This is a genomic window from Mucilaginibacter sp. A5337 (genome assembly GCF_059690695.1).
In genome coordinates, this window is record NZ_JCAWEC010000012.1 from 1 (window position 1) to 104,836 (window position 104,836).

Here is a 104,836-nt window from a genome sequence, read left to right on the forward strand (position 1 = left end):
GGACATTATCAAACCTGTAAATACATAACAGGATTATCTTAAAACCTGTAAACTTTTTTTAGGACGAGACATTCATTTCTACAAACCTTTTGCACCGCTGGTGCAACCTATCAATCCCATAGCGCACGCCGCTTTGTAAATCATTAAGTTCAGGAATTTGCATGCAGGAGACGCATATGATGCGTCTTTACATTTTAAAACAGGTAAATTTAAACAGCCTCTAAGAAACATAAAACAACTTCCATAATTTTCTTACTACATTTACGGAAACCAATAGGTTATTCATGAGTAATACCTTTAACCGACCAATCCGTGTTTTAGTTGCCAAAGTAGGGCTCGATGGGCATGACCGCGGCGCGCGTATTATTGCTACTTCGCTGCGCGATGCAGGTATGGAAGTTATTTATACCGGCTTGCGGCAAACCCCCGAAATGGTGGTTAATACTGCCCTGCAGGAAGATGTGGACGCAATTGGCATCTCCATACTTTCGGGTGCGCATATGACGGTATTTCCCCGCATCATCAATCTCATTAAAGAAAAAGAAATGGATGATGTTTTGGTGACAGGTGGTGGTATTATTCCGCATGAAGATATGCTTGAGCTGCAAAAACTTGGCGTTGGTGAACTTTTCCCTCCCGGTACCAGCACACAGGATATCGTGAAATATATAACCGATTGGGTACATGAACACCGCAATTTTTAATCCCCATGGAATTTCAAAACCTGCTGATAACAAATAAGGGACGGATTCAACAAATTACAATTAACCGCGAAAGCAAGCTGAACGCCCTTAATAAAGATACACTTGCCGAGCTACACACAGCCATTGCCGAAGCTTTTCAAAACCCGGAGGTGGGCGGTGTTATCATTACAGGAGCCGGGCCAAAAGCCTTTGTTGCGGGGGCCGATATCAGCGAGTTTGCTGCACTTGATGCCGATGGCGGCACGCAGCTTTCACGTACTGGCCATACCGAAGTTTTTGATTTGATAGCCAATGGCGGTAAACCGGTAATAGCTGCTGTAAATGGTTTCGCTTTAGGTGGGGGACTTGAACTGGCTATGGCCTGCCATATTCGCATAGCATCTGATAATGCCAAAATGGGTTTGCCCGAAGTTACTTTAGGGCTGATACCCGGTTATGGTGGCACGCAGCGTCTTACGCAATTGGTTGGTAAAGGCAAAGCAATGGAGATGATTCTGACTGCAGATATGATTACAGCGGGAGATGCTCTGCAATATGGACTGGTTACCCACGTAGTTAACCCTGAAGAGCTATTGTCGAAAGCCGAAGAGATCCTGAACAAGATTTTAACCCGTGCCCCGTTGGCGCTTGCCGCGGCCATTCGCAGTATCAATGCTGCTTATACCGATGGTGTTAACGGTTATGAAACCGAAGTTGCCGAGTTTGGCAAATGCTTCGGTACAAAAGATTTTAAAGAGGGCGTTGCCGCGTTTATGGAGAAACGGAAGGCCGAATTTAAAGGGGAATAGATCTATATGAAAGCTAAACGCCTAATGCAGGAAGCTTACTATAAAAGATAAAAAAGCAAGGGCTTGTGCGGTTCCCTCCCCTGGGAGGGTGTAGGGAGGGGTTTCATCGACAGCCTATTCGTTTGAAAAAGCGTATAAACTCCTCCCTGCCGCAACGCAACCCAACCGCACCCCTCCCGAGGGAGGGAATTAAAAAAAGCAGGTTGAGCCCTTGGCTCAACCTGCTTTAAAATTTTCAAACTTCCCCTTTTAGGGGCTCGGGGGCGCAGGGCTACTTTTTACCCCAGCCGTCCTTCAACGTTACGGTGCGGTTAAACACCAGTTTGTCTTGGGTTGAGTTTTTATCTAAAGTAAAATAGCCTTTGCGCATAAACTGAACCGGTTTGCCTAATTCAGCATTAACCAAATCTGGTTCGATGTATACGGTAGACAATACCTGCAGGCTGTTTGGGTTAATATAATCCTTAAAGTCGCCATCTTCGTTTGACGGGTCTTCTACCTGGAATAAACGGTCGTACAATCTTACCTCGGCAGTTTTAGCGTGTTCAACACTCACCCAGTGGATGGTGCCTTTTACGTTGATGCCGCTGGTGTCATTGCCTGATTTTGATTCGGGCAGATAGCTGCAATGAATTTCGGTGATGTTGCCATCAGCATCTTTAACAATGCTTTCGCCTTTGATGATATATGCATTTTTTAAGCGAACCATCAGCCCGATACCTAAACGAAAGAATTTTTTAGGCGCAACCTCCATAAAGTCTTCACGCTCTATCCACAACTCACGACCGAAAGGAATGTCCCTGCCACCGTCACCACCTTCAACTTCGGGGTTGTTTTCGCCGTGCATCACTTCAGTTTGGCCTTCAGGATAGTTATCCAGGATCAGCTTAACCGGATCAAGCACGGCCATACGGCGCCATGCAGTTTTGTTCAGGTCCTCGCGGATACAAAACTCCAGCAGGCCAACATCTATCATGTTTTCGCGTTTGGCTACACCGATGCGTTCACAAAACTCGCGGATAGAAGCCGGAGTATAACCACGACGGCGTAAACCACTGATAGTAGGCATGCGCGGATCGTCCCAGCCATCAACATGACCTTCTGTAACCAGCTGCAGCAGCTTGCGCTTGCTCATCACCGTATAGTTGAGGTTTAAGCGGGCAAACTCATATTGTTTTGATGGGAAGATATCTAATTTCTCAATAAACCAGTCGTACAACGGACGGTGAGGTACAAACTCCAGCGTACAGATAGAATGTGTGATCTCTTCAATAGCATCCGATTGTCCGTGGGCGAAATCATACATCGGGTAAATGCACCATTTATCGCCTGTGCGGTGGTGATGCGCGTGTTTAATACGGTACATCAGTGGGTCGCGCAGGTGCATGTTTGGCGATGCCAGATCGAGCTTAGCACGCAGTACTTTGGCACCGTCAGGATATTTACCGTCCTTCATATCGGCAAATAGCTGCAGGTTTTCTTCTACCGAACGGCTACGGTATTGGTTAGGCGTACCTGGTTCTGTAGGTGTACCTTTTTGTGCGGCAATTTCTTCGGCGGTGCTATCATCAACATACGCCAGGTTATTTTTAATCAGTTCAACAGCAAATGCATATAGCTGGTCGAAGTAATCGGAAGCGTAAAGTTCATTGGCCCAATCAAAGCCAAGCCATTTTACATCTTCTTTAATGCTGTCAACATATTCAACATCCTCTTTAACGGGATTGGTATCGTCAAAACGGAGGTTGGTAAGGCCATTATATTTTTTTGCCAAACCAAAGTTAAGGCAGATTGACTTGGCGTGGCCAATATGCAGGTAACCATTAGGTTCGGGCGGGAAACGGGTAAGTACACGGTTGTCGTTTTTACCGGCAGCCAAATCTTCTTCAACAATTTCCTCTATAAAGTTCAGTGATCTTTCTTCGCTCATAAATTAGTATAGCAATATGGACAAAAGTAACAAAATTTTGTGCGGTGTGTACTAAGAAGTGTATTGCCGGGTGGAGAAGATAAATCTTATAATGACGTGATTATAAGCTATTGATTATTAAGAGTGTTTTTCGATCGGTTTTATAATATGGGCGTTCCCGTTAGCTAACGGGCCGGGCTTTCCGTTGCAAGTCCTCGCCTTTCCTGCCCGCAATCCCTACTCACGCTGTGGGCTTTACACTTCAATCCCTAACGCGTCCCCGCGCACCATCGCTAAAATATATCTCATCCTAAAAAAGTTTACAGGTTAAATGATAAATCCTGTTATGCGTTTACAGCTACTGGCGCAAGTCTTGTGCGGAGGCATGTGCACGGCTGACTTGTGCTTTTCTACTAAAAGTGGAGTTTTATGAACCCAACATCAACTCCGCCACTTCCTCTCCCACCAAACTCCCCATAGCCACGCCCATGCCATTACACCTAACGGCACAGAAAATGCCGGGCTGTACCTGTTTCACTATCGGGCTGATCTCCTGTCCAAAACCCATGATGCCGCTCCACCAGTAATCAATCTCTACGTTTTGTCCGGGAAGGATAACTTCATTCAAATAAGTCATCAATTGCTCTTTAACTTCGTCGGTATGTCCGAAATCCCAGGTTTCTTCGGCTTTGTAATTGAGGTTGCGGCCGCCGCCAAACAATACCCGGTTATCAATATTGCGGAAATAGTAATACCCCTGATTAAAATGGTAAGTGCCCTTCAACTTCAACCCGGCAACAGGTTTGGTCACCATTACCTGTCCGCGGCCGGGTACTACATCCAGCTCGGGATATAGCTGGCTTGCAAATGCATTGGTAGCTAAAACCACTTTGCCGGCTTTAAACACTCCTTGCGATGTGTTTAACCTGATAGCGTTATCTTCCTGCTCAATAGCCGAGATGCTGCAATTGTTAAGTACCAGTACGCCCAATTCATATACTTTATATAATAACGCACACATCATTTTACCGGTGTGGATTTGCCCTTCGAACGGATTGTATATGATATGCTTCACTTTATTGAAGCCAAATGCTGCAATTTTTTCATCAGCTACTGAATAAATGTCAGGTTCGCCTATAGCTTGTTGTAATAATTTATTCAGATGATCTATCTGATCAATACAATCGTGTGCGTGGCTTTCCTCATGGTCCATAAACAGTTCGTGACCGCCGTGTTGATGATAATCTATGTTATTATCCCCTAAGTTTTCCCTCAGGCGTTGCAGGCCTTTCCACTTATAAGCCACTAAACGCATGGCTTCAGTTTCGGACGAGTGATTTATTACCTCAATTTGCTCCGAAACTGTACCAAAACACGCGAAACCAGCGTTTTTAGTACTGGCGCCCGATGGTAAAAACCCCCGCTCCAGCACCAAAACTTTTAATGTTGGCTGCCGTTTTTTTAAGTGAAGCGCTGCACTTAAACCCACAATACCGCTGCCTATGATAATAACATCGGCATTATCAGTAAATGCCGTGCGTTCCCAATATGAAAATGATGGCTCCATTACTGTCAAAAGTAAATAATCGGGTTGCAAAAAGGGAATTGTTTAAATAAAGCGGAATAATTTTTGAACAGGTACTGTAACGTTTACAGTGTTTTAAACTACTTAATTTAAAAAATATTTTTAACAATCATATGAATCACATTTCACTAATTATGGGATACATAGCGCCAAACTCGGCCTGGTTCCTGATGATTATTGTTGCCCTGGTAAGCTTTATTGTACAATGGCGGTTCAGGAGTAAATTTAAGCAGTATTCTGAAATTGGCTTAATGTCTGGCTTATCGGGCCAGGAAGTAGCCGTGAAAATGCTGCGCGCCCATGGTATATTTGATGTACAGGTAATTTGCGTTGAAGGACAGCTTACCGACCATTATAATCCCGAAACAAAAACAGTTAACCTGAGCACCGATGTGTTTTACAGCCGGAGCATTGCTGCCGCCGCAGTTGCCGCGCACGAATGCGGCCACGCTGTGCAGCATGCCGAAGCTTATGGCTGGTTAAGTTTCCGCTCGGCAATGGTTCCCGCTATTAATGTGGCATCTACCATTACCCAATGGACTTTGTTTATCGGCATTATGCTGCTGTTCTTTTCAGGCAGTCCTTATGTTTTAGCGGTTGGTGTGGCAGCTTTAGCGCTGGTTACATTTTTTAGCTTTATAACCCTGCCGGTTGAGTTTGATGCCAGTCGCCGCGCATTAGCCTGGCTGGATAACAATTACGCTGTGGTGCAAACCGGGCAGGAACATGAAATGGCTAAAGATGCCCTTTGGTGGGCCGCCATGACCTATGTGGTTGCCGCGCTGAGTGCTTTAGCTACATTGGTTTATTATGCTTCGTTTTTGTTTAATAACAGGAGGAATTAACCCCCTAACCCCTGAAGGGGGAATGATTGTTGTAATTATAAAGTCCTGTTCCATCCGGAAACAGGCCTTTATGTTTTTAAAATGAGGCTTATTCTCCCCCTTTAGGGGGGCAGGGGGCGAACTTCATGATCCGTTCATTTAACCGGCCAAAACTTAATGTAATGTTCATGTTATGCAGGTAGGTTTGGTTAAAATCATTGATTATGAAAAAGATAACAAGCGTATTGATGGTGCTTTTGATAGTGTCGGTAGCATCAGTTAAAACTTATGCACAAATTAGTGTGGGGATCTCTGTGAATATAGCACCGCCTGTATTGCCAACTTATACACAGCCACCCTGTCCTGTCGACGGATATTTATGGACGCCGGGTTATTGGGCATACGATCAGGATGGCGGATATTATTGGGTGCCGGGCGTATGGGTAAGCCCGCCGGCAGCTGGTTATTTGTGGACGCCAGGCTACTGGGGTTATGACGGCGCCGTTTATGTTTATCATGAAGGATATTGGGGGCATCATATTGGGTTTTATGGCGGTGTAAACTACGGCTACGGTTACGTTGGAACCGGCTATGTGGGCGGTCGCTGGGCCGGTAATTCATTTCAGTATAACACGGCCGTTGTAAACGTTAATAACACGGTTGTGCATAATACCTATGTCAATAAAACTGTTATCAACAACAACGTTACTGTTAATAATAACAGTTTCAACGGGCCGGGTGGTGTAACCGCAAAACCGCAGCCACAGGAGCGGGCTGCCGAAAAGGAAAATCACATACAGCCTACCGCTGATCAAATTACCCACCGGCAGGTTGCGGTAAAAGACCAAAGTCAGTTTGCAAAAAATAATAACGGACACCCTACTACCGCAGCCATGAACAAGGTTAACGGAAACCGTTTTACACCGGAAGGAAACAGGGCGCAACCATCATCAAGAGCAAATGCCGGGGATGGCCAGGCTCATAACGCTAATGCAGCTCCATCTGCTGATAATTCTGCTAACAGCCACGCTCCTGCCAGGAGGGCAAATATAGCAGCTGTAAATAATGGTGGTGCAAGACCCTCCGGGCAGCATATTAACAGAGCGCCTCGCAGACAAGCTTCAGCCCCACGCGAAGAAAGGCCGCACAGGGAAAGGCGGTGACGCCCCCTAACCCCCTAAAGGGGGAATAATGATGTATAATATAAAAGCAAAAGCCGAATGAAAAGTCATTCGGCTTTGTTCTATAAATTTCTTTCCTAACTCCCCCTTTAGGGGGCCGGGGGGCGATTAATTCAACCTGTACGGTGCTATCAAATAAAATTCCGGGATCTGTACATTGAAGTTGGCATTATCCAACAGACGGATCATATGATATTCGCCCTTCATGTTGCCCATATCTGTTTTGAGGTTGCAGCCCGATACGTACTCATGCGTGTGGCCCGGTTCAATAACGGGTTGCAAGCCTACTACTCCTTCGCCTTCCACTTCTCGTTTTGCGCCGTTTGAATCAAAGATGTACCAATGGCGGCTCATCAACCTGATGGCGTAGTTGGTCATGTTTTCGATGCTTACCTTATAAGCAAACATAAAATGATCGTTTGCCGGGTTTGAATACTCCGGCTGATATATGGTTTCGATGGAAACCTTAACACCCTCAGTTATAGTGGTAACCATGTGACAAGTATCGTTTATTTCAAATATATAGAAAGGGAGCAAATATTAAGCCATTTCAACAGCATATTTTTCTTCGATCTCGGCCAGGATCTGGTCAACTGCTTCAAGGTCAGGGGCAGTAACAAAACGCATTCTGAACTCCTTGAAATGATCTATCCCTTTAAAGTAGTTAGAGTAATGCCTGCGCATTTCGAAAATGCCTGTTTTAGGGCCTTTCCACTCAATTGATTTGTATAAATGCGCGCGGCAGGCCGCAACGCGTTCGGCAATTGTTGGCTTATCGAGGTATTCGCCGGTTTTAAAATAGTGCTTTATTTCGCGAAAAATCCAGGGGTAACCAATAGCTGCACGACCGATCATCATGCCATCAACCTCATATTCCATGCGCCATGCGGCTGCCTTCTCTGGCGAATCGATGTCTCCATTCCCGAAAATGGGGATTTTTATACGCGGATTTTTCTTGATATCGCGGATCAATGCCCAGTCGGCCACGCCTTTATACATCTGTGCGCGGGTACGGCCATGTATGGTAAGCGCCTTGATACCAACGTCCTGCAGGCGTTCGGCAACTTCGTAAACATTTTTGGTGTTATCGTCCCAGCCAAGGCGGGTTTTTACAGTTACCGGTAAATGTGTTGCATCAACAACCGCCTTGGTCATCGCTACCATTTTATCGATATCCTGCAACAAGCTTGCACCGGCACCACGGCAGGCCACCTGTTTTACCGGGCAGCCATAGTTGATATCCATCAGGTCAGGGCCTGCCAGCGTAGCTATTTCGGTAGCTTCGCGCATGTGATCGATGTCACTGCCGAAGATCTGGATGCCGATAGGCCGCTCGTATTCAAAAATATCAAGCTTCTGCCTGCTTTTTGCCGCGTCGCGGATCAGCCCCTCGCTTGAGATGAACTCTGTATACATCATATCCGCGCCGTTTTGCTTGCATACATAACGAAAGGGTGGATCGCTCACATCCTCCATCGGCGCCAGCAACAGCGGGAACTCACCTAAATCAATATTTCCTATTTGTACAGACATCCTTATCTTTAGCCTGCAAAAATACGAATTTTACATCGAATGATAAAAGCCCCATCTCAAGTACCTCAGCCACAGGGAAGTCAAATAACACCGTTTTTACAGTTTATTATATTAATAGCACTAACTATAGGGATGCTGATTGTGTGCAGTTTAATAGCTGCCGGAATTATCGGGCTGATATTTGGGTCACAAACGCTTACCGATACGTTTACTTTTAACACACGAAATCCGCAGGTTGGTGCCGCTTTATGGACATTGCAGATCATTAGCACCACCTTGCCGTTATATCTTGCCCCTGTAATTTTCGCGCGCTTTATAGTAAAGGAGCCTGTAGATTATTTGAAGGTTACTCCCAAATTTCCACCGGTGCTGTTATTGCTGATTCTATCTATCATGATCTGTTCATCACCGGTTATGGAAGTGCTGGTAAATGTTAACCAGAAGCTGGTTTTGCCGGCCCCCTTAAAAAGCCTGGAAGATGCATTACGTGCCATGGAGGCACAAGCCCAAAAGGCCACGGAAGCCATGCTGCAGATGAAAACAATATCGGACATGCTTTTTGCTGTTTTGGTTGTTGGCTTATTAACTGCTATTGCCGAAGAATTTTTATTCAGGGGATGCCTGCAAACTATCATGATTAGGTGGACAGGAAATCCGCACGCCGCTATTTGGATCACCGCTATATTGTTCAGTGCTTTCCATATGGAGTTTTTTACCTTTTTGCCGCGTGTGGCATTGGGCGTATTTTTTGGCTATTTTGTAATGTGGAGCGGCAGTATCTGGACAAGCGTTTGGGCGCATTTTTTAAATAATGCCACCCAGGTTGTGATCCTGTACCTGTATTCGCAGAAGCGCATCACCCTTGATCCTAATGATCAGCACGTATTTAATTACCAGAGCTATGCTTTAAGCCTGATAATTATTTTAATTTTGCTTTTTATGTACAGAAATACTGCTAAAGGAAAAAGCCCGCTGTTGAGTTAAATGGAAAAAAACTGGGTCAAAATTTTTACTTCAACTAATTTTTACCAATCAGAAATTGTTAAGCAAATGCTTACCGGGAATCATATTGATACCGTTTTGCTGAATAAACAGGATTCATCGCACCGCAACTTTGGCGAAGTAGAGGTTTATATTCACCAGGAGGATTTTAGCAAGGCTATTGAGATCATGATCCTCAATCAAATTAATATATGAAACAACGCGCCATCACTGGCTTATTTTTTATTATCGTAATGATTGGGTCTAATTTGTTAGGTCCATATGTATTTAGTGTTTTTTACCTGTTATTGAGCTTGTTTTGCCTGCTTGAGTTTTACAAACTGGTTAGGCAAGGTGGTATGCAGCCCGAGCGTTTTACCGGGGCGCTTGCCTGCGTAATTATGTTTTTCTTTTTCGCGGCCAACTGCTATTTTCCGGCATATAAATACATTATACTGCTGCCCATACTGCTTAGCTTTATCCCGATAGGCGAGTTGTATAAAAAGTCTGCCGCTCCTTTTACCAATATCGGTTTTACCTATTTAGGTCTATTGATGGCTGTTGTGCCATTCATGTTTTTTCATGCTATGGCTTTTACCCGGGGAGATGGCGTTTTTAACTTTCATGTACCGCTTGGCTTTTTGATTATGCTGTGGAGCAACGATACCGGGGCTTACCTGGTGGGCAGCAAGTTTGGCCGTAATAAACTGTTCGAAAGGCATTCGCCCAAAAAATCATGGGAAGGCTTTATCGGAGGCATCCTCATCTGCGCTTTTGCGGCATATATTTTGAGCCGCTTTTATACAGAGTATAACTGTTTCGATTGGATCATCATGTCGCTTATCATTTCAAACTTTGGCACCATGGGCGATCTGGTCGAATCCATGTTCAAGCGCAGCCTAAACGTAAAAGATTCAGGGGGTATATTACCGGGCCATGGCGGCCTGCTCGACAGGTTTGACGGCTTGCTGATGGCCGCGCCAATTGTATATGCATACCTGTACTTAATTTCAAATTAGTAGTTTTGTATTAAAACCTATAAATAATGACCATACATAAAGAAGGCTATACCTCACTCGCTATTACTATCCTGTTCATTTTTGTTTTAAATGCGCTGATCCAGTTTTACATGCCAACTGCGCATACCCTAAAATGGATAGTTTATATTTTTTCGGGTGCTTTATTTTTGATCATACTGCAGTTTTTCCGCAGTCCGTTTTTCGATATTGAAACAGCCGAAAATACTATCCTGTGCCCTGCCGATGGTAAGGTTGTGGTGATAGAAGAAACTGAAGAAACCGAGTTTTTAAAAGATAAACGTATTCAGCTATCGGTTTTCATGTCGCCGGTTAATGTGCATGTTAACCGCAACCCAATTGCGGGCGTGGTTAGCTATTTTAAATATCACAAAGGTAAATACCTGGTGGCCTGGCACCCTAAATCATCGACAGAGAATGAGCGTACTACCATCGCTATTGAAAATAGCAAAGGTGTAACGGTATTGTTCAGGCAGATAGCCGGTGCATTGGCCCGCCGTATTGTATGGTATGTAAAAGAGGGTGATATTGTTGATCAGGGCCAGCAGTTTGGCTTTATTAAGTTTGGATCGAGGGTGGATGTTTTCCTGCCCTTGGGTACCAAGATCCTCGTAAATATTGGCGATGTGGTAAAAGGCGGTCGCACCGTTTTAGCTGAGCTGGTTGACGCTGAGCCTTTAAAAGAAGCTTCAAAACCTGATGCAATTGTTGTTCCGGAGCCACCTGCGGCCCCTGTTGAACCTTCCGTTTTGGTAGAAGAAACACCAACAATGAATAGCATTACACCTGCTCCATCGCTTGTTGTTGACAGGCCCGAAGAGGTTGAAAGCCCGGCTTTAGAAGAGGGTGCTGAAGAGAAACCTGCTAAAAAGGTATCTGCATCAAAAGCTAAAAAAGTTGACGAGGACGCAGCTAAAGAAGCAGATAGCGAATAATTAACGTTCGTTTTGATTAAGAAAAAGCAGATGGGGAATTCATCTGCTTTTTTTGTGCCTGGATAGCACCCTCTGTCGCAGGTTCAGCGATAGCGTAACCCGTGATCCTGCATTGTTGAAGCTTTCGGCTTTAAATAACCTATTTTTCCTTAGCTCAAGTTTTGTGGGCGGGATAGCTGAGGGGGGAACTTGGGCTTGCCTGTCAAGACTCGGAAAGCACAAGTCGCCAATCGCACATCCCTCCGCTCAAGACTTGCGCTAAGAGTGCTAAGAGTGTTATAAACCGGCGGCAGTTTTGACTTAAAGACTTACGAAGTTTTCAAAACTTCGTAAGTCTGGGCTTTTGTAACTAAAGGTTTTTGTCTAAAAATCAATCAATTACTATGATATCGGCTTAAAAACCATCATATAGCAAAAGGCCTTACCGAAATTTCTTTCAGAAAGGCCTTTTAATTTTTTATATACCGCTAAGCGGTTGGGTAAATTAAACGCGTTTTGATTTGATACGAGCTGCTTTACCAGTAAGGGCGCGCAGGTAGTATAGTTTTGAACGACGAACTTTACCAACACTGTTAACTTCGATCTTGTCGATGTTTGGAGAGTTAACAGGGAAGATACGCTCAACGCCAATGCCATTTGATACTTTACGCACAGTAAAAGTTTCGCTAACACCAACGCTGTTACGCTGAATTACCACACCCTGGTAAACCTGAACGCGTTCTTTATTTCCTTCTCTGATTTTATAGTGAACACTTACAGTATCACCAGCTTTGAAGGATGGAAGCTGCTTTTTTTCTACTGATTGCTCTTCAACAAATTTTACTAAATCCATGATTTTAAGCTCTTAATGCGATTTTTAGCCCGTAAAAATCGGATTGCAAGTATAGGGATTATTTTCAATAAATGAAAGTCAAATTTAAAAATTTCCACATTTAGTTTTTTTATTAACAACAGGTTGTGGTTTATGCAGACTATTAATAGACTTACGAAGTTTTTAAAACCTCGTAAGTCTTGCCTAAGATTGAGGTTGCTCCTCATTTTTCAATGCTCACAGGCTCCGGCTTTTTCTCCGTGAAATAAGCAATTAAGGTATACACCAATCCAATCAAAAGCAGGTTAAATACAAAATTGATGAGCGTATCGCTTACCGAATGGGAGCGTTTATCGATATCAATAAATGTAAAAACGGCATAGCCAAGTGCAATGGTCAATATGATCCAACCAATGATGGATGCAGGCAGGTAAATGATCCCTTTGCGGGTAAACCAGTTTAGTTTCATGATGATTAGTTTTTGATGGATATGTTTTCTGTCATGGCGAAATTGATGAACACAAGCACAATGGCAAGGCTGATAAGGATCAATAAAATGTTCCATAGTTTTAACCGGATACTGATATTGAGCTCTTTTACTTTGCGCCTTTCGGGATCAATTTGCCTAACCTGTACATGGATAATGGAAAGCAGATTGATAATTATGCAAACGATGGGTAGGATAAACAATACCAGTGGGCCGATATAATCAATGTATGGCATTTTTTCTAACCGCACTATTGTACCGAACATGGCACTGAACCAGTTTGCATTAACGTGGAAATGATAATACATAAATACACATAGCAGGAAATAGCATGGCACTATCACCAGCCATAACCCCAGGGCGGCCGAACGACCGGCGTTCATAATAGCCATTTTTACCACATCCTGATGTTGGGATGGGTTTACATCGGGTACTTTTAGATTTTCCATTTGCTTTAAAAATTCGTCCTGATCTTTCATGTTAATTACCCTTATAATGCATTAATTGATTTTGGTTGCACTGCTTAAAGCATGTTTCTTAATTTCTCTAATCCGCGCGAAAGCAATGATTTTATGGTGCCTTCATTTTTATCAAGGATCTCGCTGATCTCGGTATTGGTTTTTTGTTCAAAGTAGCGTAATGAAATTACCTCCTGGTATTTGATATCCAGTTTAAGCAGGTTTTGGCGGATGCGATTATAATCGTCATAGGCTTTTAGTTCCCGCTCCATCATTTCGCGCTCATTGCCGGCGTGGTCATGCAGCAGTTTTTCCATCTGCGGGTTTTCCAGCAGTTGCTGTAACGATTCGGGTTTATACTTGTTGCTGCGGTAATATTGGTTAAGCTCGTTAGTAGCAATACGGTAAAGCCACGATGAAATACTTATACCCTTCCATTTAAACGAGCCTATCCTCAAAAAAGCTTTCAGAAAAGTTTCGGCGGCTATATCCCTGGCCAGATCATAATCCCCGCAGCGGCGTATGATATAAGCAAACACAGGTTTATACCAACGGTCAAACACCTGCCCAAAGGCAGCCGGGTTGGTTCGGCATTGTTCAATAAGCTGGGCTTCGGTGTGGTTAGGGTTCATAGCTGCAACGCTACTATAATGCAGTATGCATTAATTGGTTGCAATCTAATTTAAGGAAATTGGTTGAGGGTTTGTAGAGACGCATGTGATGCGTCTGCCTGCTTGATTAGCGAAGACGCATGTGATGCGTCTCTACATTTAAATCTCACCCCTATCCAAAAGATCAGGCCTGCGTGTCTTTGTGCGCTCCAATGCCTGTTCGTGGCGCCATTTTTCAATTTCTGGAGTATTACCTCCTAAAAGGATTTCGGGTACCTTGTGGCCGTTCCAGTCGGCTGGGCGGGTATAAACCGGGGCATCCAGTAAATCATCCTGGAAGGAATCGGACAGGGCCGATGTTTCATCGCTCAATACGCCAGGGATAAGCCTCACTACTGCGTCGACCAGTACGGCTGCGGGCAGCTCTCCGCCCGAAAGTACGTAATCGCCTATAGAGATCTCCCGGGTAACATAAATGTCCCTGATGCGCTGATCGATGCCTTTATAATGACCGCAAAGAATAATGATATTTTTTTTGATAGAAAGCTGGTTGGCGATGCGCTGGTTCAGCGTTTCACCATCGGGCGACATGAAAATGATATCATCATAATCACGTTCCGATTTTAGTTTTTCGATACAAGCTGCAAACGGTGGAATGGTCATCACCATGCCGCTGCCTCCGCCGTAAGGGTAATCATCTACGCTTTTTTGCTTGTTGGTAGCATAATCCCTCAGGTTGTGGACAACAATTTCAGAGATTCCTTTTTTTTGCGCACGCTGTAAAATAGAATGTGCAAAAGGACTTTCAAGCAAACCGGGCAAAACAGAGATGATATCGAAACGCATACTTTCTTCAGACTCAGGATAAAAGAATCAGGATGCAAGATTACTGAAAAATGTCCTCTCTCAGAAATCGTCTTGACTCCTGCATCTTGCTTTCTTGATTCTTAGTTCATCCTCTATGCTGATAGATCCCCCATAAATTGCCCGCCGGGTCGGTGAAATGTGCCGTGATCTCCGGGAAATCTTTACCTATAGGCTGGGTTATGATACCGCCGCTGGCTTCAATGAGTTTAAGCGTTGCTGCTGCATCATCAACCATAATGGAGATCAGTAATCCGGCTTTGCCCATAGGCTCGCGACCGGTTACCCACATACCGCTTACCTCGCCCACGCCATCATCAAATGAGGCAAAGCCTTCATTATTGGTGCGAATTTGCCAGCCGAAAACACTTTCAAAAAACTTTGATGATACGCTGATGTCGTTGGCCGGGATCTCGATATAGCATATTTTGCCGTTGCCGTAGGTGGGTTGGTTTGCCATGGGGTGAAGTGGTTAAAGTTGTGCTGTAAGAAAATATAAAAATTATGTCATTGCGAGGAGGTACGACGAAGCAATCTCGTAGCCATGCAGATCGAACATGCATTAGCTACGAGATTGCCGCGCTGCGCTCGCAATGACATATTTATAAAAGTGCTGTATCTATATTGCCTTCTCAATCATCCATCTATGCCCGAAAGGATCAACAAAATCACCCTGGCGGTAGCCATAGTCCCAGTCTGTTACTTCGGATGCTATTTTGGCGCCGGCTTGCCTTGCCTGTTCCATCACCGCATGCACATCATCAACAAAAAGACCGATGGTAACGCTGGTCGCCTTTACGGTATCCGGACAAAGTACGGCCGTTCGTTCCGTTTCCTCATGCAGGTGGAAAATAGTACCATCTATCGAAAGTTCCGATACATGGATGCTGCCATCGTCATTACTAAAGCGCCTTAGCTCGACCGCACCCAAGGCTCTAATGTAAAAGCTGATATCAGTTACACCATGCGGAATGGCTAACTGCGGCGCGAAAGTTGGTTTTGTTGCCATGGCTATATTGGTTTGGTTAATCTTCGTCCTCTAATGCAAAAACATCTTCAACAGGTTTGCCAAATACGCGGGCTATTTTTAAAGCCAGCACGGTAGATGGTACATACCGGTTACTCTCGATGGTATTGATGGTTTGTCGCGATACCCCGATCAGCTCTGCCAGCTCGGCCTGGGTAATGTTTTTGATAGCGCGCTCAACCCTGATGTTATTTTTCATGCCTGCCCCTCTTCCCTATTGATGAGGCGGTTATTCTGAAAAATCTTCCATCTGAAACGCACGATGAAAAACACAAGCGGTACCAATAAATTTAAAAATAAAATATGTTCGGTGTCTTTACTTAATATTAAACTCACCACCAAAAGTATATAATTTACATAAATAGCCCATTGTAGTGAGTCGAGGCGGAGTTTAAAAATCTGTTCGTCCTCAATGCGTTCTTTAGCGAAGGCGATGAAGAACAAGCCTATAGCCATAAGCAATGTTGTGGTCATGAAAAAGATGTGATGGCTGTTGAACAGGTCGTCGCTTACAGGTTCGTCGTGCATGCTAAAGCCCATTTCTTTTTTAAATAGCACAATGGGGATATGGATCAGGAACAGTGCAAGCCCCAAATACCTGAACCAATGCGGGAATAAAAAGCGTGATTTCATTTCTTTATATGATTTCTGATTTCAAGGAACGGTTAAGTCGGTATATGACCCACTTAAAACGGATAATGAAGAAAACCAGGGGTGTCCATATATTAATCATTACCACTTTTATAAAATCGATGTTGCTAAAAAAGGCTACACTAATGATTATAAGTAAATAGTTGAAATAAACAGCCCATTGTAATGAATCTAATCGTAACTGACTTATTTGTTCATCTTCAATTTTTTCTTTTGAAAATGCTATAAAGAGCAAACCTGATATTACTAAAATGAAAGCTATCGCCGAAAAAATATGTTCACTGTTTAGCAAACCCGAATTATCGGCTATCCTCATTGCCGGGCTTTGATTATTATAGCCATTATGCAGTATCTTTTTTAAAACCATTAATGGAATGTAGGCCAACAAGCATAGGTACCCAACAAGGCGGCTTTTATGACTAAATAAAAAACGTGGTTTCATGATTGTAAAGTTTAATTTACCAAAAGTAAAACAAACTTTACAAATGTCAAATATATTTGACAAAATATTTTTTGAAATCTTACCCAATAAAAAATGCCCGTGGGGACACGGGCATTGGATTCAAAAATCTTGTTTCTTTATTCTAAATTCTTGTATCTAAAACAACTAACCTTCCAGATAAATATCCAGCAATCCTTCCGGCAGATCAATATAAATCTCTCCACCTTCTACATCGATGCCTTTAATTATTTCAATATTTAAAGGAAAAAGCACCTCTTTGTTTTTGTATTGCACCGTAGCTATCAACTGCTGAGGATACTCTTGTACGGCTATTATTTCACCCAGTTCGCCGTGGGTTTCATCTATGGCAATAAAACCTTCCACATCGTTCAGGGTAAACTCGCTTTTCTTTTTCTTTGGTTTTAGCTTGTTTGGCAGATAGATATCACGTTTAGCCAGCACTGCTGCTTTTTCGATGGTATCAACGTCTTCCAGGTTAAGGTAGGCGTTGTTTTTTTGTAGGTATTTGATTGATGACACAAAGTAAGGGATCAGCTTGCCTGCAATGTCAATAAATACCGCGTCAAATTTAATGTTTTCAATGCCATCAAAATCAACATATATCTGCAGCTCACCTTTTAAGCCTTTGGTTTTTAGTACGCTGCCAATCCTGAAATGATCTTCAGTTTTCATTTAAAATATAGTTAAACAATAATGGCGAAGCTGTTTGCCTCGCCATTATCCGGATTTAAGAAATCAAACGTAAGGATTCAAGATATAATACTTCTTGCGTTCTGTACGCTTAATCAATAAATTATTCTGCGCTTTCAGCTTCTTCAGTCGCTGCATCTTCTGCAGGGGCTTCTTCTTCAGCAACAGGAGCGTTTTTAGCAGCTATAGCAGCAGCTTTTTCTTCGCTCTTTTTAGCTTCAGCAGCTAAAGCAGCTTTACGGGCTTCGTCTTTAGCAACATTAAGGCTGGTTTTTTTGCCAGTGATTTTGCTTTCTTTTTGGTCAAGCCATTCAGCAAATTTAGTTTCCAGCTGCTCTTCGGTTAAAGCTCCTTTTTTAACACCACCTTGTAAGTGTTTTTTGTACAGCACACCTTTGTATGAAAGGATAGCACGACAAGTATCAGTAGGCTGGGCACCGTTGTTAACCCAATCTAAAGTTTTGTCGAAATTGATGTCAATAGTTGCTGGGTTTGTGTTTGGGTTGTATGAACCTAAACGCTCAATGAAGCGCCCATCACGTGGAGCGCGTGAGTCTGCTACCACGATGTAATAAAAAGGTTTACCTTTTTTACCGTGTCTTTGTAGTCTGATCTTAGTTGCCATTGTAAATTTTTATGTATTCAACATTATCCCCGGAGTTCTTTCTGCGGGGATGCAAAGGTATTAATTTTTATCATAAATAAAAATGGTTGATAATTAATTATTTACCTTTTAAGTGGATGACTGTTTTTGCTGATCGATTGTCGTTTTTTAAAACTTAACATTGCAGTAGTTTAAAAAAATTGCAATTTACCTGCCATGAGCATCAACAGGAAAACACGGATAGCTATTGATATGGATGAAGTTATTGCCGATACCATTGGCAAATTCATCACTATGTATAAAGAAAGGCATGGCGAAGAAATAAGCCTGGGCAATATGGAAGGCAAGGAATTCAGGGAGATCCTGCCACCGCATCTAAGCGAAACCCTGAGGGTTTACATCAACGAACGTGGCTTTTTCAGAGATATCCCCGTGATGCCCGATGCGCAGGAAGTGGTGAAAGCCCTTCATGAAAAATATGATGTGTATATAGCATCGGCTGCTATGGAATTTAAATATTCGCTGGAAGATAAGCAGGAATGGCTTGAAGAGCATTTTCCTTTCATCTCCTGGACAAACATTATCTTTTGCGGGCACAAGATTTTGGATGTAGATATCATGATTGACGACCGGATTAAAAATTTCGCCACATTTAACGGCCGTAAAATACTTTATACCTCGCCGCATAATATGCTGCTTACCGATTATGAGCGTGTAAATACCTGGAAAGAAGTTGCTGCAAAGTTATTGTAGTTATTTGTTTATCATCTAAATAGCTATATCTTTAAGTATTCACGATTTGTTTACATGTTTAACCCCAACCCGGCTGCAGACGGAAATTGCACCATCGTTTTTGATACCGACGAACAGAAATACCTGTTTGTAAGCGAAAGCTTTTACGGCCTTTTTGGGGTAGGTGCCGGTCACCTCCATCAAAATCTTGATTTTTTGACCGGGCTGGTAAACCCTGAAATATTTGACGGTATAAAGCAGCTTACCGATAGGCTTGCCATGAACGAGTCGATCCAGATAACTTATCACCTGCAGGCCGGCCAAAAGCAGCTAACCGAAAAACGGACACTTGCTACCGATGCGCTTACAGGCCATAAAGTTATATTGAGTAATATTACTTCTGCCCTGGAAGGCGTTCGCACCCCGATCCCTTTTATCAAGCCCGGGCTGAGCAAGCAGTTCCTTCATTCCCTTATTGATTCGTCAACCAACTTCCTGGTAAGGATAGATATCAATGGCAAATTTAGCTTTGCTAACCGCCTTTTTTTTAGCGCCTTCGGATATGATGAGGCTGATATCATAGGTCATCATTTTTCAAAAACAACTATACCGCAGGATGCATATCTGTGCGAAGAGGCTTTTATAAATTGTATTACTAATCCGGGTAAGATTATCAGGCTTGTTCATAAAAAGCCGGCTAAAGACGGAAGCTTATATGATACCGAATGGGAATTTGTATCTATGACCGATGATAGCGGTGCGGTGGTTGAAATACAGGGCATAGGCCGGGACATTACACCCCAAATGCAAATACAGGAAGAGGTTTTGCAAATGAAGGATAGTCTTGAAGCATTGATCAACAATACCCATGACCATATCTGGTCGGTTGATAAGAAGTTACGTTACTTGTACATGAACCAGGCCTATGTGGAGCAGGTGACTTACTTAACAGGTGTAAAGCCGTGCAAGGGGCAATACTCTTATAAACATGAAGGATTTAGCAAGCAAATAATTGATGACTGGACTGTTTATTACAACCGCGCTTTAAGCGGGGAACGGTATGATATTATCAGTGAAAGTATAGACCCTGTAAGTGGGCAGCGTTTGTACTATGAAGTTAGTTTTAATCCTATTTATACTGCGGCCGGCGATATAATAGGCGCAGGATGTTTTGGTCATAATATTACCGAGCGGCTCAAAATACAAAAAGAGCTTGTTAGCCAGAACGATCGTTTAAGAAACATAGCTTCTTTAAGCTCGCATGAGCTGCGCCGGCCCGTAGCAAGCATGCTTGGGCTTATCGGTCTGATGGACCATGAAGATTTTTATAACCCCGAAAATAAAGAGATCATAGCGCACCTGTTTACCGTAAGCGCCGAAATTGATACTGCCATAAGGCTTGTTGTTGACAGTACTATTGTCAAATAAAACAGCCCGGATGTTGAAGTCCGGGCTGTTTTCATTTATCGTTTTAGCCGAAATTACATAGAAAGCATTTCAACCAGCTTAATCATGTTAGGATCAATGCCCTGGTGATGCTTGATGGCATGCTCAAAAGGCGTATAAGCTATTTCGCCGTTGATGAGGCCTATCATTTCGTTGCGGTGCCCATCTCTCAAAGCTTCAACGGCAGCAGCGCCAACCCGGCTTGCCAGTACCCTGTCCATACAGCTTGGTGCACCACCGCGTTGGATGTGGCCCAAAATGGAGATGCGGGTATCATAATTAGGGAATTTTTCCTGTACCAAACGGCCAACTTCAAATGCCCCGCCTGCGGTATCATCGCCTTCGGCAACAATGACAATACGTGATGTTTTGTCTTTACGGCCAAACTCAAGACGGTTAAACAATCCTTCGAGCCCGGTTTTGCTTTCGGGGATCAGGATAGCTTCGGCACCGGTAGCAATACCGGTACGTAAAGCGATCAGGCCCGAGTCGCGGCCCATTACTTCAACAATGAATAAACGGTCGTGTGATTCGGCAGTATCCCTGATCTTGTCTACAGCGTCAACAACAGTGTTAATTGCTGTATCATAACCAATAGTAAAATCGGTACCAACAAGGTCGTTATCAATTGTGCCTGGTAAACCTACCACCGGGATGTCATATTCGCTGCCAAAAACCTTAGCTCCGGTAAATGTACCGTCGCCGCCAATGGCCACCAATGCATCAACTTTGTTTTTTACCAGTTGTTCATAAGCATTTTTACGGCCTTCGGGTGTTCTGAAATTATCGCACCTTGCTGTTTTAAGTATAGTACCGCCACGCTGTATAATATTTGAAACGGATTTACGGTTCATGGGAACAAATTCGCCTTTACCCATGCCGTCGTAACCACGGCGAATCCCCGTGACTTCAATTCCGTAATACATTGCGGCACGTACTACCGCCCTTATGGCAGCGTTCATTCCGGGTGCATCACCACCAGAAGTAAAAACGCCGATATTTTTGATCTGAGTCATTTTTTTGTTTTGGTTATAAACAGGCTAACCTATTCATAACTAATTAGGGTTGTAAATATTGTTCGTTATTCAAACGCCGCACCTAACCAATAAAGCACGGAGTTTGAATTTTGCGCGAATTTACACTTATTTTTTGAACCCGATCCCTATTTTTTGTAAGCAGCTAAGCCACTATCCAAAAATTTAAGGTAGCTGGCTATGTCATAATTTGCAGGCGATGTTGGTATCTCGGCACCCGAAGCATCTTTAAGCAAATTGCCATCGCCATCAAGCATTACATACAATGGCTGCGAATTTGAGTTAAAGCGCTGGGCTTCCAGGTTACTCCATTTGCCGCCAAGTGTAGTGATCTTTTTACCGCTGTAATCTGATACAAACTGTTCGGTTACAGGTAATTCTGCTTTGTCGTCAACAACAAGCTGTAGCAGCACAAAATCATTTTTAATGCGGCTAAACACCTGCGGATCCGACCATACGTTGGCTTCCATTTTACGGCAGTTAACGCAATTAAAACCTGTAAAGTCAATGAGTATTGGTTTATGAAGAGCCTTTGAAACCTGTAAAGCCTGATCATAATCATACCATGCATCCAGGCCTTTGGTTTTTATACGGGTATAGTTGGCAGCATATTTACGTTCACCGATGCTTGCTGGTATAGCTGCCGATGAGCTTGCCGCTGCTGATCCAGAACCGTCCGGAATGTTAGAAAGGTTAAAATCCTGCGTAGCCTCTGGAGGTAAAAACGCGCTAATTGATTTTAAAGGCGCTCCCCATAAACCAGGAATCATGTAAATAACAAACGCAAATACAATTATAGCCAGGAAAGTACGTGGGATGGTTAAGTATTTAACATCGCTATCGTGCGAAAACTTGATCTTACCGATCAGGTAAAGGCCAATCATCAAACCAATGGCTATCCACAGCGATAAAAATATTTCACGGTCAAACCAGTTCCAGTGGTAAGCCAAATCTACATTTGATAAAAATTTCAATGCAAATGCAAGCTCCAGGAAACCCAATACAACTTTAACACTGTTAAGCCATCCGCCTGATTTTGGCAGGGTTTTAAGTGCCGAAGGAAATAGCGCGAATATGGTAAAAGGTAAAGCTAAAGCCAGCGAAAAGCCAAACATGCCCATTGCCGGGCCAAGGCGGTCGCCTTTTGAGGCCGCATCAACCAGCAATGTACCTATAATAGGCCCTGTGCAGGAGAAAGAAACAACAACGAGGGTTGCTGCCATGAAGAATATACCTGCCAGGCCGCCTTTATCCGAATTTTCATCAAGCTTATTGGCCAGTTTGCTTGGCAGCACAATTTCAAATGCTCCCAGGAACGAGATACCAAACACAATGAGCAGTAAAAAGAAGAAAATATTAAATATGCCGTTTGTGGCCAGTTCATTAAGCGCATCTGATCCAAAAATGATAGAGATCAACAAGCCTAACGTAACATAAATTACGATGATTGATACACCGTAGATAAGCGATTGCATAACAGCCTTGCTTTTGCTGCCACTTTTTTTGGTAAAAAAGCTTACAGTTAAAGGCAGCAATGGATAAATACAAGGCAAAATTACCGCGGTGAAGCCGCCTAATAAACCTTCAATAAAGATCTGCCAAAGTGATTTTGGCTTTTCTGCTGTTTTTGAAGCACTGGCACTTGTTTTAGTAACCTTGGCCGCTTCTGCCTTTTTTACCGAATCGGCTTGCTTTTTCCTGATGGCTATGCTGTCAGCTGCGGTAGGGATATCTGTAAAAGTAACATCGGCAGTTGACACTGTAGTGTCGGCTGCTTTTTTTTGTATAGCATAAACCGGGTTTGTTCCGGCTATGTTAAGGACAATCAGGGTAATTAATGTGATAAGTCCGGCGCGCAGGTAAGCACCTTTATTGAATAATTTCATGACTACTGTTAAGGTGTGCTGAATTATTTACCTAAAGGGATAGTGAAATCAACATCTTCCGGTGGCAGGCATTTCATATCGTTACAGGTCATGTAGGTTAGTTTGCCTGTAACTGCTGTTGCTTTGGGCGATTTTAAACTGATTTTTTGGCTGAAAACAACTTCCTTTTCAAAATAGCTTACATTCATGCTGAATGCTTTTTCGTATTTGGTTACCGGTGTAGGCTCGGTAGTTTTGCCAACGGCTGCATATAATTTTGATGGGGTAAAATCAAATGAAGTTTTTATTGGGCCGCCGTCTTTTACGGTTTGTGAATAAATGTGCCAGCCGTTTTGTATGGTTGCTTTTAAAAATACCACAGCTTCTTTATCATTTACCTTTTTTGCCGCGTATGACCACCTCACCGGCGATTCGATCTGAGCGTAAGCGCCAACGCTGATGATAAGCGCGGTTACCAATACCAATAGTTTCTTCATTTGCTTTTTTATTATTTATTTAAAAATTTCAATTCCTTAAGGTTAAACTCCAGTTGTTGCCCGTTGGTATCTTCAATAACCAGCAAGCCGTTTGGCAGTACGTTTTTTATGATGCCATTAAAAACCTTTTCATTTGACTCAAAACTTTTAACCTCGTTTAACCAGTATAGTCGGCTTAAGTAAGTATTCCTTACAAAGTCAATTTGGCCGGCCTTCAGTTTGAGGTAGTATACTTCAAGGTGCTTGCAAATTTCCGATAATAACACTGTTAAATCATAATCCTTTTGTAAGATTTGTTTGACAGAAGTGGCATTTGAGGCACCAGGCGGAAAGTTTTCCTGATTTATGTTCAATCCTATGCCAATAACCGAGTCTTTGAGCTGCCCGCTCTGTATGGTATTTTCAATGAGCATGCCGCCAAGTTTTCTGTCGCCGTAATAAATATCGTTAGGCCATTTTATTTTTAGCTGATCACCTAAAATAGGTTGCAGGGCATCATATACGCCTAAGCTCGCCGCAAGGTTAAGATCAAACTGGGCATTTACAGGCAAAAAATGCGGTTTTAACAGAACGCTGAAAGTAAGGTTTTTTCCGGGTTCGCTGTGCCAGGTGTTTTGCTGTTGGCCCCGGCCGGCGTATTGCTCTTCTGCCATAATGACCGTACCTTCGGGTACTGGCTTGGAATTTGACAGTAGATTTTTAAGAAAACTATTTGTTGAGTCAACTTGTTTAATTGTTACCAAATTTTGACCAACAAATAATCCTGAAAATATGTTATTTTGCAAAGTGTAATAATTTTATACTCAAAAACGTTCAAAACTAATTCTTTTTGATGGTAAAAAGCAAAGTGTTAAGTGAATCTGCCTATATTTCAGAGCTGGCAATACATGGTATCCAGGAAAAAAAAGGCAATGATATTATTAGGTTAGACCTCCGTAATATATTCAGTTCAGTAGCAGATTATTTCGTGATCTGTCATGCTGATTCGTCGACACAGGTAAAAGCTATAGCAAATAGCATTGAGGATGAAATTTTCAAAGCCACCCAAGCCGAACCCTGGCGCAAAGAGGGAATTGAGCATGGCGAGTGGATATTGCTTGATTACGTGGATGTTGTGATCCATGTGTTCAGGACCGATAAACGTGAGTTTTATGGTGTGGAAGATTTGTGGGGCGATGCAGATATTAAATATTATAAAAGTGCATAAACATCCGTCACAAAAAGGCTCAACGCATAGTCTTACTGTTACCGCGTAAAATTTAAATTATAGATTGTAAGTTTGAGCTCGTTAAAAGAAATGAAAGATATTAAAGATTCTAAATCAGAAAATCCAAGACCTATCCGTAAAATTGTGAACAAGAAGCCCTCACCAAAACCGCCCAAGTTCAATATCATGTGGTTATATGGTATTGTTATCCTGGCCTTTTTATTGATCCCGGCCTTGTTGAACGGCGGATCGGGCAAACCGGTTACTTTCCAGGAGTTTGAAGCCAACATGCTGCGCACCAATGATGTTCAGAAAATTGTGGCTTACAAAAGCGGTGACCTGGTAATGGCCGATGTTTATATTAAACAGCAAAGCTTGTCAAAACCGTATTTTGCTAACAACATCTCAAAAGAAAAAAGCTTTTTCAATACAAATCCTAACAGCGGCCCGCAGTTTACTTTTACCGATGCTTCTTACGAGAGCCTGAAAAAGTCAATCGCTGATGCCCAGAAAGATGTACCGGATGACCAAAAAGTATCACTGCAATTTGAGCAGGGCCATGAAAGCCTGCTATCAAACTGGTTGGTACAGGGTGTTATCATGGTGATATTGTTTGCCGGTGTGTGGATCTTTATCATGCGCAGGATGAGCGGTGGTTCGGGCGGTGGTCCGGGCGGCCAGATCTTTAACATCGGTAAATCAAAAGCTACCTTGTTTGACAAAGAAGCCCAGGTAACCGTTACCTTTAATGATGTTGCCGGTTTGGAAGAGGCTAAACAGGAGGTAATGGAAATCGTGGATTTCCTTAAAAATCCTAAGAAATATACCAACCTGGGTGGTAAAATCCCTAAAGGTGCGCTGTTGGTAGGTTCACCGGGTACAGGTAAAACCTTGCTTGCTAAAGCTGTGGCAGGTGAAGCGCAGGTGCCTTTCTTCTCACTTTCGGGTTCGGACTTTGTGGAGATGTTTGTAGGTGTGGGTGCATCACGTGTACGTGACTTGTTCCGCCAGGCAAAAGATAAAGCACCGTGTATCATCTTTATTGACGAGATTGATGCTATCGGTCGTGCCCGTGGTAAAAACAATATTGTAGGTGGTAACGATGAGCGCGAAAACACCCTGAACCAGTTATTGGTTGAGATGGATGGTTTTGGTACCGATTCGGGTATCATCATTTTAGCAGCTACTAACCGCCCTGATGTACTGGACTCAGCTTTATTGCGTCCGGGACGTTTCGACAGGCAGGTATCTATCGATAAACCGGATTTGATCGGTCGTGAGCAGATCTTTAAAGTTCACCTGAAACCAATTAAATTATCTGATGGTGTTGATGCCAAAAAATTATCAGCCCAAACTCCTGGTTTTGCCGGTGCCGAAATTGCTAACGTTTGTAACGAGGCCGCGCTGATCGCTGCCCGTAAAAATAAAGAGTCGGTTGATATGACCGATTTTCAGGATGCTATTGACCGTGTTATAGGTGGTTTAGAGAAAAAGAACAAGATCATCTCTCCTGAAGAGAAACGCATTGTTGCTTACCACGAAGCTGGTCACGCTATTGCAGGCTGGTTCCTGGAACATGCCGATCCTTTGGTTAAGGTATCTATTGTTCCCCGTGGTGTTGCAGCCTTAGGGTATGCGCAATATCTGCCAAAAGAGCAGTTTTTATACACTACCGAGCAATTGCTTGATGAAATGAGCGTATCAATGGGTGGCCGTGTTGCTGAAGATATCGTTTTCGGTAAAATCTCGACCGGTGCACTGAGCGATCTGGAGCGTATTACCAAACTTGCTTATGCCATGACCAAAATTTATGGTATGAATGATAGCGTTGGTAATGTATCATTCTACGATCCGCAAGGCGAATACCAGTTTAACAAACCATACTCAGATACTACAGCCGAAATGATTGACGCTGAAGTGCGCAAACTGGTTGATGTGGTTTATCAAAAAACCAAAGACCTGCTGAACGCTAAGCGCGATGGCCTTGAAAAGATAGCTCAAAAACTATTGGAAAAAGAAGTGTTGTTCCAGAGCGACCTGGAAGAGATATTGGGTAAACGTCCGTTTGATGAACGTACAACTTATGATAAGTTTGTAAACGGAGAAGCTGCGTTAAACCCCGATGTGGATAACAACGCTATTCCTGACACGCTGACTAATCCTGAACTTTCAAGAATAGACAGCGAAGATCCGAAACTTTAATTTTTTAATTATAATACAAAGCCACCGGCAAAGCTGGTGGCTTTTCTTTTTTAGCCATGAGGGATATCACTACATCAAAAGAAAAACTGCTTAAAAAAATCAGGAAAGCGCTTTTGGAGAAAAGGGATAACCCATACCCTCAACTGGAAGACCTGCCCCTTTACCCAGCTACGGATGAAATGCCGGAGGTGATATTTGCCGAGCAGTTTACCAATGTAGCCGGCCAGTTTGTTTTTTGTGAGGATGAACTACAGTTTATTGAAAACCTGCTTACCCTTGCCGAAGAACGTAAATGGCACAAAATATACTGCTGGGAGCCTAAACTACAGGACATATTAAACCAGTTTGAATACCCCCACTACGAAACCGATAAAGACTTTGAACAGGCCGAAGTAGGTTTTACCCTTTGCGAGGCTTTGATTGCCCGGAATGGCAGTATCTTACTCTCTAACGGTAACATGGCGGGCAGAAGGTTAAGTATTTACCCTTCGGTTCATATTGTACTCGCCTATACATCCCAAATGGTTATGGACCTGAAAGATGGTTTTAAGCTTATTAAAGCTAAATATGGTAATCAGCTACCGTCCATGATCAGCACTGTAACCGGACCAAGCCGCACTGCCGATATTGAAAAGACACTGGTTTTAGGTGCACACGGCCCTAAAGAGCTTTTTGTTTTTATGCTGGAAGGCTGACCGCTGATTTTTTGATTTCGTTGATTTCGTTGATTTTTTCTTTTGGGGATTACACTGATTGATTTTTTGATTTCTCCGATTGAGGTTAGCCTGTTGCCTTTTACCTTTCGCCTTTTACCTCGGTCTTAAAACAATTCCTCTAACCTGCACTCCTCCAGTATTATCCTTTCGCTTTGATTTTGTGCGTTGTATTCCCATTTAATTAAACGGATTTGACCATCGGCAATTTCAATGCCTGTTATATCGCCGTCATCATAGCAACAACAACCGCTGTTGAAATAGCTTGGATCGCATGTGCTGAAATCGGGAACAATATCACCTTTTATCTGCCTGTTTACAATTTGTTTGTTTAGTTCATCGGCCAGTTTATCGTCTCCTGACTTTCTTGCTTTGGCAATGTCGTTATAGAGCCTTTCGAGATGGGTTAGCGACCTGAATACCGGCTGATGGGTGTGCCCGGTTATAAGCAGTGTGTTTTTTTGCCTTTGGCTCCATTCGTACATAATGCGGTTGTGATCTGTTTTGAGCAGATCATTATTTGCCGGGGTATTAGGATTGATTTTAAGATAAGCCTGGAAAGGCGCCCAAATATTGGATACAAACCATTTACTGAACCAATTGCCATCGCTTTGCAAATCGCCCTGGTGGCCGTGCGTCATGAAAATATTTAAAAGTTTGCCATTAATTTGAGTTTGTAAAACGGCCCCTTCATAAATCTTGATTGCTTCGTCATAAATCTGCTTTAAACCTGCAGCTGCTAAGGGATCATTATCCCAGTACAGGTCATGATTGCCGAAAATTTTTATGAAGGCCTTGCGTTGAATGAATCGCTTTTCGCTTTCAAATGTGGCTTTGTTGTACTTTTTTATGGTGATGAACAGGTTTTCCCAAAGCTCCTCGCTATCGCCGAGGTTAATGTAGAAAAACTGTTGTTGGTGATAGTAATCAAGCGCTGTAAGGTAGTTTCTCTCTGCAAGGGCAAAGATGTCCGTATCGTCCCGGGCGCCTTTATGCTGATCGGAGAGGATAACAAATTTATCTTTTTCTGTATCAAAGGGTATTACAAGGCCTTTTTTGCCCGAAGCTGTGAGCAAGCTTTTGTATAAGCGGTTCAATGATCTGTTTACCCTTTTCTTATCCGGCCTCGAAGATAATCTATCGGCAAGGCGGGCCACGGGTTTTGTTAACAGTTGCTGCAGAAACTTACGCATGGTTTTTTAACATATAATATAACTGATTGTGTTGTGGGTTAATAGTTGATTTTTGGGTGTTTAAACGGGATATAATACGGTGAAATAACGGATAGGTTGTTTTAGTATAATTAGTTAGATTAGGCCTGATTTAAAGACACCCTAAATTATATGGAACCTATTGACTTAAAAACAGCCAGGGAAATGGTAGCCCGGTATAAGGAAACCCGTAAAGCAGTTATTGACAAACATCATGAGGTTAACGATACGGAATCGACATGGATTTCGATTGATAAGCTGAAGGATTTTGTTAATAATTTACCGCCTGAAGCCACTGGTGTAAGGTTGCATTTCGGAGTTCATGATGCCGATCATAGCAATGCACCGCACCAAACGTCGGTTGCTATAGTTGGCACTGTCGCCGGCGCGGGTAAAGATGAACATATTGATGCAATACAAAGTGACCAGGTTGCAAACCTGTCGGTAAACGGGCTGGCCGCTTTAAGCAGCGGAAGAGAATGTCCGCCTATGTGCCAGGGATAGAATAAATCAACCAGTTTCATGAATGCTAAAGTATATATGTTATTTTAGCATTCATGCTGGAGAATTTTTACTATGTAATGGATGTGGTGGCTTTTGTATGCTGCCTTTTTACATATAAAGGGCTTGATAAGAACTTTAAAAGATTATTGCCCTTATTGAGCTTTTTGCTTGTTTATGATTTTGTGAACATTTTTGGCTGGCTAAACATTTATCATTCAAACGCGTGGTGCAATAATATTGAAGACATACTGTTGTTTGCCTTTTTTACATGGTTTATTCAGGGGTTTGACGAGCGCATTGAAAAACGAAAGAAGGTTTATATAGGTGCCGGCTTAGTTATTTTGCTATCAATACTGGATATATTATTTGTACAAGGCGGGATATGGAAAAGGGCAACCGCAGCTACTGTTATACAAAATCTGTTCTTGATATGGATGATCTGTAATTATTACTATCGTCTCCTGAACAATGATAGTGACGAATACATCGAGCTGATAACCCACCCCCCTTTCCTGGCATTAACAGGTATATTTTTTTATTACTTATCCACTACGTTTTTTTACTCATGTTTTAGTTATATGGTGTATCGGAACAATTATCATTTTTATTTGATAACGGCCACACTGCTTAACCTAACAACTTTTGCATTGAATTTTTTATTTTCAATAGCCTTTATATGCTCTTTCAGGAAGAACAGGTTATCCTCGTTATAATAGCAGGCTCGGCACTTATGCTGTTGCTGGGCGTATTTATAATTAGCTTTATGCTGATATATCAAAAAAAGCAGAACAAAAACCTGCTTGAGCGCGAAAACCTTAAAGCCTCATTTAAGCAGGAAATGCTAAAAACCCAGATAGAGATCCAGGAGCAAACACTTAATGATATCAGCCGCGAAATTCATGATAACATTACGCAGGTTTTGTCATTTGTAAAATTAAATCTGGGCTTACTGAACAATAGTCTCGATGAGGAAAAAAAGGCGCGCGTAAATGAAAACCGCGAATTGGTTTCGCAAACCATTAATGATTTAAGAAACCTTTCAAAAAGCATGAGTTTTGAGCATATCAGTTCGCAGGGGCTCATAAAAACGCTTGAAACAGAAACCGATCGTTTAACCCGGAGCGGTATTATTAATGTTGCTTTTGAGGTTGAGGGAGATGTGTACAGTTTGGGCGAACAGCGTGAGCTGGTGATATTCCGGATCTTCCAGGAGGCCGTAAATAATACCTTAAAATACGCTAAAGCGGCTAACCTTAAAATCGGTTTGTATTATACTGCACAAATGTTTAATTTGCTCATCGAAGATGATGGTGCTGGTTTCAATGCCGAAAAGGTTGATAATAAGGGCGGTTCGGGATTACGGAATATTGAAAACAGGGCAGCTTTAGTAGGCGCAGATGTAATTATTGCCAGCTCGCCTGGTAAGGGTTGCCAGATAAAATTGTCGTTCAATCCCCTGGTACAACAAATTTATGCTAAAGGAACCCATTCAAATAGCCTTAGTTGATGATCATAAGCTCTTCAGGAGTGGTATGGCCGCTCTTGTCACCAATTTTAAAAGATACAATATACTATTTGAGGCCGCAAACGGGCAGGAACTAATTGATTCCATTAATAAGGGCATGATTCCTGATATTATACTGCTGGATATCAGCATGCCGGTTATGGATGGCGTTGAAGCAGCGCAAGTGCTCAGGGCTAAACATCCCGGTGTCAGGGTTATTATATTATCCATGTTTGAAGACGCCGAAAAGGTGCTGCTCATGGTGAAAATGGGGGTTAAAGGCTACCTGCTCAAGGATTCTGAACCTTACGAAGTTGAAGAGGCCCTTTTGAAGGTTTCGCAGGGGGAGCTTTATTATCCCGAATTTGTAACCCGCCACCTGATCACCAATTTCAACAGCAAATTAGAGAATATTAAGCTTAACCCGCGCGAGATTGAGTTTCTGCGCCTTACCGGTACCGAGCTCACCTATAAAGAAATTGCCGACACCATGAATATCAGCGTGCGTACCGTTGATAGTTACCGTGATCAGCTTTTTGAGAAACTTCAGATCAAAAGCCGCGTAGGGTTGGTTTTATACAGCATAAAAAATAAATTGATTGAATTGTAATTTGCTAATAAATTTAGCAAATTTGTTCAATGTCACATGAGGAAAATCCGGATTTTTTTAAGGGACGAGGGGCGCAGGTAAATACCCACAATAAGTTTCTGAAAAACAAGTATGTACTTGATCATATCGAGGGAATTGACGAGCCTTTGCTTGAAAATTCCAACACACAGCTTTTTGAAGAAACACCCAAAAAAATAGTAAGCGAATCCAATAGTCCCGATCTGAGCCATATGTACTCCATAAACCCTTACCAGGGTTGTGAGCATGGTTGCATATATTGTTATGCCCGAAACAGTCATGAGTATTACGGCTTTAGCGCCGGGCTTGACTTTGAACGCAAGATCATCATTAAACCCAACGCGCCGGAATTGCTTGAGCAATATTTCAACAAAAAAAATTATAAGCCGGTTTGCATTATGCTGTCGGGTAACACCGATTGCTATCAGCCTGTTGAACGTAAACTGGGGATAACGCAGAAGCTGTTGGAAGTTTTTTGGAAATATAGAAACCCGGTAAGTATCATTACCAAAAATAACGTGATCCTGCGGGATATCGATCTGCTTGCTGATATGGCCAAGCTGAACCTTGTGCATGTCAATGTATCCATCACCTCTCTTAATGAGCAATTGCGTCAAAAACTGGAACCCCGTACAGTAACAGCGACAGGCAGGCTGGCGGTGGTGCAGAAGCTATCTGAAAGAGGGATTCCTGTGCGCGTAATGGCTGCTCCTATTATTCCCGGTTTAAACAGTAACGAAGTACCCAACATCATCCGTGCCGCGGCTGACCGTGGCGCTTTGGCGGCAGGTTTCACCATGGTGCGCCTCAATGGGAGCATTGCCGAAATTTTTAGCGACTGGATTTACAAAGCCTTCCCCGACCGGGCCGAAAAAGTATTGAATATGATCCGTTCAACGCATGACGGCAACTTAAATGACAGCGATTACGGCCGCCGGATGAGCGGTGATGGCAAAATAGCCGAATCCATCCATCAAATGTTTAAAATGGCCTGTAAACGCTTTATGGCCGACAGGCAGATGCCGGAATATGACTATAGTTTGTTTGTACCGAAGAAGGGGAAGCAGACGAGTTTGTTTTGAGATTCTTTAACGAAATGGATTTTTTGTAAACTTGATAAAAGTGTATAGCAATGGTATTAATATTAAAAAATGGAGCGCCAAGAAAAGAGATAAGGGCTATTGAGAAAAAAGTTTATAAAGAATCTCCGGTTACTGGTTTCGATGCAAAAAAATACAACGGCGTGATTTCCTTAAACGAGAGCGCAATGGCTATTCAAGCCAAACTTAGAAATGAATGGAAAAGAGATTTTAGTTGATTTCTACTTTATGTAATTTACTTAAGAAATAGACATCAATCCCAGTCCCCATCCCTACCCCAATCGCATAACACAACAAATCACTCCACAAAAAACCTTCACCCAACACTAACCTGCCAAACAAGGTGTGTCGCAGGTCATTTATCCAGGGCGCTTTATAAAGCTGGCTAAACTCTATCGCAAAGCAAAATATCAAAGCTACTATCACATTGAATTTAACAGACTTGTTGATAAAAAGAAACCGCATGATAAAGTAAACCATGGTAGCCCATAAAATATCGCCGATAAATAAAGGAATAGCGGCAAAATGCCTTGATAATAGCCCCAGGACTATGGCAATTATAATGAGAATGAAATAAGTAATCCGGTTCTTCTTGAACTTCATCTTTTTATGAATGGTCATTACTTTACTTGCATAAGTTAATCATAGTTTTAAAAAGGGGTGATTGGGAATTAAAATATGGTTTTAACAATAGTAGGGAATAAATACGAATGAAGCGTATTCATTACCCTTTTTGGATCTTGTAAAATTCTTATCCGCAAGCTTAACCTCAAATACAATACCCTTTGATTGTAAATTAATGATTTTAACAGTATCCGGCTTTTGAAGGTGTACCTTATTAAGGGTATAGTTAGGTTTAGTTAATATTTTCTGATCGTCGGAGAGCTGATCGGCAATTCGTTCAGATAGTATTGCTTTATAGTTTTTAAGTATTTCCCGTTTATGTTTATTTTCGTAAGCATTCAGGAAGGCATTGAATTTTGTTCGTTTACCGGCATCAAATATATAGTTAGCTTCAATGAGCCTGTTTTTTTTAAGGTCGATGTTCAGATATTCGATATAAGGTGAAAGCAAATCTCTTCCATGGTAGTCTAACCTAACCTTATAACTTAGTATCCTTGAGTTTGAAAATAAAATGGCAGTTTCAATCTGTTCCGTTGGTGTAGAAATACTGTCATTAGACCGATCGACCTGGGCGGTAAATAGTTTTTTTAAGGCAGTTTCGGAGCTTAGGTCTGGCTTTGGGTCAGATAATATCCATTCACTGGCTTTTAGAATAAGCAAGTTGAGCGGATTATAAATTTCTCCTTTTGTGTTTTGTGAAAGCAGAATAGTACTTTCTGTTTCACAATCAGGCAAACAATTTAGCTTATAAGCCGTCCAGTTGATTTTGCCATTATTATTTTGACCGAATGCTTTAAAGGATACCGGTACTAATAGACAAAGAAGACCAATGATAAAGTTGATTTTTGAAGCCGCTTGCGTTAGGTTTGGCATTGATTGATTTTGACAAAGCCAATATATAAATGATTGAAACAAAAAAGGCACCCATTGGGTGCCTTTGATATATTTAACTTTATAAATGGTTGCTTATGCTTCTTCAGCTTCCAAGGCCATTTGCTCGTCAACAAGGATCCGTCCGCAATGTTCGCAAACGATGATCTTTTTACGCTGACGGATGTCTGACTGGCGCTGAGGCGGGATTTGGTTAAAGCAACCAGAGCATGAATCACGTTGGATGGTTACAACTGCAAGGCCGTTTTTAGCATTTTGACGTAAACGGGTGTAAGCAGTTAATAAACGCTCTTCGATGTTGTCCATAGCTTTTGCAGCCTGGGCATTCAACTCAGTTTCTTCTTTTTCAGTTTCGGCAGTAATGGTGCCTAATTCTTCTTTCTTGGCGTCAAGATCGCTCTGACGGGCTTCCAAATCGGCAAGGGCTTTTTCGTAAACCTGGGTTTTGTTGGTGATCTCGAAGCCGTACTCACGGATCTTCTTTTCGCTCACCTGTATATCTAAGCCCTGAATCTCAATTTCTTTTGAGATTGCGTCATATTCGCGGTTGTTTTTAACCTCGTTTAGCTGGCCTTCGTATTTTTTGATGTTTGCCTGAGCTTCTTTGATCAGGTTTTTACGGGTAACTATGTCATCTTCCACATCGTCAAGTTCACCTTTGATCTTTTGGATGCGGGTTTCAAGGCCTGCAACGTCGTCCTCAAGGTCGGCAACTTCCATTGGCAATTCGCCCCTTACCTGGCGGATCCTGTCAATCTTGGTGTGGATAGTTTGTAGCTCGTATAAAGCTTTAAGCTTTTGTTCTACGGTTTGTTCCATTAAATAAAATATTTGACGGGGTTTGTATTTACTTCTGTTAAACGGACGGCAAAGATAGGGAATTTTTTTCTAATTATTTCATACAATAATTGCTGCGTAAATTGTTCACTTTCAAAGTGTCCGATATCTGCAATAACTATCTTTCCTTCGGCATCAAAAAACTCGTGATACTTGTAATCGGCAGTGATAAAAACATCAGCTCCGGCAGCTATGGCATGCTTCAGCAAAAAGCCTCCCGAACCACCGCAAACCGCCACTTTTTTAACGTGTTTACCCAATAATTTAGTATGCCGTATCACATGCGTGCGCATCTTATCCTTTACATGAAACAGGAAACTTTCCTCGTTGATTGGTATTTCCAGCTCACCTATCATACCCGAGCCAACCTGCTGATGCTGGTTGGTTAAATTATAAAGATCATAGGCAACTTCCTCATAGGGATGGGCCAGGATCAGTGCCATCAGAATTTTGCTTTCCAGGTTGGCCGGATAAACGGTTTCAATACGCACCTCGTTTTCCTTGTGGCGTTTACCGACTTCGCCAACGTAAGGATTAGCAGCTTCATTGCCCTTAAAGGTGCCGGTACCTTCGGTATTAAAACTCACTTCGCTATAATTGCCAATGTTGCCGGCACCTGCATTAAACAATGCGTCGCGTACGGCATCGGCATGGCTCAACGGAACATAGGTAACCAATTTTTTAATCAGGTTATGTTTGGGCAGTAGTATGCGGGTGTTCTTTAAACCCAAAGTTTCGCAAATACGGGCGTTAACGCCTGTCATGATACTATCCAGGTTGGTATGAATGGCATATATCGCGATCCCTTTACGGATAGCTTTTTCAACCACACGCTCTACATAAGTTTTGCCGTTGAATTTTTTCAATCCCTTGAAAACTATAGGGTGGTGAGATATGATCACCTGGCAACCGGTAGCGATAGCTTCGTCAACCACAGCTTCGGTACAGTCAAGCGAAACAAGCGCCTGGCTCACTTCCTGGTCGGGGTTACCAACTATCAAGCCAGAATTATCATAATCTTCCTGGTAGTTGAGTGGCGCAAGGCTTTCGAGGTATGCAGTTAGGGCTGATAATTTCATTAATCAAGTATAACAATAAATAATGGCGTTAGTTAGCTGCTCATTTTAGCCATCTGGTAGCTTTCATAAGCCATGTTCTTATTATACTCCAAAGTTATCGACTTATTGTTGATCAAATCTACAATAGTACCTATAACGCAAAGTCCTCCTGTAAAAAAGTAAAGGATGCCCATACCTATCTGGCCCAATACAAAACGCTGAATCCCTGCAAAGCCAACAAAACCAAGCAGGGTAAATAATAATATATCCTGTGAGTTTTTGCGCTTGTTGCTGTAAACCATGTAGAAATATTTCTTTTGATTTTCGGTTAAATCGGGTGTTGCATGTTGTAAAAAGCCCAACTCCTCGGGCGAAAAACCGGCAAAAGTATTATAGGGGTCTTGTGGTGAACTCATGTTTGGTAAAGGCTTTGTTATTGCTATGAGTCAAATTTAAATATTTACCGCATTAAAACTATAGGTTAAAAAATGATTTAAAAATTCTTTCCCTTACATAGGGGTAAACCTGTATCCGGTTGTAATACCTGTATGAAAGTTTTAGTAACCGGCGCAACAGGTTTTATTGGCAGGCAGCTAAGCCTGGATTTGGCTATGCAGGGCTACGATGTTAAAGCCTTATGCCGCAATATCGATCATCCCTATCTAATAAAGCATAAAAATATTGAACCGGTTACAGGGAATATCCTGTATCGGCAAAGCCTGGGCAGAGCAATACAGGATTGCCATCAGGTTTATCACACAGCAGCTATGGCCAAAATGTGGTGCCGCAATCCTGATGATTACCATGAAACCAATGTTGTAGGCACCCGTAATGTGCTTGAAGTTGCCGCTAACGCTGGTGTGCAAAAAATTGTCTACACATCAACCTGCGGGGTATGGGGCCCAACGGTGAAGCATCCCATGAGCGAGAGCGATCCACGCATAGCGGGCTTTCCCATCGCATATGAGCGTACCAAATACCTGGCCGAACTTGAGGTGCAAAACTTTGCAAAGCAGGGAATGCAGATAGTTACCGTAAACCCATCGCGCGTATATGGCGAAGGGCCTGTTACCGAGAGTAATACAGTGGGCAAAATGGTTTCGGCCTATTTGCGGGGCAAATGGCGTTTTATTCCAGGTAGCGGCGAGCAGGTAGCTAACTATGCTTTTTTAAATGATGTTGTTAACGGACATATAGCTGCCATGGAAAAGGGCCGGAGTGGCGAGCGCTATATTTTAGGTGGAGAAGATATCAGCTTTAATACTTTTTTCAATGTGATACATGAGGTGTCAGGTAAACAGCATCGCCTCGTTCACCTGCCTTTAAAAGCGATTGAATTTTATAGTCATATTGAAAAGTTGAAAACACAACTTACGGGCTTGCGTCCTTTCTTTTTGCCTGAATTTGCCGAGCGCTTAAAGTACGATCAGAAATACAGCAGTAATAAAGCCATAGCGCAACTGGGTTACCGGATAACCCCTTTTACCGAAGGAATGCACAAAACAATTAATTACCTGATACAAGCCTGAATCATGATAAACCAAACCGCCATCATAACCGGCGCCAGCGAAGGATTGGGCAAATCGTTTGCCATTGAACTGGCATCGCGGCAAATAAACCTGGTATTGGTATCGCTGCCTTCATCGGGTTTGCCCGAGCTGGCATCCTTTATCCGCAAAAACTTTGAGGTTAAAGTAAATTATCTGGAAATTGATTTAACACTTGCCGAAAGTTACCCGGCAATTTTTAATTACCTTAGTGATGAGCAAATCACGGCGCATCTGCTTATCAATAACGCAGGCCTGGGCAACTGGTCGTGGTTTGAAGATCTCAACATCGGTTTCTATAAAAAGCAAATTGAACTAAACGTGATTACACCTGTACTGCTTACACGCTTGTTTCTGGCCCAGACCGATACCTCGGCTACTTCATATATATTAAATGTAGGCAGTTTGGGCGGTTTGTTTGTGGTGCCTAAAAAGCAGGTTTATGGTGCAACCAAATCATTCATCAGGTATTTTACCAAATGCTTGCAGCTGGAACTGCATGGTTCAAACGTAAAGATCAGCCTGCTTAGTCCCGGAGGTATTAATACCAAGCCCGAACTGCTGGTGATGAATAATAAGCTTAAAGGTATATCAAAGGCAACCATTATGGAGCCCGGGCACGTAGCACGTATAGCGGTGGATGGTTTGCTGAAAGGAAAAAAAGAGATCATCCCCGGTATGATAAACCGGATGCTTGTTTTATTAAACAGTTTGCTGCCTGCCGGTGTTAAAGAAATCATTATAAGACAGCGACTGGCCACCATTATTAAAAGCTGACAGCATGATCATTTCATTACTTACCTATAGGCATATTAAAAATCTTTGCAGCTTTTTTAAGCGCACGCGCAATAGCTTTAAGCTTATTAATAACGAGCGTATTGTTATTATTTCGGGCAGCATGCGCGGGTTGGTGCTGTATTTTGACCGCGATGCCTGCGAGGTAAAAAATGGTGAAACAGACTTTATAAGTATCGATATAACCCGCGATTTTTCGGTAGATATGCTGATGCGGATCCTCGTGAACCACAATATGATAACCCCTGTTTTTGAAGGCTGATAGCATCCCTGCTCTTAATTAAGCCGTTACATAAGTGAACACCTGCCTGTCCGTATCCGAACGGTAGTAGATTGTGTTGTTTGTTTAAGTTGTTGATAAATAGGCGTTTAATATATTGGCATTGTTTTATCTGCCGTACAAACAGATAAAATGGATTTTTATGCTGAAGAACTATATCAAAACGGCCTGGCGTAATCTCATTCGTAATAAATTTTATTCGGTGATCAATATTGCTGGGTTAACTGTGGGCCTTGCCATCGGAATCCTCATCTTGCTTTGGGTGCAGGACGAGTTTAGCTTTGACAGTTTTCATAAAAACGCGTCCAATATTTACCGGGTAGAACTTTTTGGTGGTACCGGCGCATCAAAACAGATCTGGCAGGTTACCGTTGCGCCGATGGGCCCTTTGGCTAAACAGGAGCTGCCCGCTGTGCAAAACCAGGTGCGCCTTACCGATAACTGGCTTTTTTCATTGTATAAATACCAGGATAAAGTTTTCAGTGAGCAGGCGGTTGGTTTTGCCGATCCATCGCTGTTTACCGTATTTGATTTTCCGCTGATTGAGGGTAATAAGGCAAAGCCTTTTGTAAGCGATAATTCGGTTGTGATCACAAAAAGTACAGCAAAGAAATATTTCGGGAATACGGATGCTATCGGAAAAGTTATTGTTGCCGATAATAAAGAGAACTTTACGGTATCGGGTGTTATTAATGATTTTCCACTTAACTCAAGTATTCATTATGACATGATCATGCCCATGAGCTATCATGTTAAGGTTTTTAAAGTTGATGTGAACCATGATTTCAGTAATTATGCCTATGAAACCTATTTGCAGCTAAGGCCCGGCACATCATTAAAACAGCTATCGGCCGATTTGAATAGCATTCACCTGAAACGGAAGCCCGAGGATACCGATGCTGACTATCTCGTGCTGCCCATCAGTAAAATGCATCTTTACAATGCCGACGGCACCGACCGCGGTATCAGCACTGTGCGCATCTTTATTATTATAGCTTTAGTAATACTGGTTATTGCCTGTATTAACTATGTTAATCTTTCAACAGCGCGGGCCATGCTGCGGGCCAAGGAGATCAGCATGCGAAAGATCATCGGCGCAGCAAAAACACAATTGTTTATGCAGTTTGTCATCGAAACGGCCTTGTTGTTCATGCTTTCGTCGGTTTTGGCGGTGCTGGTAATTTATAATGTGATGCCGGTATTTAATACAATTGCAGGCAAGCAGCTGGTGTTTAATCTTTCCGACTTCCACATCTGGCTGGTTATCGCAGGAACAATAACCGCTACCCTGCTATTATCCAGTATTTACCCGGCATTGTTGCTTTCATCTTTCGAACCGTTGAAGGCACTTAAAGGCAAAATATCAAACGGTATTGGCGATGTGCTTTTCCGTAAAATACTGGTGGTAGTGCAGTTTACCTTTTCGGTAGTGCTTATTGTGAGTACTTTGGTTATTACCCGGCAACTCAAGTACATCCAGTCGAAAAATTTAGGGTACGATAAAAGCCGCGTTTTTGGTGTTTGGCTGCGCGATGCCTCAAGGCATTATGATGCCGTAAAGACCGAGCTTTTGAAGGAACCCGGTATAGAGGCCGTAACCCATGCAACGAGCAGTATCATTAGTAGCGGCATGATATCGGGGGATAATTCATGGGATGGCAAGGCGCCAGGCCAAACATTTATCCTTCACCCTATGGGGATAGATAAAGACTTTATCCGGTTTTTTAAACTCAAAATGCAGCAAGGCGGCAGCTTTACCGGTGCTGTAGCAGATTCCACTCATTTTATACTTAACGAAGCAGCCGTAAAGGAAATCGGGATGAAAAACCCTATCGGCAAGCATTTCCGTTTCCAAAAAACAAACGGAACCATCATCGGCGTAATTAAAGACTTTCATTTTGCCAGCCTGCGCGAGAAAATTGCGCCTGCTATTTTCTTTTATCGCCCTGCTGTTTATCAAACCATGTATATAAAAACCAGCACCAATAATGCTGCCGCAGCTATAGCCGCAGTGGGTAGCCAGTTTAAACAATACAACGGCGAGTTTCCTTTTTCTTATAACTTCCTGGACGAAGAATTCAATAACCTTTACCAGGGCGAACAGCGTGAAGGAACTTTGTTTAACTATTTTGCAGGGATTGCAATTTTTATCTCCTGCCTTGGCCTGCTTGGTTTGGCGGCCTTTACCGCCCAGGTGCGCACCCGCGAAATAGGCGTGCGCAAAGTTTTAGGCGCAACAGTAGGCAGCGTGGTTACCCTGTTGGCTAAAGATTTTATCAAGCTTGTGTTGATAGCTATTGTAGTAGCTTTTCCGATAGCATGGCTGGCTATGAGCCACTGGCTTGACGCTTTCGCCTACAGAGTGGGTATTAGCTGGACAACTTTCCTGTTATCTGCAGTTATTGCCATATTGATAGCCTTTATTACCATCAGTTTTCAATCGATTAAAGCCGCACTGGCTAATCCGGTTGATAGTTTGAGGAGGGAGTAGCTTAAATGTTTCTCCCTCCTGACAAATTGTAGAGTCCAGACTTACGAAGTTTTCAAAACTTCGTAAGTCTTCAACTGTTTTGTCACTTACCCATCAGAGTCCGCCAGAGTTTCAAATCTGCAAGTGGATTTTTTGATACCTAATTCCTAAAATAGTTCCACCAGCCGCTCCAAAGCCATCCCTCTTGATCCTTTGATCAGGATAGTTGAATTGGTAATAGGCTGTGCTTTCAAAGCTGCAATAGCATCTTCGGCGGTTTCATAAAACTTGTCCATGGTCCATGGTCCATGGTCTACGGACTGGGACGCAGCCAAAAAATCCTTGCCGATAAAAATCCGTTCATTAACAGCTGTATCCATTGCCTTTTTAATTACTGCCGCGTGTTCAACTGCCGCTTCCGGGCCCATTTCAAACATATCCCCCAAAATAAGCACTTTTCTTTTTGCATCAATTTTGCCCACGTTTTCAATGGCAACAAACATGCTGCTCGGATTGGCATTGTAGTAATCGCAAATGAGGGTATTGGTAGCCGTTTGCACAATTTGCGAGCGGTTGTTTTTAGGTTGATAGCCTTCTATACCGGCATTAATTTCATTGGCCGATAAGCCGAGGTAAGTACCAATACATATCGCCACTAAAATATTAGGCAAATTATAAGTGCCGGTTAGCTGGGTTTTAACTTTATAGCTGTCGCCTGTTTTATTGTTGGTCCACTCCAAAGTAAGTAACGGAGAGTTCTCTAACAGTTCACCGTTGATTAGGTTATCAATAGCATCAGTACCATAATATTCTACATGAGGTAAATGACGGGCAGCAGCCATCTCCATTAAAACAGTATCGTCGCTATTTATAAAAACAACGCCGCCTGCATTACCTGCTCCCCCTTTAGGGGGCTGGGGGGCGAAGAAATCATACAACTCTCCTTTACCCTTCTTCACGCCTTCAACTCCGCCAAAACCTTCCAGGTGTGCTTTACCAACATTGGTAATTAAGCCATGTGATGGTTGAGCAATACTGCACAGTAGTTCTATCTCTTTTTGATGATTGGCACCCATTTCAATCACGGCCACTTCATGACCGGCATCAATGGTTAGTATAGTAAGCGGCACGCCAATATGGTTATTTAAGTTACCCTGGGTTGCCAGGGTTTTGAAATGCTGTGAAAGCACGGCATTGATCAGCTCCTTGGTGGTGGTTTTGCCATTGGTGCCGGTAAGCCCAATAACCGGGATGCCAAGCTGGCGGCGATGGTGGCGGGCCAGATCCTGTAAAGTAGTTAAAACATCCTCAACCAATAGATATTGCTCGCTCAGCTGATATTCGGGGTTATCAATTACGGCATAAGCCGCACCGGCCTCAACTGCTTTTTGAGCGAATGTATTTGCATCAAACTTATCGCCCTTGAGCGCGAAGAACAGGCTGCCGGGTGCTATTTTCCTGGTATCGGTGCTAATTACGGGGTGTTTGAGGTATATATCGTAGAGTTGGGTTGTAGTAGTCATGTGTGTTGAACAAATACAATTCAAAATATGTCATTATTATCTTGCGCTCGTTTGCAACGAGTGCTTAACGTGGTTCGGCGATTGTATCGCGAGGCTTGCGTTTTAAACGCAAATCTATTTTAAGCGCTCGTTGCAAACGAGCGCAAGTTTTCTCATCAAACTTAGCAAAAATTATTCCCCTTTGTTCATCCAGCCAATTACAGCTTTGATTTCACCATAGCTGTAATCATCGCCTAAAATTTCTTTCAGGGGTGATAGCCTTTCGGCTCCATAACTTTCAACGGCATCGGCAATAACAGCGATCTTTTTCTGCGGAACTATTTCCGTGATATCCAGATCTCCATTTTGCACATAATAGCTGAGGTGTGTTTCTATGGTAGCTGTAGTAAACCCACGTTCAGCCGCTATTTCGGCAACCGTTTTCCCGGAGCGGTATAGCTCAAATGTTTCGGCCTTTGTATCCTTACCGCGAGGCGATAATGCCGGCTTTAGAGATTTAGCCTTCCGCTCGCGCTTGGGCGATTTCTGTTTAATTTTTGAACCGAGGCCTTTCTCTGCGCAATACTCCTTAACCGGCTGTAGCAGCTCCCGGCCATAGCGTGCCAGTTTAACATCGCCAAAACCTGATATTAATCGTAGTTCATCCAAACTTTGTGGCAGGTAGGTAGCCATTTCCTGTAGTGTGGCGTCGGATACAATAACATAAGCCGGTACATTTTCACTCTCGGCAATGCCACGCCTAACCTCCCTTAGCCGGTTGAATAACGGAACCTCATGCGGCAGGCTTTCTTCATGATGAACTTCCTCTACCTTCTCTATTTCAATAAACTCAACCTTTTGGCCACCTTTTAAAACATCTGCACTTTGCGCCGTAAGCTTTAAAACCGGGTACTCGTCCCCGGCGGTTTGCAGGTATCCCATGGTTACCAGTTCGCGGATATGATGTTGCCAGTCGGCCTTGCTAATATCTGCGCCAATACCATAGGTTTTAAGCTGTTTATGTTCTTCGCGGATCTTGTCGCTTTTTGATCCCCGTAAAAAATCGATCACATAGTTTGCCCCGAAGCGTTCATTTAACCGGGCAACGGCCGAAAGTGCTTTTTGAGCGATCAGCGTGCCGTCAAAGCGTTTGTATTCGGTAAGGCAAACATCGCATGAACCGCATTTAGCCGGAAATTGCTCATCGAAATATTTCATCAGGTATTGCCTGCGGCAGGACAATAGCTGGCAATACTTCACCATATCATTGAGCTTGTTGAGCATGATACGGCTTTGTTGTTCGTTACCCTCAACTTTGGCAAAGCCCTGTAATTTCATAGCGTCGCCGGGCGAGTAAAGCAGCAATGCTTCGGATGGTAAGCCATCGCGCCCTGCCCTGCCGGTTTCCTGGTAATAGCCTTCAATGTTTTTAGGCAGATCAACATGCACCACATAGCGCACGTTTGATTTATTGATACCCATGCCGAAAGCGATGGTTGCCACAATGATCTTCAGGTCATCGCGTAAAAAGGCTTCCTGATTGCGGGCTTTAACCTCGTTGCTTAAACCAGCATGATAAGCTTCGGCAGCAAAGCCCTCATCCTTTAAATCCTCGGCCAAAGCTTCGGTTGATTTACGGGAGAGGCAATAAATAATGCCCGACTCATCTTTATGCTCATTCAAAAAGGCAATGAGCTGTTTAAAGCTATTCTTTTTAGGGGTTACCCGGTAAGTGATATTTGCCCTGTTAAATGAGGATACAAATATTGCCGGCGAATGAAGATTTAATTTCTCCAGAATATCTTTTTGCGTGAGTTTATCGGCCGTAGCCGTAAGCGCTATAACCGGTACCGCCGGAAATTCTTCCTTAAGCCCGGCAAGCATTAAATACTCAGGCCTGAAATCATGCCCCCATGACGAGATACAATGTGCTTCATCAATGGCTATCTGGGCTATTTTCAGCGTTTTCAGAAAGGGGATGAGCTTATTCTCTTTGTTATCCTTGCTCTCGGCACTGAACAGGCGTTCGGGGGCAAGGTAAAGCAGTTTGATCTCATTGTTCCTCAGTCTGTTCACTAAAACCCTTGTTTCTTCAGGGTTTAGTGACGAATTAAGGAAAGCCGCCGGGATGCCGTTAACATTCAGGCTATCTACCTGGTCTTTCATCAAGGCGATAAGCGGAGATATGACTATGGTAAGCCCATCAAGTAATACAGCAGGCAGTTGATAACACAATGATTTACCTCCACCAGTAGGCATCAGCGCCATAACGTCCTGCCCCCTTAGTATATTTTGAATAATAGCTTCCTGATCGTGCCTGAAGGCACTATAACCAAAATATTTTTGCAGGGCTTGTTGTGGGGTCATGTTTGTTGATTGCAGATGCACAATATGCAAATGTGCAGATTTCAGATTATAAATGTGCAGATTCCAGATGTGCAGATTTTAAATAATAAATGTGCAGATATACTGATGTGCAAATTTTAAAATACTTTACATCGCTATAAATAACAACAAAGCATTTTCCAATCATTTGCACATCCACTAATCTGCCAATATTTTTATGCATATTAGCTTATCTCTTTTCTCCTACACATTATTATATATTATATGATAAAAAGACATCTACTTCTCTTTGTATTTATCAGCTTGTTTTGCCCTGTCTTTGCACAAAAAATTCAGTCGCCGCAGGAGTTTCTGGGGTATAAGCTGGGAGAGCATTTTACGCCGCATTATCGTATTGTTGAATATTTTAGATATGTAGCATCGGCCTCAAAGAATGTAAAATTACAACAGTTTGGTACTACCAATGAGGGCAGGCCGTTACTGGCTATGTTCATCGCATCTGATGAAAATATTGGCAGGTTGGAAGAGGTTCGTCATAATAACCTCAAACTGGCCGGAATTGAAAGCGGTGGCGGCAGCACTGCTATGCCGGTTGTTACCTGGTTAAGCTACAACGTGCATGGTAATGAGCCTGCATCCAGCGAAGCTTCCATGTGGACTTTGTTTGACCTTGTTGATCCGGCAAACATCGCCACCAAGGCCTGGCTCAAAAATATGGTGGTTGTTATCGACCCCTGTTTAAACCCCGACGGGCGTGATCGCTATGTAAATTTTTATAATTCGGTAGTTGGCGCTGCGCCAGATCCCAGCCCAACATCGCGCGAGCACGTTGAACCATGGCCGGGTGGCAGGGTAAACCATTTTTACTTTGACCTTAACCGCGATTGGGCGTGGCAGCAGCAAAAAGAAACCCAGGCACGTGTGGGTTTATACAACCAATGGCTGCCGCAGGTTCATGTTGATTATCATGAGCAGGGTTATAATGCACCTTATTACTTTGCCCCAGCTGCTGAACCATATCATAAGGATATTACACCATGGCAACGCCAGTTCCAGATCACCATTGGTAAAAACAACGCCAAATATTTTGACCAAAACGGCTGGATGTATTTTACCAAATATGAGTTCGACCTGCTGTATCCTTCATATGGTGATACCTATCCTTTATATAATGGCTCTATCGGCATGACTTACGAGCAGGGTGGCATTAGTGCCGGTTTGGCTGTGGTTACCCGCAGCGGCGATACCCTTACGTTGGTGCAACGCGTGGCCCATCACCATTCAACAAGTTTAAGTACACTTGAAATAGCTGCATTAAATACCCAAAAGCTTTTGGACGAGTACAAAAAGTTTTTTGACAACAGCCGGGCCAATCCGCCGGGCGAATACAAAACTTATGTTATCAAAAATGATAATAACAACAAAGTTAACGCAGTGGCAAAGATGCTGAGCCGCAATGGTATCCAGTATGGTTTTGGTTTAGCCAATAAGGCGGTTACCGGCTTTAATTATGTGACCCAAAAAACAGAACAATATAATGTTGGTACAAATGACCTGGTAATTAATGCCTACCAGCCCAAAGCAGTATTGCTGCATGTGCTTTTGGAACCAAAAACATTTATACCCGATTCAAATACATACGATATTACGGCATGGTCGCTTCCGTATGCCTATGGTTTAAAAGCTTATGGCTTAAAGGAGTCTTTTAAGCCCGTCAGCGCAGAATGGAGTGTGGCCGAACCGAAGCCACTGGTAAATACGCATGCCTATGCTTATGTATCGGCATGGCAATCGGTTAATGATGTGAAATTTTTGGCTGCTTTGCTTAAAAAGAAGATCAAAGTTCGCTATGCCGAAAAGCCGTTTGAAGCCGGTGGCAAGCAATTTACAGCAGGCTCAATAATTGTTACCCGCGCAGGCAACGATCTGGCTGACTTTGACCAGGTAGTTACGCAAACTGCCGCGTCACTTAACCAGGAGATCACCCCCATTTCAACCGGGTTTGTGGATAAGGGGTCAGATATAGGTTCGGACGCGGTAAGATATATCCATCAACCTAAAATAGCTTTGATTGCCGGCGATGGCGTTAACTCGGAAGCCATGGGCGAGGTTTGGCATTTGTTTGAAGCACAAATCGGATACCCGGTTACTTTAATCAGGTATCAGGACTTAAGTCGCACAAAACTGGGCGAGTTTGATGTGGTGATTTGTCCGGATGGCCGCTATGAAGATTTTCCTTCGGATAAATTACAGAACTGGATCCGTGATGGGGGTAAGCTGATAGCAGTGGATAACGCCGTGTCATTACTGGTTGAAAAAAAGGGTTTCCTGATTAAGCATAAGGAAGAGAAAAAAGAAGACAAGGACAAAGAAAAGGACAAGGATAAAACCGTTAAATTATATGGAGATCGTGACCGGTTAGCACTTAGCGAATCAATTCCTGGCGCTATTTATAAACTGAACCTTGATAATACCCACCCGCTTGGTTTCGGTTTGCCGGATTATTACTATTCACTTAAGCTGAATGATGATATCTATGATCTTTTTTCGGGCGATGATGGCTGGAATGTAGGCACCATTAAAAAGGATGGCTATGTATCAGGCTTTGTTGGCCAGGAATCAAAAAAGAAGATCAATAACGGTTTGCTGCTTGGCGTGCAGCCTATGGGCCGTGGCTCGGTTGTTTATATGGTTGATGACCCGCTGTTCCGCAGTTTCTGGGAGAATGGTAAACTGCTATTTAGCAATGCCGTGTTTATGGTGGGACAGTAATAGCCTCGCCCCCCAGCCCCCTAAAGGGGGAGCAGTTACATCGCTCTTATAATTAAAAGGCAGGTTCTCCAAAATGAGAACCTGCCTTTTGTATTTATTAAGAATATGCTAATCAAAAGCTCCCCCTTTAGGGGGCTGGGGGGCGTGATTTAATTATTCCCCTTCACCCTGCCTTTTTCATCATCGGCACCTGAGCGGTGTTCGCGCATTTTGATGGCGTTGTTACCAAAGTTGTAGGTAAACGTGAGGCGCATTACGCGGGTATCATTCTTTTGTTTAATGACAAAGTTATTGTTTACCACCTGGCTGCTTAAGTCATTACGGCGGATGTTGAAGATATCATCACATGAAGCTTTAACGTTGAATTTTTTATTCATGAATGATTTGCTGATGCCCATATCTACCGAATAGCGCGGCCTGATTTTATAAATACCATAAGTTAATGCCGATTGATAATCGCCCATTACCTCGAAGCGGTAACCTGCAAATTTGAATGTTTGTGTTGTACGGCCCTGGAAAGCCCATTGTCCGTCGTTAAATTTTTGTCCGGCAAGGGTATCTGATTTAAAGCCCAGGTAAAACGCAGTGGCGTTAACATTACCTTCCCACCATTTAGTAATGGTAAATGGTGTGTTGATGTTGATATTGTAACCGGTTTGGGTTTGCAGGTTCTGGTGTGTTTCGAACGAGCGTTTGCCTTCGGTTAATATCAACTCGGTGATAGCGTCGGTAGTATGACTGTAGCCTAGGCTTACGTTGATGGTTTTATTATAGGTATAGTTAAACTCAAAGTTTTGAGTGTATTGCGGGTTCAGGAATGCGTTACCTTGTGAATAGGTATAAGGGTCAAGATAATAAACAAATGGGTTTAAATCGTCATATCCCGGGCGATCGATACGGCGGCTGTATGAAAAACTGATCTCGTTTTTATCGTTGATGGTTTGATTAATGAATGCGCTTGGGAACCAGTCAAGATAGCTCCTCTTAACTGGTGTGCTGCCAATCAGGTTACCTGTCGACCGGGTTTGTTCGGCACGTAAGCCAATCTGTACCGAAAACTTTTTGAATTGTTTGTTCAGGTTTAAATACCCGGCATTAATTTTTTCGTCGTAAATAAAACGGTTGGTACGGGTGGTGTCATTTCGGTAAGCCCCGTTGTCGTAAATCTGTGCCTGCAGATCGTTGTCGGTTTTAACACTGCTAAACTTTACACCGGCTTCCAGTTTAATGGTCTTGGTAAGCGGTTTGGTGTAATCGGCTTTACCTGTGTATATGCTGATGGTTGACGGGGTTTGGTTACGCAGCATTTGTGGCGCATGCTGTACACTGCCATCCGGTAAGAAATAATCTGTATTGTACATGGCGTTTGAGTTGTTTTTGAATTTAGAATAATCCAAATCAATGCTCAGTTCCTGCCCGCTGGTATCAAGCTTAAGCCTGTCGTTAAGGTTAAGGGCAAAGTTTTTATAGGTTTGCCTGATATCAGAAGTGGTATGCAGTGATGAATCGGCCACGCCAAATTGCTTGCCTATAATAGTACGGTTATCATTCAGGTCTTTTTCACTGTTTGAATAACCGCTTACCACAAAGCCAATAGTGTGTTTAGCGGTAAGATCGTAATCGGCACCTAAACGGTAGTTGTTGTAATGATAGGTGCTTGGCATGTCGGAGTTTTGGTTGAAATAAGTTTTGTTGCCCAGTGTATCCGTAATAATCCGGTCAATGCCAATAGTATGGCCGCGTTTGTTATCGCCCCTGCTTAATGAAGTAAACACATTCAATCCGCCGTCTTTATGATTAAGGTTTAGGCTGCTGTTATCGCGCCAGTATTTGCTTTTAGCGCCGCCAACAGTAAGGCTGCCGTTAGTGCCCGATTGTGTATTCTTTTTTAATTTAATGTTGATAATGCCCGAGTTACCGGCCGCATCATATTTTGCCGATGGATTGGTAATGATCTCGATGGATTTAATGGTACCGCCATCTGTTGAGCGTAACAACGTGGCCAGTTGCGCAGGTGTAAGATAAGTTAGCTTATCGTTAATCATTACGGTTACACCCTGTTTGCCTTTCAGACTGATATTGTCATCCTTGTCAACAGTAACGCCCGGGGCACGCTCTAAAATTTCCATAGCGGTATTGCCGGCTGCCAGTACGCTGTTTTCAACGTTCATGACGGTGCGGTCTATCTTACGTTCAATAAGGGGTTTGGTTGCAGTGATGGTAACGGCCTTTAATTCAGTACTGCCTGTGTGCAGGTTTAATGCCGGAGCTGTAACCTGCGACGCATTTGCCGGAACAGCGAAGCTTTTACTTACTGCTTTTTGATAGCCAACAACCGAGGCTTTGATGATATAGTTACCTGCTTTTATGTTGGTAAAAACATAAACCCCGGCATCGTTACTTAATGCTCCCTTAACTACTGTTGAGTCGGATGCACGTAATAGACTTACGGTTGCATAATCAAGGGGTTTGCCCTGCTCGTTAAGTAAGGCTCCGGATACCTTGGCGGCAGGCGGTGCCTGCTGGGCGAAGGATACACCGCAGCTGATAGCAACAAGCAGCAATGTACAAAATATGTTGTGTATGATAGTTTTCATTTTTAGTTCGGTTAAAAAGTAAGGGCAATACAATGCCGGTAAAGGATTAATCCTTTTTTAAAATTTGTAAATAAGTTTTCTTTAGTTTCCGGTGTGGTTTTTCCGGTTTTAAGGTTTTAGTAATTAAGAGATATAGGCGATTGTTTTCATAGTGTTCATGTTTTTGATTTAAATTTTTGGCAAAACAATCCCACCTGGCTTTTAGGCCATTTTTTGACTTTACTAAATTTATATTGCCGGATTGTCCGGAAGTGGTAATTGTGTTGCTTTTTACATTAAGATGCAAAAACAGGGGTATAGGTTACAGATTATTTTCACTTTTTAATGCGGGCATTAAATTTTTTGCGATATCCTTAATAATCCGGAAAGTAATTGGCATTTCATTTTGGCAGGGAATGTTTGCCTCCCCATTGCTTATCCTGTTGTTTAAAAGTGATTTGTCTCCCGCTTGCAACATAAAGTAAAAAGGAATAATAAGCCCGCTAGAAATTAGCAGGCTTATATATTTAAAAATGCTTTTCATAGGACGGTGCTTTTATTGTGCTTTTGTGGTATCGGGGCTTGCCTGTAAGGTATCTTGTTCCTGTCTGAGCGCTTTTAAACTATCGGCTTTCAATTTGGCCGCCTTTACCGGGTCAACTTTACATTCCAGCCCGTTTGCCGTCATGATATAGGTGGCAGTGGTGATGCCGTCGCCGTCGCTTTTGCACTCATAGATATTAAAGTTAATGTTGCGGTCGAGTTTTTGATCAATAACAATTTTAGCGTTAAGAGGAACCTTAAGCGTAAGGTGTAGTTCCTGCCCGCGCCATAAAAAGCCTTGAGGCATTTCCAGGTGACGGTCGAAATTTAATACCGAATCTTTTTGCTCAAAACGATAAGAGGCACTGCGGGCGTTGATCAAAGCTTCCTCAAGGTTGCTGCCGCGGGCGCTGAAGGTTTCGATAAGTACAGGTTGTGGCACATCACTCTTTTCAATATCGATGTTAACGTTGCGGTTTGGCATGTCATCGCCATTAAAATCATCATCTAAAATGATCATGCCTTTAAAGCGCTCGTTTATTTTAAGGCGGGTGCTGTCTTCGTTGCTTAAATATTTAGTATCATTCAGTTGCAGGTAATAGGTATTGTTTGCAGTTGGCTTAAGTTTAACCGTTTGCGTAAACTTACCACCCTCGCGAAAGCTGGCTGCTGTTTTTACGCCATAGTATGAAACTGCGCCCAGCGAGGCTAACCAGATACACAACAAGGTAGTACCAATTGAGCGGTTAAATGAAGCTTTTTTAAACAGAAAGCCTATAGTTGATAAAATAATGGCCAATAACGGTATAGATAACACCAGGAAACCGCTCACCATAAAAATGCCGTTGGCCTGGTGATTAGTTATGTTGAACGGAAACAGGTGATAGATGCCCATATTACCTGCAGCAAATAAAGCGATAAGCGAAACGATGAGCGCTATAGTCATGCCGAGGCAGGCCAATAAAACGGCCGCGGCCAATAGTTTACCAAGTAAACTACCGGTACCTCTTAAAAAGGCTCCAAGATGTTCAAAAATATCGCTGATCAGGTCGCGCACCTGGTAAATGAAAGGTTTGGCTTCATGTTTAAAGTTTTGAAGGTTTTCGCGTACGGTGCTTAACTCTTCTTCAAAGTTCTTTTTAAAACCTTTCAGATCCTGCTTTTCGCCCTTCATGGCCATGCGGTCGGCACGGGTGATAGCTTTCGGGACAACCATCCAAAGTATTACATATATAACAAGGCCCATGGCAGCAAAAAACGTTGAGATAACAAAGGCCAGCCTTACCCAGGCCGGGTTAACGTCAAAATAATTGGCAATACCGGCACATACACCACTGATGAGGTGATCATCCGGATCGCGGAAAAGCCTGCGGCGTTCGGTGTTGTACTCAAACGGATTTCCACCGGCAGATTTGGCATCGGTTTCGGCAGTTTCAAAATCCTGCACGCTGCCCATTTGCTCGGTAACTTCCTTAACATCTGCTTCCACAATAACTTGTTTGGCATCACGGGCAAGGATTTCGTTAAACATTTCGGCAATGCGGTTTTCAATGTCGGTGGTGATCTCCAGGCTATCGGCCGAAGTAGAAAAATGACGCTTTACATCCGTCATATAATTCTTCAATACTTCGTAGGCATCTTCTTCAATATGAAAAACCATGCCGTTTATATTTATGATAATTGTTTTGTTCATGATTATGGTGAGTTAGTAGGTTTTTCTATTTTCTGTCCCCGATAGCTGTTTGAACGGCAAATACCAGTTCCTGCCAGGTTTTGTCTAATTGTTCGAGCACTGCGCGGCCTTCTTCCGAGAGTACATAGTACTTTCGGGGAGGCCCGGAAATTGACTCGACCCAGTTGTAGGTGAGCAGTCCATTGTTTTTTAAACGGGTTAAAAGAGGATACAGAGTACCCTCAACTACAAGCAGTTGGGCTTTCTTAAGTTCAGCAATTATGTCTGATGCATATGTTTCGCCCTTAGCTATGATGGAGAGAATGCAATACTCCAGTATGCCTTTCCTCATTTGGGTTTGGGTGTTTTCGACGATCATAATACAAAGATATATGTTTTAGATTGTATTATGCAATACATAGTACTATAATTATTATTGTTTTAACTGAATCTTGGTTTTTTGAAAAAAAAATGACGTTTTAAAAGAAATTACTTGACTTTTTGATAACGTAACATTACTTTTATGATTAATTAACTATTAACTGATCTTATTATTAACGAAATGAAAAAACTTCTACTCGTAAGTTTGTGCTTACTTGTGTTGTCTATGACGCAAGTATTCGCACAAAACCGTACAGTTACTGGTACGGTTACGGCCAAAGACGACGGCCTACCCATTCCGGGAGTAACAGTAAAAATCAAAGGGACCACACAAGGTACCCAAACCAACGCAGCCGGTAAATACTCTCTCAGCGTTCCGGCAAATTCAACACTCGTTTTCTCTTTTATTGGTATGACTTCGCAGGAAGTTCCCAGTGGCAGCAGGAGTATTTTAAACGTAGTACTGGAATCATCAGCCAAAAGCCTTGGTGAGGTTCAGGTAACAGGTGCGTTGGGTGTTAAGCGCCAGGCAAAAGAGCTTGGTTATGCAGCCACAAACATTTCAAATAAGCAACTTACCGAAACCCGCCCTACCAACTTTACCAACGGTTTAACAGCTAAGGTTGCCGGTTTGGTTGTTAGTACTGTGAACAACGGTCTTAACCCCGATACCCGTTTCACCCTGCGTGGTAACCGTCACATTATCGGTAACAACTACGCGTTGGTTGTATTAAACGGTACACCGGTATCTCCAAACGAGGTTACTACCATTAACCCGGACGACATTGAAAGCGTTAACGTACTGAACGGTGCAGGTGCGGCGGCCCTTTACGGCTCTGAGGCATCAAACGGTGCATTGGTTATTACTACTAAACGCGGCAGCAGCAGCGGTCAGCCAACCATTAACTATTCAAATACTTACTTATTAGAGTCAGTTGCATACATGCCTGCTTTACAAAACAAGTTTGGTGGTTACGGTGGTGAAGGTGTTCCTTACCAGGATGCAGTAACCGGTTTTATCACAACTACCGTTCCTTACGAAAACCAATCATATGGCCCTGCTTATGATGGTCACATGCAAATGTTAGGTATCCCGCTGGAGGATGGCACTATTCAGTCATTCCCATACCAATCACCTAAAGGTCAAAGCTATGCCCGTCGTTTCTTTAATACCGGTCACAGCGATCAAAACAACATCTCATATTCATCAGGTGACGCGGCAAACTCATTTAACTTTACCGCTTTCCGTTTAGATCAGACAGGTATCGTTCCGAAAGACAAATACAACAAAACGCAGTTCCGGATCTCCGGTACCAAAACTGCCGGTATTTTTAAAGTTGATGCAACAGCGAGCTTTTCACAAGGCAATACCGATACTTATGGTAATTATGGCGATATCTTAAGTACCATATTTAATACACCAAGCTGGGTTCCGTTGCAGAACTATAAAGACCCAACTAAGCCATTTGCTGATCCAAGCACCTACTTTAACTCGTATGGTATTAACCCATACTGGAGTATCAATAACTCAAGGATTACCAAACGTACGGATGTGTTTAATGGTAGCTTTAACGGTATTATTACCCCAACCAAATGGTTTGACGGTACTTATCGTTTAAGCTACAACGGCGGTACTTACCAGGAACAAAACAGGCGTGCCGAAATTGATTACACACCTTATGCACTGAGCGACCCTACAAACGGTGGCAGCACTGTTGGCTCAAGCTATGGTGCGTTAATTAATCCGGGTACTGTAAGCAATGTAAAAGTATTTGGTGACGGTAGCATCCCAACCAACAATAACTTTGCAGGTCCGCAAGGCTACAACCGTTTACAACAAGACCTCCTGGCCAACTTCCACAAATCATTTTTCAATGATCAGCTAAAAGCAAACTTCTTGCTTGGTAACTCAATTTGGCAGGAATATGCTGATTACGTTCAGAACGGAACCAACAACTTACTGGTAAATAATTTTTATAACGTTAGCTATTTATTAGGTGTTCCAAGTGCAACACAAGGCACATTCAAAATTCGCCAGGTGGCTTATTTTGGTGACTTGTCATTAGGCTGGAAAGACTATGCGTTCATCGAAGGTACTTTACGTAACGACCATGATTCAAGGCTATCAGGAGCTAACCGCTCAATCTGGTATCCATCAGTAAAGGGTTCATTCGTATTTACGTCGGCCTTTGATGCTTTGAAAAACAATAAGATCATCAGCTATGGTAAATTAAGGGGTGGTTACAGCCGTGTAGGTGATGTGAACGTAGGCCCGTACAGTTTATTGAATACCTTCACTTCAACATCTGGTTTCCCATACGGTAATACAGGTGCATTAAGCCAAAGCCCAACCCTTAACAACAAAAACCTGAAACCAGAGTTAACTTCTGAGGTTGAGGTTGGTGCTGATTTAGGTTTCATTGATGGCCGCATCAATTTAAGCGCAACTTATTATAATACACATACCAAAAATCAAACTTTGCCAATTTCGGTGTCTCCAACCACTGGTTACACAAGCACCGTACTTAACATTGGTGAAACACAAAATACCGGTTACGAGTTTAAGTTAGATGTAACTCCATTACAAAAAACACAAACAGGTGTTGGTGTTACATTAGGCGGTAACTTTGCTATCCAAAATTCAAAAGTATTATCGTTATTCGGCGAAACCAAACAGCTTTCATTAGGTGGTTACACCATTGCTAACACCCGCGCAGTTGTTGGCCAGCCATATAGCGTATTGTATGTTACTGATATCAACCGCGATCCGCAGGGCCGTGCTATTGTTGATCCTGTTACCGGTTATCCATCAGCTAACCCTAACCTGGTTAATGCAGGTCAAACTACTCCTAAATACGTGTTAGGTTTAACTCAAACAGTAAGCTACAAATTCATCACTTTGTCTGTAACTGAAGAGTACCGTTCTGGTAACGTGATCTTCAGCCAAAGCTTGCAATCAGCAACTGCTGCCGGTGTTTCTCAGTTCTCTGTATCTTCAGACCGTCAGCGTTTTATTTTCCCGAACTCTGTTATCAACACAGGAACCGCTGCTAACCCGGTTTATACGCCAAACACTACTGTAAGTGTTCAGGACGGAGCTTTAGGTTTCTGGGATAATGGTGCATTCTATCAGTCAGGATCTACCTATGTAACCAGCGGTGCATTCTGGAAATTGCGTGAAGCTAACTTGTCATTCGATCTTTCAAAATGGATCAAAAAGACAGGCTTTATCAAACGTGCCAACTTTGCTTTAATTGGTCGTAACTTGTTTATGTGGAGGCCTAAAACCAATAACTGGGTTGACCCAGAGTTTGCTAACAGTGCTACTAACGGTGATATTGGCGTTAACAGCACCCAGCAAATGCCGGCAAGCCGTATTTATGGTGCTAACTTAACACTGACATTTTAATTAATTTAACAATGAAAAAGTATTTATCTATCATATTTGCAACGCTTGCTTTAGCGGGAAGCGGGTGCAAAAAGGACTACCTGGAGTTGTCGACCAACCCCAACCAACCGGTAACAACAACGCCTAAGCTGGCTTTAACCGGTGCTTTAAAAATAACAGCGGATATCACCAATAACGTTGGCCCGGGCGGGCTCGGCACTTATGTTAATTACGCCTGCTGGATGGGGTACCTGAGCTGGAGCACAAGCTACCAACCGAATATCGCCTTGCTTTCATATCAGATAACATCAGCCAGTTATGATTATTGGACACCACTGTATCTGAACATTGCAAACTATAACGCAATGAAGGCTTCAACTACCAATCCTTACTATCAATCTATTGCTGAAATTATGATCGCATTTGATTATGAGGCTTTGGTTGATAACTATAACAATGTACCATATACCCAGGCTTTACAGGGAACTCAAAACCTGAACCCTAAATATGACAAAGGCTCGGATATATATGATGATCTGTTAAAACGTGTAGATGCAGCTATTGCAGCGATCCAGACTGCTCAAAAAGCCGCTGTACCTCCTGCAGCTCCAGGTACGGAAGATATCATGTACAAAGGTGATATGACCAAATGGTTAAAATTTGCCAATACACTTAAATTACGTATTGCATTACGCCAAAGTAATATAACATCAAAAACAAGTGCACTTAAGGCGGCTGTAGCGGCAACTCAAAGCATTGGTTATATTGATGCTACTACTCCGGGTACTGTAAACCCTGGCTACCTGAACAGTGATGCTACCGGTGGTCAGCAAAGCCCGCTTTGGAGAAACTATGGTACTACACAAAACGGCGGCGCGCAAGCCAATAAAAACCAATACCAGGCCAATAGCTATGGCGCTACAGTGCTTACCTCTAATAGTGATGTTCGTGGTTTTGCAGTTTACACCACTACTAACGGAGCAATCAGTGCAACGGCATTGGGAGTAACTCAACCTCCTGCCGTGGCACCAAGTAAAGTAGGTAGCGGCTTATTGAAATCAGCAACTATGGATGCTGTGATCATGTCGGCTTCTGAAGGTTTATTTTTACAGGCCGAAGGCGTTAAAAGTGGTTACATTACAACCGGTGGTTTAAGTGCAGCTAATTTATATAATGCAGGTATCTCTGCATCATATGCTGATCTTGGCTTAACTACAGCGCAGGCAAACACCTATATTGCTGCCAACCCATATCCGGCTGCCGGCACTGATGCACAACAGGAACAGGCTATTATTACCGAAAAATGGAAAGCACTTGCTATTTACGGCGCGTTTGAGGCTTTCAACGAGTTTCGCCGTACGGGTTACCCTAACAATATCCCGCTTTCAGTTTATCCTGGCGCTAATCCACCAAATCAGGTAACACGTATCCCTTACCCTTCGGTTGAGTATCAAACAAACGCGGCAAATGTAGCCGGCGAAGGCACTATATCGGTATTTACCTCTAAAATATTTTGGGCTAAATAACATTTAAAACGAAAAGAAATGAAAACGAGATTATATATAAAATTAGCTTTAGCCGCGATGGTTACCATGACGGGTTTTAGCTCTTGTTTAAAGGACGATAAGCATTACGTTGATTTTGCGGGTGCTGCTCCTTTGGTAGAAATACCTTCAGTAGCCAATGTTGGCGGGTCCGGCGGTTTATTCCAGCCTATAGTTGTTGATAATGCGCCGTCAATTCCGGTAAATTTAGCAATAAACCTGGCTGCTCCACATACTCTTTCAACTGCATTAACTGTCAAGCTTTCGGTAGATGAGGCGGCTCTTGCTTCATATAATAGCACGCACGATAATAAATATTTATTATTGCCAGCAAGCGATTATACCAGTTCATTAAGCGTTACGATACCAGCTGGTCAAAACTTAGTAAATTTGGTGATCAATGTTAAGTCAAGTTCGATTGACCCAGCAATTACTAATTATGTTTTGCCTTTAACCATTACTGATGGCGGAGGACAAAAAATTAGTAACTATAAGACAGTTTTATTAAACATCCAAGCAAAAAACATATACGATGGAAGATACACTGTAACTGGCACAATGGTTGACAACGTTGTTACTACAATTACCGGTAATTATCCTCGTACTGTCGATTTGATAACTCAGGGAGGAAACTCGGTTGCGTACAATGATAACGGAAGCTACGCACATTCTATTTTAAATGGTAGCACTGTAAGTTCATATGGATCCTTTGCTCCTGTTTTCAATTTTGATCTTGCTACTAACAAAATCACATCAGTGGTTAATTATTATGGCCAGCCTGCAGGTAATGGTCGGTCTGCGAGATTAGATATTACTGGGATTAATGCTCTTTCGGGTACGCCAGGAAAGGAAGGTTCTGTTATCAAGGTTAAATATGTATTGGTTGCCAGTGGTGCCGATAGAACATTCTTTGATGAGACCCTTACTTGGAAAAGCTCGAGGCCATAACATTTAATAGAATAAGGAAAAGCCACCTCCCTTTTTGGGAGGTGGCTTTTTTATTTCAATAATGGATGTTTGTTAATTGATTTTAAAAAATTATGAATATGTTACAAAACGAGCCGGGAATTTAGCTTGAAATTCTCTACCTTTTCCGTCTTATAATTTAAACCTTATATTGAAATACATGAAAAAGATACTTTTTTTCACCCTTATCACAATTAGTAAATTAAGCCTTGCACAAACTATTGCCGTTAACGGCACAGTGACAGACACCAAAGGAAAACCGGTTCCATTTGCCTTTGTAAGCGATTCTCAGCATCCTTACGCAACCTATTCAGATCCTAATGGCACATTCAGCCTTCAGGCCGATCCTGCTTCAAAATTGATTATAACAGCCAATTTTCATAACGAGGTAAAAGTTAACCTCAATAACCAAACAAACATTAAAGTTGTCATGACCGGCGATTCGGTAAGCAATAATGCCCCTGCCGAAACAAGCAATGTTAACTTTTTTAAGATGGATGATAACATTGTAGACCATAACGTATCTATCAACAGGATTGGTACCGGGCAGGAAGGTTTGCATGGCAGTCGTTTTTTATTTAACGACTGGGTTCACGGCTTTGGAATAACTCCGAAAGATTCGCTCAAGCAAAGTGATGTATACCTTTTTAATTACGACAAGGTAGCCGGAAATTTAATATTTACCCGTACTAAAAAAACGGCCATGATTGTTGTAAAAGAAGAAATAAAGGGTTTTACGCTGTTTGATGAAAATGCACAACCCTATGTTTTTGAAGATGTGCCGGCCATCAACCCTAAAAAGTATGTGCAGGTTTTATCATCGGGCAGTAAATACAAAATTTATAAAGACCTTGGTACCACGTTTATAAAAGCCAGTTTTTCAACCAATGGTATTACATCAAGCGGCAACAACTACGATGAATATAAAGATGAAGCTGTTTATTATATAGTAAAAGCCGGGGCACAACCACAAAAGGTAGAACTAAAAAGCAAAGCTATAAAAGCTGCTTTTCCGGCAGACGCTGACAAGGTAAAGAAATTCTTCTCAGATAATGAAAGTGATGTTGATGAAAATTACCTGAAAGCGTTAGGGGATTATTTGAATCAGTAAAAAAATAAAGAACGGCGCACACTTAATGGAGTCGCCGTTCCTTGTGTATTTATATAATAAATTAATATTGACCAAATCGAAAAAGATTGATATTTGATTTATTATTCTATATCTACGGTTTCATCAAACTGGAATGTACTACCGTCTGAACGAGTTATTGTTCCAACAAAATGGAAGATTGACAGATGTGGGCCGCTGGTTGTATATGTGCCCGATACTTTTGTATTTGGTTTATCCGTATAATAAATGTACCCATGTCCGCAATACAACAAATAGCCTATAGACGAATTCGCTGGGTCGGGAATAGAAACATAATTCATAAGGTCAGCAGGCTTAGGGACTGCAGGAGGTGGGTAATTAACGGTAGCTATAGCCCAGTGCGAGCCAGTTGTTACTCTAATAAGTTTAGCCGATGTCGTTATTATTCCGGGCCCGGTAGAATAGTCCTGTTTGATATAATTTTCTAATAAAGGAGGACTTATATTAACTTGGCTTGAAGTTTGGGTGCCAAAAACTGTCAGGAATTTATTGAAATCACTATCATAATTTGCTGCATCGCTTTGATAGGCAGCTGAATTAAATTGAGAGGGTACTCCCACATTAATGACGAAGGAGTTATCAGAATATGTCAGCCATGCGTTATAGCCGGGAGCTATACTTACATTTTGAACGATTGTAGGCACGCCATTCTTCAAATCCGGATACAACATATAGTTCCATGAGGGGGCTCCTGTTACAATTATTTTTACCAACCCAAACATAGCAGCGTAAGTGTCATAGTTTTCGCCCGGATTACGTGGTTGTAATAATAGATCCACATAATAGTAGTTTTGCGGAGCCGCTGCAACCCTCAATTTGTCTTTACTACCTACCGATGTTTGATTTACAGGTTTAAAAGCATCCTTTTGGCATGAGCTAAAACCCGCCATTAACAGCAGCATGCCCCATAATAATTGTTTTTTCATATTGATTTGTGATATATTTTTTATAAATATCACAAATCAATATGTTTCGTGCCAATAGGTGTTTTAACGGTATTTTATAAATATTTTAATTGATAGTATTGAAAGGGGTTGCCTTAATGTTAAATTGATGTGTTATTTTTTATCTATGCTATATTTCCCAGGGCCAATAAATATTAAGCCGGCAAACACAATCGCATCTTCAATGGCATGAGCAGCATCGCCCAGGCCGCCGCCTGTACGCAGGTGCATTAGCGCCGCAACTACAAGGGTGATAAAAATTAAGATGCAAGCCGGCCTGAATGCCAGGCCGATGATAAGCAGAAAGCCGCCGAAAAATTCGGTTACCGCGGCTAATAAGCCCCAAGCCACCGGCCAGAAATGAATGCCAACATATTTCATTGATTCGCCAATGTCTTTCCAGTTTTCGGTGCCGCCCATAAGTTTAGGATAGCCATGATAAATGAACATCATGCCAAGCCCGATACGGATGATCAGCAGTCCGAAGTTTTTGTAATTGCCTAAATTGCCTAAAAGTGCCATTGCAGATATTTTGTGATGTGAGGGGCTTAAGGTAATAAAAATGTCGGAGTAGAACGGGATAGATTAAGGGCATTTTTGAATTAGAGGGACTTGTAATTGATCAACGTAAGTAAGTAATCGAAAGTATGCGCACGATTAAGCGTCTGCGCTTGATCGTTTGTTCTAATGGAGCGTCCACGCTCCCGTATTACGTTATGAATGTAAGCGTGAATGCTTATTTTGGTTATAGTTCAAGCGAAAGACGCTTGACCTTGCATTATAGCTTTGGCCTATAATATTTACAAAAAGGGGGGTTAACACTTTTTTCGCATAAAAATCACTTAATTTATTGATTATCAGGAATATGTGCAAATGTTAACCCGAAATTCTGTTAACCCTGTTAACCCCCCTCGTTAGTAAAGTCAATCCAACCCAAAACTATATATCGCTTAACTATCTGAATAAGTCAACGCTTGCAACCTACCGGCAATTAATCGAATCTTAAATTGATTCAATTCGTGTAATTCGATTAATACGTAAAAATTAGTGTGAAAATTTTTCATTTATTGTTTTTCAATCTACGTCTGGTTAAAAGCAATCTCTCCCGGTAATGGCTTTCAGCATCTCTCATATTTAAACTATTGTGCTTATATTACTTTCTCCAAACAACCCGTATGAAAGCAAGCCTTATTTTATCATTATGTATATGTACGCTACAGGCTATGGCGCAAAAAAGCGCTTTACGCTCACAAGTAAGTTCAAAAGCCGATGCCCTGCAGGATCAGGTAATAACCTGGCGCCGTGATTTTCATGAACATCCCGAATTAGGTAACCATGAGGTGCGCACGTCGGCCATTATTGCTAAGCATTTACAATCATTAGGTATTGAGGTAACAACGGGCATAGCTACAACAGGTGTGGTGGGGATATTGAAGGGCGGGCATCCCGGCCCGGTTGTAGCGCTGCGTGCAGATATGGACGGTTTGCCGGTTATTGAACGTACACCTGTACCCTTTGCATCCAAAGTAAAAACTAATTATAACGGGCAGGAAGTTGGCGTGATGCATGCCTGCGGGCATGATTCGCACATGGCTATACTGATGGCCGTTGCACAAGTGCTTTCGTCAATAAAGGCAGATTTGCACGGCACCGTGAAATTTATTTTTCAGCCTGCCGAAGAAGGTGTTGAGCCCGGACAAAAAGGCGGAGCCGAGGAAATGGTTAAAGAAGGGGTGCTGGAAAATCCTAAAGTCGACGTGGTTTTTGGGCTGCACATCAACTCGCAAACTGAGGTTGGGAAAATCACTTACAGGCCAGGCGGCACAATGGCCGGGGTTAATGACATGCAGATCATTGTAAAAGGCAGATCGGCACACGGGGCCTATCCCTGGTCGAGCGTTGACCCGATTGTCACATCCGCACAGATCATCAATGCTCTGCAAACCATAGTTAGTCGCAATATCAATGTAACCGAAAACCCGGCGGTAGTTACCGTTGGCGCCATAAAAGGAGGAAACCGTTCAAACATCATCCCCGAATCGGTTGAAATGCTGGGCACGCTTCGCTCCTTTACCCCTGCCGACGAAAAAATGTTGACTACCAGGGTAACCGAAATTGCCACCAAAACGGCTGAAGCGCAGGGAGCTACTGCCACAGTAAAAATACCTTACAGTAACCACTACCCTGTAACTTATAACGATCCTGAACTCACGCAAAAAATGCTGCCAAGCCTTCAGCAAACTGCTGGTGCAGCCAATGTGTTATTGCGTCCGCCGGTAACAGGTGCCGAAGACTTTAGTTTTTACCAGGAGAAGGTACCGGGTTTGTTTGTATTTTTGGGCGGCATGCCAAAAGGTGGCGATCCGCTAAAAGCGCCATCGCACCATACGCCCGATTTTTATATCGATGAAAGCGGGTTTAGTTTAGGCGTGAAAGCTTTATGCAACTTGACCATTGACTATATGAATGCCAAAACAAAATAGGCCCAACGTTTGATCTTCTTAAACAATAACAATCAAAAAGTATTTTTACACAAGCTTATTCGTATATTGAACGGCCTTAAGCATAAAGTGCAAAATTGTTAAGATCATGAAAAAGCATTTATTACCCCTTTTATGCCTGTGCATGTTTATGAGCAGTTTATCTGTTATGGCAACTTCGGCAAAAAGAGTGCTGCCTGCCGATACCGTAGCCAAATTAAAACCCGAGGTGCGTCAGGTTATAGAAACAGTAATAAAAGCTTCGGGCACCTTTAATATAGAGGCAGTTTCCGAACTGTATGCACCCAATGCCGTTGTGGCCGATGAACAACCTCCCTTTTCATGGAATGGGCAACTGGCCGGTGTGCAATGGATAAATTCGGTACAAAAGGCCGTTAAAGATTTTAAAATTAGGGATTTCAAGGTCGATCTGCAGCGCATCAAAACTTTTCAGCAAACCGAAGAGATAGTTTACCTTATAGCCCCTGTTGAGTATACCGGCCTTGTAAACGGCGAACATTTTGAAGAACAGGGCGCTTTTTCATTTGTGTTAAGAATAGTGAGTGGTAAATGGCTCATCAAAAGCCAGGCCTGGGTGCCGCGTAATGGCTTATAAACACGCACAAATGCCGCACCTTTAGGTCTATTAAATACATATAAGCCAAAAGTGAAGTTAGTATGTTAGCTTTAGCTTTCCACTTTTGGCGTTCAGCTTTAAGCTTTCAAAATAGTAATCGCAATGCCATAAAAGCCGGGATGTAAAGCCCGCCTGCAACCCGATGCTTATTTTTGTGTTCAGAATATATATGAGCACAAATAAGATCAAATTGAGCGTGCTCGACCAGTCGCCGATAAGAAAAGGCGCTACTGCCGAGCAGGCCATACAAGAAACCATACAGCTGGCAAAATATACCGATACCCTGGGCTATACCCGCTTCTGGATTTCGGAGCATCATAATATGGGTATTATAGCAGGCTCAACGCCTGAGGTACTGCTGGCCCACCTGGCAGGTGAAACTAAAAATATGCGCATGGGGTCGGGAGGCATAATGATGCCCAATCACAGCACCCTTAAAGTTGCCGAAAATTTCAGGATGCTTGAGGCGCTGTTCCCCGGCCGGATCGATTTGGGCATGGGCCGTGCTCCGGGTACCGACAGGATCACCGCGGCCGCGCTTAACCCCTCAAACCAGTTTAAGGAGCAAGACTTTGTTGAACAACTGGCCGATCTGCGAAACTACTTTCATGATACCTACGAGCCGGGAACCATACAGGCGCGCATCAGGGCTATTCCTCAAGTGAAAACAGTGCCCAACATGTGGCTGCTAAGCTCAAGCGGGCAAAGTGGTTTATTTGCGGCACATTTTGGTATGGGCTTTTCATTTGCTCATTTCATTAACCCTAATGGTGGGCCCGAAAGTGTTAAGATGTACCGGGACCGATTTCAGCCATCTGACGATCTGCAACAGCCACAGGCCAATGTAGCGGTGTTTATCTTCTGTTCGGAGGACGAAGAAAAAGTAAGGCAGCACCAGGCCGTGATGGACCATCGCTTTTTACAGTTTGAAAAAGGCGGGCCTATAGTTCCGCTAAGTTACGATGATGTGAAGGATGCGGAATATACACCGGCCGAGCAGGAACGCATTCGCTATAACCGTTACCGCGTAATTGCCGGCTCACCTACCGAGCTAAAGCTCAAATTAAGCTGGCTTGCCAATGATTATGAAGTGGATGAAATTATGGCTGTTACCATTACCGAAAATTTTGAAGACCGGCTGGAATCGTACCGATTGTTGGCCCAACAGTTTGAGCTATTATAATCCCGGTAAAATAACTTTTTTAATTAAATGCCGTTTCTATACCAGGAACGGCATTTTTTATGGCTGCCACTATCATTATTCACATATTAAAAACTTTATAAGGCTTTAAATTGTATCTTTGGAAAGATTATAAATAAGTCTATTTTCTACAATTCAATGGTTATTATCATATTCTTCATAGCGCACTGGTTTCTGTCGCTATTTTTTCAAACGTTCTTCCTGCACAGGTACGCATCTCACAAAATGTTCACAACCAATAAGTTTTATGAAGGGACTTTTTACCTGCTTACGTACATTTGCCAGGGATCATCGTTCCTGAACCCAAGGGCTTACGCCATTATGCACCGTGAACATCATGCATATAGCGATACTGAAAAAGACCCGCATTCGCCTCACTTTTTTAAGGATGTTTTCCAGATGATGGTATATACGGCTAAAAGCTATAGCCTGCATGTAAGGAAGCTGAAGGAACCGGAAGAGCGTTTTAAGGGGAATATTCCCGAATGGCGCTTTGTTGACTTTATAGGTTCATCAATTGTGTCGCGTATCTCTTTCGGTGTTTTGTATGTTTTGTTTTATGTAGAGTTTGCTACGGCATGGTGGATGTACCTGCTAATCCCTATTCACTTTTTAATGGGCCCTATTCACGGTGCTATTGTTAACTGGTGCGGCCATAAATACGGTTATCAAAATTTTGATAACGGCGATAAATCAAAGAACACTACACCATTTGATTTCCTGATGCTTGGCGAACTGTTTCAAAACAATCATCACAAACATCCTAATAAAGCTAACTTTGGAGCTAAATGGTTTGAGATAGACCCGGTTTACCCTGTCATGAAGCTCATGCACTGGATGCGGATCATTAAACTGCGTAAAGCTTATCTTTAATCGCGCAGCGATTAGGTTAAAGGCGAAAGGTCAAAGGCAAAAGGTTTTCTTTTTTGCTTTTGACCTTTTTTCTTTTAGGTGAAAGGTCAAAGGCGAACGGTTTTCTTTTATAAGCATACAGCTTTTTGCAATACCTAAAATAAACCTTTCACCTTTTGCCTTTATCCTTTCCCCTGCCTTGCATCCTTTCAGCTTTCGCCCTCTTCTCAACCTTTCGCCTTTGACCTTTCCTCCTTTAACCTTTTCCCGTATCTTTGCCGCTCATAAATACATAAATCCATGAGTGTTTCCTTATTAGCTCAAAATTTACATGGCTCGGAGATCATCAAGATTGCGGGCGAGATCAACGAATTAAAACGACAAGGCCAGAATATCGCCAACCTTACCATCGGCGATTTTGACTCTAATATTTATCCTATCCCTGCCCCTTTAAAGGATAAGATCATTGATGCTTATAATCATAATCAAACCAACTATCCTGCTGCCGATGGTATGCTTGATCTGCGCCAGAGTGTAAGCGGGTTCTTAAAAAGAAGCTTGGGGCTTGAGTATGCACCCAACCAGATCCTGATTTCAGGAGGTTCGCGCCCGCTCATCTATTCTATATTTTTAGCAGTAGTTAACCCTGGCGAGAAAGTGGTTTTCCCTGCACCATCATGGAACAATAACCATTACAGCGATTTGCTGAATGCTGATGCGGTGATCATTCCTACAGCTCCCGAAAATAACTTTATGCCTACGGCAGATGATATCCGACCGCATTTAAAAGGAGCGGCTTTACTGGCGCTGTGTTCGCCTTTAAATCCTACCGGTACTATGTTCAGCAAAAAAAATCTGGAAGAGATCTGCGACCTTGTAATAGCCGAAAACAAGAGCCGTGCGGCAGGTGAGAAACCATTGTATTTATTATACGATCAAATCTACTCGCAATTAACTTTTGGCGAGCATAAGCATTACGATCCGGTAACGCTTCGCCCTGAATTAAAAGATTACACCATTTTTGTTGATGGAGGTTCAAAATGCTTTGCCGCAACCGGAGTACGTGTAGGCTGGGGTTTCGGCCCTGAATTGGTTATCGAAAATATGAAAGCCATTGTAGGCCACATGGGTGCCTGGTCGCCAAAGCCTGAACAGATGGCTATGGCCAAATTTTTAACTGATGAAGCTGATGTAAACAGTTATCTTGATGACTTAAAGGGAAAGATCCAGGCAAGCCTTACTGCCCTGCATGAAGGTTTCCAGGAGATGAAAGCCAGCGGTTTAAATGTAGATTCGATTGAACCTATGGGTGCTATCTACCTTACCCTGAAGATAGATTACAGCGGGAAAACCACTCCCGATGGCCAAGTGCTGAAAGATTCGGCAGATATTAATTTTTATTTGATTAAAGAGGCCGGGGCTGCTTTTGTTCCGTTTTCGGCCTTCGGTACGGGCGATGACGTGAACTGGTTCCGTGCATCAGTAGGTGCAACCCCGCTTAGCGAGATAGAAGCTTTGATACCGAGGGTAAAAGCGGCGCTGGGTAAGCTGAAGTAAGCCCCCTCTAAATCTCCCCCTAAAGGGTGAGACTTTAAAAATTGGATGTTGTTAGAAATAAAAAAAGCGATGAGTGTAGCATTACTCGTCGCTTTTTCTTTTAAAGCCCTCTCCCTTTAGGGGAGGGTTTGGGAGGGGCTTACCCCAATATCTCCTTAATATCCTCCGCTGTAAGCGATTTGATAAAGCTCTCTTCGGTAGTAATCAATGCACGTGACAGGCTCAGCTTACGTTGCTGCAGGGCCAGGATCTTTTCTTCAACCGAATCTTTGGTGATGAATTTATAGATGAATACGTTTTTGGTTTGACCGATGCGGTGCGTACGGTCAATGGCCTGTTGTTCAACGGCAGGGTTCCACCATGGATCGAGGATAAACACATAGTCGGCTTCAGTAAGGTTTAGCCCTACGCCGCCGGCTTTTATCGAGATGAGGAATACACGTGTTTTCTCATCCTCCTGAAACTGCTTCACCACATCGCCGCGGTTTTGGGTAGCCCCATCAAGATATACGTATGGAATACCCACCCGATCAAAATGATCGCGGTAAATACTGAGCTGTTTTACAAACTGTGAAAATATCAGCACCTTATGACCACCATCAAGTACGTTATTCAACGTATGAACCACATCCTCAAACTTGCCGCTATCGCCTTCGTAATCTTTATCAATCATGATAGGGTGATTGGCAATTTGCCTTAGCTTGATGAGGCCCTGTAAAACCTGGATCTGTGTTTTAGCAAAAGTACCGTCTTCCAGGCTTTTCAACAGTTCATTGCGGTATTCAGATTTGATCTCTTCATAAACCGATGATTGTTCTTCGGTCATCTGCGAGTAGAAAAGGTTTTCCGTTTTAGGCGGAAGCTCTGTTGCTACCTGCTCCTTGGTGCGACGCAAAACAAAAGGCTTAATGAGGGCTTGTAGCTTGCGTGCCTTGTCTTCGTCTTTTTTCTTTTCTATCGGCGTTACAAATTCGTTTTGGAAAAATTGTTGCGCGCCCAGCAAACCCGGGTTGATGAACGACATCTGCGTCCAAAGGTCGTTAACCGAGTTTTCAACCGGCGTGCCGCTCAGGATCAGCTTAAAGCGCGATTTAAGCTGCTTAACGGCCTGATATGATTTTGACGACGGATTTTTGATGTTCTGGCTTTCATCAAGGATCACGTAATCAAAAAAGAAACCTTTAAACATTTCAATGTCAATGCGACTGATACCATAAGTGGTGATTACTACATCGTAATTGGCAAAAACATCAGCACTGCGGTAGCGCATGGTGCCGGTATGTACCATCAGCCTTAATTGCGGTGCAAATTTGCGTGCCTCATTAAGCCAGTTATATATCAGCGAGGTTGGCATGATCACCAGCGAAGTGGCTTTGCCACCTGCGTTTTCAATATCTTCCTTGTGTTTTTGCAGCAATGATAAAGTCTGAATGGTTTTACCCAGGCCCATATCATCGGCAAGACAGCCGCCAAAATGATATTGCTTTAAAAAATGGAACCAGTTATAGCCCGCTTTTTGGTACGGCCTCAAATGACCTTCAAAATTAACAGGCATCGGTGCATCCTCCAGCTCGTCAAAATTGGTAAGCTTTTGCAGTTTTCGGGTCATGGTAACACTGGCCATTTCGCCTTCGGCCAGATCGGTAACCAGGCCTATATGATGGCGTCGCAGTTTAAGGTCGTTGCTGCCCTCGGTAAAATGCAGCAGGTTACCGTATTGTGAAAACCACTGTTCGGGAATTACCGCAATTTCGCCTGATGGCAGGGTAAACTCCTTTTTGTGATTGAGAATATGATTTTTTAGTTGAATAAAGGGGATACGGTACGGTCCGAAGCTCACCATGGCGTTAATATCAAACCAATCGTTATTTTCGGTTACTACCAGTTCAATTTTACTGCTGCCAAAAACGTAGCGTTTTTGGCCTTCCGGCTGCTCCAGTTCAAAGTCCTGCTCAATAAGCTGGTCGTGATGCTGGTTAAGCCATTCAAAAACCGAGAATGAATGGTCGGCATCATCGTCGCGACCGGCAACCTCAAGGTTTTGAAATAGTGATGAAGCCACCTTAAGGCCCATTTGTTCTAACTGGTGCATTTTGCCTTTTTCCCAGGTAGTTGAGCGTTTTATGCGATGGAACAGGTAATCATCACCCGTTTTCTCCATCCTTACAGAGATATGCCTGCCATCGCCATAAGGAAATACATAGCCTGCATACTTAAAGGAAAGTTGCAGCTGCGAAGTGCCCCCTTCAATATAAATAGGTTTAAGTACCGGGCGGGCATCATATTTTTCGGTATTGATGGTAAATCCTTCGGCATAAACGTTATGCTTTTCGATGAGCGGGGCCACAAATTTTTCAAAGTATGATTGCTCCGACGATTTAGGGATAGCAATGAAACGCTTGTTCAGGAATGGCTGCAGTTTTTTACCCTCAATCTCCTTGTCAAAATAATAAAGGGTATCGTCAAGCAGCATCCAGGCCGGGTGGTTGCAAATGATCTCAGCATTTTTAAACATGAACTCAATGCGCATGCCCTGGTATTTGATGGTAGGGAAATATCTGATCTCTTCCTCATTGCGCCTGAAGTGAAATAATACCGATGCGGCCTCGGTAGCCAGTTGAAGTTTGCGCTCGCCGGGGTACCCTTCCTTGCTCATTTGGTATACCTGCTTGCCGCAAAGCAATGATAATGCTTCAGCAATACGTTTCTCCAGTTTGGGGCGGATCATATCAAACATCTGCTCGTTGAAGATCTTGGAGAAAAACTCAAATGGGCGGATTGGTTTTTTATAATACCTTTTGATCACGTTGCCCTGCTCCATTTCCTCCAGCAGTTTGATGAGCCGGATATCGGTATCGTCCAGAAACTCGCAAAATTCTTTGGCGGTATTGGAAAATAAACGCTGGTGGGTTAATGAAAATTCACCGTTAGGGTTAAGTTGAACAATGTGAGGCTCAATAACATACGACAGGTAGTCATGCCTGGCAATGGCATAAATAATTTGGCATGGTTTGGAACTGTCGACGCGTAACATGTGCTTCAGGGTAAAAAATTATTTGAAGCTACATCAAGAAAAAATTCAAACGTAAATAGAATTTACTGTAATTGAAAGAGTTTTATATTAAAAAATTGTTAACGGGCTGAAATTGACACGGTTTTGATAACATTAAGTGTTTTTTGCCGGATAGTTGTGGGAGAATAAACGGAAAAGATGGCACAAAGCGATGTTATAAGTTGAGAACTGTTTTGTTCCTACTTATGACATAAAAATCGTGGTCATGTTGAACTTGTTTCAACACCTCACTTGCTAAGCAATCACGCTGAGCAAATCGGCTAATTGTCTTGTGGGGTGCTAAAACAAGTTCGGCATGACGTGATGCGGATGTTATTTAACGTCCCCTCAGGGTCTCTCGTAGATTTAAGTTAACCCACAAAATCTAAATATGCATAAGTACTGGCTGGAAAGCAAGTTTACGATTACGAGACTCCGCTGGAGTCCAATATCTCTTTAAATTTTGTCTATAAACACGTGGCCTCTCTGAGGCCGCTTGGGGCCGGTCATATTCATTATGTTATAAATATCACCGGCCCCATCGGGGCCACGTGTTTATAGTGCAAAAAGAACACATTTTTTGGCTCCGTAGGTGCCTCCTATTAAAATTGTAGGTTGGTGAATTTTGTGGGTAAACTTAAACTCTCTCGTAGAGGAACCTTATGGCTTCGCCAGGCAGGTCCCTGTTTGTCTTTTACTTCTGCTTGCTCAATAAGTTAATAAACAACCTGTAAGCTCCCGGTACGCCGGCAGGTAATTCCCTGAAAAAGGCGAGAGAAGTATATATAAACCGGCCTTTGCCATAATCGCCAACAATTAATGAGCCGTTAAGGGGCTCTTCTCCTTTATCGTGCATTTGCAGAATGGTTTTATACTGCGGATCGATGTTGCTTACAAAATACAACCCACGCTCCTGGATCCAGCCGCTGAAATCATCATTGGTTATTTTGTTGGGATAGTTTAATACCGGGTTTTGAGGATCTAAAACAGTTACCTCGGCGTTTTCATCGGTAACCCTCCTGTTCACTACCGTGAAAGGATACGGGCCTATCTGTTTTACAACAATACCATTGTTGTTATTGTATTGAACTACCAGGTTCCCGCCATTCTTTACATAAGTCATTAGTTTTGCCTGTTGGTAAGCAAGGCGCTCGTTCACGTTGTAAGCACGTACCCCGGTTACTATGGCATCATAGCCTGAAAGATCGCCGTTCATCACCTCGTTTTCGCTTAGCAAGTGAACATCATAGCCCACCTGGCGCAAAGCCTCGGGCATTTGGTCGCCGGCACCGGCAATGTAGCCTATTTTTCTGCCGTTATGTTTAAGATCGAGGTAAACAAGCTTGGTTTGCGCGGGCGGAAATAAGGTAATAGCCGGTACGTGATCATACCTGATACGGCGAAGGCTGAGTGAAAATGGCTTTCCATTGGCGTTAACTACTGCTTCCAGTTCAGATACTTTTGTTTTGTTATCGGTTGGTGTAACCGTAAAAGCTACCGACCATTCGTCGTTTTTATCCTTATCGGTAAAATCTATCTTTTCGGGGCTTATTTTCCAGCCGGCAATAGGTTTAAGGCTGATGGTGCCGCTTGCCTTGGTAAAACTTTTCAGGTTTATCAATACCGTTTGTGCCTGCTGCGTGCTGAAAATATAATCCTGGTTATCAATATTTGCCGTTACGGGCGGTGTTATTTCAATGGGCTGATAAACCTCGCCCCTAACCGGGTCTGCGTACTTGTAGATAATTCGGCGGTCGATATTGACAGGTTTACCCTCAATAATGAACTCGAAAGTGACTTTAGGCAGATGGGGGTTTTCTGGATTACCCGCCAATGTGTTATCGTCCAGTGTATAAATACCAATGGGATGCGGCGCGGCCAGCCAGTAAGGCTGCGTTAGCATGGAAGCTGCAGCTGTGGTTTCAAAAGTTTGCAGTTGATTAAACGGGATCTCCTTACTTTGCAGGGCCAATGAGCTGTCGTTGGCATCAATGCCGTTTATTTTAACACGATAGTTGAACCTGTTAATTACCTGTGCCTGTAGTTTCATTTGATCGCCTACCGCATAGGTGGGTTCTGTTGCATAAGCCTCAAACCATAAGCCTGCACAGGCCGTGATCACGTTATTTAGCTCTTTAGTCTTCTGCTCGCGCCAGTATGTATCCGGCACTTTCTCCACTTTGGTCAGCAATTGTACCAATGCAGGCACTGACTTTTCAGGAGCTTCGCTGATAAAGTTCCTGCTGATCACATTGATCAAGGCAGCAATGGCGTCTCCGTCTTTAACCCGCTTCCAGGAAGTATTAACGCCATCCATCAGATCATTTTGAGGAGCATCCCCCAAAATGGTTTTGAAAAACTCGTATGATTCGCCGCGTTGTTTGGCCGAACCAAAGCCCTGGGTTTTATGGTTGCTGCGGCTTTCGGCGGCTATTTCGCCATAGCTTTTGCCCAGGATAGGATTGTAAACTCCTACATCAATTTTAAACTGATCGGGAGCTGTAGTATTAACACTGCCAAAACTAAAGGTGTTCCACAGGAGGCGTTTGGCCTGCCATGGCTTTACATATTTTAACTGTTCGGGATAACGGCTCGGATCGGCTGCTGCAGTAAAAGCTTCCTGAGCTAATATGGCCGATGAGGTATGGTGGCCATGCCCGCCCTCGCCGGTTGTTGGGAAACGGCAAATGATTACATCAGGCCTGAATTTGCGGATCACCCACACTACATCTCCAAGTACTTTTTCCTTATCCCAGATTTTCAGGGTTTCTTCCGGCCCTTTTGAAAAACCAAAATCATTGGCGCGGGTAAAAAACTGTTCGGCCCCATCAACTCTGCGGGCTGCCAGCAGTTCCTGCGTGCGGATTAAACCAAGCAGCTCGCTCTGCTCATTGCCTATCAGGTTTTGCCCGCCATCGCCGCGGGTGAGCGACAGGTAGCCGGTGCGATAATGTTTTTCCTGTGCCAGATAAGCCAGCAGACGGGTATTTTCATCATCGGGATGAGCTGCTACATATAACACACTGCCAAGCACATCAAGCTTTTTTAAATTTTGCTGAATAGTGCCAAGATCGGTAGGCGGATTGGTTTGGGCTTTTGAAAATGCGGTTGTAAACAGGAGTACTACAATGAGGTGGATACGCTTCATAGCAACAAATATATTGAAAGATAGATATTCTGTATTTCCTGTATCAACAATATAACAAAACGATTACTGTGGCCATCAATCTGTTAAGGTTTTTAATGATTCATATTAAATGTTTCAACAACAACTTTTAATATTTACAATTTTCTTAACGGGTGTCAAACAAATCTGTCATTCGATGGTAATCTTAATCAACCGATTAACTTTTTCTGCCTCAATTCGATACGCTTAATCAATCGTTTGATTAATTTTGTGCCGTTAAAACAATGGAAAAAGATAAAGTAGATAAAAAAGAACATATCCTCGACGTGGCCGAAAAGGTGTTCGCGGACCTGGGTTATGACGGAGCCTCCACCCGTACCATATCGGGCGAAGCCGGTGTAAACATGGCTATGCTCAATTACTATTTTGGATCAAAAGAAGGACTTTTCCTGGCAGTTTTTGAACGCAAGATCAATTCGTTCCGTACGCTGCTGCAAAATATTAGCAGCGACGGCAGCATGAACGCCTGGAATAAACTGGATAAATGTATTGACAATTACGTTGAACGCATCATCGCCAACAACTGCTTTCAAAAACTCATTAACAGGGAAGTGTCCATGAACAAACGTGGCGACCTTACCGATAAGATCATCGAAATACTGATGGTAAATGTGTATGAGGTAAAAAGGATTATGGAAGAAGGTGTAAATAATGGCCTGTTCCATGCAGACGCCGATATCCCACTGGTAATAGCAACACTTTTTGGTACAAAAAATTATATAGTTAACATGCCGCAGCTATCATCATTAATACTGGGACATGATATTCGTGATGAAAAGTTTATGGAAAATGAACTTAAACCACGTGTTAAAACATACATGAAAAGACTTTTAAAAGCTTATTTAGTAAAAGAACATGACAACTCAAAATAACAAAACCAATCACCTTAAACTATTAAAGCAGGTTTTGCGGCCCGTTTTACGCGGCAGTATAGCCCTCATAGTTTTGAGCCTGCCTTTTGCCTCAAGCGCACAAGACAGGACAATCACGCTTGATGAGGCCATTAAGCTTGGCCTCGAAAACAGTAAAACCCTAAAACTATCAAACTCGAAGGTTGAACAGGCTATCTCACAATACAACCAGGCTAAAGACCAGGCCCTGCCAACCGGTAAAGTAAGCTACGGCTATAACCGTGCCCAGATCCCTGCCAACAGGCTGGCCCTCGGTTCGGAAAGCATTAATCTGCCATCACACGCCGATGCGTATTTAGGTATCCTGAGCTTAAACCAAACCATATTTGGCGGTAATAAATTGAAATACGCCCGTCAATCAACCGATCTGCTTACCCAGGTTGCCCGTTTGGATGTAGATAACGATAAAGATGAGGTGGTTTACGATATCATCAACTCGTACTACAACCTTTATAAAGTACTGCAAAGCAAAAAGGTAGTAGCCCAAAACTTAAGCACCGTTGATGGCCAGATTAAACAGGCCCAGCGCTTTTTTGATCAGGGTTTGGTAACTAAAAATGATGTGCTTCGTTTCCAGTTACAACGCTCAAACATCGAAGTTAACGGTGTCGACCTGGAAACTAACCGCCGTATCATTAACTACAACCTTAACGTATTGTTAGGTTTACCCGAAGGCACTCAGCTAAACATCGACCAGATTACCGAGGCCGACAGGCAGGTTGCACCATTGGCATCATATCTTGATACCGCGATGGCTGCCCGTCCAGAGTTTAAACAGTTTGCGTTGCGAAGCCGTGTTGCAGCAATCAATACCAAAAGCATTAAAGCTAACGAGCTGCCTACGGTAGGTGCATCGGCCGCTGCTTACTACGTTGACGTGAGCGCCAACCCAATCCCTAAAAGCGGTAATTTTATTACACCGATATCGGTAGGTTTAACCGCTTCATGGAATTTCAGCTCAATGTGGACCAACAAGAACAAAGTAAAAGAGGCTAAACTGGAAGAGCAACAGGTTGAGATCAACAAAAATATAACTACCGACAGGATTAAAGACGAGGTAAACCAAAGCTATCAGAATTATACCCAGGCATTGGAAAAGATCAAACTTTTGCAAACATCTATTGAGCAGGCTGGTGAAAATAACAAGATCCTCGAATCAAAATACAAAAGCAATATAGCATCAGCAACAGACAGGGCCGATGCCGAAACATTGCTTTACCAGGCACAGATCAACTTAGAATTGGCTAAAGCCGATGCTGGTCTGGCTTATTATACTTTATTAAAATCAACAGGAAAAATCAACAAATAACAATACCAAACCTTTAAATAAAATGGCAAAGGAACAAGAAACACCGGAACAACCGAAAAAGAAAAATAAAGTTATCCCCATCATATTAGGCATTGTACTTATTGGTGGTATCATTTTCGGTATAAAAGAATATATCTACTTCAGTAAACACATTGATACTGATGACGCGCAGGTCGACGGCGATATCAGCCCTGTAGTTGCCCGCGTTGGCGGATATGTTGATTCAATTTATTTTGAAGAAAACACCCATGTAAACGTTGGTCAGCCGCTGGTTAAAATTGATGACCGCGACTATAAAGTAAAATTAGAGCAGGCTCAGGCTGCACAGGTTGGCGCAAGTGCTGGTATCAATGTAAACCAGTCACAGATCTTTGCTAACGAAGCAAATTCTGCAGGCGCTAAAGCTCAGGTTGCATCAAATGCTGCTCACTTAGAAAAAGTACAAAAAGATTACGACCGTTATGCCAACCTGGTAAAAGACGGATCAGTAACCCAACAACAATTTGACCAGGCTAAAGCCGACCTTGATGTTGCTAAAGCAAATTATAAAGCATCACAGGATCAGTACAAAGCCGCTGTTGAGCAAATTGGTACTACCCGCAGCCAGTTAGCTGTTACCCACACTGGTGTATCACAAAGGCAGGTTGATATTGATTACGCTAAACTGCAGTTGAGCTATACCCTGGTAAAATCACCTGCAAGTGGTTTGGCATCTAAAAAGAATGTACAGTTAGGTCAGCTGGTTCAGGCTGGTCAAACTTTGTTCTCAATTGTGAATGACAACAGCCTTTACATTACAGCCAACTATAAAGAAACTCAGCTTACCAACATCAAAAACGGTTTAAAAGTTGAAATTGAAGTTGACGCTTATCCTGACATGAAACTGGAAGGCCAGGTTTACAATTTTTCGCCTGCTACAGGTGCTAAATTCTCCCTGCTTCCTCCGGATAATGCTACAGGTAACTTCGTAAAAGTTGTACAACGTGTGCCAGTAAAAATTAAAATTAACGGCACTAAAGAAGAGCTTGCAAAATTACGCCCGGGTATGAGCGTAAACGTATCAGTAATTAAAGAATAATATTATGGCTGAAACTGGCTTTAAAAAGTGGATCATCACCATTACGGTGATCACAGCTTCGTTACTGGAGCTGATTGATACCACCATCGTTAACGTAGCGTTGCCTCACATACAGGGTAACCTTGGTGCAACCCTTGAGGATGTGGCCTGGGTAGTTACCGGGTATGCGGTAGCAAACGTAATCATATTGCCCATGTCGGGTTGGCTGGGCGGCCGTTTTGGGCGTAAAAATTATTTCATGGCATCTATCATCGTGTTTACCATTGTATCATTTTTATGTGGTAACGCGCACAGCATGGATGAGCTGGTACTATTCAGGATTATTCAGGGTATTGCCGGTGGTGGTTTGATTTCGACTGCGCAGGCTATATTGCTTGAAACCTGGCCACGTGAGCAGATAGGCACAGCAACTGCATTGTTTGGTTTGGGAGCGGTTGTAGGCCCAACGGTAGGCCCTACTATTGGTGGCTGGATTGTTGAAAACTACTCATGGCCATGGATCTTTTACGTGAATATACCTGTGGGTGCGTTAGCCGCATTTTGTACTTACACCTTCGTGCGGGAAACGCCTAAGGATGCTAAAGGAAAGCCGGTTGACTGGTGGGGTATCATCCTGCTGGCTATTGCAGTAGGTAGCTTGCAAACCGTACTTGAAAAAGGTGAAAGCGAAGACTGGTTTGCTAAGCCATACATCCTGGTGTTAACCATATCGGCTGTATTGGGAACTATATTGTTTATCTGGCGCGAAATGAGTACGGAGCACCCGATAGTAAATTTCAGCATTTTGCGGCACCGAAGTTTTGCCGTGGGGATGTTCACGTCGTTTATACTCGGGTTTGGCTTGTACGGCTCGGTGTTCGTGTTCCCTGTGTTTTGTCAAAACCTGCTTGGTTTTAATGCCCAGCAAACAGGTGAATTATTGTTCCCGGGTGGTTTGTGTACCATTGTGATGATGCCGTTTATAGGTAAGATGCTCAATAAAGGCATACCGGCCCAATTTATGGCTACAGCGGGCATGTTTTTGTTTTACGTATTTACACACATGCTTAGCGGTTCAACGCTGGCTACAGGCGAAAAAGACGTATTAGTACCGCTATTGATCCGCGGTGTGGGTATGGCTTTATTGTTCGTGCCGCTTACTACACTGGCTATGGCCGATTTGAAAGGCCCGGAATTAGGCCAGGGATCTGGTTTGAACAATATGATGCGCCAGTTAGGCGGTTCGTTCGGTATTGCTACGCTGACTACCATTATCCACATCCGCCAGGGCGTACACCGTAACAATCTGCTGGTAAACATCAATCCATATAATAACCCTTTTAATGATCGCTTGCATATGCTTACGCAAGGCTTCATGGCTAAAGGTAAGTCGATGATTGATGCTACCCACATGGCTTATCAGGCCATAGAAGGTATGGTTACAAGGCAAACGCTGTTGCTAACTTATGACGATGCTTATTGGATTTCGGGCCTGGTGATGTTGTTTTCGATTCCGCTGCTTTATTTGCAGCCGTTTAAAAAGCTCAAAGCTGTTGCCGATTCGCACTAAAATGATAAAAGCCGTTCCACTATTACCGGAACGGCTTTCCCCAAAAAAAATTAACAATTAAAATTTAAGTTACTCGCCCTGCATAAACAACATATTTAAATATTGCGATCAGGGTTTGTTTAATCTTAAGGTATAAATTTACTGGATTTTAATTAAAAAACGCAAATTTTATTGGGCAATAAAATACTATTTATGAAAAAGGCATGAAATTTTATTGTTTCATGCCTTTTTCATTATTAAAGTATGCTAAGCTTGTTAAAATATAACTTTACCGGTAGCTGTAATCAACGATGCTATACGTACGGCATCAAAAATACGTTCTTCGGTAGTGCCTAATTTTATAAGCGAATCCTCGTGTGCATTCACGCACATTTCACAGCCGTTAATTGCCGATACAGCTAAACTGGCCAGTTCAAAAAATTCTTTACCGGTTACAGGTTTCATCATTAACTGCATGCGGATGCGGGCAGGGATCTGGGTGTATTTTTCCTTTTGGGTAAAATGCCTGAAACGGTAAAATATGTTATTTGACGCCAGTAATGAGGCACAACCAACAGCTTCGCCAATTTCGGCATCAGTAGCTTCGTTTTCTTTAGCGTATTTGGTAAAGAAATTGGTAAGTGGTACGTTATTGTTGTTAGCCGCAGTAGCTAAACCCAACAGGGCGCATTCTTTGTTGGTTAAGTGTGCTGATGTAAGGGTGCTGGTAAAGTTCAGCTTCAGATCGCGCAGGTAACGTGATTCACCTGTTTCTAAAAGGGTAAGGCTCGCGGTGCGGTAGCTTTTATCTAATCCGATACTTTCAAGTATCTCCTGGATCACTTCGGTACTTTCGTTCATTTTTTTTCGGGGTTATTTTTTATTTTCCTGTAGAGACGCATAATTGCGTCTCCCGCATGCAAATTACGGAGGCGAATATTGCAGACGGCTGTGCTACGGGGAGACGCAATTATGCGTCTCTACATATAAAACACTTAAAAAAGGGTGTAAAAAATCCCCGCACCGAAATCCAGTACGGGGACAATTATCTGTTGTATGATTATACTGTTAAAGTTTCCTGACCTTTTTCCCAGTTGCAAGGGCAAAGTTCGTCAGTTTGTAAACCGTCAAGTACACGTAATACTTCTTTCACGTTACGGCCAACGCTCAGGTCGTTAACAGATACCCAACGGATGATACCTTGTGGGTCAACGATGAAAGTAGCACGGTAAGCAATTTTTTCAGTTGGTTCTAAAATACCTAAATCTTCAGCCAATGATTTTGAAGTGTCAGCAAGCATAGGGAATTTCAAATCGCGCAGATCATCATGATCTCTTCTCCAGGCAGCGTGAACAAATTCAGAATCAGTAGAAGCACCGATCAAACGGGTTTCACGGTCGCGGAATTCGCCAAAGTTTTTGTTGAATTCGGCAATTTCAGTAGGGCAAACAAAAGTAAAGTCTTTTGGCCACCAGAACATTACAGTCCAAACGTTATCATCGTTGGTTAAATACTCAGAAGTAAGGGTTTCAAACTCTTTACCTTTTTCAAGGCTTACTACTGCTGTTTTAGAAAATTCGGGGAATTTTTGTCCTATGGTTAACATATTTTGATATTTCTTTTAATGTTTATGCAAATATAGAAATTTTAAACCGCCTCCCGAATACTTATAATTGATGCAATATAGATTTTAGCTATATAATTTATTGTGTGATATATGTAATATTTATAGTGTTATTTATAAGGATTTTAGCGCATTTTTGCTATTTCAAAAAATACGTTACCTTGGTTGTATGAAAACCAAACCTATCCTCATTATTGCAGTTTCTGTAGTCATTTTAGCCGTTGGCGGATACTTTTTATTCAAAGGAAAGATCGCTTCATCTCCAAAACAGGGCGATATAACACAGTTCTTAAAAAATTTCAATCAACAAATAGTTAAAGGTAACCGCGACTCATTGCTCGCATATTTTTCGGGTAAACAAAACAGTGAGCCTGTTAACCGGCTAATCACAGCGCTGATCAACAAAGCTGAAGATCCTGAAACATCGTTTAAGCTGGAGTTGAACGTTGACCAAAGCACCATTACGTTTACCAATTCCACGCTCGCTTTAGCTACCGTGCCTGTAACATTCAGTGGTGATCATCTTAGCAGCAAGGTGAGCAGCTTAACATTCACCATTCAAAAAGATGAGAATAATAAATACAAAATTTACCAGGTTGACGGCACCATCTTCATGACTGATTATATCGCTTATAAAAGCAGTGCCTGGCAAAAGAACTACAGTGATAAAGAGATTTACAGTGCGGCAACTTTAAAGGCTTTTGCCGATGCTAATAACTTAAAGACCAAATATGATAGTGTGATTTGGTTTAGCCACGTTAAAGATCAAACTTATTTTTATGTGGTAAAGGGCAAATGGGATTTTGGTGATCAATTTCAAGAGGAAAAAGATACTGCAAAAACTTATAAAATGGGATTGGTAGGTCCTGACTATAAGGAGATCATCCCGGCTGAATATGATCTTGTATATACTATTGGCGGAACCTTTTCAAACCTTGTTGAAGTAGAAAAAGATCACAAACGTGGCTTTTATGACCTTAACGGTAAAATGGTGTTACCTGTTGAATATGACCAAATATTCCCTCTGAGCGATGCCGAAAACATTGCTGCCGTCAGGAAAGGTGATGACTATTTCTGGCTGAAAGGCGATTACTCCGTTTCGGAAAAGGCAGATATCAGGGTGAAGGATATTTTCGGTAAACTTAAGCAACCGGCTTCATTCACCTTAAATCAAAGTCCGGCGGGTGGCATTACCGAGTTTAATTCAAAAGAGCAACACGGCGCTATTTACATCCCTCCTTCATATCTTGATGATCTGCATTTAATTTCAGGAATTAAACAATTTAAAAACCCGTTGCGAAACCATGTTTATTTTGAAGAGTCGAGCAGCCAGTACATTGTAAAAGCGAGGGCACTGCCCGTAAACGAAACGGTGGCAAGCAGCAATAACTGGATCCAAAGTGCTTATTACTCTATCCGCGATTATTTTATAGGTGGCCGTTCGGAATTTTATGACAGCAACAACATGGTGCTTATTGATAACAAGAATAATAAACTGTATGGTTACCGGATCAATACCGATATTAATACAGAAGAAGGTGGCGGCGAATTCAGCGGTCGTTGCAATGAGTTTAACATCAATGCGCTCAGTGATTCGTTATTGGAGGTTAAAGTAACATCTGTTGGTAGTATTGAATTATATAACAACACGTATCTAAATGAGCTGCCGGTATTTCACCTGTTAAAAATCCAAAACGGCAAGGTGGAGGAAACGATGAACACAAAAAGGGTTTTTGCATTTACTAAATTCCGTAAAATGGATAATCATTTTATTGATGGCTGTTACGTTTGCTATAAGATGGTCGATGGTCGATATGAAATGACAAGCAGCGGTGCAATTTCACCAGAAGTGCTGCGATATATGAAAAACGAAATCTATGCCGACTATAACTACAAGTTTAAAGACAAACGCTGGACAGAGATGTTCGAACAACAATTTTACGGACATTATAAATCAGAAAACGTCAGCGTTCAGGATTCGCTTACTGAGATTGATAAGTATAACATTCAGTGGATTGATCAAAAGTTAAAAGGCCTGCCGGCAATAAAGCCCAATGTACTTGCTGCAAAATGAGCATCACCGCCCGCATATTAAGATATTTTGCCTTTTTCTGGGTGTTGATATTGTGTGCCGGTACGTTTGTTCAGTACTGGGATTTTAATCATGATTCCTACTTTTTGCATATTAAGGAAGCCGCTGTTAAAACCGGCTGGTACCTGCCCGCTTTTTATTGCCATATTATAGGCAGCAGCATGATCCTGCTTGCCGGATTCTTTCAGTTTTCAAAAAAGGTGTACAATAACAAAGCGCTTCACCGGTCATTAGGGAAATTATATGTATTTGGCGTATTGTTTTTCGCCGCACCGGGCGCATATATTATGACGCTTTTTATAAACCGGGGTACGGGCGTATTCATATCTTTTTTATTACAGAATACATTGTGGGTAGCTTTTACAATGGCTGCTTTTCTGCTGGTAAAAAAGGGGCGTATTGATGAGCATATCAAAATGATGAACCGGAGCTATGCCCTCGCCTTCGGCGCGGTTACTTTACGCTTTTATATCTGGCTGTTTACCGTTTTGGGTAACGGTGTAAACTTTCATAATAATTACCTCATTATAGCCTTTTTAAGCTGGGTGCCTAATTTGATGTTAGCCGAGGTTATTAATAAATATGGTAAAAGGGCGGCCCTTTCCAAACTTACGAAGTTTTAAAAACTTCGTAAGTTTTTGGTGCAGTTATGCTTAGCGAAGAAGATGCTCCATTACGACCTGCATGACAAAATGGGGCTGTCAGCCTGAGCCTGTCGAAGACTCGTGCGCAGAGGCCCGACCCACCATGCTTCGACGCGCTACCCATGACACCCTTTTTAATTATAATACCAAACGTTAACTCACACTCGTTACCGTCTTTTTCAACTCTGTTTCCAGGTTTTGGAGTTCGGTATTCAGGGTACGGCGGTTGGCAGTGCCTTCGTCGTGAATGCGTTTAACCTCGGTAAGGGTTTCAATGAGCGATGAGGTGGTCTTTTTCAATGTATCTAATGACACTACTGTTTTTTCATTTTCACGGGCTACGTCAATGCTGTTTTGTTTCAGCATTTCGGCATTCTTTTGTAAAATGGTATTGGTAGTATCTGAGATCTTTTTCTGCATCTCCACGTTCTCCTTTTGACGGTTGAGCGCTACAGCTATGGTGAGCTGGTTTTTCCAAACCGGAATAGTGGTTGACACAATAGATTGTGCTTTTTCAGCAATGGTGGTATTATTATTCTGCACCACACGGATCTGGGCCAGCGATTGCAGCATGATAAAGCGCACCACTTTCAGATCGGCAAGGCGCTTATCCAAACGGTTCACAAAATCGCGCAGATCGGCAATTTCATAATCCTGGTAACCTGTTGGGTTACCGTCCATCACAGCCAGCTTTTCGTTAAGCTCATTGTATTTGAGCTGTCCGGCGATGATGAGGTCTTCCATTTGCTTAATGTAGGTAACGTTGCTGTCAAACATGGTTTGCAGCGAGCTGTTATCCTTCAAAGAGTTAACACGGCCGGCCTTGATCTTATTGGTGATCTTATCGATGTTGTTAACCACGGTATCGTATTTCTGAAAAAGCTTTTTGGTATCAACTACCAGCTTTTTCATGAATGGAATATGTGATATAAATGAGGTGAACGCGTTTTGGTTAAGCTCATCAACATCAATGTAGTTAAGCTCGGTAAGCAATTCGTTGATTAGGCCGCCTACTTCGCCCGAGTTATAGGTGCGTACCGAAGTAAGGAAATTGTTGCTGTACTTCTCCATTGAGTTTTGTACCTCAACACCGTAGTTCAGTATCGAGTTAACATCGGCCGGATTGATATCCTTACCCATGTCACCATACTTTTGCAAATCCTGGCTTGGTATAGCATCAAGGTTTACATTGCCCTGCTTATCTACCTTCATAGGCACATTGCTGGCCGGTGAAGCTGCTGCCGGAAGATCCAGGTTGGTTGGAGTGATCAGCGGTGGTATATTCAGATTTAGTTCATCATTGTTTGGTGCACTTTCCATAATCTTATTGTTAATGATTTAGCAGTACTTAATTAGTTCATGTTAAAAGCCATCAGGCTTAATACTCAAGACCAATGACTTTTTAACTTTTATAAATAGGTTGCAGTTACAGTTTTCACCGTTTCTTCCAGCTTGCGGTCGCGGGTTGGCTCGCCAATGGCATTAAATTTCCACTCGCCGTTCTTTTTGTAAAATACGCCCATAACCATGGATACGTGGCCTGCAAAATCTTTGCTGTGCGCAATGTCATAAGTAGCGAAGATCTCGTTAACGCGGGTTGGCGTACCTTCATAAATGCGGATAGACGCAAATGGGATAGTACCAAAATCCTGGCCGCGGAAGCTGTTCAATACAAAGGCCACGTAGTTTACAGTTGGGCTCAGCGTACCAAAGTCAACAGTGATGACTTCATTGTCCAGGCCATCGTTACCGGCCATGTCACCGGTAAGGTCGTCGCCGCTGTGCCTTACAGAATGATCTTTTGAGCGCAGGTTGCCAAAGTAGATCACATCTATCAGCTGTTTGCTGTCGTTATACAAAATGCAGCTGGCATCAAGGTCAACAGCTTCTTTGGTGGTACCAAAGCCAAACAGGCCTTTCTTTTCAATGGCACCCCAATTTATTCCAACGCATACATTTTGTAATTTGCTGCCGTTACTTTTTTCAAGGCTGATCCTTTGCCCCTTTTGAAGATTGATAGCCATATTTTTAGTTGTATTTGTTTAAATAATCCTGCAGGCCACCCTTCATGCCTGCGCCTACAGCTTCAAATTTCCAGTTATTGTCTTTTTTGTAGATACGGCCAAACTCAACGGCGGTTTCTATCGAAAAATCTTCTTCCAGCTCATATTTCAAAATATCGACATTGGTAGCCGAATCAAAAATGCGAACGAAAGAGTTGCGCACCTGCCCGAAATTCTGGCGGCGGCTCTCGGCCTCATGAATCGTTACCACAATACAGATCTCGGTAGCACGCGGATCGATCTTTGACAGATCGACAATGATCTGCTCGTCGTCGCCATCACCTGCGCCGGTCAGGTTATCGCCGGTATGCTCAACGGCACCGTCCGGTGATTTTGAATTATTGTAAAAAACGAAAAATTCGTCGGCCAGTATTTTTTTGTTATCGCTCATGATGAACACCGAGGCATCCAGGTCAAAGGCCGAGCCTGTTGATGAGCTGTTTGTATCCCAACCAAGGCCTATGGTAAATTTAGGGGCACCAATGGTTTCCCTTTGGCCTTTTTGCAAGTTAATTGCCATGCTGAATTAGTTTATTATTGTTTATTAATAGGTTTTGTTTAATAAAGTTTAAGTTAGGCGCATAGGCTTCAATGGTATGATAACCATTCCCTAAAGCCATATCGTACAACAAGTTTATGAAATTGCTGCCTTGATCCTGTATAAAAATGCAAAAACTTTCGTGATCGTAATTTAAAATATATTTTACTATGCGGGTATTGATGCAAAAATCATCGCCTTTAATGATATCATCTAAATGATAGATGTTTTTGACGTGATGGTAATTGAGATAATTCTCAATATTGGGGTGGATGTTTTTGTTCACCAGTTCGGCAAAGTACAGCATATAAATATCGTTCTGTAAGCCGTACTCATCAACCATTTTCATGATCATACGCTCGTGGCTGCCGGTTATTTTGATATCATCCAAAAACAGCAGTGTTTTGCCGGTAAGGAAATCCTTATCAATATGAAATGAATCGTTACCAATTAAATTGATCCTTTGTTCGGCATCCAGTTCCCCATAATCTTCTTTATAAGTTATGGTGCGATGAACCTTTGTTTCCTGTACCACCGGGTAACCGTGATTAGCCAGCCAGCGGTTAAGCCTGCAAACAAAATGATTTTTCATAGCAAAAGTAGCCGTAGGGATAAACGAGTACGGGCTCGAGATCACTACTATTTGTTGCTTTATCGGCTGTTTACTTAAATGCGTTGCAATAAAACCATCGGCCAGGTCGGTACCAAAATAGCTGGATACCTCACCATCGCCAAACTTAAAGCGACTGTAATCATCGGCATCGAAACCAAAATGAGTTGCGCTGTTGATGTGATGTAACGAGTAGGTAGCTTTCATGAACTTAATAAGGTTAAAATGGATAAGTTGTTTGAATTGATGAGCAAGCTATTGAGACCTGCGTCATTAGCCCCTGTTATATCTGCTGCCGGGTTGTCGCCTATATGTATAATTTCTGTGAGGCCTATCTGCTTCGGTTCGTTACAATCTTTAACTTTTTGCACCATCAGGTTGAACAACCCCCGGTTGGGTTTTGACATTCCTTCCTCATCCGAATATATCTGGAAGTTAAAAAAGTCTGCCAGCCCTAACTTAACCATCACCTTGCGGAGCGTTTCTCCCTTTATAAAACCTGTATTACTTAAAATACTCAATGAGCAATCGCCTTTCTGTTTTAGATGCTGTAGCGTATCAATTGTTACAGGCGAGTAAACCACCGGCAGGTAATAGAACAGCAGTTTTTCCATATCTGCATAAAGCTTATCGGTGTCAACATCAGCAAGCGGGTATTGGTTATCATTAATTGTGCTGATCACCATCAGGTACATTTCATCAGCATCAATATTTTTGCCGGTACGCTCATTTACCGCGTTGCACATCAGGTCAACCTGCCGGAAGGCCCGTGCCACCTCATCAATACTTTTACCCGCCAGATTAAAATCCCGGTGAAAGATCTTGGTGCGCTCTATCTTAAAGTATGGATTTGATTTGATCAGCGTAAGCCAAAGATCAAATGAATAGTGCTGGTACATTGTTTTTTAGGTAGATGGTAAATAACCACCATGTCATTGCGAGCGATAGCGTGGCAATCGCACGGAAGCATATTCGCCCTGTAAAGTTCGCGATTACTTCGTCGTTCCTCCTCGCAATGACATGGTTTTATATTAATAGTTCCTCAGCAACTCAGAAAGGCTGTCTGTTGAATGCGGATCGCCGATGGCGCGGAATTTCCAGGTGCCGTCTTTGCGATATACTTCGGCAAAGGTCATAGAGCACATACCGTTGTAAGTTGAATCGCCGGAGAGACTAAATTTCGCGATCTCTTTACCATGGCTATCAACCGCCCGGATAAAAGCATTTTCCACCATACCAAAGTGCTGGTTGTTTTTACGCCCCTGGTAAATTGCTACCAGGAACAGGATGCGGTCATACTTAGGATCAAGCGAATCAAGCTTAACAATGATCTGCTCATCGTCGCCTTCTCCCGCACCGGTACGGTTATCGCCGGTTAACCAAATGTGACCTGATGGATGATGCATAGAATTAAAGTAGATCACATCGCCCTCAAACATATTAATGGTGCGGCCATTGGCGGTTTGCTTGGCATAACCACGATTGGCTACTTTGCCGTTCTTATCCAATAAAAATGCTATCGCATCCAGGTCATATTCAGCCTCTTCGCCACCGCCAAATAGCTTGCCTAAAAAGCCGCCGTTGCTTTTACGTACATCCCAACCTAAACCAATAGTTACTGATGACAGGTCGAAGCTTTCGCCTTTATCATTTTTACGCAGGTCAATTGTTTGACCTTTTACCAAATTTATAGCCATTGCCTTATTTGATTATTTGCCCTTTGAAATATTTACTTAAAAAGAAAGCGAGATCTTCTTTATAACCTACGCCCGATGCTTCAAACTTCCATGCTCCGCCGCGTTTGTACAACCTGCCAAACTCAATGGCTGTTTCGATAGAAAAATCTTCGCCCAGTTCATATTTGCAAACTTCGGCGCCTGTTTGGTTATCTAATATACGAATGTATGAGTCTCGTACCTGTCCAAAATTCTGGCGGCGGGCCTGCGCCTCGTGGATGGTAACCACAAAAAGGATCTCCTGGATGCGGCCGTCCACTTTGGTTAAGTCAACCGTAATAGATTCATCGTCGCCACCGTCACTGTTGCCGCCTGTAGGATCATCGCCCGTGTGGTGCACCGATTGCTCGGGCGAGTCGACATTATTATAGAACACAAAAAACTCATCCTGCGGTACCAGTCTGTTAGCATCGATCATGATGGCCGATACGTCAAGATCGAAATCATAACCTGTACCTTCGTTTGGGTTCCAGCCCAAACCAACTGTCATTTTTGAAAGGCCGATATCTATTTTCTGCCCTTTTTGTAAGTTAATAGCCATTTTAGTATGTGTTATTTTTTTGGTGAAACCTGTATTGCCTTTTGGGTTTTGCGCGGCATTGCAGGTACTGGCCGGTGACAAACCGGCAATTAAACATTTAATCTAAGGTAGATGTTTTATTGAGGTGATATTGTAAAATTGTCTACACAAAAATAAGACGGTGGCAGGGGGAGGTTGTTACAGGAAAGGAAGTGATATTTATAAGGCTTAAACAAAAATCCCCCAGAGGGGGAACAGGTTTGTAGCAATGAACATATACGACATTACCGTGCCAGAGGTACGGAACGCCGTAGTTGTGTACCTCTGGCACGCCTTCTATGGCGCAAGTGTTGTGTGGCGGGATGTGGCGATGCTCACTTGTGCCCGTCCCGGCAGGCTCTATGAATTAATGCGCTCCAAACTTCATCCAAACAAAATACACTACCCAAAGCAGGGTGTTGGAATAAACGCCAGCCAGCACATCGTCCATCATCACACCTAAACCGCCGCCCAGATCTTCCATTTTGCGAACACCAAGCGGTTTCACAATATCAAAAAAGCGAAACAGTACCAACCCGGCTAAAAGGAAATATATGTTAGCGGGAATAAAAAGCATGGCTATCAGCATTCCGGCAACTTCATCAATTACTACACGCGAACTGTCTTCGCCCCAATCAGGTTCAACTTTGTTACCTACAAATACGCCGAGCGCGGTAATAAATATGGTAATAACAAACAGGTACCACGGGTTTTGCAGCGCCGGGCTTTGCCACAGCAGCCAGATAAAGCCGCAGGTAACAATGGCTGCATAGGTGCCCCCGCCTTTTAAAAAGCCGATGCCGAAGATGGACGCTATTGTTTTATTTAGGAACATTTAATTTATATCGTTAAGTAATATTTTCATTCCCTCCCTCGGGAGGGGTGCGGCTGTCTGTGTTGTGGCAGGGAGGGGTTTATGCACCGTGCAAAATCATGCATGGTGCAAGAAATCCCTTCCTACACCCTCCCGGGGGAGGGAATCGCGCGAGCCCGTTTTTTTTTTAAACTTTCCATTCACTTACTGCACACTGCCAACTCAAAACTGCCAACTGAACACTACTGCTTATCCAGCACATCCTCTGCTGCTTCGGCAACTTCGGGCTCAATGGTATGTCTTTTAGGGAAGTTGAACAGCAGTGATGTAAGTACCGGGATAATAAATATAGCCACGGTAAATACTGAAGTGAAAATATCAGCGCTTTCGCCCTCCATCAGTTTTGAAAATCCGGCTTCGGGGAAAAAGTGAACATATAATGATGAGGACAGTTTAATCCCCAGCACGCCGATCACAATAAAAGCCACAGTTTCCAGGAAGGTGAATTTTTCCATCAGCCTTACAAAAGCCTGCGCCACAAAACGCATAGCCAGGATGCCAATGAACACGCCGATATAGATCAGCATTTTATGATCGGTAAAAGCCACTGCCGCAAAAACGTTGTCGATAGAGAAGGCAAGGTCCATCAGCTCAACTAAGGCGATGGTTGCCCATAAATTACCTATCAAACCTACAGTTGAACGGTAAAGCCAGTTTTTGTTTTTATCAACAGATTCCTCTTCTCCATCACCATCGCCGGCTGAGAATTTACCTTTAAAATAGTTGAAGCATAAATAAATGAGGTATAAACCGCCAAGTGGTTTTAACCACCAAACAGATACCAGCCAGGCTGCTAAAAACAAACAAACACCACGTAAAACGTATGCGCCGATGATGCCGTAACGCAAGGCTTTTTTACGCTGGTGCGGCGGCAGGTCGAGCACCATGGTAGCCAGTACGGCAGCATTATCAACAGAGAGCAGGCTCTCAATAACAATCAGGTTTAAAATAATAAGGACGCCGGCCTTCAGGTCGGGGCCAAGCACATAGTGTAAAAACTCCATAAATTATATGATATCGGTATTAAGCATTGCTTTTAAAATGTTGGCTTGCACATCAACATCGCTCAGGCTTTGTAAAAAGTTGATGTCGGCTATTTTTTTATAGTTTTCGGCTAACAGGGATTTTATTTCGGGTGGCATATATGATTTCATCGTTACCACATCGCTTTGCAGTTTATCAATTTTATCCTGCAGCTCATGCGCCAGTTTTTCTTTTTTAGACAGATTGCTATTACTCTCTACGCCCGAAAGCTTTGTTACGTCGCAAAATAGGAATAAATTATTGGCAGGCGAAAATAAAAAGTATCTGTCTTCATCCATAAATTTATACACTTCCAGTATGAGGTTTCCGGCCTTTAAGCCGCAGTAAAACTCGGTGCGGAATTCGCGTTTCAATAACACACCCATCAGTTTGCGCTGAATAATAGCGTTAGTATTATGATAGGTATCGTTATAATTATACTGCACCAGTTCGTTATAAAGCTCTGGCGTTATATTATAAAAGAAGTCGGACCCATACCGCAGACTAAAAGCATTGATGTTTTTAGAGAAAGGGTAATCGTTTGAATTATCTGAAAGTACCTGGTAAAGTTTCCGCAATGAAAGGTTTACTTTCAAGGCTTGACGTTGTTTGTCAATTTTAAAATCCTGTTCGGTGAGTGCATTGTCATCCATTTGATCAATCATCTCTTTGGTAAGCTGGATCTCATCAAGCACAAGGCTCACATTGTTCTCGTTGTTTTTTTTGATCTTCCGGAGCAGATCTACCAGGCTGGCGGTAAATTGTACGTGAAAAAGCTCCAGTTTGTTGATATCGATCTCGGGATTGGTTTCAAAAAGCTTATGGATAACCTGGGTACGCAGGTAGAGTTTGTAAATGAGGTCCTCTTCAAAAAACACCGACAGCAGCTGAAGCTTGCTGAGCATCCTGTTCGACTCATTTAAAATATTTAACCTGTTATCATCCATCAACGTGCAGTACTCCCTTATATTAAATGTAAAAATACAAAATTATAGGATTGAATGTTTGGGCGTATGTTACGAATAAAGGGTGTGTATTTGGGAGTTTGAGTTTGGACAACAAAACTTTAACTGAACCCAAATTTGCGTTAGGGATTGAAGCGGATACCGGCCGGGAGCGTAATGCCTGCAGGCGTATGAGCGTAAAGCCCGGCCGCAGGCAACGCCATGATAGAGATTAGTGGTTGGTGATTAGAGATTAGCAAGTTTGTCTGAACTCGAATTTTTTTGAATTAAAGAATTAACAGAATGCCAAGTAAATTCTATAAATTCTGAAAATTCGTTTAATTCGAGTTTAGACTATGGCGTTCCCTCGTCTGGCGCAAGTCTTGTGTGGCTGGTATGGGCATGGACGGCTTGTGCCTTTGTGCCATAAAAGCAATGCCATACCACGACACCATTCCCATCAAAATAAATTATATTTACATATAGGTGTAACCCGATCTGTTAAGGCGTAGTCACAGAGGTTATATAATGCAAAGCAAGCTTTCAGATATCGAACTTATTGAGCAAACCCTGGCGGGTAACCAATTTGCCTATGCAGATTTGGTTAAGCGGCACCAGCGTTTTGTTTTTACGCTGGCTATGCGCTTTGCCAAAGGCCGGGAAGATGCTGAAGAGATTGCTCAGGATTGTTTTGTGAAAGCCTACCGCTCGCTGGCATCGTTTCAGGGGCAATCGAAATTTAGTACATGGCTTTATAGTATAGTTTATACTACAGCCATGACATTTTTAAGAAAGAAACGGGTAGATACCGATTCGATTGATGATGAGGGAACATTTGTACAGGTTGAAAGCCATGAATCGGCATATGATACCAATAATGTAGAAAATAAATCGCGGTCATATTACCTGAACCAGGCTATTGAGCAATTGCTACCCGATGATGCAACTATTATTACCCTGTTTTATAAGGGGGAGCAATCGTTAGAAGAAATTGCCCAAACAATGGGTATTGAAACAAATACCGTTAAGGTTAAACTATTTAGAGCGCGCCAGCGTTTGAAAGAAAAGCTGGAGCGCAATTTAAAACACGAGGTGAAAGAACTGATATGAACACCATCGAAGAACAACTTTGGAACTATATTGATGGTACCTGCGCTCCGGCAGAGCAGGAAGCCATTGCCCGGCTTATTGAAACAGACGAGGTATACAAGCAAAAGTATACCGAGTTGCTTGTGCTAAACCAGGAGTTTGCCAATATGGAGCTTGATGAGCCATCAATGGCCTTTAGTTATAATGTACTGGAAGCCATCAGGGCCGAGCAGTTGACGCCATTAAAGTCGACCATCAATAAAAAAATAATATTGGGCATTGCAGCATTTTTTGTGCTGAGCATATTGGCATTGCTTGTAATTATACTTTCAAATGTCCGGATTTCGGGCAATTTGTTCAGTGGCTTGGATGTTAAGCTACCTTCAAATTTAAAACTGCCTTCAGCAAGCAGTATTTTCAATAGTCCTTTAATGAAAAGTTTTTTCGTGTTTGATGTAATTTTGGCGCTATTTTTAACCGATAGTTACCTGCGTAGAAAAAAAGCTGCAAAAGAGGCGTAAAGTGTTCACTTTTCTGTAATGCCAAATAATGTCACAGTGTCTTTTTGACACTTATCTACACACTTTTTGTAAAGTAAATTCCCTTTTAACCTATTGTTAATGTATCAACAAGGATACATTAACAAAAAATTTAAAAAGTTTCGGGTTTTGGCACAGTGATTGTAATAACAACAACGAACTGGTAAACTTACCGGTTTAATTGTGATAAGGTTTAGGTTGAAAGTCTCCCGACGCAAGGTTGGGAGGCTTTTATTTTTTACAGCAAGCTTTTTACAATTATCTCGCTGCAATACCCCTACTTGACACCCCGGTTTGATTTTTGTAACTTTGAATTATGTCGAAAGCAGAAACACTTGAGGATTTTTATCAAAAGAAGGTTAACTGGCTACCCAATAACCTACAGCAAAACATAGGGCACTTTAATGTATTCCGGATTGAGGATTGCATTGGCCCTAATGCGAAGCAGGTAATTTATAGTCGCCGTACCTTTTATAAGATCAGTATGATGCGCGGCGACAATATCATTCACTATGCCGATAAAAGCATTAAGCTTTCGGGCACAACGCTGATGTTTTTCAGCGCTATGGTGCCTTACACATTTGAACATATGTCTGATGACCGCACCGGTTTCTTCTGCATATTTACCGAAGAGTTTTTCCTGGAAAAGTTCCGTACCGGCTTAAGTGAGTTTCCGGTATTTGGTCTTAACGCCAAGCCTGTGTATGCCTTAAATGATGAGCAGGATGCCTATGTAACTGCTCTTTTTCAGAAAATGCTGACCGAGATCAATACCGAATATGCTTTTAAATATGATTTACTGCGCAATTATGTTACCGAATTAATTTATTATGCGCTTAAAACAGAGCCATCTGAAAATGTTTATAAGCACGTTGACGCTAAATCGCGGATAACATCGGTGTTTACCGAGTTGCTGGAGCGTCAGTTTCCTATTGAAACACCGTCGCAACGGTTTTCACTGCGCTCTGCCAATGATTTTGCGCAGCGGCTTTCAGTACATGTAAATCACCTCAACAGGGCCATCCGCGAAACTACCGGCAAAACCACTACTGACCATATTGCCGACAGGCTGCTGAGCGAAGCCAAATCATTATTAAGGCATACCGACTGGAATATTTCTGAAATTGGCTACTGCCTGGGCTTTGAAGAGCCTACTCATTTCAATAACTTTTTCAAAAAACAAACCCGGCAAACACCAAGTTCGTTCCGAAATGTTTGAATTTTGTAACCTTTGGTTTGATTAATGTAATGTCTCCCCTTTGTTGCCAATGTAACTTTGTCTATCTTAATAAACAAAGCAGACAATTTTTATGGACAACAACAAAGTATGGTTTATTACCGGAGCTTCAAAAGGTTTTGGCCTGAGCCTGGTAAAACAACTACTGGATGCAGGACAGCTTGTTGCCGCTACTTCCAGAAATTTACAGGAGTTAACCACAGCGGTTAATACAACAAGCAATAATTTTTTACCCCTCCAGGTCGATCTGGCAAATGAAAGCAGTGTATCGCTTGCCTTACAGCATACTCATGAAGTTTTTGGCCGCATAGATGTGGTGATCAATAATGCCGGTTACGGCATAGGCGGTGCTATTGAGGAACTTAGTGATGCCGAAACCCGCATGGCATTTGATGTAAACGTATTCGGTACATTGAACGTAATCCGTGCGGTAATGCCTTACCTGCGCAAACAGCGCTCGGGTCATATCATCAACATTTCATCTATAGCAGGTATTACAGCAAATACAGGCTGGGCTATTTATGCCGGATCTAAATATGCAGTAATTGGCATTTCTGAAGTGCTTGCTGCGGATGTTAAAGAATTTGGTGTTAAGGTAACCGTGGTTGCACCGGGTGCATTCCGCACCAGTTTCCTTACCGCGGGCTCGCTTTCCATTACCGGCAATCAGATTGATGATTATACAGAGGTACGCGCCATTCACAACAAATACCTTAAAATGGATGGCAAGCAAGCAGGCGACCCGGAAAAAGCCGCTACCGCGATTATCAACGCGGTATACGAGGAGAACCCGCCGTTATACTTGCTGTTAGGTGGTGATGCATACAATCGTGCCTTGGCTAAGCTTGATACTTTACACCAGGAAATCAGGCAATGGCAGGATGTAACCTGCTCAACCGATTTCTAAATTTTATTCTGTTACCCTATATCTACCTGTATAAAAACAATAAAAATGCAAAGTATCAAAGATAAAGTGATTGTGATAACCGGTGCCAGCAGTGGCATCGGTGCATCGGCAGCCCGTAAACTGGCTCAGCTTGGCGCAAAAGTAGTATTGGCCGCCCGCCGGGAAGATCAGCTGAAAGCCCTGGTTGAAGAAATTGGCGGGAATGCCATCTATGTAGTAACCGATGTTACCAAACGTGCCGATCTGGACAATCTTATTCAGCAGGCTATAGCCAAATTTGGCCATGTTGACGTAATGTGGAATAACGCCGGCATCATGCCCATTTCTTTTTTTGAAGAAGGCCATGTTGATGAGTGGGATAAAATGATTGACATTAACATTAAAGGTGTATTGTATGGCATTAATGCTATACTGCCCCATATGCTCGGGCGCGGCGAAGGGCATATTGTTTCAACATCATCTGTTGGTGGTTTAAAAACATCGCCGGGTATAGGCGTTTACAGTGGTACCAAATTCGCGGTTAAGGCCATTATGGAAACCCTGCGCGAGGAGGTTGCCCAAACTATCAAGGTGACTACTATTTACCCCGGCGCTACAAAGTCGGAGTTAGGGCATGATATTACCAGCCCTAAGATTAAAAGTTTGTATGGCAACCTTGCCAATATGCCTAAGCTTGATGAAGAGGCTATTGCCAACGCAGTTATTTATGCTATAAGTCAGCCGGACAATATCTCCGTTAACGAGGTTGTGGTAAGGCCGCTTGGGCAAACGCGATAATATCAATTGCCGGAGATTTAACTCTTCAAAATAAGCGAAAATCAAATATTACCGGTAAAGCAGTAACAAATCAATAAAATCAAAATCTATCAAAATAAAACTATGGAAAACAACAAAGTGTGGTTTGTAACAGGCGCCTCAAAAGGCCTGGGACTTGCCCTGGTAAAAAAACTATTAAGCGAGGGCTACAAGGTAGCCGCTACATCGCGCAATTTAAGCGATCTGAATAAAGCGGTTGATGCGCATAACGGGCAGTTTTTGCCGCTTGCCGTTAACTTAACCAACGAAGACAGCGTAAAGGAAGCTGTAGAGCTTGCAGTGAAAGCTTTCGGAAAAATTGATGTTGTTGTTAATAATGCCGGTTATGGCTTATTAGGCGGCATCGAAGAACTGACCGACCGTGAGGCCCGTGATAATTTTGAGGTTAACGTATTCGGATCATTGAATGTGATCCGCAAGGCGCTGCCTTATTTGCGCGCCCAGAAATCGGGGCATATTTTAAATATATCATCGATAGGCGGCTTTACCGGTGCATTTGCAGGTGGCGGCATTTATTGCGCTACCAAGTTTGCTGTTAACGGTTTCTCCGAAACCCTATCGGCCGAAGTTGCGCCGTTTGGCATAAAGGTTACCATCGTACAACCGGGTTATTTCAGGACTAATTTCCTGTCGGCCGGCTCATTGGCGGTACCTCAAAACCAGATAGCCGACTATCAAAACGTTCGCGATACAGTAAATTTTCACCAAAACGACATGGACAAGCAACAAGTCGGCGACCCAGAAAAGGCAGCCGCGGCTATGATCAGCATAACTAACGAAGCCAACCCGCCGCTAAATTTATTTTTAGGCGAAGATGCTTACGGCCTGGTTGAGAAAAAGCTTGCCTTCGTTCAAAACGAATTAGAAGCATGGAAAGATTTAACACTTTCAACAGCAATACAACAATAAACGCACACTATTATATAGGTGTATGGGTTACCCGCGATGGGTTGATCCGTCACGAATTTTTGCCCAACGGCCGTTATACCGAAGCCCGCGGCGATAAACAAAATGCCTACACAGGCTACTACAGTGTATTAGGCAATCATGTTGAATACCTTGACGACACTGGCTTTACAGCCGAAGGCGATTTCAGAGATGGTGTATACTATCACGCAGGAATGGTATTGTACAAAGAATCGGCGTAAGCACTAAATAGAAACAACATGCGTAACTATGCCGCATTTGAGATAAATTTAACCAAACTCCTTTTAGCTACGGGCAGCAGCGTTTGCTCCAGCGGGAAGGTGATATCACTATGTACATAGTAAACTGCAGGGTTGGGTAAAAACTTATTACGGTTAATAAGGTTCAGCTTTATGCTTTCGGGTGTATTACTGATACTTTGCTCATAAGTATCAACAAAAGCTACATTAATGCCGCGATATTTATCGTTCTTATCCTCAAAAATAGTGATCTGGTATTCATAGATCCGGTTGGTACTTTCTTTTCCGTTTCGTAAAGAAAAATAGCCATGATAAGGCATTAAAGGGATAATGCCAACCGGATCAATATTAACATGGCTTTCAACAAAGTCATAAATGTCCCTGCCGGTTTTTATAGCCGGGTCCATTTTGCCGAGGGCATAGGTAATGATCTGCTCTATCTCCAGCATCCTTTGATCATCTGTAATGATCTTTTGATAGGTAAGTTTTACTGCTTCGATATCAGCCTGGGTTAAGCGTTGCGGGAAAGCCCGTTGTAGCAGCGTTTTATTCTTTTTAAAATCGATGAGGTTGTTATAGTGAAAAATAAGGTCGGCCAGGTTGGGGTATAACCGGCTGTTGTCAAAGTGGCTGTTGATTTCCTGCAGGTAGCTTAACAGGATATATTTTTTGTATTCAAAGTCAATATGGCCCTCTATAAACCAGTTTACACCTAATTGCCTCATTTTTCAGCCTCCTTTTGATAGCTTAAATTAAACAAAAAACACCAACTTTGCAATATGCCCTATGGAACCCTTTATTTAATTCCCGTACCGCTGGCCGATGACGCGGCCGCAAAATCATTTACACCCTACCTGGTTGATACTATCAACAGTATCAAAGAGTACATTGTGGAAAATGAAAAAACCGCCCGCCGCTTTTTAAAAGAAGCCGGTTTAAAAACTCCGCAAAGCGAACTGGTGATCCACGATTACGGTAAGCATAACCGCGATATGGGCAAGGCCGATTTTTTTAAGGGCCTGCAGGCCGGTAATGATGTTGGTTTGATGAGCGAAGCCGGCTGTCCCGGCGTTGCCGATCCCGGTGCCGAAATTGTTGATAAGGCTCATCGCATGGGTATTAAGGTTGTGCCCCTGGTTGGTCCAAGTTCTATTTTGCTGGCGCTGATGGCATCTGGCTTTAGCGGTCAAAGTTTTGCGTTTCATGGCTACCTGCCTATCGATAAAGCACTTCGCGCTAAAAAGATCAAGGAACTGGAAAATACTGCCGTAAAGCTTGATCAAACCCAAATGTTTATCGAAACCCCCTTCCGCAATAACCCAATGCTGGAGGAGATCCTGAAAACAGGCAACCCTAAAACCAAGCTTTGTATTGCTTGCGACCTTACCTCCGCTACGGAACTTGTACAGACCAAGACCATAGCCGAATGGCAAAAGAAAGTACCTGCTCTGCATAAACGTCCTACCATATTTTTACTCTATCACGGTAATAAATGACCATAAGCCAGCAGCATAGCCCCGTTGTAATAGTAGGTGCCGGTCCATCAGGTTTGATGATGGCTGCCCAGCTTTTACGATATGGCGTGCAGCCGGTAATTATTGATAGCAAGCAGGGGCCAACCTCACACTCAAAGGCATTGGCGGTGCAGGCCCGGTCTATGGAAATCTATAGGCAAATGGGAGTCATCGATAAAGTGCTCAACGATGGCAAACGCGGTGGTGGTGTACAATTTAACCAGGAGGGCATCGAAGTAGCCAGCCTTTCGCTGGCAAATGTTGGCGAAACGCAAACGGCTTTCCCCTTTATCCAGATGTACCCGCAAAGTAAAAACGAGCGGTTATTGCTTGATTTTATTACGCTGAATTGCTGCCCTGTATACTGGAATACTTCGCTGCTGTCACTAAGCCAGGATAGCAGTAAAGTAACCCTTCAGCTGCAAAGCGGCGATGATAAACAAATCATCACCTGCAATTGGCTGATTGGAGCAGATGGCGCACATAGCACTGTGCGTAAGCAACTGAATATTCCTTTTAATGGCGATACTTACCAGCACCAGTTTTATTTGGCAGATATTAAAATAGATGCCGATTTCGGAGACAAGGTTAACCTGTTCCTTTCAAAAAAAGGTTTTGCAGGTTTTTTTCCTATGCCCAATGAGCGGAGCTACCGCGTTGTAGGTAACCTGCCCGATGAATTTGATAAAAAAGACGAACTGCAGATTGAAGAGGTATTGCCGCACTTGCGGGATGTTACCAAAGAGCAGATCATTGTTGAACACACCAACTGGTTCACCACTTACCGCCTGCACCATCGCATGGCCGATAAATTCAGGGAGCAGCGCTGTTTTTTAGTTGGCGATGCCGCGCATATCCACTCGCCGGTTGGCGGGCAGGGCATGAATACCGGATTGCAGGACGCCTATAACCTGGCCTGGAAACTGGCAGGTGTGGTTAATGATCAGCTTAAAGCATCGGTGTTGGACAGTTACGCCCAGGAACGGATGCCTGTAGCCAAAGACCTGCTCAATACTACCGACCGGATCTTTAAAATGATACTTTCGCGCAACTGGTTCATTAATTTACTGAAGAAGTATTTGCTGCCCATTGCTTTAAAATGGGTGTGGAGCAAGCCCAATTTGCGCGAAGCTTTTTTTAAACGGGTATCACAAACCGGTATAGCTTATCGCCATAGCCCGATAAACCTTAACCTGAGCCACGCCACCTTAATCAAAGCTGGCGACAGGCTGCCCTACCTCAAAGTTTTTGATGAAAAGCGGCAACTGGAAACTGACCTGCACGAATGGTGCAGCAAACCAGGCTTCACGCTCATTTGTTTAGGCAAACTCAAGGAGCTTGACCTGTTCACCGTAGCCAAATGGATCACTCAAAACTATGGGGCCAATCTTAACTTCTTTTACTTGCCCCCATCGGCCAAAAACCAGCACATTTTTGATGCTTTCGAAATTAAAGAAAATCAAAAGAAAGCGCTCATCATCCGCCCGGATATGCACATCGGCTTTTTGAATGATGTGGTGGATATTGATATGATGGATAATTATCTGCTGAATGTGGTGGGGGTAGTTAGTGGTTCATAGATGATGGTTCATGGCAATTGTGGCTCCCTTATTTTCTTCGCTGTTTTGCTATGAACTATGATCCAGTAACCATGAACCCCAAAACTCACCTCGCCACCATCACCCAGCCGCTCATCACGTTCCCATTTTTTAAATCTATCACATAGTAATACGTACCCGATGGAATAACCCGGCCGCCATATTTGCCGTCCCAGGCCTGGGGGTAGCCGGTGCTTTTAAATACCAGCGCGCCATAGCGGTTAAATACCTGGGTGATTGAAGTTGGGTAGGTATCAAGCGCTTCAATGGCCCAGGTATCGTTAACACCATCACCATTGGGCGTAAAAGTGTTGGGGATAACTACTTTTTTATAAACACGCACAAACACCTCATCAGTAGCTTCATCGCCGCAACCCGAGTTTGATACCACATGCAGGGTATAGGTGATATCTTCCATTGGTGAAGCGGTTGGTTTAAGTTCAAGGCTGCTGCTCAGATAATCGGTCGGGGTCCAGTAGTAACTTACGTTTGTGCCTTTAGTGCTGCCATTAAGCGTAGTTGACTGGCCCTGGGTAATATGCTTGTCGGGACCTGCGTTAGCAACAGGCTTTTTAAGCACATTCACTTGTACATTAGCTGTTGAGGTACAGGTGCCGTTGCTTACTGTAACCGTATAAAGCGTAGTGTCTGTTGGACTGGCAACGGGATTGGCAATATTAGCATCTGAGAGGCCCGTTGTAGGCGACCATGAATAGGTTGAGCCTCCGCTGGCATTTAATGTTGCCGAATTGCCCTCACAAATGGGTTCAACGGCGTCAACTGCCGCAACAGGCAGGGCATTTACCACAACCTGCAATGGTACTACCACCTCGCAGTTAGAGGACGATTTAATCCTAACGGAATATGTACCTGCCGCTGCTGCGGTTACATTGCTGATTGTTGGGTTTTGAATGGCCGATGTAAATCCGTTTGGGCCTGTCCATTGATAGCTTACCCCGGTTGATGCACTTAGCGTTAAAGTTGTGCCGGCGCAAACGGGCGTATTGGCAGTTGCCGTTGATGAAGGCGGTGTACCAATCGTAAGTGTAAGTACATTTGAAGCCGACCGGCAGAGTGCCGAATTGATGTTACCTGCCTGTGCTGTTACGGCCCGGTAATAATAAGTGCCAGCCACCGTTGGTGAGGTAATCTGGTAACTTGAGCTGGTGCTGCCTGCTCCGGCGAGATCTGTCCAGGCACCGTTGCCGTTTTTGTATTGCCACAAAACCGTGTAGCCACTGGGGATAGTGGTATTAAGTGTATATGTTTGCGGAACATCCGAACAAGCCGAGGCTGTTAATGTCGAGCTTGAACTGCTGAAGCTTGCCGCTATAACCGGGCCGTAAGGCCTGAAAACAATATCATCAATTGCAAGGTCATTCGCAGGGGCACCGCCGGCGCTGTTGTTGATCATCTTGATTACCACATCGCCAACGCCTGCAGGTAATGTAAAATTAAATGATTCCTGTACCCATTTATAGCTGCCGCTGGTACGGGCAATAGTACCGGTATTAAAACTTTGAATGGTTGTGCCATCCGTTTTTTCGATAGCGAAAGTGATATTGGGCGGGCTTATATCATTGCTCCTTAATAAATTCACTACCCAGGCCGAAAACTGGTAGGTTGTATTGGAGCACAAACCCGTAATAGTACGTTTATAAAAATAATCGGTTTTGGATACGCTGGCATTTACCACCATCATATAGCCGCCGGTATTGCCGGTATGATCTGTAGCCGACCACCAAACATTGCCTGCGCCTGCGGTTGTATTTTCAATGGTATAGGAACCATCGCTCGGAAAATCGTTGCTGCTGTAGGTATAACTCGTCGAACCCGAATCGGCTGGCAATGCCCCGGAATGTGTAGATATTCCCGAGCCGAAAGTAATGCTGACTACCGGGTCACCCAAACTTTGCGCATTTGTTTTACGGGCTAATACAATGAGAAAAAAGCTGATTAGGGGGAGTAACTTTTTTGCTTCCAACGGAATACTGTTTTAAAAAAGCGCCTGCATGTACTACTAACATACAGACGCTACTATCGCAACTATTATGAAAAGGGGTATTATATAAACCATTTATGGGGTTATAATTGGTTTATGATATAAATATGGGGGCATAGCGGGTCTTCATCAATTATGTATCGATGAATAGCAGTTTTGTATAGGCGAACGTAATGGAAGTGGCTGGTTTAGCCACCTGGGAGCTTTCTATTTCAATTTAGCCCAGTTGCGGGCAAAATCGTTATAAGTTTCACTTACCGGCAATTCTACGTCGGTAAGCTGTACTTTACGGTTTTGAATAGACCTGATCTTGTTAACAGGTACAATATAGCTGCGGTGGATGCGCTGAAACTTTGTTGAAGGCAGTTTTTCCAATACCTTTTTCATCGGCATTAGTGTGAGGATCGTTTTATCGTTGGTGATATGGATCTTGATATAATCCTCCATACTTTCAATATACTCGATAGTACTCAAGTCTATCTTAACCATGCGATATTCGGAGTACACGTACAGGCTTTCGTCGGCCTCTTCAGCATCGGGTTTATTTTTGTATTTATAATAATCAACAGCTTTTTCAACGGCTTTGGTAAAACGCTTAAGATCTATCGGTTTTAAAATATAATCAAGTGCCTCCAGTTCAAAGCCCTCGTAGGCAAAGTTTTTATAGGCTGTAGTAAATATTACCATGGGTTTTACCTGAAGGGAACGTACAAGATCGATCCCGGTAATATCGGGCATGTTGATATCAACAAAAAGCAGATCGATAGGGGTTGTCTTTAAAAACTCGGCTCCGGTAATGGCATCTTCAAACGTATTAACCATTTGCAACGCAGGGAAACGCGATACATAATCACTTATGAGCCTTAGGGCAAGCGGTTCATCATCAATAGCTATACATTTAAGCACCATAATTTAAGCTTGTAAAGTAAGTTGAACAATATACTCATTATTGAGACTGCTTATGCTTAACAAATGTTTGCCGGGATATAAATGCTCCAGCCGTTGCCTGGTGTTTTTTATGCCGATGCCTGTGCGCTGGTAATCGCTTTTCTGTAAACCAAAGATCCGGTTTTTGCAATAAAAGGAAATATCAAGCTCATGGATATTGATCCTGATATCTATAGCCGATGGTTCATGTTTGCTCACGCCATATTTAAAAACATTTTCGATAAAGGTCATCATTACCAGGGGCGCTATTTTTCTTATGCCGATATTCCCGTTAACCTCAAAGTTAACTGCGGTATTTTTGCCTATGCGAAGGCGTTGCAATTCAATATAATCGCTGATACAATCAATTTCGCTTTGCAGTGGTACAAAGTCTTCAGCAACATCGTCGGTAACATAGCGCATAATGTTCGAGAGCTTCATGATACTATCTGCCGCATTATCATCTTTGATAGCAGCAAGCGTATAAATATTATTTAACGTGTTGAACAGGAAGTGCGGATTGATCTGTGCTTTCAGGAAAGAGAGCTCGGCATTGGTTTTATCGGCTTCGGCCCGGGCTGCACGTTGTTCGGTAAGCTGCCACTGCTGCACTGTTTTTATAGCGGTACTCAGGGCCATGATCATCAAAAAAATGAACAGGCTGGTACTGTCAAATGGCTTCCTGAATCTGCGTAAATGCCTGAAGCCGTTTCTTTGCCCTAATGAATCGGGACGGAAATATGGCGACCGTTCAAAGCCGCCCTGTGTATCCGGAGAAAGGGCATCAAACCTATGGTGGCCAAAGCGGGGACCATCAAAAGGCGGAGGCCCTGGCATCATCATCCCGCTGCGCATTCGCCAGTTCTCGGTACTCCGCAGCAACATGTCAAAGGGGCGGAGCATATAAACGCATCCTAATAAAATAAGGCAGATAATAGTGTAGATCAAATACTTCTTTTTTAAAAAGAACTGCGGAATGAACAGGTAAGCGTTACTGTAAAAAAGGACTATATAAGTGAGGCAAAATATCCAGTAGGCCGGCTTTTCCAGAAAAGAAGTAACAGAAGTATTGTATAGTGACCGGCTATTTAAAAAAGCCAGCGGGAAAGCCATGAACAGCAGCCAGCCGGCAATGTGTATAACAACCGAAAATACTTTGAAACGCGACATGATGTAAAATAACGCATTATGTTAGAAAGTTTTAAGTAAAAGTCCGAAAGTTGGAAAGTCATGTCCCCTCAGGGTCCTCTGAGAGTTTAAGTTAACCCACAAAATGATTATTGCCGATTGATTAATCAGCGCGAGTTGAACCCCTCTGGGGTTCGGGTAAGGGGAGGGACGTTATTTCTACAAACCTATTCCCCCTCTGGGGGATTTTTATTGGTAGGACAGGTGCACCAGAGGTGCAAAAGGTTTGTCTTGTCCGGAAATGGGTTTACATTAAAGTAAACACAGTGGAAAAGATCATTA

Annotated in this window: 99 protein-coding genes and 1 pseudogene; 48 read left to right on the plus strand and 52 right to left on the minus strand. The window is 42.8% G+C overall.

Translation table 11 applies throughout. The features are described 5' to 3' along the window. The first annotated feature begins 284 nt into the window (after positions 1 to 284). Positions 285 to 704 (plus strand): cobalamin B12-binding domain-containing protein, encoded by a 420-nt coding sequence (locus AC59JO_RS27380; protein WP_413670371.1) that lies wholly within the window; start codon positions 285 to 287, stop codon positions 702 to 704. Between the two features lie 5 nt (positions 705 to 709). After that, positions 710 to 1,492 (plus strand): enoyl-CoA hydratase/isomerase family protein, encoded by a 783-nt coding sequence (locus AC59JO_RS27385; protein ID WP_413670370.1) that lies wholly within the window; start codon positions 710 to 712, stop codon positions 1,490 to 1,492. 271 nt (positions 1,493 to 1,763) lie between these two features. Here the strand turns inward: AC59JO_RS27385 and AC59JO_RS27390 are convergent, their stop codons facing one another. Both AC59JO_RS27390 and AC59JO_RS27395 read right to left on the minus strand, forming a co-directional pair. Continuing rightward, the gene (locus AC59JO_RS27390; RefSeq protein ID WP_413670369.1) at positions 1,764 to 3,422 is read right to left on the minus strand and encodes a glutamine--tRNA ligase/YqeY domain fusion protein; all 1,659 of its coding nucleotides are present in this window, start codon (positions 3,420 to 3,422) and stop codon (positions 1,764 to 1,766) included. A gap of 406 nt (positions 3,423 to 3,828) precedes the next feature. Further along, positions 3,829 to 4,968 (minus strand): NAD(P)/FAD-dependent oxidoreductase, encoded by a 1,140-nt coding sequence (locus AC59JO_RS27395; RefSeq protein WP_497309463.1) that lies wholly within the window; start codon positions 4,966 to 4,968, stop codon positions 3,829 to 3,831. A 131-nt stretch (positions 4,969 to 5,099) separates the two neighbouring features. On the opposite strand from AC59JO_RS27395, the gene AC59JO_RS27400 reads away from it, so the two are divergent. Both AC59JO_RS27400 and AC59JO_RS27405 read left to right on the plus strand, forming a co-directional pair. Beyond that, positions 5,100 to 5,831, plus strand: coding sequence for a zinc metallopeptidase (locus AC59JO_RS27400; protein WP_121232409.1), 732 nt, complete (start codon positions 5,100 to 5,102; stop codon positions 5,829 to 5,831). 203 nt (positions 5,832 to 6,034) lie between these two features. After that, positions 6,035 to 6,973 (plus strand): YXWGXW repeat-containing protein, encoded by a 939-nt coding sequence (locus AC59JO_RS27405; protein ID WP_497309465.1) that lies wholly within the window; start codon positions 6,035 to 6,037, stop codon positions 6,971 to 6,973. A 126-nt stretch (positions 6,974 to 7,099) separates the two neighbouring features. Here the strand turns inward: AC59JO_RS27405 and apaG are convergent, their stop codons facing one another. Both apaG and dusB read right to left on the minus strand, forming a co-directional pair. Next, the gene (apaG, locus tag AC59JO_RS27410) at positions 7,100 to 7,486 is read right to left on the minus strand and encodes a Co2+/Mg2+ efflux facilitator ApaG/CorD (protein WP_091210014.1); all 387 of its coding nucleotides are present in this window, start codon (positions 7,484 to 7,486) and stop codon (positions 7,100 to 7,102) included. 45 nt (positions 7,487 to 7,531) lie between these two features. Further along, positions 7,532 to 8,524, minus strand: coding sequence for a tRNA dihydrouridine synthase DusB (gene dusB, locus AC59JO_RS27415; RefSeq protein ID WP_413670365.1), 993 nt, complete (start codon positions 8,522 to 8,524; stop codon positions 7,532 to 7,534). 39 nt (positions 8,525 to 8,563) lie between these two features. Between dusB and AC59JO_RS27420 the strand changes: the two genes are divergently transcribed. The 4 genes and pseudogenes from AC59JO_RS27420 to AC59JO_RS27435 all read left to right on the plus strand — a co-directional run. Next, positions 8,564 to 9,508: a CPBP family intramembrane glutamic endopeptidase gene (locus AC59JO_RS27420; protein WP_413670364.1), complete on the plus strand. Its 945-nt coding sequence runs from the start codon at positions 8,564 to 8,566 to the stop codon at positions 9,506 to 9,508. Positions 9,509 to 9,574: 66 nt separating this feature from the next. Continuing rightward, positions 9,575 to 9,721: a hypothetical protein gene (locus tag AC59JO_RS27425; RefSeq protein ID WP_497309468.1), complete on the plus strand. Its 147-nt coding sequence runs from the start codon at positions 9,575 to 9,577 to the stop codon at positions 9,719 to 9,721. Beyond that, positions 9,718 to 10,524: a phosphatidate cytidylyltransferase gene (locus AC59JO_RS27430; protein ID WP_413670362.1), complete on the plus strand. Its 807-nt coding sequence runs from the start codon at positions 9,718 to 9,720 to the stop codon at positions 10,522 to 10,524. The genes AC59JO_RS27425 and AC59JO_RS27430 overlap by 4 nt, the downstream gene beginning before the upstream one ends. A gap of 26 nt (positions 10,525 to 10,550) precedes the next feature. After that, positions 10,551 to 11,204 (plus strand): annotated as a pseudogene (locus tag AC59JO_RS27435) (phosphatidylserine decarboxylase family protein); the annotation flags it as partial. Positions 11,205 to 11,961: 757 nt separating this feature from the next. Here AC59JO_RS27435 and rplS read toward each other — a convergent pair. The 12 genes from rplS to AC59JO_RS27495 form a co-directional block, all read right to left on the minus strand. Further along, entirely contained in the window at positions 11,962 to 12,309 is a 348-nt protein-coding gene (gene rplS, locus AC59JO_RS27440; RefSeq protein WP_090532282.1) for a 50S ribosomal protein L19, read from the minus strand. A 202-nt stretch (positions 12,310 to 12,511) separates the two neighbouring features. Next, positions 12,512 to 12,757, minus strand: coding sequence for a hypothetical protein (locus AC59JO_RS27445; RefSeq protein WP_413670361.1), 246 nt, complete (start codon positions 12,755 to 12,757; stop codon positions 12,512 to 12,514). A 5-nt stretch (positions 12,758 to 12,762) separates the two neighbouring features. Further along, positions 12,763 to 13,254 carry a hypothetical protein gene (locus AC59JO_RS27450; RefSeq protein ID WP_413670360.1) on the minus strand — a complete coding sequence of 164 codons (492 nt, stop codon included), beginning with the start codon at positions 13,252 to 13,254 and terminating at the stop codon, positions 12,763 to 12,765. Positions 13,255 to 13,298: 44 nt separating this feature from the next. Further along, on the minus strand, positions 13,299 to 13,865 hold the full coding sequence (locus tag AC59JO_RS27455; RefSeq protein ID WP_413670359.1) for an RNA polymerase sigma factor: 567 nt from the start codon (positions 13,863 to 13,865) through the stop codon (positions 13,299 to 13,301). Between the two features lie 138 nt (positions 13,866 to 14,003). After that, positions 14,004 to 14,690, minus strand: a complete 687-nt coding sequence (gene trmD, locus AC59JO_RS27460) for a tRNA (guanosine(37)-N1)-methyltransferase TrmD (RefSeq protein ID WP_497309471.1) — start codon at positions 14,688 to 14,690, stop codon at positions 14,004 to 14,006. Positions 14,691 to 14,796: 106 nt separating this feature from the next. After that, entirely contained in the window at positions 14,797 to 15,168 is a 372-nt protein-coding gene (locus AC59JO_RS27465; RefSeq protein ID WP_497309473.1) for a VOC family protein, read from the minus strand. Positions 15,169 to 15,327: 159 nt separating this feature from the next. Then, positions 15,328 to 15,717: a VOC family protein gene (locus AC59JO_RS27470; protein WP_413670356.1), complete on the minus strand. Its 390-nt coding sequence runs from the start codon at positions 15,715 to 15,717 to the stop codon at positions 15,328 to 15,330. A gap of 16 nt (positions 15,718 to 15,733) precedes the next feature. Continuing rightward, a complete protein-coding gene (locus AC59JO_RS27475; protein ID WP_497309475.1) occupies positions 15,734 to 15,934 on the minus strand; it encodes a helix-turn-helix transcriptional regulator in 201 nt (66 codons plus the stop codon). Next, a complete protein-coding gene (locus AC59JO_RS27480) occupies positions 15,931 to 16,368 on the minus strand; it encodes a hypothetical protein (protein ID WP_497309477.1) in 438 nt (145 codons plus the stop codon). The genes AC59JO_RS27475 and AC59JO_RS27480 overlap by 4 nt, the downstream gene beginning before the upstream one ends. A gap of 4 nt (positions 16,369 to 16,372) precedes the next feature. Next, positions 16,373 to 16,828, minus strand: a complete 456-nt coding sequence (locus AC59JO_RS27485) for a hypothetical protein (protein ID WP_497309479.1) — start codon at positions 16,826 to 16,828, stop codon at positions 16,373 to 16,375. Between the two features lie 165 nt (positions 16,829 to 16,993). Then, a complete protein-coding gene (gene rimM, locus AC59JO_RS27490; protein WP_413670352.1) occupies positions 16,994 to 17,521 on the minus strand; it encodes a ribosome maturation factor RimM in 528 nt (175 codons plus the stop codon). Positions 17,522 to 17,642: 121 nt separating this feature from the next. Continuing rightward, entirely contained in the window at positions 17,643 to 18,164 is a 522-nt protein-coding gene (locus AC59JO_RS27495) for a 30S ribosomal protein S16 (RefSeq protein WP_497309481.1), read from the minus strand. Positions 18,165 to 18,359: 195 nt separating this feature from the next. Between AC59JO_RS27495 and AC59JO_RS27500 the strand changes: the two genes are divergently transcribed. Then, positions 18,360 to 18,896, plus strand: coding sequence for a 5' nucleotidase, NT5C type (locus AC59JO_RS27500; RefSeq protein ID WP_497309483.1), 537 nt, complete (start codon positions 18,360 to 18,362; stop codon positions 18,894 to 18,896). 54 nt (positions 18,897 to 18,950) lie between these two features. Then, entirely contained in the window at positions 18,951 to 20,303 is a 1,353-nt protein-coding gene (locus AC59JO_RS27505; protein WP_497309485.1) for a PAS domain S-box protein, read from the plus strand. A gap of 53 nt (positions 20,304 to 20,356) precedes the next feature. On the opposite strand, the gene pfkA is transcribed toward AC59JO_RS27505, so the two are convergent. From pfkA to AC59JO_RS27525, 4 genes are all read right to left on the minus strand, one after another. After that, complete coding sequence (gene pfkA / locus AC59JO_RS27510) at positions 20,357 to 21,337, minus strand: 6-phosphofructokinase (protein WP_413670348.1); 981 nt, start codon at positions 21,335 to 21,337, stop codon at positions 20,357 to 20,359. Between the two features lie 146 nt (positions 21,338 to 21,483). Further along, on the minus strand, positions 21,484 to 23,241 hold the full coding sequence (locus AC59JO_RS27515) for a protein-disulfide reductase DsbD family protein (RefSeq protein WP_497309487.1): 1,758 nt from the start codon (positions 23,239 to 23,241) through the stop codon (positions 21,484 to 21,486). Between the two features lie 23 nt (positions 23,242 to 23,264). Next, positions 23,265 to 23,717, minus strand: coding sequence for a protein-disulfide reductase DsbD domain-containing protein (locus AC59JO_RS27520; protein ID WP_413670346.1), 453 nt, complete (start codon positions 23,715 to 23,717; stop codon positions 23,265 to 23,267). A gap of 11 nt (positions 23,718 to 23,728) precedes the next feature. Further along, complete coding sequence (locus tag AC59JO_RS27525; RefSeq protein WP_497309490.1) at positions 23,729 to 24,502, minus strand: biotin--[acetyl-CoA-carboxylase] ligase; 774 nt, start codon at positions 24,500 to 24,502, stop codon at positions 23,729 to 23,731. Between the two features lie 47 nt (positions 24,503 to 24,549). Here AC59JO_RS27525 and rsfS point away from each other — a divergent pair, with 47 nt between their 5' ends. From rsfS to AC59JO_RS27540, 3 genes are all read left to right on the plus strand, one after another. Continuing rightward, the gene (gene rsfS, locus AC59JO_RS27530) at positions 24,550 to 24,924 is read left to right on the plus strand and encodes a ribosome silencing factor (RefSeq protein ID WP_413670345.1); all 375 of its coding nucleotides are present in this window, start codon (positions 24,550 to 24,552) and stop codon (positions 24,922 to 24,924) included. Between the two features lie 90 nt (positions 24,925 to 25,014). Beyond that, entirely contained in the window at positions 25,015 to 27,126 is a 2,112-nt protein-coding gene (ftsH, locus tag AC59JO_RS27535; protein WP_413670344.1) for an ATP-dependent zinc metalloprotease FtsH, read from the plus strand. A gap of 56 nt (positions 27,127 to 27,182) precedes the next feature. Further along, positions 27,183 to 27,821 carry a LutC/YkgG family protein gene (locus AC59JO_RS27540; protein ID WP_413670343.1) on the plus strand — a complete coding sequence of 213 codons (639 nt, stop codon included), beginning with the start codon at positions 27,183 to 27,185 and terminating at the stop codon, positions 27,819 to 27,821. 125 nt (positions 27,822 to 27,946) lie between these two features. On the opposite strand, the gene AC59JO_RS27545 is transcribed toward AC59JO_RS27540, so the two are convergent. After that, on the minus strand, positions 27,947 to 29,032 hold the full coding sequence (locus AC59JO_RS27545; RefSeq protein WP_497309493.1) for a metallophosphoesterase: 1,086 nt from the start codon (positions 29,030 to 29,032) through the stop codon (positions 27,947 to 27,949). Positions 29,033 to 29,182: 150 nt separating this feature from the next. Here AC59JO_RS27545 and AC59JO_RS27550 point away from each other — a divergent pair, with 150 nt between their 5' ends. The 6 genes from AC59JO_RS27550 to AC59JO_RS27575 are packed head-to-tail and all read left to right on the plus strand — an operon-like array spanning position 29,183 to position 33,004. Next, a complete protein-coding gene (locus AC59JO_RS27550) occupies positions 29,183 to 29,554 on the plus strand; it encodes a hypothetical protein (RefSeq protein WP_413670341.1) in 372 nt (123 codons plus the stop codon). A gap of 53 nt (positions 29,555 to 29,607) precedes the next feature. After that, a complete protein-coding gene (locus AC59JO_RS27555; RefSeq protein WP_413670340.1) occupies positions 29,608 to 30,267 on the plus strand; it encodes a hypothetical protein in 660 nt (219 codons plus the stop codon). Beyond that, positions 30,231 to 31,061 (plus strand): sensor histidine kinase, encoded by an 831-nt coding sequence (locus AC59JO_RS27560; protein ID WP_497309495.1) that lies wholly within the window; start codon positions 30,231 to 30,233, stop codon positions 31,059 to 31,061. Before AC59JO_RS27555 ends, AC59JO_RS27560 begins: the two co-directional genes overlap by 37 nt. Then, on the plus strand, positions 31,027 to 31,668 hold the full coding sequence (locus AC59JO_RS27565; protein WP_497309497.1) for a response regulator transcription factor: 642 nt from the start codon (positions 31,027 to 31,029) through the stop codon (positions 31,666 to 31,668). Before AC59JO_RS27560 ends, AC59JO_RS27565 begins: the two co-directional genes overlap by 35 nt. Positions 31,669 to 31,697: 29 nt before the next feature. Next, complete coding sequence (locus tag AC59JO_RS27570; protein WP_413670337.1) at positions 31,698 to 32,768, plus strand: PA0069 family radical SAM protein; 1,071 nt, start codon at positions 31,698 to 31,700, stop codon at positions 32,766 to 32,768. Between the two features lie 50 nt (positions 32,769 to 32,818). Then, complete coding sequence (locus AC59JO_RS27575; protein WP_497309499.1) at positions 32,819 to 33,004, plus strand: hypothetical protein; 186 nt, start codon at positions 32,819 to 32,821, stop codon at positions 33,002 to 33,004. Here AC59JO_RS27575 and AC59JO_RS27580 read toward each other — a convergent pair. The 5 genes from AC59JO_RS27580 to AC59JO_RS27600 form a co-directional block, all read right to left on the minus strand. Further along, positions 32,997 to 33,407 (minus strand): ribosomal maturation YjgA family protein, encoded by a 411-nt coding sequence (locus AC59JO_RS27580; RefSeq protein WP_413670335.1) that lies wholly within the window; start codon positions 33,405 to 33,407, stop codon positions 32,997 to 32,999. The genes AC59JO_RS27575 and AC59JO_RS27580 overlap by 8 nt on opposite strands. Before the next feature lie 63 nt (positions 33,408 to 33,470). Further along, positions 33,471 to 34,325, minus strand: a complete 855-nt coding sequence (locus AC59JO_RS27585) for a hypothetical protein (protein WP_413670334.1) — start codon at positions 34,323 to 34,325, stop codon at positions 33,471 to 33,473. A gap of 51 nt (positions 34,326 to 34,376) precedes the next feature. Next, positions 34,377 to 35,120 (minus strand): zinc ribbon domain-containing protein, encoded by a 744-nt coding sequence (locus AC59JO_RS27590; protein WP_413670333.1) that lies wholly within the window; start codon positions 35,118 to 35,120, stop codon positions 34,377 to 34,379. Beyond that, positions 35,120 to 36,217, minus strand: a complete 1,098-nt coding sequence (locus tag AC59JO_RS27595) for a Nif3-like dinuclear metal center hexameric protein (protein ID WP_413670332.1) — start codon at positions 36,215 to 36,217, stop codon at positions 35,120 to 35,122. Before AC59JO_RS27595 ends, AC59JO_RS27590 begins: the two co-directional genes overlap by 1 nt. A gap of 32 nt (positions 36,218 to 36,249) precedes the next feature. After that, on the minus strand, positions 36,250 to 36,612 hold the full coding sequence (locus AC59JO_RS27600) for a TM2 domain-containing protein (RefSeq protein WP_091209948.1): 363 nt from the start codon (positions 36,610 to 36,612) through the stop codon (positions 36,250 to 36,252). A gap of 132 nt (positions 36,613 to 36,744) precedes the next feature. On the opposite strand from AC59JO_RS27600, the gene AC59JO_RS27605 reads away from it, so the two are divergent. The 4 genes from AC59JO_RS27605 (at position 36,745) to AC59JO_RS27620 (ending at position 41,309) form a co-directional block, all read left to right on the plus strand. Beyond that, a complete protein-coding gene (locus tag AC59JO_RS27605) occupies positions 36,745 to 37,725 on the plus strand; it encodes an NAD-dependent epimerase/dehydratase family protein (RefSeq protein WP_497309503.1) in 981 nt (326 codons plus the stop codon). Positions 37,726 to 37,728: 3 nt separating this feature from the next. Further along, positions 37,729 to 38,520 carry an SDR family NAD(P)-dependent oxidoreductase gene (locus AC59JO_RS27610; RefSeq protein ID WP_413670330.1) on the plus strand — a complete coding sequence of 264 codons (792 nt, stop codon included), beginning with the start codon at positions 37,729 to 37,731 and terminating at the stop codon, positions 38,518 to 38,520. Positions 38,521 to 38,524: 4 nt separating this feature from the next. After that, positions 38,525 to 38,800, plus strand: coding sequence for a hypothetical protein (locus AC59JO_RS27615; protein ID WP_413670329.1), 276 nt, complete (start codon positions 38,525 to 38,527; stop codon positions 38,798 to 38,800). Positions 38,801 to 38,960: 160 nt separating this feature from the next. Further along, positions 38,961 to 41,309 carry an ABC transporter permease gene (locus AC59JO_RS27620; RefSeq protein WP_497309505.1) on the plus strand — a complete coding sequence of 783 codons (2,349 nt, stop codon included), beginning with the start codon at positions 38,961 to 38,963 and terminating at the stop codon, positions 41,307 to 41,309. Between the two features lie 146 nt (positions 41,310 to 41,455). On the opposite strand, the gene AC59JO_RS27625 is transcribed toward AC59JO_RS27620, so the two are convergent. Together AC59JO_RS27625 and recQ are read right to left on the minus strand one after the other, a co-directional pair. Then, the gene (locus tag AC59JO_RS27625; protein ID WP_497309507.1) at positions 41,456 to 42,811 is read right to left on the minus strand and encodes a UDP-N-acetylmuramoyl-tripeptide--D-alanyl-D-alanine ligase; all 1,356 of its coding nucleotides are present in this window, start codon (positions 42,809 to 42,811) and stop codon (positions 41,456 to 41,458) included. A gap of 171 nt (positions 42,812 to 42,982) precedes the next feature. Continuing rightward, positions 42,983 to 45,157, minus strand: a complete 2,175-nt coding sequence (gene recQ / locus AC59JO_RS27630; protein ID WP_497309509.1) for a DNA helicase RecQ — start codon at positions 45,155 to 45,157, stop codon at positions 42,983 to 42,985. Positions 45,158 to 45,400: 243 nt separating this feature from the next. Between recQ and AC59JO_RS27635 the strand changes: the two genes are divergently transcribed. Next, positions 45,401 to 47,908: a M14 family metallopeptidase gene (locus AC59JO_RS27635; protein ID WP_497309511.1), complete on the plus strand. Its 2,508-nt coding sequence runs from the start codon at positions 45,401 to 45,403 to the stop codon at positions 47,906 to 47,908. Positions 47,909 to 48,057: 149 nt separating this feature from the next. Here the strand turns inward: AC59JO_RS27635 and AC59JO_RS27640 are convergent, their stop codons facing one another. From AC59JO_RS27640 to AC59JO_RS27655, 4 genes are all read right to left on the minus strand, one after another. Then, positions 48,058 to 50,505, minus strand: coding sequence for a TonB-dependent receptor domain-containing protein (locus AC59JO_RS27640; RefSeq protein WP_497309513.1), 2,448 nt, complete (start codon positions 50,503 to 50,505; stop codon positions 48,058 to 48,060). Between the two features lie 301 nt (positions 50,506 to 50,806). Further along, positions 50,807 to 51,028 carry a hypothetical protein gene (locus AC59JO_RS27645; RefSeq protein ID WP_497309515.1) on the minus strand — a complete coding sequence of 74 codons (222 nt, stop codon included), beginning with the start codon at positions 51,026 to 51,028 and terminating at the stop codon, positions 50,807 to 50,809. 12 nt (positions 51,029 to 51,040) lie between these two features. Then, a complete protein-coding gene (locus AC59JO_RS27650) occupies positions 51,041 to 52,720 on the minus strand; it encodes a PspC domain-containing protein (RefSeq protein WP_497309517.1) in 1,680 nt (559 codons plus the stop codon). Positions 52,721 to 52,745: 25 nt separating this feature from the next. Beyond that, complete coding sequence (locus AC59JO_RS27655) at positions 52,746 to 53,078, minus strand: PadR family transcriptional regulator (RefSeq protein ID WP_497309519.1); 333 nt, start codon at positions 53,076 to 53,078, stop codon at positions 52,746 to 52,748. A 228-nt stretch (positions 53,079 to 53,306) separates the two neighbouring features. Here AC59JO_RS27655 and AC59JO_RS27660 point away from each other — a divergent pair, with 228 nt between their 5' ends. The 4 genes from AC59JO_RS27660 to AC59JO_RS27675 all read left to right on the plus strand — a co-directional run bounded on the left by AC59JO_RS27660 (position 53,307) and on the right by AC59JO_RS27675 (position 60,089). Beyond that, on the plus strand, positions 53,307 to 56,489 hold the full coding sequence (locus AC59JO_RS27660) for a SusC/RagA family TonB-linked outer membrane protein (protein WP_497309521.1): 3,183 nt from the start codon (positions 53,307 to 53,309) through the stop codon (positions 56,487 to 56,489). A gap of 11 nt (positions 56,490 to 56,500) precedes the next feature. Beyond that, a complete protein-coding gene (locus tag AC59JO_RS27665; RefSeq protein ID WP_497309523.1) occupies positions 56,501 to 57,994 on the plus strand; it encodes a SusD/RagB family nutrient-binding outer membrane lipoprotein in 1,494 nt (497 codons plus the stop codon). Positions 57,995 to 58,012: 18 nt separating this feature from the next. Continuing rightward, entirely contained in the window at positions 58,013 to 58,960 is a 948-nt protein-coding gene (locus AC59JO_RS27670; protein ID WP_497309525.1) for a DUF1735 domain-containing protein, read from the plus strand. Positions 58,961 to 59,138: 178 nt separating this feature from the next. Beyond that, positions 59,139 to 60,089 carry a peptidase associated/transthyretin-like domain-containing protein gene (locus AC59JO_RS27675; RefSeq protein WP_497309527.1) on the plus strand — a complete coding sequence of 317 codons (951 nt, stop codon included), beginning with the start codon at positions 59,139 to 59,141 and terminating at the stop codon, positions 60,087 to 60,089. A 101-nt stretch (positions 60,090 to 60,190) separates the two neighbouring features. Here the strand turns inward: AC59JO_RS27675 and AC59JO_RS27680 are convergent, their stop codons facing one another. After that, the gene (locus tag AC59JO_RS27680) at positions 60,191 to 61,054 is read right to left on the minus strand and encodes a hypothetical protein (protein WP_497309528.1); all 864 of its coding nucleotides are present in this window, start codon (positions 61,052 to 61,054) and stop codon (positions 60,191 to 60,193) included. A gap of 132 nt (positions 61,055 to 61,186) precedes the next feature. Continuing rightward, complete coding sequence (locus AC59JO_RS27685) at positions 61,187 to 61,594, minus strand: DoxX family protein (RefSeq protein WP_413670316.1); 408 nt, start codon at positions 61,592 to 61,594, stop codon at positions 61,187 to 61,189. Positions 61,595 to 62,247: 653 nt separating this feature from the next. Here AC59JO_RS27685 and AC59JO_RS27690 point away from each other — a divergent pair. The 5 genes from AC59JO_RS27690 to AC59JO_RS27710 all read left to right on the plus strand — a co-directional run bounded on the left by AC59JO_RS27690 (position 62,248) and on the right by AC59JO_RS27710 (position 67,799). Further along, positions 62,248 to 63,555, plus strand: coding sequence for an amidohydrolase (locus AC59JO_RS27690; RefSeq protein ID WP_497309530.1), 1,308 nt, complete (start codon positions 62,248 to 62,250; stop codon positions 63,553 to 63,555). 106 nt (positions 63,556 to 63,661) lie between these two features. Then, on the plus strand, positions 63,662 to 64,168 hold the full coding sequence (locus AC59JO_RS27695) for a DUF4440 domain-containing protein (RefSeq protein WP_413670314.1): 507 nt from the start codon (positions 63,662 to 63,664) through the stop codon (positions 64,166 to 64,168). A gap of 190 nt (positions 64,169 to 64,358) precedes the next feature. Beyond that, positions 64,359 to 65,372 (plus strand): LLM class flavin-dependent oxidoreductase, encoded by a 1,014-nt coding sequence (locus AC59JO_RS27700; RefSeq protein WP_497309532.1) that lies wholly within the window; start codon positions 64,359 to 64,361, stop codon positions 65,370 to 65,372. Positions 65,373 to 65,528: 156 nt separating this feature from the next. Beyond that, positions 65,529 to 66,263 carry an acyl-CoA desaturase gene (locus AC59JO_RS27705; protein WP_413670312.1) on the plus strand — a complete coding sequence of 245 codons (735 nt, stop codon included), beginning with the start codon at positions 65,529 to 65,531 and terminating at the stop codon, positions 66,261 to 66,263. A gap of 279 nt (positions 66,264 to 66,542) precedes the next feature. Further along, positions 66,543 to 67,799 (plus strand): pyridoxal phosphate-dependent aminotransferase, encoded by a 1,257-nt coding sequence (locus AC59JO_RS27710; RefSeq protein WP_413670311.1) that lies wholly within the window; start codon positions 66,543 to 66,545, stop codon positions 67,797 to 67,799. Positions 67,800 to 67,938: 139 nt separating this feature from the next. On the opposite strand, the gene AC59JO_RS27715 is transcribed toward AC59JO_RS27710, so the two are convergent. Both AC59JO_RS27715 and AC59JO_RS27720 read right to left on the minus strand, forming a co-directional pair. Beyond that, positions 67,939 to 70,833 carry a DEAD/DEAH box helicase gene (locus AC59JO_RS27715; RefSeq protein WP_497309535.1) on the minus strand — a complete coding sequence of 965 codons (2,895 nt, stop codon included), beginning with the start codon at positions 70,831 to 70,833 and terminating at the stop codon, positions 67,939 to 67,941. Positions 70,834 to 71,545: 712 nt separating this feature from the next. Continuing rightward, positions 71,546 to 73,999: a PIG-L family deacetylase gene (locus AC59JO_RS27720; RefSeq protein WP_497309537.1), complete on the minus strand. Its 2,454-nt coding sequence runs from the start codon at positions 73,997 to 73,999 to the stop codon at positions 71,546 to 71,548. A gap of 263 nt (positions 74,000 to 74,262) precedes the next feature. On the opposite strand from AC59JO_RS27720, the gene AC59JO_RS27725 reads away from it, so the two are divergent. From AC59JO_RS27725 to AC59JO_RS27740, 4 genes are read left to right on the plus strand one after another with little or no spacing between them, the layout of a single operon-like run. Further along, positions 74,263 to 74,910 carry a TetR/AcrR family transcriptional regulator gene (locus AC59JO_RS27725; protein WP_413670308.1) on the plus strand — a complete coding sequence of 216 codons (648 nt, stop codon included), beginning with the start codon at positions 74,263 to 74,265 and terminating at the stop codon, positions 74,908 to 74,910. Further along, complete coding sequence (locus AC59JO_RS27730) at positions 74,894 to 76,258, plus strand: TolC family protein (protein WP_497309539.1); 1,365 nt, start codon at positions 74,894 to 74,896, stop codon at positions 76,256 to 76,258. Before AC59JO_RS27725 ends, AC59JO_RS27730 begins: the two co-directional genes overlap by 17 nt. A 22-nt stretch (positions 76,259 to 76,280) precedes the next feature. Further along, positions 76,281 to 77,336, plus strand: a complete 1,056-nt coding sequence (locus AC59JO_RS27735; protein WP_413670306.1) for an HlyD family secretion protein — start codon at positions 76,281 to 76,283, stop codon at positions 77,334 to 77,336. A 4-nt stretch (positions 77,337 to 77,340) separates the two neighbouring features. After that, complete coding sequence (locus AC59JO_RS27740; protein ID WP_413670305.1) at positions 77,341 to 78,885, plus strand: DHA2 family efflux MFS transporter permease subunit; 1,545 nt, start codon at positions 77,341 to 77,343, stop codon at positions 78,883 to 78,885. A 255-nt stretch (positions 78,886 to 79,140) separates the two neighbouring features. Here AC59JO_RS27740 and AC59JO_RS27745 read toward each other — a convergent pair whose 3' ends face one another. Continuing rightward, positions 79,141 to 79,725, minus strand: a complete 585-nt coding sequence (locus tag AC59JO_RS27745) for a carboxymuconolactone decarboxylase family protein (protein WP_497309542.1) — start codon at positions 79,723 to 79,725, stop codon at positions 79,141 to 79,143. Positions 79,726 to 79,924: 199 nt separating this feature from the next. Further along, on the minus strand, positions 79,925 to 80,470 hold the full coding sequence (locus AC59JO_RS27750) for a peroxiredoxin (protein ID WP_091172945.1): 546 nt from the start codon (positions 80,468 to 80,470) through the stop codon (positions 79,925 to 79,927). A gap of 187 nt (positions 80,471 to 80,657) precedes the next feature. On the opposite strand from AC59JO_RS27750, the gene AC59JO_RS27755 reads away from it, so the two are divergent. Next, entirely contained in the window at positions 80,658 to 82,562 is a 1,905-nt protein-coding gene (locus AC59JO_RS27755; protein ID WP_497309544.1) for a WG repeat-containing protein, read from the plus strand. After that, positions 82,559 to 83,203, plus strand: a complete 645-nt coding sequence (locus tag AC59JO_RS27760) for a DUF2306 domain-containing protein (protein WP_497309546.1) — start codon at positions 82,559 to 82,561, stop codon at positions 83,201 to 83,203. Before AC59JO_RS27755 ends, AC59JO_RS27760 begins: the two co-directional genes overlap by 4 nt. A 174-nt stretch (positions 83,204 to 83,377) precedes the next feature. Here AC59JO_RS27760 and AC59JO_RS27765 read toward each other — a convergent pair whose 3' ends face one another. From AC59JO_RS27765 to AC59JO_RS27810, 10 genes are all read right to left on the minus strand, one after another. Beyond that, positions 83,378 to 84,544: a toxic anion resistance protein gene (locus AC59JO_RS27765; RefSeq protein WP_497309548.1), complete on the minus strand. Its 1,167-nt coding sequence runs from the start codon at positions 84,542 to 84,544 to the stop codon at positions 83,378 to 83,380. A gap of 89 nt (positions 84,545 to 84,633) precedes the next feature. Then, positions 84,634 to 85,248, minus strand: coding sequence for a TerD family protein (locus AC59JO_RS27770; RefSeq protein ID WP_413670300.1), 615 nt, complete (start codon positions 85,246 to 85,248; stop codon positions 84,634 to 84,636). A gap of 4 nt (positions 85,249 to 85,252) precedes the next feature. Then, positions 85,253 to 85,807, minus strand: coding sequence for a TerD family protein (locus AC59JO_RS27775; protein WP_497309550.1), 555 nt, complete (start codon positions 85,805 to 85,807; stop codon positions 85,253 to 85,255). Then, a complete protein-coding gene (locus AC59JO_RS27780; protein ID WP_497309552.1) occupies positions 85,797 to 86,642 on the minus strand; it encodes a phosphoribosyltransferase family protein in 846 nt (281 codons plus the stop codon). Before AC59JO_RS27780 ends, AC59JO_RS27775 begins: the two co-directional genes overlap by 11 nt. Beyond that, on the minus strand, positions 86,639 to 87,334 hold the full coding sequence (locus tag AC59JO_RS27785; RefSeq protein ID WP_497309554.1) for an HAD family hydrolase: 696 nt from the start codon (positions 87,332 to 87,334) through the stop codon (positions 86,639 to 86,641). The genes AC59JO_RS27780 and AC59JO_RS27785 overlap by 4 nt, the downstream gene beginning before the upstream one ends. 132 nt (positions 87,335 to 87,466) lie before the next feature. Then, positions 87,467 to 88,132: a TerD family protein gene (locus tag AC59JO_RS27790; protein ID WP_497309556.1), complete on the minus strand. Its 666-nt coding sequence runs from the start codon at positions 88,130 to 88,132 to the stop codon at positions 87,467 to 87,469. Between the two features lie 4 nt (positions 88,133 to 88,136). After that, positions 88,137 to 88,712, minus strand: coding sequence for a TerD family protein (locus AC59JO_RS27795; protein WP_110586390.1), 576 nt, complete (start codon positions 88,710 to 88,712; stop codon positions 88,137 to 88,139). Between the two features lie 385 nt (positions 88,713 to 89,097). Continuing rightward, entirely contained in the window at positions 89,098 to 89,565 is a 468-nt protein-coding gene (locus tag AC59JO_RS27800) for a phosphatidylglycerophosphatase A family protein (protein ID WP_497309558.1), read from the minus strand. A 221-nt stretch (positions 89,566 to 89,786) separates the two neighbouring features. Next, positions 89,787 to 90,608 (minus strand): TerC family protein, encoded by an 822-nt coding sequence (locus AC59JO_RS27805; RefSeq protein WP_413670295.1) that lies wholly within the window; start codon positions 90,606 to 90,608, stop codon positions 89,787 to 89,789. A gap of 3 nt (positions 90,609 to 90,611) precedes the next feature. After that, positions 90,612 to 91,574, minus strand: coding sequence for a hypothetical protein (locus tag AC59JO_RS27810; protein WP_497309560.1), 963 nt, complete (start codon positions 91,572 to 91,574; stop codon positions 90,612 to 90,614). A gap of 525 nt (positions 91,575 to 92,099) precedes the next feature. Here AC59JO_RS27810 and AC59JO_RS27815 point away from each other — a divergent pair. The 7 genes from AC59JO_RS27815 (at position 92,100) to AC59JO_RS27845 (ending at position 97,307) form a co-directional block, all read left to right on the plus strand. After that, the gene (locus AC59JO_RS27815; RefSeq protein WP_110586394.1) at positions 92,100 to 92,681 is read left to right on the plus strand and encodes an RNA polymerase sigma factor; all 582 of its coding nucleotides are present in this window, start codon (positions 92,100 to 92,102) and stop codon (positions 92,679 to 92,681) included. Then, positions 92,678 to 93,181, plus strand: coding sequence for an anti-sigma factor (locus AC59JO_RS27820; protein ID WP_497309563.1), 504 nt, complete (start codon positions 92,678 to 92,680; stop codon positions 93,179 to 93,181). The genes AC59JO_RS27815 and AC59JO_RS27820 overlap by 4 nt, the downstream gene beginning before the upstream one ends. A gap of 334 nt (positions 93,182 to 93,515) precedes the next feature. After that, positions 93,516 to 94,418, plus strand: coding sequence for a helix-turn-helix domain-containing protein (locus tag AC59JO_RS27825; protein ID WP_497309565.1), 903 nt, complete (start codon positions 93,516 to 93,518; stop codon positions 94,416 to 94,418). Positions 94,419 to 94,509: 91 nt separating this feature from the next. Continuing rightward, positions 94,510 to 95,343, plus strand: a complete 834-nt coding sequence (locus AC59JO_RS27830; protein ID WP_413670291.1) for an oxidoreductase — start codon at positions 94,510 to 94,512, stop codon at positions 95,341 to 95,343. A 45-nt stretch (positions 95,344 to 95,388) separates the two neighbouring features. Beyond that, a complete protein-coding gene (locus AC59JO_RS27835; RefSeq protein WP_497309567.1) occupies positions 95,389 to 96,120 on the plus strand; it encodes an SDR family oxidoreductase in 732 nt (243 codons plus the stop codon). Between the two features lie 102 nt (positions 96,121 to 96,222). After that, complete coding sequence (locus AC59JO_RS27840; protein WP_497309569.1) at positions 96,223 to 97,068, plus strand: oxidoreductase; 846 nt, start codon at positions 96,223 to 96,225, stop codon at positions 97,066 to 97,068. Further along, positions 97,029 to 97,307, plus strand: a complete 279-nt coding sequence (locus tag AC59JO_RS27845; protein ID WP_091209855.1) for an Atu4866 domain-containing protein — start codon at positions 97,029 to 97,031, stop codon at positions 97,305 to 97,307. The genes AC59JO_RS27840 and AC59JO_RS27845 overlap by 40 nt, the downstream gene beginning before the upstream one ends. Positions 97,308 to 97,333: 26 nt before the next feature. Here AC59JO_RS27845 and AC59JO_RS27850 read toward each other — a convergent pair whose 3' ends face one another. Beyond that, positions 97,334 to 98,050: a hypothetical protein gene (locus AC59JO_RS27850; protein WP_413670288.1), complete on the minus strand. Its 717-nt coding sequence runs from the start codon at positions 98,048 to 98,050 to the stop codon at positions 97,334 to 97,336. 54 nt (positions 98,051 to 98,104) lie between these two features. On the opposite strand from AC59JO_RS27850, the gene AC59JO_RS27855 reads away from it, so the two are divergent. Further along, complete coding sequence (locus AC59JO_RS27855; RefSeq protein ID WP_497309571.1) at positions 98,105 to 98,821, plus strand: SAM-dependent methyltransferase; 717 nt, start codon at positions 98,105 to 98,107, stop codon at positions 98,819 to 98,821. After that, a complete protein-coding gene (locus tag AC59JO_RS27860; protein ID WP_497309573.1) occupies positions 98,818 to 100,419 on the plus strand; it encodes an FAD-dependent monooxygenase in 1,602 nt (533 codons plus the stop codon). Before AC59JO_RS27855 ends, AC59JO_RS27860 begins: the two co-directional genes overlap by 4 nt. Positions 100,420 to 100,504: 85 nt before the next feature. Here the strand turns inward: AC59JO_RS27860 and AC59JO_RS27865 are convergent, their stop codons facing one another. From AC59JO_RS27865 to AC59JO_RS27875, 3 genes are all read right to left on the minus strand, one after another. Beyond that, complete coding sequence (locus AC59JO_RS27865) at positions 100,505 to 102,421, minus strand: T9SS type B sorting domain-containing protein (protein ID WP_497309575.1); 1,917 nt, start codon at positions 102,419 to 102,421, stop codon at positions 100,505 to 100,507. 225 nt (positions 102,422 to 102,646) lie between these two features. Beyond that, positions 102,647 to 103,348, minus strand: coding sequence for a LytR/AlgR family response regulator transcription factor (locus AC59JO_RS27870; RefSeq protein ID WP_497309577.1), 702 nt, complete (start codon positions 103,346 to 103,348; stop codon positions 102,647 to 102,649). 3 nt (positions 103,349 to 103,351) lie between these two features. Beyond that, positions 103,352 to 104,536: a sensor histidine kinase gene (locus AC59JO_RS27875; RefSeq protein ID WP_497309579.1), complete on the minus strand. Its 1,185-nt coding sequence runs from the start codon at positions 104,534 to 104,536 to the stop codon at positions 103,352 to 103,354. Positions 104,537 to 104,836: the final 300 nt, after the last annotated feature.

Excerpts from the sequence above, each read along its gene's own strand:
- AC59JO_RS27770 (WP_413670300.1), bottom strand. The coding sequence starts at position 85,248 with ATGGCTATCAATCTTCAAAAGGGGCAAAGGATCAGCCTTGAAAAAAGT.
- AC59JO_RS27615 (WP_413670329.1), top strand. The coding sequence starts at position 38,525 with ATGATCATTTCATTACTTACCTATAGGCATATTAAAAATCTTTGCAGC.
- AC59JO_RS27605 (WP_497309503.1), top strand. The coding sequence starts at position 36,745 with ATGAAAGTTTTAGTAACCGGCGCAACAGGTTTTATTGGCAGGCAGCTA.
- AC59JO_RS27395 (WP_497309463.1), bottom strand. The coding sequence starts at position 4,968 with ATGGAGCCATCATTTTCATATTGGGAACGCACGGCATTTACTGATAAT.
- AC59JO_RS27825 (WP_497309565.1), top strand. The coding sequence starts at position 93,516 with ATGTCGAAAGCAGAAACACTTGAGGATTTTTATCAAAAGAAGGTTAAC.
- AC59JO_RS27845 (WP_091209855.1), top strand. The coding sequence starts at position 97,029 with ATGGAAAGATTTAACACTTTCAACAGCAATACAACAATAAACGCACAC.
- AC59JO_RS27700 (WP_497309532.1), top strand. The coding sequence starts at position 64,359 with ATGAGCACAAATAAGATCAAATTGAGCGTGCTCGACCAGTCGCCGATA.
- rimM (WP_413670352.1), bottom strand. The coding sequence starts at position 17,521 with ATGAAAACTGAAGATCATTTCAGGATTGGCAGCGTACTAAAAACCAAA.
- AC59JO_RS27595 (WP_413670332.1), bottom strand. The coding sequence starts at position 36,217 with ATGAAATTATCAGCCCTAACTGCATACCTCGAAAGCCTTGCGCCACTC.
- AC59JO_RS27675 (WP_497309527.1), top strand. The coding sequence starts at position 59,139 with ATGAAAAAGATACTTTTTTTCACCCTTATCACAATTAGTAAATTAAGC.
- AC59JO_RS27780 (WP_497309552.1), bottom strand. The coding sequence starts at position 86,642 with ATGAAAGCTACCTACTCGTTACATCACATCAACAGCGCAACTCATTTT.
- AC59JO_RS27400 (WP_121232409.1), top strand. The coding sequence starts at position 5,100 with ATGAATCACATTTCACTAATTATGGGATACATAGCGCCAAACTCGGCC.
- AC59JO_RS27685 (WP_413670316.1), bottom strand. The coding sequence starts at position 61,594 with ATGGCACTTTTAGGCAATTTAGGCAATTACAAAAACTTCGGACTGCTG.
- AC59JO_RS27665 (WP_497309523.1), top strand. The coding sequence starts at position 56,501 with ATGAAAAAGTATTTATCTATCATATTTGCAACGCTTGCTTTAGCGGGA.
- AC59JO_RS27385 (WP_413670370.1), top strand. The coding sequence starts at position 710 with ATGGAATTTCAAAACCTGCTGATAACAAATAAGGGACGGATTCAACAA.
- AC59JO_RS27635 (WP_497309511.1), top strand. The coding sequence starts at position 45,401 with ATGATAAAAAGACATCTACTTCTCTTTGTATTTATCAGCTTGTTTTGC.
- AC59JO_RS27645 (WP_497309515.1), bottom strand. The coding sequence starts at position 51,028 with ATGAAAAGCATTTTTAAATATATAAGCCTGCTAATTTCTAGCGGGCTT.
- AC59JO_RS27625 (WP_497309507.1), bottom strand. The coding sequence starts at position 42,811 with ATGACTACTACAACCCAACTCTACGATATATACCTCAAACACCCCGTA.
- AC59JO_RS27430 (WP_413670362.1), top strand. The coding sequence starts at position 9,718 with ATGAAACAACGCGCCATCACTGGCTTATTTTTTATTATCGTAATGATT.
- AC59JO_RS27565 (WP_497309497.1), top strand. The coding sequence starts at position 31,027 with ATGCTAAAGGAACCCATTCAAATAGCCTTAGTTGATGATCATAAGCTC.
- AC59JO_RS27420 (WP_413670364.1), top strand. The coding sequence starts at position 8,564 with ATGATAAAAGCCCCATCTCAAGTACCTCAGCCACAGGGAAGTCAAATA.
- AC59JO_RS27580 (WP_413670335.1), bottom strand. The coding sequence starts at position 33,407 with ATGACCATTCATAAAAAGATGAAGTTCAAGAAGAACCGGATTACTTAT.
- pfkA (WP_413670348.1), bottom strand. The coding sequence starts at position 21,337 with ATGACTCAGATCAAAAATATCGGCGTTTTTACTTCTGGTGGTGATGCA.
- AC59JO_RS27545 (WP_497309493.1), bottom strand. The coding sequence starts at position 29,032 with ATGCGTAAGTTTCTGCAGCAACTGTTAACAAAACCCGTGGCCCGCCTT.
- AC59JO_RS27570 (WP_413670337.1), top strand. The coding sequence starts at position 31,698 with ATGTCACATGAGGAAAATCCGGATTTTTTTAAGGGACGAGGGGCGCAG.
- AC59JO_RS27805 (WP_413670295.1), bottom strand. The coding sequence starts at position 90,608 with ATGGAGTTTTTACACTATGTGCTTGGCCCCGACCTGAAGGCCGGCGTC.
- AC59JO_RS27730 (WP_497309539.1), top strand. The coding sequence starts at position 74,894 with ATGACAACTCAAAATAACAAAACCAATCACCTTAAACTATTAAAGCAG.
- AC59JO_RS27485 (WP_497309479.1), bottom strand. The coding sequence starts at position 16,828 with ATGAAACCACGTTTTTTATTTAGTCATAAAAGCCGCCTTGTTGGGTAC.
- dusB (WP_413670365.1), bottom strand. The coding sequence starts at position 8,524 with ATGTCTGTACAAATAGGAAATATTGATTTAGGTGAGTTCCCGCTGTTG.
- AC59JO_RS27475 (WP_497309475.1), bottom strand. The coding sequence starts at position 15,934 with ATGAAAAATAACATCAGGGTTGAGCGCGCTATCAAAAACATTACCCAG.
- AC59JO_RS27640 (WP_497309513.1), bottom strand. The coding sequence starts at position 50,505 with ATGAAAACTATCATACACAACATATTTTGTACATTGCTGCTTGTTGCT.
- AC59JO_RS27670 (WP_497309525.1), top strand. The coding sequence starts at position 58,013 with ATGAAAACGAGATTATATATAAAATTAGCTTTAGCCGCGATGGTTACC.
- AC59JO_RS27550 (WP_413670341.1), top strand. The coding sequence starts at position 29,183 with ATGGAACCTATTGACTTAAAAACAGCCAGGGAAATGGTAGCCCGGTAT.
- recQ (WP_497309509.1), bottom strand. The coding sequence starts at position 45,157 with ATGACCCCACAACAAGCCCTGCAAAAATATTTTGGTTATAGTGCCTTC.
- AC59JO_RS27755 (WP_497309544.1), top strand. The coding sequence starts at position 80,658 with ATGAAAACCAAACCTATCCTCATTATTGCAGTTTCTGTAGTCATTTTA.
- AC59JO_RS27650 (WP_497309517.1), bottom strand. The coding sequence starts at position 52,720 with ATGAACAAAACAATTATCATAAATATAAACGGCATGGTTTTTCATATT.
- AC59JO_RS27380 (WP_413670371.1), top strand. The coding sequence starts at position 285 with ATGAGTAATACCTTTAACCGACCAATCCGTGTTTTAGTTGCCAAAGTA.
- AC59JO_RS27725 (WP_413670308.1), top strand. The coding sequence starts at position 74,263 with ATGGAAAAAGATAAAGTAGATAAAAAAGAACATATCCTCGACGTGGCC.
- AC59JO_RS27470 (WP_413670356.1), bottom strand. The coding sequence starts at position 15,717 with ATGGCAACAAAACCAACTTTCGCGCCGCAGTTAGCCATTCCGCATGGT.
- AC59JO_RS27575 (WP_497309499.1), top strand. The coding sequence starts at position 32,819 with ATGGTATTAATATTAAAAAATGGAGCGCCAAGAAAAGAGATAAGGGCT.
- AC59JO_RS27390 (WP_413670369.1), bottom strand. The coding sequence starts at position 3,422 with ATGAGCGAAGAAAGATCACTGAACTTTATAGAGGAAATTGTTGAAGAA.
- AC59JO_RS27715 (WP_497309535.1), bottom strand. The coding sequence starts at position 70,833 with ATGTTACGCGTCGACAGTTCCAAACCATGCCAAATTATTTATGCCATT.
- AC59JO_RS27720 (WP_497309537.1), bottom strand. The coding sequence starts at position 73,999 with ATGAAGCGTATCCACCTCATTGTAGTACTCCTGTTTACAACCGCATTT.
- ftsH (WP_413670344.1), top strand. The coding sequence starts at position 25,015 with ATGAAAGATATTAAAGATTCTAAATCAGAAAATCCAAGACCTATCCGT.
- AC59JO_RS27870 (WP_497309577.1), bottom strand. The coding sequence starts at position 103,348 with ATGGTGCTTAAATGTATAGCTATTGATGATGAACCGCTTGCCCTAAGG.
- AC59JO_RS27760 (WP_497309546.1), top strand. The coding sequence starts at position 82,559 with ATGAGCATCACCGCCCGCATATTAAGATATTTTGCCTTTTTCTGGGTG.
- AC59JO_RS27840 (WP_497309569.1), top strand. The coding sequence starts at position 96,223 with ATGGAAAACAACAAAGTGTGGTTTGTAACAGGCGCCTCAAAAGGCCTG.
- AC59JO_RS27495 (WP_497309481.1), bottom strand. The coding sequence starts at position 18,164 with ATGGCAACTAAGATCAGACTACAAAGACACGGTAAAAAAGGTAAACCT.
- apaG (WP_091210014.1), bottom strand. The coding sequence starts at position 7,486 with ATGGTTACCACTATAACTGAGGGTGTTAAGGTTTCCATCGAAACCATA.
- AC59JO_RS27710 (WP_413670311.1), top strand. The coding sequence starts at position 66,543 with ATGAGTGTTTCCTTATTAGCTCAAAATTTACATGGCTCGGAGATCATC.
- AC59JO_RS27660 (WP_497309521.1), top strand. The coding sequence starts at position 53,307 with ATGACGCAAGTATTCGCACAAAACCGTACAGTTACTGGTACGGTTACG.
- AC59JO_RS27610 (WP_413670330.1), top strand. The coding sequence starts at position 37,729 with ATGATAAACCAAACCGCCATCATAACCGGCGCCAGCGAAGGATTGGGC.
- AC59JO_RS27540 (WP_413670343.1), top strand. The coding sequence starts at position 27,183 with ATGAGGGATATCACTACATCAAAAGAAAAACTGCTTAAAAAAATCAGG.
- AC59JO_RS27680 (WP_497309528.1), bottom strand. The coding sequence starts at position 61,054 with ATGAAAAAACAATTATTATGGGGCATGCTGCTGTTAATGGCGGGTTTT.
- AC59JO_RS27505 (WP_497309485.1), top strand. The coding sequence starts at position 18,951 with ATGTTTAACCCCAACCCGGCTGCAGACGGAAATTGCACCATCGTTTTT.
- AC59JO_RS27850 (WP_413670288.1), bottom strand. The coding sequence starts at position 98,050 with ATGAGGCAATTAGGTGTAAACTGGTTTATAGAGGGCCATATTGACTTT.
- AC59JO_RS27455 (WP_413670359.1), bottom strand. The coding sequence starts at position 13,865 with ATGAACCCTAACCACACCGAAGCCCAGCTTATTGAACAATGCCGAACC.
- AC59JO_RS27875 (WP_497309579.1), bottom strand. The coding sequence starts at position 104,536 with ATGTCGCGTTTCAAAGTATTTTCGGTTGTTATACACATTGCCGGCTGG.
- AC59JO_RS27810 (WP_497309560.1), bottom strand. The coding sequence starts at position 91,574 with ATGGATGATAACAGGTTAAATATTTTAAATGAGTCGAACAGGATGCTC.
- rplS (WP_090532282.1), bottom strand. The coding sequence starts at position 12,309 with ATGGATTTAGTAAAATTTGTTGAAGAGCAATCAGTAGAAAAAAAGCAG.
- AC59JO_RS27695 (WP_413670314.1), top strand. The coding sequence starts at position 63,662 with ATGAAAAAGCATTTATTACCCCTTTTATGCCTGTGCATGTTTATGAGC.
- AC59JO_RS27855 (WP_497309571.1), top strand. The coding sequence starts at position 98,105 with ATGCCCTATGGAACCCTTTATTTAATTCCCGTACCGCTGGCCGATGAC.
- AC59JO_RS27790 (WP_497309556.1), bottom strand. The coding sequence starts at position 88,132 with ATGGCTATAAATTTGGTAAAAGGTCAAACAATTGACCTGCGTAAAAAT.
- AC59JO_RS27425 (WP_497309468.1), top strand. The coding sequence starts at position 9,575 with ATGCTTACCGGGAATCATATTGATACCGTTTTGCTGAATAAACAGGAT.
- AC59JO_RS27465 (WP_497309473.1), bottom strand. The coding sequence starts at position 15,168 with ATGGCAAACCAACCCACCTACGGCAACGGCAAAATATGCTATATCGAG.
- AC59JO_RS27735 (WP_413670306.1), top strand. The coding sequence starts at position 76,281 with ATGGCAAAGGAACAAGAAACACCGGAACAACCGAAAAAGAAAAATAAA.
- AC59JO_RS27480 (WP_497309477.1), bottom strand. The coding sequence starts at position 16,368 with ATGAAATCACGCTTTTTATTCCCGCATTGGTTCAGGTATTTGGGGCTT.
- AC59JO_RS27655 (WP_497309519.1), bottom strand. The coding sequence starts at position 53,078 with ATGATCGTCGAAAACACCCAAACCCAAATGAGGAAAGGCATACTGGAG.
- AC59JO_RS27560 (WP_497309495.1), top strand. The coding sequence starts at position 30,231 with ATGCTCTTTCAGGAAGAACAGGTTATCCTCGTTATAATAGCAGGCTCG.
- trmD (WP_497309471.1), bottom strand. The coding sequence starts at position 14,690 with ATGCGTTTCGATATCATCTCTGTTTTGCCCGGTTTGCTTGAAAGTCCT.
- AC59JO_RS27765 (WP_497309548.1), bottom strand. The coding sequence starts at position 84,544 with ATGGAAAGTGCACCAAACAATGATGAACTAAATCTGAATATACCACCG.
- AC59JO_RS27815 (WP_110586394.1), top strand. The coding sequence starts at position 92,100 with ATGCAAAGCAAGCTTTCAGATATCGAACTTATTGAGCAAACCCTGGCG.
- AC59JO_RS27705 (WP_413670312.1), top strand. The coding sequence starts at position 65,529 with ATGGTTATTATCATATTCTTCATAGCGCACTGGTTTCTGTCGCTATTT.
- AC59JO_RS27835 (WP_497309567.1), top strand. The coding sequence starts at position 95,389 with ATGCAAAGTATCAAAGATAAAGTGATTGTGATAACCGGTGCCAGCAGT.
- AC59JO_RS27520 (WP_413670346.1), bottom strand. The coding sequence starts at position 23,717 with ATGAAGAAACTATTGGTATTGGTAACCGCGCTTATCATCAGCGTTGGC.
- AC59JO_RS27785 (WP_497309554.1), bottom strand. The coding sequence starts at position 87,334 with ATGTACCAGCACTATTCATTTGATCTTTGGCTTACGCTGATCAAATCA.
- AC59JO_RS27405 (WP_497309465.1), top strand. The coding sequence starts at position 6,035 with ATGAAAAAGATAACAAGCGTATTGATGGTGCTTTTGATAGTGTCGGTA.
- AC59JO_RS27750 (WP_091172945.1), bottom strand. The coding sequence starts at position 80,470 with ATGTTAACCATAGGACAAAAATTCCCCGAATTTTCTAAAACAGCAGTA.
- AC59JO_RS27775 (WP_497309550.1), bottom strand. The coding sequence starts at position 85,807 with ATGGCAATTAACTTGCAAAAAGGCCAAAGGGAAACCATTGGTGCCCCT.
- AC59JO_RS27600 (WP_091209948.1), bottom strand. The coding sequence starts at position 36,612 with ATGAGTTCACCACAAGACCCCTATAATACTTTTGCCGGTTTTTCGCCC.
- AC59JO_RS27820 (WP_497309563.1), top strand. The coding sequence starts at position 92,678 with ATGAACACCATCGAAGAACAACTTTGGAACTATATTGATGGTACCTGC.
- AC59JO_RS27800 (WP_497309558.1), bottom strand. The coding sequence starts at position 89,565 with ATGTTCCTAAATAAAACAATAGCGTCCATCTTCGGCATCGGCTTTTTA.
- AC59JO_RS27690 (WP_497309530.1), top strand. The coding sequence starts at position 62,248 with ATGAAAGCAAGCCTTATTTTATCATTATGTATATGTACGCTACAGGCT.
- AC59JO_RS27515 (WP_497309487.1), bottom strand. The coding sequence starts at position 23,241 with ATGAAATTATTCAATAAAGGTGCTTACCTGCGCGCCGGACTTATCACA.
- AC59JO_RS27590 (WP_413670333.1), bottom strand. The coding sequence starts at position 35,120 with ATGGAACAAACCGTAGAACAAAAGCTTAAAGCTTTATACGAGCTACAA.
- AC59JO_RS27795 (WP_110586390.1), bottom strand. The coding sequence starts at position 88,712 with ATGGCTATTAACTTACAAAAAGGGCAGAAAATAGATATCGGCCTTTCA.
- AC59JO_RS27500 (WP_497309483.1), top strand. The coding sequence starts at position 18,360 with ATGAGCATCAACAGGAAAACACGGATAGCTATTGATATGGATGAAGTT.
- AC59JO_RS27555 (WP_413670340.1), top strand. The coding sequence starts at position 29,608 with ATGCTGGAGAATTTTTACTATGTAATGGATGTGGTGGCTTTTGTATGC.
- AC59JO_RS27745 (WP_497309542.1), bottom strand. The coding sequence starts at position 79,725 with ATGAACGAAAGTACCGAAGTGATCCAGGAGATACTTGAAAGTATCGGA.
- AC59JO_RS27445 (WP_413670361.1), bottom strand. The coding sequence starts at position 12,757 with ATGAAACTAAACTGGTTTACCCGCAAAGGGATCATTTACCTGCCTGCA.
- AC59JO_RS27620 (WP_497309505.1), top strand. The coding sequence starts at position 38,961 with ATGCTGAAGAACTATATCAAAACGGCCTGGCGTAATCTCATTCGTAAT.
- AC59JO_RS27830 (WP_413670291.1), top strand. The coding sequence starts at position 94,510 with ATGGACAACAACAAAGTATGGTTTATTACCGGAGCTTCAAAAGGTTTT.
- AC59JO_RS27450 (WP_413670360.1), bottom strand. The coding sequence starts at position 13,254 with ATGAAAGATCAGGACGAATTTTTAAAGCAAATGGAAAATCTAAAAGTA.
- rsfS (WP_413670345.1), top strand. The coding sequence starts at position 24,550 with ATGGTAAAAAGCAAAGTGTTAAGTGAATCTGCCTATATTTCAGAGCTG.
- AC59JO_RS27860 (WP_497309573.1), top strand. The coding sequence starts at position 98,818 with ATGACCATAAGCCAGCAGCATAGCCCCGTTGTAATAGTAGGTGCCGGT.
- AC59JO_RS27740 (WP_413670305.1), top strand. The coding sequence starts at position 77,341 with ATGGCTGAAACTGGCTTTAAAAAGTGGATCATCACCATTACGGTGATC.